General features: G+C 69.9%; 101 protein-coding genes and 2 pseudogenes (1 of these 103 cut by a window edge). 68 read left to right on the top strand and 35 right to left on the bottom strand.

What is annotated here, in order from left to right; translation table 11 throughout:
- Both phnC and phnD read right to left on the bottom strand, forming a co-directional pair.
- A pseudogene (phnC, locus tag ABDW59_RS00515) lies at window positions 1-341 on the bottom strand (phosphonate ABC transporter ATP-binding protein); its annotated part reaches 391 nt to the left of the window's first position; the annotation flags it as partial.
- Complete coding sequence (phnD, locus tag ABDW59_RS00510; RefSeq protein WP_343627342.1) at window positions 338-1,228, bottom strand: phosphonate ABC transporter substrate-binding protein; 891 nt, start codon at window positions 1,226-1,228, stop codon at window positions 338-340. The pseudogene phnC and the gene phnD, both read right to left, overlap by 4 nt.
- 396 nt (window positions 1,229-1,624) lie before the next feature.
- Here phnD and ABDW59_RS00505 point away from each other — a divergent pair, with 396 nt between their 5' ends.
- From ABDW59_RS00505 to ABDW59_RS00485, 5 genes are all read left to right on the top strand, one after another.
- A complete protein-coding gene (locus ABDW59_RS00505; protein WP_343627341.1) occupies window positions 1,625-2,524 on the top strand; it encodes a LysR substrate-binding domain-containing protein in 900 nt (299 codons plus the stop codon).
- A 171-nt stretch (window positions 2,525-2,695) separates the two neighbouring features.
- Window positions 2,696-4,441, top strand: a complete 1,746-nt coding sequence (locus tag ABDW59_RS00500; RefSeq protein ID WP_343627340.1) for an ABC transporter permease subunit — start codon at window positions 2,696-2,698, stop codon at window positions 4,439-4,441.
- Between the two features lie 10 nt (window positions 4,442-4,451).
- Window positions 4,452-5,771, top strand: coding sequence for an ATP-binding cassette domain-containing protein (locus ABDW59_RS00495; RefSeq protein ID WP_343627338.1), 1,320 nt, complete (start codon window positions 4,452-4,454; stop codon window positions 5,769-5,771).
- A gap of 57 nt (window positions 5,772-5,828) precedes the next feature.
- Complete coding sequence (locus ABDW59_RS00490; RefSeq protein ID WP_343627337.1) at window positions 5,829-6,674, top strand: HEAT repeat domain-containing protein; 846 nt, start codon at window positions 5,829-5,831, stop codon at window positions 6,672-6,674.
- Window positions 6,675-6,902: 228 nt separating this feature from the next.
- Entirely contained in the window at window positions 6,903-8,330 is a 1,428-nt protein-coding gene (locus ABDW59_RS00485; protein ID WP_343627336.1) for a Fic family protein, read from the top strand.
- Between the two features lie 18 nt (window positions 8,331-8,348).
- Here the strand turns inward: ABDW59_RS00485 and ABDW59_RS00480 are convergent, their stop codons facing one another.
- On the bottom strand, window positions 8,349-8,738 hold the full coding sequence (locus tag ABDW59_RS00480; protein ID WP_343627335.1) for a DUF3331 domain-containing protein: 390 nt from the start codon (window positions 8,736-8,738) through the stop codon (window positions 8,349-8,351).
- A gap of 89 nt (window positions 8,739-8,827) precedes the next feature.
- On the opposite strand from ABDW59_RS00480, the gene ABDW59_RS00475 reads away from it, so the two are divergent.
- Window positions 8,828-9,481: a helix-turn-helix domain-containing protein gene (locus ABDW59_RS00475; RefSeq protein WP_343627333.1), complete on the top strand. Its 654-nt coding sequence runs from the start codon at window positions 8,828-8,830 to the stop codon at window positions 9,479-9,481.
- A gap of 72 nt (window positions 9,482-9,553) precedes the next feature.
- Here ABDW59_RS00475 and ABDW59_RS00470 read toward each other — a convergent pair whose 3' ends face one another.
- Together ABDW59_RS00470 and ABDW59_RS00465 are read right to left on the bottom strand one after the other, a co-directional pair.
- Window positions 9,554-10,576 (bottom strand): FecR domain-containing protein, encoded by a 1,023-nt coding sequence (locus tag ABDW59_RS00470; protein ID WP_343627332.1) that lies wholly within the window; start codon window positions 10,574-10,576, stop codon window positions 9,554-9,556.
- Window positions 10,573-11,181 carry a sigma-70 family RNA polymerase sigma factor gene (locus tag ABDW59_RS00465; protein WP_343627331.1) on the bottom strand — a complete coding sequence of 203 codons (609 nt, stop codon included), beginning with the start codon at window positions 11,179-11,181 and terminating at the stop codon, window positions 10,573-10,575. The genes ABDW59_RS00470 and ABDW59_RS00465 overlap by 4 nt, the downstream gene beginning before the upstream one ends.
- A 210-nt stretch (window positions 11,182-11,391) precedes the next feature.
- Between ABDW59_RS00465 and ABDW59_RS00460 the strand changes: the two genes are divergently transcribed.
- The 6 genes from ABDW59_RS00460 (at window position 11,392) to dgcA (ending at window position 20,342) form a co-directional block, all read left to right on the top strand.
- Complete coding sequence (locus tag ABDW59_RS00460) at window positions 11,392-13,188, top strand: serine hydrolase domain-containing protein (protein ID WP_343627330.1); 1,797 nt, start codon at window positions 11,392-11,394, stop codon at window positions 13,186-13,188.
- A gap of 33 nt (window positions 13,189-13,221) precedes the next feature.
- Window positions 13,222-13,596 (top strand): STN domain-containing protein, encoded by a 375-nt coding sequence (locus ABDW59_RS00455; protein WP_343627329.1) that lies wholly within the window; start codon window positions 13,222-13,224, stop codon window positions 13,594-13,596.
- The gene (locus ABDW59_RS00450; RefSeq protein ID WP_343627328.1) at window positions 13,593-14,972 is read left to right on the top strand and encodes an MFS transporter; all 1,380 of its coding nucleotides are present in this window, start codon (window positions 13,593-13,595) and stop codon (window positions 14,970-14,972) included. Before ABDW59_RS00455 ends, ABDW59_RS00450 begins: the two co-directional genes overlap by 4 nt.
- Window positions 14,969-17,506 carry a TonB-dependent receptor gene (locus ABDW59_RS00445; RefSeq protein ID WP_343627327.1) on the top strand — a complete coding sequence of 846 codons (2,538 nt, stop codon included), beginning with the start codon at window positions 14,969-14,971 and terminating at the stop codon, window positions 17,504-17,506. The genes ABDW59_RS00450 and ABDW59_RS00445 overlap by 4 nt, the downstream gene beginning before the upstream one ends.
- Window positions 17,507-17,616: 110 nt before the next feature.
- Window positions 17,617-19,338: a serine hydrolase domain-containing protein gene (locus ABDW59_RS00440; RefSeq protein ID WP_343627326.1), complete on the top strand. Its 1,722-nt coding sequence runs from the start codon at window positions 17,617-17,619 to the stop codon at window positions 19,336-19,338.
- Window positions 19,339-19,355: 17 nt separating this feature from the next.
- Window positions 19,356-20,342, top strand: a complete 987-nt coding sequence (dgcA, locus tag ABDW59_RS00435; RefSeq protein WP_343627325.1) for an N-acetyl-D-Glu racemase DgcA — start codon at window positions 19,356-19,358, stop codon at window positions 20,340-20,342.
- 75 nt (window positions 20,343-20,417) lie between these two features.
- Here the strand turns inward: dgcA and ABDW59_RS00430 are convergent, their stop codons facing one another.
- Window positions 20,418-21,245 (bottom strand): MipA/OmpV family protein, encoded by an 828-nt coding sequence (locus tag ABDW59_RS00430; RefSeq protein WP_343627324.1) that lies wholly within the window; start codon window positions 21,243-21,245, stop codon window positions 20,418-20,420.
- Window positions 21,246-21,311: 66 nt separating this feature from the next.
- Window positions 21,312-21,617, bottom strand: coding sequence for a hypothetical protein (locus ABDW59_RS00425; RefSeq protein WP_343627323.1), 306 nt, complete (start codon window positions 21,615-21,617; stop codon window positions 21,312-21,314).
- A gap of 155 nt (window positions 21,618-21,772) precedes the next feature.
- Between ABDW59_RS00425 and ABDW59_RS00420 the strand changes: the two genes are divergently transcribed.
- The 5 genes from ABDW59_RS00420 (at window position 21,773) to ABDW59_RS00400 (ending at window position 25,681) form a co-directional block, all read left to right on the top strand.
- Window positions 21,773-22,441: a response regulator gene (locus ABDW59_RS00420; RefSeq protein WP_343627322.1), complete on the top strand. Its 669-nt coding sequence runs from the start codon at window positions 21,773-21,775 to the stop codon at window positions 22,439-22,441.
- A complete protein-coding gene (locus ABDW59_RS00415; RefSeq protein ID WP_343627321.1) occupies window positions 22,438-23,934 on the top strand; it encodes an ATP-binding protein in 1,497 nt (498 codons plus the stop codon). The genes ABDW59_RS00420 and ABDW59_RS00415 overlap by 4 nt, the downstream gene beginning before the upstream one ends.
- 139 nt (window positions 23,935-24,073) lie before the next feature.
- A complete protein-coding gene (locus ABDW59_RS00410; protein WP_343627320.1) occupies window positions 24,074-24,655 on the top strand; it encodes a thioredoxin family protein in 582 nt (193 codons plus the stop codon).
- A gap of 162 nt (window positions 24,656-24,817) precedes the next feature.
- Window positions 24,818-25,285 carry a Panacea domain-containing protein gene (locus ABDW59_RS00405; RefSeq protein WP_343627319.1) on the top strand — a complete coding sequence of 156 codons (468 nt, stop codon included), beginning with the start codon at window positions 24,818-24,820 and terminating at the stop codon, window positions 25,283-25,285.
- A 3-nt stretch (window positions 25,286-25,288) separates the two neighbouring features.
- Complete coding sequence (locus ABDW59_RS00400; protein WP_343627318.1) at window positions 25,289-25,681, top strand: hypothetical protein; 393 nt, start codon at window positions 25,289-25,291, stop codon at window positions 25,679-25,681.
- Between the two features lie 33 nt (window positions 25,682-25,714).
- Here the strand turns inward: ABDW59_RS00400 and ABDW59_RS00395 are convergent, their stop codons facing one another.
- Window positions 25,715-26,467 (bottom strand): response regulator, encoded by a 753-nt coding sequence (locus ABDW59_RS00395; protein WP_343627316.1) that lies wholly within the window; start codon window positions 26,465-26,467, stop codon window positions 25,715-25,717.
- Window positions 26,468-26,599: 132 nt separating this feature from the next.
- Between ABDW59_RS00395 and ABDW59_RS00390 the strand changes: the two genes are divergently transcribed.
- Window positions 26,600-28,084, top strand: a complete 1,485-nt coding sequence (locus ABDW59_RS00390) for an ATP-binding protein (protein ID WP_343627315.1) — start codon at window positions 26,600-26,602, stop codon at window positions 28,082-28,084.
- 433 nt (window positions 28,085-28,517) lie between these two features.
- Here the strand turns inward: ABDW59_RS00390 and ABDW59_RS00385 are convergent, their stop codons facing one another.
- A complete protein-coding gene (locus ABDW59_RS00385; protein ID WP_343627314.1) occupies window positions 28,518-29,108 on the bottom strand; it encodes a TetR/AcrR family transcriptional regulator in 591 nt (196 codons plus the stop codon).
- A 111-nt stretch (window positions 29,109-29,219) separates the two neighbouring features.
- Between ABDW59_RS00385 and ABDW59_RS00380 the strand changes: the two genes are divergently transcribed.
- Complete coding sequence (locus tag ABDW59_RS00380) at window positions 29,220-29,687, top strand: nuclear transport factor 2 family protein (RefSeq protein ID WP_343627313.1); 468 nt, start codon at window positions 29,220-29,222, stop codon at window positions 29,685-29,687.
- Between the two features lie 60 nt (window positions 29,688-29,747).
- Here the strand turns inward: ABDW59_RS00380 and ABDW59_RS00375 are convergent, their stop codons facing one another.
- Both ABDW59_RS00375 and ABDW59_RS00370 read right to left on the bottom strand, forming a co-directional pair.
- A complete protein-coding gene (locus ABDW59_RS00375; RefSeq protein ID WP_343627312.1) occupies window positions 29,748-30,158 on the bottom strand; it encodes a hypothetical protein in 411 nt (136 codons plus the stop codon).
- Between the two features lie 121 nt (window positions 30,159-30,279).
- Window positions 30,280-31,191 (bottom strand): helix-turn-helix domain-containing protein, encoded by a 912-nt coding sequence (locus tag ABDW59_RS00370; RefSeq protein ID WP_343627311.1) that lies wholly within the window; start codon window positions 31,189-31,191, stop codon window positions 30,280-30,282.
- 127 nt (window positions 31,192-31,318) lie between these two features.
- Here ABDW59_RS00370 and pobA point away from each other — a divergent pair, with 127 nt between their 5' ends.
- Window positions 31,319-32,491 (top strand): 4-hydroxybenzoate 3-monooxygenase, encoded by a 1,173-nt coding sequence (gene pobA / locus ABDW59_RS00365; protein ID WP_343627713.1) that lies wholly within the window; start codon window positions 31,319-31,321, stop codon window positions 32,489-32,491.
- 65 nt (window positions 32,492-32,556) lie between these two features.
- Here the strand turns inward: pobA and ABDW59_RS00360 are convergent, their stop codons facing one another.
- From ABDW59_RS00360 to ABDW59_RS00350, 3 genes are all read right to left on the bottom strand, one after another.
- Window positions 32,557-33,591 carry an NUDIX domain-containing protein gene (locus ABDW59_RS00360; RefSeq protein ID WP_343627310.1) on the bottom strand — a complete coding sequence of 345 codons (1,035 nt, stop codon included), beginning with the start codon at window positions 33,589-33,591 and terminating at the stop codon, window positions 32,557-32,559.
- A 70-nt stretch (window positions 33,592-33,661) separates the two neighbouring features.
- Complete coding sequence (locus ABDW59_RS00355; protein WP_343627309.1) at window positions 33,662-34,501, bottom strand: cysteine hydrolase; 840 nt, start codon at window positions 34,499-34,501, stop codon at window positions 33,662-33,664.
- 112 nt (window positions 34,502-34,613) lie between these two features.
- Window positions 34,614-35,399: an isocitrate lyase/phosphoenolpyruvate mutase family protein gene (locus ABDW59_RS00350; protein ID WP_343627308.1), complete on the bottom strand. Its 786-nt coding sequence runs from the start codon at window positions 35,397-35,399 to the stop codon at window positions 34,614-34,616.
- 408 nt (window positions 35,400-35,807) lie between these two features.
- Between ABDW59_RS00350 and ABDW59_RS00345 the strand changes: the two genes are divergently transcribed.
- A complete protein-coding gene (locus ABDW59_RS00345) occupies window positions 35,808-38,006 on the top strand; it encodes a TonB-dependent receptor (protein ID WP_343627307.1) in 2,199 nt (732 codons plus the stop codon).
- 1 nt (window position 38,007) lies between these two features.
- Complete coding sequence (locus ABDW59_RS00340) at window positions 38,008-39,099, top strand: PepSY-associated TM helix domain-containing protein (RefSeq protein ID WP_343627306.1); 1,092 nt, start codon at window positions 38,008-38,010, stop codon at window positions 39,097-39,099.
- Between the two features lie 116 nt (window positions 39,100-39,215).
- Here the strand turns inward: ABDW59_RS00340 and ABDW59_RS00335 are convergent, their stop codons facing one another.
- Both ABDW59_RS00335 and ABDW59_RS00330 read right to left on the bottom strand, forming a co-directional pair.
- Entirely contained in the window at window positions 39,216-39,896 is a 681-nt protein-coding gene (locus ABDW59_RS00335; RefSeq protein WP_343627305.1) for a hypothetical protein, read from the bottom strand.
- 6 nt (window positions 39,897-39,902) lie between these two features.
- On the bottom strand, window positions 39,903-40,187 hold the full coding sequence (locus ABDW59_RS00330; protein ID WP_343627304.1) for a hypothetical protein: 285 nt from the start codon (window positions 40,185-40,187) through the stop codon (window positions 39,903-39,905).
- A 230-nt stretch (window positions 40,188-40,417) separates the two neighbouring features.
- On the opposite strand from ABDW59_RS00330, the gene ABDW59_RS00325 reads away from it, so the two are divergent.
- The 4 genes from ABDW59_RS00325 to ABDW59_RS00310 all read left to right on the top strand — a co-directional run bounded on the left by ABDW59_RS00325 (window position 40,418) and on the right by ABDW59_RS00310 (window position 45,432).
- Complete coding sequence (locus ABDW59_RS00325; RefSeq protein WP_343627303.1) at window positions 40,418-41,311, top strand: DUF1521 domain-containing protein; 894 nt, start codon at window positions 40,418-40,420, stop codon at window positions 41,309-41,311.
- Between the two features lie 295 nt (window positions 41,312-41,606).
- Entirely contained in the window at window positions 41,607-42,680 is a 1,074-nt protein-coding gene (locus tag ABDW59_RS00320) for a hypothetical protein (protein WP_343627302.1), read from the top strand.
- Window positions 42,681-42,887: 207 nt separating this feature from the next.
- A complete protein-coding gene (locus tag ABDW59_RS00315) occupies window positions 42,888-44,447 on the top strand; it encodes a TIGR02594 family protein (protein ID WP_343627301.1) in 1,560 nt (519 codons plus the stop codon).
- A gap of 163 nt (window positions 44,448-44,610) precedes the next feature.
- The gene (locus tag ABDW59_RS00310; protein WP_343627300.1) at window positions 44,611-45,432 is read left to right on the top strand and encodes a hypothetical protein; all 822 of its coding nucleotides are present in this window, start codon (window positions 44,611-44,613) and stop codon (window positions 45,430-45,432) included.
- Between the two features lie 21 nt (window positions 45,433-45,453).
- On the opposite strand, the gene ABDW59_RS00305 is transcribed toward ABDW59_RS00310, so the two are convergent.
- From ABDW59_RS00305 to sctU, 5 genes are all read right to left on the bottom strand, one after another.
- Window positions 45,454-46,158: a DUF6683 family protein gene (locus tag ABDW59_RS00305; protein ID WP_343627299.1), complete on the bottom strand. Its 705-nt coding sequence runs from the start codon at window positions 46,156-46,158 to the stop codon at window positions 45,454-45,456.
- Window positions 46,159-46,186: 28 nt separating this feature from the next.
- Window positions 46,187-47,275, bottom strand: a complete 1,089-nt coding sequence (locus tag ABDW59_RS00300) for a hypothetical protein (protein ID WP_343627298.1) — start codon at window positions 47,273-47,275, stop codon at window positions 46,187-46,189.
- Window positions 47,276-47,300: 25 nt separating this feature from the next.
- Window positions 47,301-48,362 (bottom strand): hypothetical protein, encoded by a 1,062-nt coding sequence (locus tag ABDW59_RS00295; RefSeq protein WP_343627297.1) that lies wholly within the window; start codon window positions 48,360-48,362, stop codon window positions 47,301-47,303.
- 394 nt (window positions 48,363-48,756) lie between these two features.
- Window positions 48,757-49,500 (bottom strand): hypothetical protein, encoded by a 744-nt coding sequence (locus ABDW59_RS00290; protein WP_343627296.1) that lies wholly within the window; start codon window positions 49,498-49,500, stop codon window positions 48,757-48,759.
- 166 nt (window positions 49,501-49,666) lie between these two features.
- Complete coding sequence (gene sctU, locus ABDW59_RS00285) at window positions 49,667-50,911, bottom strand: type III secretion system export apparatus subunit SctU (RefSeq protein ID WP_343627295.1); 1,245 nt, start codon at window positions 50,909-50,911, stop codon at window positions 49,667-49,669.
- A 266-nt stretch (window positions 50,912-51,177) separates the two neighbouring features.
- On the opposite strand from sctU, the gene ABDW59_RS00280 reads away from it, so the two are divergent.
- The 19 genes from ABDW59_RS00280 (at window position 51,178) to sctT (ending at window position 69,594) form a co-directional block, all read left to right on the top strand.
- Window positions 51,178-52,083 (top strand): lytic transglycosylase domain-containing protein, encoded by a 906-nt coding sequence (locus ABDW59_RS00280; RefSeq protein ID WP_343627294.1) that lies wholly within the window; start codon window positions 51,178-51,180, stop codon window positions 52,081-52,083.
- On the top strand, window positions 52,080-54,119 hold the full coding sequence (locus ABDW59_RS00275) for an FHIPEP family type III secretion protein (protein ID WP_343627293.1): 2,040 nt from the start codon (window positions 52,080-52,082) through the stop codon (window positions 54,117-54,119). The genes ABDW59_RS00280 and ABDW59_RS00275 overlap by 4 nt, the downstream gene beginning before the upstream one ends.
- A gap of 73 nt (window positions 54,120-54,192) precedes the next feature.
- Window positions 54,193-56,199: a type III secretion system outer membrane ring subunit SctC gene (gene sctC, locus ABDW59_RS00270; RefSeq protein WP_343627292.1), complete on the top strand. Its 2,007-nt coding sequence runs from the start codon at window positions 54,193-54,195 to the stop codon at window positions 56,197-56,199.
- Window positions 56,196-57,263, top strand: coding sequence for a hypothetical protein (locus ABDW59_RS00265; RefSeq protein ID WP_343627291.1), 1,068 nt, complete (start codon window positions 56,196-56,198; stop codon window positions 57,261-57,263). Before sctC ends, ABDW59_RS00265 begins: the two co-directional genes overlap by 4 nt.
- Before the next feature lie 102 nt (window positions 57,264-57,365).
- Window positions 57,366-57,656, top strand: a complete 291-nt coding sequence (locus ABDW59_RS00260; RefSeq protein ID WP_343627290.1) for a hypothetical protein — start codon at window positions 57,366-57,368, stop codon at window positions 57,654-57,656.
- Window positions 57,653-58,084: a hypothetical protein gene (locus ABDW59_RS00255; RefSeq protein WP_343627289.1), complete on the top strand. Its 432-nt coding sequence runs from the start codon at window positions 57,653-57,655 to the stop codon at window positions 58,082-58,084. Before ABDW59_RS00260 ends, ABDW59_RS00255 begins: the two co-directional genes overlap by 4 nt.
- A 5-nt stretch (window positions 58,085-58,089) precedes the next feature.
- The gene (sctJ, locus tag ABDW59_RS00250; protein WP_343627288.1) at window positions 58,090-58,902 is read left to right on the top strand and encodes a type III secretion inner membrane ring lipoprotein SctJ; all 813 of its coding nucleotides are present in this window, start codon (window positions 58,090-58,092) and stop codon (window positions 58,900-58,902) included.
- Between the two features lie 115 nt (window positions 58,903-59,017).
- A complete protein-coding gene (locus ABDW59_RS00245) occupies window positions 59,018-59,680 on the top strand; it encodes a hypothetical protein (protein ID WP_343627287.1) in 663 nt (220 codons plus the stop codon).
- The gene (locus ABDW59_RS00240) at window positions 59,677-60,678 is read left to right on the top strand and encodes a FliH/SctL family protein (RefSeq protein ID WP_343627286.1); all 1,002 of its coding nucleotides are present in this window, start codon (window positions 59,677-59,679) and stop codon (window positions 60,676-60,678) included. The genes ABDW59_RS00245 and ABDW59_RS00240 overlap by 4 nt, the downstream gene beginning before the upstream one ends.
- On the top strand, window positions 60,675-61,997 hold the full coding sequence (locus tag ABDW59_RS00235) for a FliI/YscN family ATPase (protein ID WP_343627285.1): 1,323 nt from the start codon (window positions 60,675-60,677) through the stop codon (window positions 61,995-61,997). Before ABDW59_RS00240 ends, ABDW59_RS00235 begins: the two co-directional genes overlap by 4 nt.
- On the top strand, window positions 61,994-62,572 hold the full coding sequence (locus ABDW59_RS00230; RefSeq protein WP_343627284.1) for a hypothetical protein: 579 nt from the start codon (window positions 61,994-61,996) through the stop codon (window positions 62,570-62,572). Before ABDW59_RS00235 ends, ABDW59_RS00230 begins: the two co-directional genes overlap by 4 nt.
- Before the next feature lie 753 nt (window positions 62,573-63,325).
- Window positions 63,326-64,105 (top strand): GNAT family N-acetyltransferase, encoded by a 780-nt coding sequence (locus ABDW59_RS00225; protein WP_343627283.1) that lies wholly within the window; start codon window positions 63,326-63,328, stop codon window positions 64,103-64,105.
- The gene (locus ABDW59_RS00220; protein ID WP_343627282.1) at window positions 64,102-65,016 is read left to right on the top strand and encodes a hypothetical protein; all 915 of its coding nucleotides are present in this window, start codon (window positions 64,102-64,104) and stop codon (window positions 65,014-65,016) included. The genes ABDW59_RS00225 and ABDW59_RS00220 overlap by 4 nt, the downstream gene beginning before the upstream one ends.
- A 25-nt stretch (window positions 65,017-65,041) precedes the next feature.
- Entirely contained in the window at window positions 65,042-66,259 is a 1,218-nt protein-coding gene (locus ABDW59_RS00215) for a HAMP domain-containing sensor histidine kinase (RefSeq protein WP_343627281.1), read from the top strand.
- On the top strand, window positions 66,256-66,948 hold the full coding sequence (locus ABDW59_RS00210; RefSeq protein WP_343627279.1) for a response regulator: 693 nt from the start codon (window positions 66,256-66,258) through the stop codon (window positions 66,946-66,948). Before ABDW59_RS00215 ends, ABDW59_RS00210 begins: the two co-directional genes overlap by 4 nt.
- Entirely contained in the window at window positions 66,945-67,796 is an 852-nt protein-coding gene (locus ABDW59_RS00205) for a hypothetical protein (protein ID WP_343627278.1), read from the top strand. The genes ABDW59_RS00210 and ABDW59_RS00205 overlap by 4 nt, the downstream gene beginning before the upstream one ends.
- Window positions 67,787-68,437, top strand: coding sequence for a type III secretion system export apparatus subunit SctR (sctR, locus tag ABDW59_RS00200; protein ID WP_343627277.1), 651 nt, complete (start codon window positions 67,787-67,789; stop codon window positions 68,435-68,437). The genes ABDW59_RS00205 and sctR overlap by 10 nt, the downstream gene beginning before the upstream one ends.
- A 70-nt stretch (window positions 68,438-68,507) precedes the next feature.
- Window positions 68,508-68,780: a type III secretion system export apparatus subunit SctS gene (sctS, locus tag ABDW59_RS00195; protein WP_343627276.1), complete on the top strand. Its 273-nt coding sequence runs from the start codon at window positions 68,508-68,510 to the stop codon at window positions 68,778-68,780.
- Between the two features lie 4 nt (window positions 68,781-68,784).
- Window positions 68,785-69,594 (top strand): type III secretion system export apparatus subunit SctT, encoded by an 810-nt coding sequence (gene sctT, locus ABDW59_RS00190; RefSeq protein WP_343627275.1) that lies wholly within the window; start codon window positions 68,785-68,787, stop codon window positions 69,592-69,594.
- Here the strand turns inward: sctT and ABDW59_RS00185 are convergent.
- Window positions 69,584-70,552 (bottom strand): LysR substrate-binding domain-containing protein, encoded by a 969-nt coding sequence (locus ABDW59_RS00185; RefSeq protein ID WP_343627274.1) that lies wholly within the window; start codon window positions 70,550-70,552, stop codon window positions 69,584-69,586. The two genes, sctT and ABDW59_RS00185, sit on opposite strands and share 11 nt — an antisense overlap.
- Window positions 70,553-70,772: 220 nt before the next feature.
- On the opposite strand from ABDW59_RS00185, the gene ABDW59_RS00180 reads away from it, so the two are divergent.
- From ABDW59_RS00180 to ABDW59_RS00160, 5 genes are all read left to right on the top strand, one after another.
- Window positions 70,773-71,777: a tripartite tricarboxylate transporter substrate binding protein gene (locus ABDW59_RS00180; protein ID WP_343627273.1), complete on the top strand. Its 1,005-nt coding sequence runs from the start codon at window positions 70,773-70,775 to the stop codon at window positions 71,775-71,777.
- A 67-nt stretch (window positions 71,778-71,844) separates the two neighbouring features.
- Complete coding sequence (locus ABDW59_RS00175) at window positions 71,845-73,458, top strand: altronate dehydratase family protein (RefSeq protein ID WP_343627272.1); 1,614 nt, start codon at window positions 71,845-71,847, stop codon at window positions 73,456-73,458.
- A gap of 70 nt (window positions 73,459-73,528) precedes the next feature.
- A complete protein-coding gene (locus ABDW59_RS00170; protein ID WP_343627271.1) occupies window positions 73,529-74,980 on the top strand; it encodes an NAD-dependent succinate-semialdehyde dehydrogenase in 1,452 nt (483 codons plus the stop codon).
- Window positions 74,980-75,780, top strand: a complete 801-nt coding sequence (gene hpaI, locus ABDW59_RS00165; protein ID WP_343627270.1) for a 4-hydroxy-2-oxoheptanedioate aldolase — start codon at window positions 74,980-74,982, stop codon at window positions 75,778-75,780. Before ABDW59_RS00170 ends, hpaI begins: the two co-directional genes overlap by 1 nt.
- Window positions 75,781-75,801: 21 nt before the next feature.
- Window positions 75,802-76,866, top strand: coding sequence for a tartrate dehydrogenase (locus ABDW59_RS00160; protein WP_343627269.1), 1,065 nt, complete (start codon window positions 75,802-75,804; stop codon window positions 76,864-76,866).
- A gap of 121 nt (window positions 76,867-76,987) precedes the next feature.
- Here ABDW59_RS00160 and corA read toward each other — a convergent pair whose 3' ends face one another.
- The 6 genes from corA to ABDW59_RS00130 form a co-directional block, all read right to left on the bottom strand.
- Window positions 76,988-77,956, bottom strand: a complete 969-nt coding sequence (gene corA, locus ABDW59_RS00155; RefSeq protein WP_343627268.1) for a magnesium/cobalt transporter CorA — start codon at window positions 77,954-77,956, stop codon at window positions 76,988-76,990.
- A gap of 83 nt (window positions 77,957-78,039) precedes the next feature.
- On the bottom strand, window positions 78,040-78,492 hold the full coding sequence (locus ABDW59_RS00150) for a GNAT family N-acetyltransferase (RefSeq protein ID WP_343627267.1): 453 nt from the start codon (window positions 78,490-78,492) through the stop codon (window positions 78,040-78,042).
- A 289-nt stretch (window positions 78,493-78,781) separates the two neighbouring features.
- A complete protein-coding gene (locus tag ABDW59_RS00145) occupies window positions 78,782-79,450 on the bottom strand; it encodes an ABC transporter ATP-binding protein (protein WP_343627266.1) in 669 nt (222 codons plus the stop codon).
- Window positions 79,447-81,222 carry an iron ABC transporter permease gene (locus ABDW59_RS00140; protein ID WP_343627265.1) on the bottom strand — a complete coding sequence of 592 codons (1,776 nt, stop codon included), beginning with the start codon at window positions 81,220-81,222 and terminating at the stop codon, window positions 79,447-79,449. Before ABDW59_RS00140 ends, ABDW59_RS00145 begins: the two co-directional genes overlap by 4 nt.
- Before the next feature lie 34 nt (window positions 81,223-81,256).
- Entirely contained in the window at window positions 81,257-82,249 is a 993-nt protein-coding gene (locus tag ABDW59_RS00135) for an extracellular solute-binding protein (RefSeq protein WP_343627712.1), read from the bottom strand.
- Between the two features lie 242 nt (window positions 82,250-82,491).
- Window positions 82,492-83,490 carry a LysR family transcriptional regulator gene (locus ABDW59_RS00130; RefSeq protein WP_343627264.1) on the bottom strand — a complete coding sequence of 333 codons (999 nt, stop codon included), beginning with the start codon at window positions 83,488-83,490 and terminating at the stop codon, window positions 82,492-82,494.
- A gap of 184 nt (window positions 83,491-83,674) precedes the next feature.
- Between ABDW59_RS00130 and ABDW59_RS00125 the strand changes: the two genes are divergently transcribed.
- The 5 genes from ABDW59_RS00125 (at window position 83,675) to ABDW59_RS00105 (ending at window position 87,995) form a co-directional block, all read left to right on the top strand.
- The gene (locus ABDW59_RS00125) at window positions 83,675-83,932 is read left to right on the top strand and encodes a hypothetical protein (RefSeq protein WP_343627263.1); all 258 of its coding nucleotides are present in this window, start codon (window positions 83,675-83,677) and stop codon (window positions 83,930-83,932) included.
- 342 nt (window positions 83,933-84,274) lie between these two features.
- Window positions 84,275-85,528 carry a Fic family protein gene (locus ABDW59_RS00120; protein WP_343627262.1) on the top strand — a complete coding sequence of 418 codons (1,254 nt, stop codon included), beginning with the start codon at window positions 84,275-84,277 and terminating at the stop codon, window positions 85,526-85,528.
- 26 nt (window positions 85,529-85,554) lie between these two features.
- Window positions 85,555-86,793 (top strand): Fic family protein, encoded by a 1,239-nt coding sequence (locus ABDW59_RS00115; protein ID WP_343627261.1) that lies wholly within the window; start codon window positions 85,555-85,557, stop codon window positions 86,791-86,793.
- Between the two features lie 26 nt (window positions 86,794-86,819).
- Window positions 86,820-87,098 carry a hypothetical protein gene (locus ABDW59_RS00110; protein WP_343627260.1) on the top strand — a complete coding sequence of 93 codons (279 nt, stop codon included), beginning with the start codon at window positions 86,820-86,822 and terminating at the stop codon, window positions 87,096-87,098.
- 60 nt (window positions 87,099-87,158) lie between these two features.
- The gene (locus ABDW59_RS00105; RefSeq protein ID WP_343627259.1) at window positions 87,159-87,995 is read left to right on the top strand and encodes a phosphatase PAP2 family protein; all 837 of its coding nucleotides are present in this window, start codon (window positions 87,159-87,161) and stop codon (window positions 87,993-87,995) included.
- A 28-nt stretch (window positions 87,996-88,023) separates the two neighbouring features.
- On the opposite strand, the gene ABDW59_RS00100 is transcribed toward ABDW59_RS00105, so the two are convergent.
- The 4 genes from ABDW59_RS00100 to ABDW59_RS00085 all read right to left on the bottom strand — a co-directional run bounded on the left by ABDW59_RS00100 (window position 88,024) and on the right by ABDW59_RS00085 (window position 91,324).
- Complete coding sequence (locus ABDW59_RS00100) at window positions 88,024-88,827, bottom strand: metallophosphoesterase family protein (RefSeq protein ID WP_343627258.1); 804 nt, start codon at window positions 88,825-88,827, stop codon at window positions 88,024-88,026.
- A complete protein-coding gene (locus tag ABDW59_RS00095) occupies window positions 88,824-89,819 on the bottom strand; it encodes a diacylglycerol kinase family protein (protein WP_343627257.1) in 996 nt (331 codons plus the stop codon). Before ABDW59_RS00095 ends, ABDW59_RS00100 begins: the two co-directional genes overlap by 4 nt.
- Window positions 89,820-89,911: 92 nt before the next feature.
- On the bottom strand, window positions 89,912-90,361 hold the full coding sequence (locus ABDW59_RS00090) for a type II toxin-antitoxin system HicB family antitoxin (protein WP_343627256.1): 450 nt from the start codon (window positions 90,359-90,361) through the stop codon (window positions 89,912-89,914).
- 354 nt (window positions 90,362-90,715) lie between these two features.
- Window positions 90,716-91,324 carry a short chain dehydrogenase gene (locus ABDW59_RS00085; RefSeq protein ID WP_343627255.1) on the bottom strand — a complete coding sequence of 203 codons (609 nt, stop codon included), beginning with the start codon at window positions 91,322-91,324 and terminating at the stop codon, window positions 90,716-90,718.
- A gap of 143 nt (window positions 91,325-91,467) precedes the next feature.
- On the opposite strand from ABDW59_RS00085, the gene ABDW59_RS00080 reads away from it, so the two are divergent.
- Window positions 91,468-92,496: a LysR substrate-binding domain-containing protein gene (locus ABDW59_RS00080; RefSeq protein ID WP_343627254.1), complete on the top strand. Its 1,029-nt coding sequence runs from the start codon at window positions 91,468-91,470 to the stop codon at window positions 92,494-92,496.
- Here the strand turns inward: ABDW59_RS00080 and ABDW59_RS00075 are convergent.
- Window positions 92,495-93,367, bottom strand: a pseudogene (locus ABDW59_RS00075) (LysR substrate-binding domain-containing protein); the annotation flags it as partial. The gene ABDW59_RS00080 and the pseudogene ABDW59_RS00075 sit on opposite strands and share 2 nt — an antisense overlap.
- Before the next feature lie 93 nt (window positions 93,368-93,460).
- Between ABDW59_RS00075 and ABDW59_RS00070 the strand changes: the two are divergent.
- Both ABDW59_RS00070 and ABDW59_RS00065 read left to right on the top strand, forming a co-directional pair.
- Window positions 93,461-94,219, top strand: coding sequence for a TSUP family transporter (locus ABDW59_RS00070; RefSeq protein ID WP_343627253.1), 759 nt, complete (start codon window positions 93,461-93,463; stop codon window positions 94,217-94,219).
- On the top strand, window positions 94,216-94,512 hold the full coding sequence (locus ABDW59_RS00065; protein ID WP_343627252.1) for a hypothetical protein: 297 nt from the start codon (window positions 94,216-94,218) through the stop codon (window positions 94,510-94,512). The genes ABDW59_RS00070 and ABDW59_RS00065 overlap by 4 nt, the downstream gene beginning before the upstream one ends.
- Here ABDW59_RS00065 and ABDW59_RS00060 read toward each other — a convergent pair.
- Entirely contained in the window at window positions 94,457-96,328 is a 1,872-nt protein-coding gene (locus tag ABDW59_RS00060; RefSeq protein ID WP_343627251.1) for a methyl-accepting chemotaxis protein, read from the bottom strand. The genes ABDW59_RS00065 and ABDW59_RS00060 overlap by 56 nt on opposite strands.
- Window positions 96,329-96,647: 319 nt before the next feature.
- On the opposite strand from ABDW59_RS00060, the gene ABDW59_RS00055 reads away from it, so the two are divergent.
- The 10 genes from ABDW59_RS00055 to ABDW59_RS00010 all read left to right on the top strand — a co-directional run bounded on the left by ABDW59_RS00055 (window position 96,648) and on the right by ABDW59_RS00010 (window position 111,259).
- Window positions 96,648-97,667: a LacI family DNA-binding transcriptional regulator gene (locus tag ABDW59_RS00055; protein ID WP_343627250.1), complete on the top strand. Its 1,020-nt coding sequence runs from the start codon at window positions 96,648-96,650 to the stop codon at window positions 97,665-97,667.
- A gap of 103 nt (window positions 97,668-97,770) precedes the next feature.
- The gene (locus ABDW59_RS00050; RefSeq protein WP_343627249.1) at window positions 97,771-99,036 is read left to right on the top strand and encodes an extracellular solute-binding protein; all 1,266 of its coding nucleotides are present in this window, start codon (window positions 97,771-97,773) and stop codon (window positions 99,034-99,036) included.
- A 15-nt stretch (window positions 99,037-99,051) separates the two neighbouring features.
- On the top strand, window positions 99,052-99,987 hold the full coding sequence (locus ABDW59_RS00045) for a sugar ABC transporter permease (RefSeq protein WP_343627248.1): 936 nt from the start codon (window positions 99,052-99,054) through the stop codon (window positions 99,985-99,987).
- Between the two features lie 19 nt (window positions 99,988-100,006).
- Window positions 100,007-100,879, top strand: a complete 873-nt coding sequence (locus ABDW59_RS00040; RefSeq protein WP_343627247.1) for a carbohydrate ABC transporter permease — start codon at window positions 100,007-100,009, stop codon at window positions 100,877-100,879.
- A gap of 61 nt (window positions 100,880-100,940) precedes the next feature.
- Window positions 100,941-102,317, top strand: coding sequence for a GH1 family beta-glucosidase (locus ABDW59_RS00035; protein WP_343627246.1), 1,377 nt, complete (start codon window positions 100,941-100,943; stop codon window positions 102,315-102,317).
- Window positions 102,318-102,365: 48 nt separating this feature from the next.
- Window positions 102,366-103,445 carry an ABC transporter ATP-binding protein gene (locus ABDW59_RS00030; protein ID WP_343627245.1) on the top strand — a complete coding sequence of 360 codons (1,080 nt, stop codon included), beginning with the start codon at window positions 102,366-102,368 and terminating at the stop codon, window positions 103,443-103,445.
- A 260-nt stretch (window positions 103,446-103,705) separates the two neighbouring features.
- The gene (locus tag ABDW59_RS00025) at window positions 103,706-106,759 is read left to right on the top strand and encodes a TonB-dependent receptor (protein ID WP_343627244.1); all 3,054 of its coding nucleotides are present in this window, start codon (window positions 103,706-103,708) and stop codon (window positions 106,757-106,759) included.
- A gap of 21 nt (window positions 106,760-106,780) precedes the next feature.
- Window positions 106,781-107,782 (top strand): cupin-like domain-containing protein, encoded by a 1,002-nt coding sequence (locus ABDW59_RS00020; protein ID WP_343627243.1) that lies wholly within the window; start codon window positions 106,781-106,783, stop codon window positions 107,780-107,782.
- Between the two features lie 25 nt (window positions 107,783-107,807).
- A complete protein-coding gene (locus ABDW59_RS00015; RefSeq protein WP_343627242.1) occupies window positions 107,808-109,373 on the top strand; it encodes a tryptophan halogenase family protein in 1,566 nt (521 codons plus the stop codon).
- Between the two features lie 212 nt (window positions 109,374-109,585).
- Window positions 109,586-111,259 carry a hypothetical protein gene (locus tag ABDW59_RS00010; RefSeq protein ID WP_343627241.1) on the top strand — a complete coding sequence of 558 codons (1,674 nt, stop codon included), beginning with the start codon at window positions 109,586-109,588 and terminating at the stop codon, window positions 111,257-111,259.
- A gap of 15 nt (window positions 111,260-111,274) precedes the next feature.
- Here the strand turns inward: ABDW59_RS00010 and ABDW59_RS00005 are convergent, their stop codons facing one another.
- Window positions 111,275-112,240, bottom strand: coding sequence for a bifunctional helix-turn-helix transcriptional regulator/GNAT family N-acetyltransferase (locus ABDW59_RS00005; protein WP_343627240.1), 966 nt, complete (start codon window positions 112,238-112,240; stop codon window positions 111,275-111,277).
- Window positions 112,241-112,261: the final 21 nt, after the last annotated feature.

The following is a 112,261-nucleotide window of genomic DNA, read 5'->3' as shown; positions in this document are numbered from 1 at the left end:
ACCGAGCTCCACACCGGCACCGCGCCGAGCCGGCCGGTCAGCACGTTCTTGAGCACGCTCAGCCTCGGCACCACATGGTGGTGCTGGAACACCATGGCCACGCGCCGGCGCAGCTCGCGCAGATCGGCGGAGCCGGCATCGGCGCGGACCTCCTGGCCGGCGACGGTCATCTCGCCGCTGTCGGGCTGCACGAGGCGATTCATGCAGCGCAGCAGCGTGGACTTGCCGGCGCCGGACGGGCCGAGCACGACAAGGAATTCGCCGGGCATGGCGTCCAGATCGACGCCGCGCAGCACGGCGTTGTCGCCGTAGCGCTTGGTCAGGCCGCGCAGCCGGATCACTTCATGCTCCGCAGGTCGAGCTTGAGGACCTTGGCGGTCTCGCGCACCACGTCATAGGCCGCGTCGCTGGTCGGCTGAAAACCGTTGAGCACGCCCTGGTCGCCCCACTTGACGTCCTTCAGGCCGGCGAGCGCCTTGGCCAGCTTCTCCTTGAGCGCCGGATCCAGGTCCTTGCGCCACACCATCGGGGATTCGGGGATGGGCTTGGAAGTCCACAGCACGACGAAGTCGTCCTGCTTGACCTGACCCTTGGCGACCGCAGTGGCGAAGATGCGGTCGGCGACGGCGGCGGCATCGACCTTCTTGTTGGCGACGGCCAGGATGCTGGCGTCGTGCGAGCCGGAGAAGATCACGCGGCCGAAGAGCTGGTCGGGCTCGATGCCTTGCTGCTGCAGGCCCGCCTTGGGGAACAGGTGGCCGGAGGCGGAGCTCGGGTCGACGAAAGCGAAGTTCTTGCCCTTCAGATCGGTGACGGTGCGCAGGCCGCTGTCCTTGCGGGCCAGGATCAGGCTCTTGTAGGAGCTCTGGCCGGTCTTCTTGGTCTCGGCGACGGCGAAGGCCTCGACGTTGGCGACCGAGCTGGCCAGGACGTAGGAGAAGGGACCGAGGTAGGCGACGTCCAGCTTCTTGGAGCGCAGCGCTTCGATGACGCCGTTGTAGTCGGTGGCGACGAAGGGCTTGATGGCGATGCCCAGGCGCTGCTGGAGCGCGTCCAGGACCTGGCGGCTGGACTCGATCATGGCTTGCGAGTCCTCGGCGGGGATCAGGCCGATGGTCAGGGATTGTTGTTGGGCGAAGGCGGAGCTGAGGGCGAAGGCGGTGAGCGCCAATGCGCAGGAGGCGCGCAGCGCGGCGCGGCGCGGGAGGTCGAGCAGGGGGTGGGACATGGCGGCATCCAGGGTGGGGTGGGCGGATGCCGGCACTCTATGAATCGAAGATGACAGGCGATCCATCGATGTCATCGCGATTTGGTGGGCGAGCTATTGATGGGAGCTATGGACGGGAGCGCTGCGGGCTTTGGCCTCTGCGCTTTGGTCTTTGGTCTCTGGTGTGCGGCGGCCCTCACCCCAACCCCTCTCCCACTTCATGGGAGAGGGGCTTCAATGCGCGTCGTCGTATGGAGCCCCTCGCCCGCTTGCGGGAGAGGGGTTGGGGTGAGGGCCGTCGCACACAGCGAGCCCCGCCCCGGCAAACCGCCAACCAACGTCACAGCCCCGTCACCGCGCGCCTCGACCATCGCCTCCATCTGAGTTTCCCCGCCGATCCATCGACGGCGTCTATCCATGTCTGCCGCCAAGCTTCGCGCCTTTCTCGCCGTCGCCCGCCACGGCAGCTTCAGCGCCGCCGCACGGGCCCTCGGCCTGTCGCAGCCGACGCTCACCACCCAAGTCCAGGCCCTGGAGAAGCAACACCAGGTCGAGCTCTTCCACCGCCGCGGCCACCGCATCGAGCTCACCAGCGTCGGCCATCAGCTGCTGCCCATCGCCCGCCAGCTCGCGGCGCTGGAGGTCGAGGCCTACAACCTCCTGCACGACTGCGGCCAGCTCACCCGCGGCCAACTCAAGCTCGGTGCCGTCGGCCCCTTCCACGTGATCGAGATGGTCGACGCCTACCGCCAGCGCTATCCCAAGGTGGACGTGTCCATCCGTCTGGGCAACTCGGCCCAGGTCTTCGGCGACCTGGAGAACTACGTCATCGACGTCGGCGTGCTCGCCCGCTTCCACGACGCGCCCGGCTTCGAGACCCTGCATTACGCGCGCCACGCGATCATCCTGTTCGTCCACGTCGAGCACCCCTTCGCCCGCCGCGGCAGCGTGCCCTTGCACGAGCTCGCCGACCAAGCGCTGCTGCAACGCGAGGACGGCTCCAGCACGCGGCGGGCTCTGGAATCCGCGCTGCGCCAGGCCGGCATCGCTCCCCGCGTCGCGATGGAGATCGGCAGCCGCGAAGCCCTGCGCGAGGCCGCCGCCCGCGGCATCGGCGTGGGCGTGGTCTCCGAGGCGGAGTTCATCCCCGACCCACGCCTGCGCCCCGTGCGCATCGACGGCGACCCCGCCTACACCGAGACCCACCTCTACTGCCTGAAGGAACGACGGGAGAGCCTGCTGCTAAGTTCCTTCTTCGAGGTCGCCCAGAGCCTGCGCCAGACCGACGCGGCCCCCGCGGCGGCCGTCGAGACCTGACCCCGGGCAAGGGGTCGGGACCGGCCCGGGGCGCTCTTGCGCGCCGACAGATTTCGGCCAGACACTGGACAGGTTTCTGAAGGGCGGCAAAGGCATCCTGCGCGCTTTCGTGCGGGGGGCCCCGGGGGCCGTCTGTTCCCTGGAATCCATGCAGAACCAGAAAGACGACTCATGGACCGCCGCCATTACTTTCCGCGCCAGGTCGTCGAGGCCGGCGCCAACCGCTGGGACTGGGCGCTGCTGCCGCTGGTGCTGGGCCTGCTGGTGCTGCTGGCCTACGGCGCCGCGCAGATGGCCCGGCCCTTCGAGCTCGGCGACCCGCTGCCGCTGACGCTGGACCCCTCGCACCTGCCGTACTACCTGCTGCGCACCAACCTGCGCATGCTGGCCGCGATGCTGCTGGCGCTGCTGTTCAGCGCGGTCTTCGCGGTGCTCGCGGCCAAGGTGCGCGCCGCCGAGAAGGTCCTGGTCCCGATGCTGGACATCCTCCAGTCCATCCCCATCCTGGGCTTCCTGTCCATCACGGTCACCGGCTTCATCGCGCTCTTCCCCGGCAACCTGCTGGGCGTCGAATGCGCGGCCATCTTCGCGATCTTCACCTCGCAGGCCTGGAACATGGCCTTCAGCCTGTACCAGTCGCTGCGCACCGTCCCGTCCGAGCTGGACGAGGCCGCGCGCGTCTTCCAGCTTTCCCACTGGCAGCGTTTCTGGCGCCTGGAGCTGCCCTACGCCATGCCCGGCCTGCTGTGGAACATGATGATGTCCATGTCCGGCGGCTGGTTCTTCGTGGTCGCGTCGGAGGCGATCTCGGTCTCCAACCAGAGCATCAAGCTGCCGGGCGTGGGCTCCTACATCGCCCTGGCCATCGAGGCCCGCGACCTCGGCGCCATCGGCTGGGCCATCCTGGGCATGCTGGCGGGCATCCTGCTCTACGACCAGCTGGTGTTCCGGCCGCTGGTGGCCTGGGCGGACAAGTTCCGCTTCGAGGACAGCGGCACCGACACCGCCCCCAACTCCTGGATGCTGAGCTGGCTGCGCCGCACCGCGCTGACGCGCCGCATGGCCGCCTGGATCGTCGACCGGCTGGAGAGCAGCCTGGTCTGGTTCCGCCGCCATCACGACGGCACCTCCATCCGCGCGCGCTCCGGCCATCCCGGGCTGATGGGCGTGCCGGCCGCGACCTGGACGCGCGCCTGGGACGCGGTCGTGGCCGCGGCGGTGATGGTGGCGCTCTACCACCTGGTGCGCTTCGTCCACAGCGAGGTGGGCTGGCACGAGGCCGGCCATGTTTTCCTGCTGGGCTGCCTGACGCTGGTGCGCGTGATGGTGTTGATCGGGCTGGCCGCGCTGGTCTGGGTGCCGGTGGGCATCTGGATCGGGATGAATCCGCGCTGGTCCGGACGGCTGCAGGCCGTGGCGCAGTTCCTGGCGGCCTTCCCGGCCAACCTGCTGTTCCCGGTCGTGGTCGTGCTGATCGTGCGCTGGAAGCTGAACCCGGACATCTGGCTGTCGCCGCTGATGATCTTCGGCACGCAGTGGTATCTGCTGTTCAACGTCATCGCGGGCGCCTCCGGCATCCCGGCGGAGCTGCGTCACGCGGCGCGCAACCTGGGCCTGAGCGGCTGGCTGAAGTGGCGGCGCTATCTGCTGCCGGCGGTATTCCCGAGCTTCGTGACGGGCGCCATCACCGCCAGCGGCGGATCATGGAACGCCAGCATCGTGGCCGAGTACGTGTCCTGGGGCGACACCACGCTGCAGGCGCACGGGCTGGGCAGCTACATCGCGGAGATGACCGCCAAGGGCGACTTCCCGCGCATCGCGCTGGGCATCGGCGTGATGTGCATCTTCGTGATGGGCCTGAATCATTTCGTCTGGCGCCGCCTGTACCGGCTGGCCGAGGACCGCATGCACCTGTGAGGACATCGGCATGAGCACACCCATCATCGAACTCCACGGCGTGGGCAAGAGCTTCCGCTCGGCCGACGGCCATCCGCGTCCGGTGCTCGAGGAGCTGGACTTCACGCTGCGCGAGGGCGAGATCGTCGCGCTGCTGGGCCAGTCGGGCTCGGGCAAGAGCACGCTGCTGCGCATCATGGCGGGCCTGGTGCCGGCCGACCGCGGCCAGGTCCGCTATCGCAACCAGCCGATGTCGGGCCCGGCGCGCGGGATCAGCATGGTGTTCCAGTCCTTCGCGCTGTTCCCGTGGCTGACCGTGCAACAGAACGTCGAGCTGGGCCTGGAGGCGCGCGGCGTCGCCAAGTCGGTGCGGGCGGAGAAGGCCGAGGCGGCGATCGCGATGATCGGCCTGTCGGGCTTCGAGGGCGCGCTGCCGCGCGAGCTCTCTGGCGGCATGCGTCAGCGCGTGGGCATCGCGCGCGCGCTGGTGACCGAGCCGGACGTGCTGCTGATGGACGAGGCGTTCTCCGCGCTGGACGTGCTCACCGGCGAGCGCCTGCGCGAGGACATCCTGGAGCTGTGGGACGGCGGCAGCATGCCGACGCAGGCGATGCTGGTGGTGTCGCACAACATCGAGGAGGCCGTGATGATGGCCGACCGGGTGCTGATCTTCGCGAGCGATCCGGGGCGCATCCGCTGCCAGCTTTCGGTGCAGCTGCCGCGACCGCGCGATCCGGAGAGCGCCGACGTGCGCGCGCTGATCGACGAGGTCTATGCGCTGATGACCGCCGGCCGGCCTGCCCGCGCGGTCGGCGCGACCGGCACCGCCGCGACGCCGGCGCCGCTGGCCGAGCGCCTGCCGGCGGCGGACGTGGCGCGCATGGACGGTCTGCTGGAACTGCTGGCCGAGCCGCCCTTCGACGGCCGAGCCGATCTGCCGCAGCTGTGCGAGGAATCGGGCCTGCCCGATGCCGAGCTGCTGCCGGTGGCGCATGCGCTGTCGCTGCTGGGCCTGGCTCAGCTGGACAGCGGGGACCTGCAGCTCACGCCGCTGGGGCGCCGCTACGTCGAAGGCGCGCACGGACTGCGGCGCGATCTTTTCGGTCAGCAGCTGATGGCGCACGTGCCGCTGATCGCGCACATCCGCCACAGCCTGGAGCAGGAGCCCAACGGCCAGATGCCGGACAAGCCGGTGCTCAAGCTGCTCAGCGAGCACCTGGACGATGCCGAAGCCGACGCGGTGCTGCAGACGGCGGTGACCTGGGCGCGGCATGGCGAGGTGTTCGAGTACGACTACAACACCGGCGCGCTGCGGCTGCCCACGGGTGAGGACGAGCCGGCGGGACGCTGAGGCTTCACCGGCCCGCTAGAGTCGGGACTTCGTTGCCACGACGACGGAGGCTCCCGCATGAAGCGAATCGCCCGGTATCGGCATCGCGCGCGCAGCGACGCGCGTCTGCTCCGACGCGCCACCCGCGATTGGCATGCGCCGCGTGGCTGGCGCGCGATCGAGGAACTTCAGCGGCGCGGCTCGCCGGACATGCTCACGCAGATCGCGGCTTGGGCCCGAAGTTCGAATGCGCGGCGACGCGCGGTGGCGATCTCCGTGGCGGCGCAGCTGATGCGGCGCATCGACGGCGCGTGGACGCCCTTCGCGGAGGACGAGACGCAGCGCCTGCTGCTGCAAGGGCTGTCGGACGCGCATCAGGACGTGGTCCGCGCGGCGGTGGCCGGGCTCGGACACCGGCCGCATGGCGAGAGCGTCGAGGCGCTGCTCAAGCTGGCGAGCCATCCGGACGAGCGCATGCGCTGGCAGGTCGCGGTGGCGCTGGGGTCCTATGAGGAGCCGGAGGCCATCGCCGGATTGATCGCCTTGTCGGCCGACTCGTCGGACGAGGTGCGCGACTGGGCCACCTTCGGACTGGGCACGCTGCGCACCGACGACACGCCCGAGATCCGAGCGGCGCTGCGTCGCAATCTGGAAGATCCCGACGAGGACGTGCGCGGCGAGGCGCTGGTCGGATTGGCGCGCCGCCACGATGACGGGATCGTGGAGCGGGTGATGGCGAGGCTCACGCCGGAGTGCCATCTGTATGAGCTCGACGCGGCCGTCGCGCTGGCGGATCCAAGGCTGCTGGAGCCGCTTCGGAAGCTGGAAGCCCTGGCCCGGGAGCGCGGCGTCAGGGACGGCTACTGGTGGGAGGAGTTGAGGGAGGCGACGGCGGCGAGCGGCGCGACCGGGTGCAATTTCTAGCGTTTTATACGGAGTCGGTCGTTTTTCTAACAAAATAGACGACCTGATAGCGGAATAGACGCGATGGCCGACACACATTTCGGATTTCAGCGATTGGCGGAGATGCATGACATCCAGCTCGTCCAACCGCTGTTCTCACGCAGTCGTCTAGGAACGATGAGGCAGCGGGACCTGGCGAATGGCCGTGAAGTCAGGACCTGGACCGCTCAATATCAGCCGGAAGACTCCTTGGCCGGGCATTTCGAGTTCGGTCTCAAGTACGAGCGAGTCCACCTCGAATTCTTCTCCAGACTCTTCCACAGCATCGATCCGGAATCGCTCGCCACCTGGGTCCGACGCGAGCCGATGGGCGCTTACGCGCGCCGCGCCGCGTTCTTCTATGAATGGCTAACAGGCCGAACTTTGCCGCTGCCCGACACGGCCCACAACGTGGGCTACGTGGATGCGCTTGATCCAGATCTTTACTTGGTCGCCCAAACGCCTGACCGCAATCGACGCTGGCGCGTCAACAACAACCTGCCCGGCACACCGGCCTTCTGCCCGATGGTCTACCTCGGGCCCGCAGATGCGCGCGACTGGCTCTATGAGGTCGGCACTGGTGTTCGTCACCTCGACGACACCTATGGCCCGGACCTGCTGCTGCGCAGCGCCGCCTGGCTGACCTTCAAGGAGTCTCGCGCGAGCTTCGCGATCGAGCGCGAGGCGGACAAGGAGGACCGCGTGAAGCGCTTCGCCGCCGCCATCGAGGAGTTCAGCGGACGCATGCCGGACCCGATGTCGCCAGACAGCCTTCAGACCCTGCAACGCGCCGTGCTGGGCGAGAACGCCTTGCGGGTGGGAATCCGCCGGTCGCCAGTGTTCATCGGCCAGTCCACGTTCCGCGCGCAGATCGTCCACTACATCGCGCCGTCCGAGTCGCTGGTCGACGAGATGCTGGAAGGACTCCGCAGCCTGGAGACCCGAACCCGCGGCGCCAACACGGTGGCCCGCATCGCCGCGGTGTCCTTCGGGTTCGTCTACCTGCATCCGTTGGCCGACGGCAATGGCCGCGTGCATCGATTCCTGGTGAACCATCTGCTGGCGGCGGATCGCGTCGTGCCGACCGGCATCATCGTCCCTGTCTCCGCGACCATCGCCAGCAATGCCCGCGCGCGCGCCGCCTACGACCACGTGTTGGAGGTGATCTCAAAACCGCTCATGAGCCGCTATGCGGATGCCTACCGCTTCGGCCCGTCGCGCACCTGCCCGGATGGTGTCGTCACCGACTTCCAGTTCTCGCAGACCGCCGATGCCCGGCATGCGTGGCGCTATCTGGATCTGTCCGAGCATGCCCGATACATGAGCGAGGTGCTCCGGCAGACCGTCGAGCATGAAATGGCCGAGGAGGCCTTGACGCTGCGTCGTTACGACGAAGCGCGCGATGCGATCAAGGACGTCGTGGAGATGCCGGACGCCGATGCCGACCGCATCGTTCGCTCATTGCGGGAGGGCCACTGGGTGGTGAGCAACAAGCTGCGCAAGGCGCTGCCGGAAATCTTTCAGGAAGGCGGGGCCTTGCACGCACGGCAGGACCGAATCGTCGAGGCGGTCCGGCAAGCCTTCGAGGCCCCCGACGCTGGAAAGGTCGAGGGCGTCGAAGACCGATCGCCCAACTGACGCAAAGACCTCACGCCCTCACGCATCCACATACGCCGCCGCGATCATCACGCCCGCGTTGATCGGCGTGGGCTCGTCGGCGCGCGGGGTGTAGACCATGTCGCCGATCAGGATCTCGGTGCCGCTGAGCACGCACACCCCCGCCCGTTTCGTCGGCGCCATGTCCCAGATCTGATACCCGTAATGGCAGGACCCCGGGTCCGACCACGAGATCGCCGCCGTCCGCGGCGTCGGCCGGTCCAGCACGTGGATGGTCGGCGCCGGTCGCAGCGTCAGGCCCGCGTCGGCCACCGTCATCCGGCCGCCGCGCGTCGATCGCGGCACTTCCGCCACGCCGCCATTCCCCAGCCACGACACCGTCCGCAACCACCCTTCCCGGGTCGGATCACTCGCCAGATCCATGTGCATGCCGCACCGCCTTTCCATGTCCGCCGACAATCCGACGTCATTGCTGAAATAATTCAACGAGTGATGAATATAGCAAAGGCAGCCTGCCGATGACCAACAAGACCCCGAAGGCCAGTGGGACGCCGCGCCGTCGCGGGCGCCCGAGCGCGGACTGTGCGCAAGGCGCGGACAACCTGCTGCGCACCGCCCGCCGGACCTTCGCCCTGCGCGGCTACGAGGCCACCAGCGTGCGCGAGATCGCCCGCCTGGCCGGCGTCGACGCGGCCCTCATCGCGCATCACTTCGGGTCCAAGGAAGCCCTCTGGCTCGCGGTGGTCGATCAGATCGTCGCGCTGACCGACCCGATGCGCGAGATCGCCATCGCGGTGCGCCAGAACCCGGCGCTCGGCCCGCGCCAGCGCGTCGAGCACGCCCTGCTCGACTTCATCGACCGCGTCTTCGAGCATCCCGACATCGGCATCTTCTTCTCCACCGCCGCGACCGAGGAGGGCGAGCGCCTGAACGTGCTGGTCGACAAGCTGGTGCGGCCCTTCCACGACGTCTTCCTGCCGCTGTTCGTCGAGGCCATGGACGCAGGAGAGTTGCGCCGCTGCGACCCCGCCCTGCTGTTCTCGCTGCTCACGCAGGGCATCAGCAAGACGGTCGCCTACAGCCACGTGCTGCGCGCCGTGTCCACGCTGCCGGACGACCCCGCGCGCTTCAAGCGCGAGATCTCGGAAGTGACGTTGCAGCTGCTGGGCTAGCGCGCATTCGGTCCGGGTCAACCGGAGGAGCCGGATGAGCTGGGCAAGCCCGCGCCGCCGCGTCCCGACGCGTCAGCGGCTCGAGACGTGGATCTCGTCGCCCTCGGTCCGCACCTGCAGACCGAAGCCCATCTGCAGCAGGCGCGCGAAGGCCTCGAGGTTGTCGGCGTCGAAGATCCCGCCCACGCCCATCGCCGCCGCCGCTTCGTCGTCGATGATCAGGCGCTTGCTACCGTAGCGGTTGAACTGGGCCGCCGCCTCGGCCAGTGTCGCCTGGTCGAAGACGAGCTTGCCCTGCATCCAGCTCAGGCTGGCGACAACGCGCCGCGTAGGCTGGCGCACGATGAGCAGGCTGTGATCGTCGGCCAGCGCGGTGTCGTCGCGCACCAGCACGGCGGGCTGCAGTCGCGGCGCCTGCACCTGCACCCGCCCCTCCAGCACCGCCACTTTCAGGCGGTCGCCGTCCTTGTAGAGCGAGAACTTGGTGCCTAGCACCGTCACCGTGCGGTCGCCGATGTGCACGACGAAGGGCCGGCGCGCGTCGTGCGCGATGTCGAAGAAGGCCTCGCCCTGGTCCAGCCACACCTCCCGCTTCGCCTCGCCGACCGCCGTGCGCAGCACCGTCGCGGTGTTCAGCGTCAGCCGCGAGCCGTCGGCGAGCTTGACCGCCTCGCGCTCGCCGCGCTCGGTGGCGTGCTGCTCCACGACCGGCGCGCGACCGCCGAACGGCAACACCATCACCAGCGCCAGCGTGGCCGCCAGGCCGCCGGCAAGCGCGCCCATGCGCCAGCCGCTCAGCCACCGGAAGGCCGGCTCTGACGGCCGATCCGGGGCCGCGTCGGCCGTCGCCGGCGTCGGGGCTTCCTGAGGGGGCTGAGGCGGCACCACGGCCGACGGCCGCAGCGCCTGCAGCCGGCCCGCGCGACGCCAGTGGTACCGCAGCGGCAGGAAGGCGACCCGGTGCTGGGTCGATTCGGCCAGCCAGGCGTCCAGCGCCTGTCGGCGCTCCGGCGGCAAGACGCCGTCATGGCGGTCGATCTCCGCGATCCAGGCGGCGGCGAGCTGCTCGATATGTTCCAGATCCGCGCTCTTCACGGCGTGCTCCTCCCCTGTTTCGACGGCGCCTGCGACGCGCCCTTCCCCGGACTCTTCCCCGGGTCCTTCCCGTCGTCCGCGCGGCGCCCCTGCAGGCCGGCCCGGAGCGCCTCGCCCAAGGCCCTCACGCCCTTGGCCACCAGGCGCTCGACCGCCTCCTCCTTGATCCCCAGCCGCTCGGCCACCTCGCGCTGCGGCACGTCCTCGATCTTGCGCAGCGCCACGACCTCGCGGCACAGCGCGGGCAGCAGATCCAGCGCGGCTTGCAACAGCCGCAGCTCGCTGCGCGCCGACAGATGCCGCTCGGGGCTGAGCTCGTCCCGCGACGGCGCCAGCGCGTCCAGGTCGGCGAAGGTCTCGATCGAGACGATGCGGGCGCGCCGCGCCCGGTCCACCAGCAGATGGCGCGCGGTCGACAGCACGAAGGCCTGCGTCGACTCCGGGAGCCCGCGCGCGGCGCTGTCATAGACCCTGGCGTAGACCTCCTGGCGCAGGTCCGGCACCTCGTCCCGATCCCGCCAGTTGCGGCGCAGGTATCCCTCCAGGAGGCCTTCCAAGGGCATCACCTCCCGCTCGAACCAGTCGCTCAGCTCTTCCGCGTCCACCCCGTCTCCTCGTGTGACGTCCGCGCCACTGCATCGACAGCACCGACGGCGCCGCTGATGACCTGGACGAACGACGCGCGCAAATCCTCGCGGCGCGCGAAGAAAAACTTCCCCGGGATTTCGATCCCTGGGACAAACCCCGCCCCGGCGATGGAGACCGCGCGGCGCTTCGTCTAGACGGGCAACAGCCGTCCATCCAGGAATCCCGCCATGAGCAGCCCTCGTTCGACTCCCCTCTCGCGCCCCGCCGACACCGATCCCGCGCTCGTGCCAGCGGCGCCGCCCGTTTCGGACCTTCCTAACCTTCCCGACAGCGCCGCCGTCACCGCCGCGCTGGACGCCATCTTCGCGCCCTTCGACCGCGGCGACGCGCCCGGTCTGGTCGTCGGCGTGGCGATGGACGGACGCACGTTGTACCGCCGCGGCTTCGGCATGGCCAGCTTGGAGCACGGCGTGCGCAACACCCCGCACACCCGCATGCGCATCGGCTCGACCAGCAAGCATTTCACCTGCCTGGCCGCGCTGCTGCTGGCCGAGCGGGGCCTGCTGGACCTGGACGCGCCGGTGCGCGAGCACCTGCCGCAACTCCCGCCCCAGCCGGTCGAGCCCACCCTGCGCCAGCTCATGCAGCACACCAGCGGCTATCGCTGCGTGCTGGACCTCAGCCTGCTCGCGCAAGGCCTGGCGACGCAACCCCGGGGCGAGGAACTGCGGCTGCAGGCGCTGCAGCCCGACATGAACTTCGCGCCCGGCACCAACCTGCTGTACTGCAACAGCGGCTACCACCTGCTCTCGCTGGTGATCGCGAAGGCGGCGGGCCGGCCCTTCGAGCAGGCGATGAAGGGACTCATCTTCGAGCCGCTGGGCCTGTGCGACACGGCGTCCATCCCCAGCGATCTGGACATCGTCCCCGGCCTGGCGACCCTGCATGTACCGCGGCCGGCCGCGCTGGGCGGCGGCTGGCGTCGCGGCCTCTTCCCCAGCGAGGAGGTGCTGGGCGACGGCGCGATGGTCTCGACCATCGACGACCTGCTGCGCTGGCTGCGCCACCTGCGCGGACCCGAGCGCCGCGTGGGCAGCCCCGACAGCTGGGCGCAGCTGCTCACCCGGGCCCGCCTGGCCAACGGCTGCGAGGCCCGCTATGCGCTGGGGCTGCGCCGCCATGCCTATCGCGGCGTGGACGTGATCCACCACACCGGCGGCGTGGTAGGCGGCTGCAGCCAGATGCTCACCGTGCCGGCCTTCGGTCTGGACCTGGCGCTGATGTGCAATGGCGCGCCCGCGCAGCCGCAGATGCTGGGCTACGCGATCGTCGACGCGGTGCTGGGCGACCGGCTCCCCGAGGCCCGCCCCGCCCACGCGCGCACCGAGCGCTATCCCGGTCTGGCCGGCGGCCGCTTCCACTCGCGCGAATCGGGGCACCTGCTGCGCTTCGCCGATCTGGAGGGCATGCTCGGCGTCAGCGTGATGGACGGCCCGCCGCTGCCGCTGATCGACGACGGCGCCCAATTGAGCGTCGGTTTCGAAGGCATGTCCGCGAGTCCGCTGGACCTTCCGCCGCAGGGACTCGCGCCCGATCCCGCGCCCAGCGCGCTGCACATCGTCGAGTGGGGCAACCCCAGCGTCTGCCGCCGATTGCCGGACCCGTCCGACTCGGCCCATGGTGTGAATGTCATCGACGCGACCCATCCGCTGGTCGGCCGCTACCACTCGCCCGCGATGCAGGCCAGCGGTGAGATCGACGTGGTCGACGGCGCGCTGCGCCTGCGGCTGGTCGCCGGCCAAGGCGGCAATACGTTCACGGTCACGCCCTGGGACGACGAGGTCTTCGGCCTGCAGTCGACGGATCCCTACTTCCCCAATCACGCGGCGATGCATGTCGAGTCGCGCGACGGCCGCGGCGTGCGCTCGCTGCTGCTGAACACCGTGCGCTCGCGCCAGATCCGCATGCACCGGGTCGACGCCGATGCCGACACCGATCTCGCCGCCGGCGCGCTCGCCTCCTGACCGGCCACCGGGCCATTTCTTGCAGCAGTTCCCATGACCACACCCCACGTCCCCTCCCGCGCCTTGTCGTCCACCGCCCTGCGCCGGCGCACCTTGGGCCTGTGCGCGCTGCTCGCGCTCGGCGCCCATGCGCGGGTCCGCGCGCAGCCCTCCGGACCGGGGCCGGTCGAGCCCGTCTTCGACATCCCCGCCGGCGACCTGCAACGCGCGCTCGAGGTCTTCGCCCGCCAGGCGCAAGCCCAGCTGCTGTACCGCACCGAGGACCTCAAAGGCACGGTCTGCGCCGGTCTCAAGGGCCGCTTGCGGGTGGACGAGGCGCTGCGCCGGCTGCTCGGCGGTACGCGGTTGCGCTTCCGCCGCGACGTGTCGGGCGCCTTCGTGGTGTTCCCCGAAGGAGCCGGCGCATGAGCGCGACCCTCGCTCTCGCGCCCACCGCACGGCGCGGCCACGGGCTGATGGCCGTCTACGGTCTGCTGGTGCTGATCGTGGCCAGCATCTTCAGCGCGATGGACCGCCAGATCCTGGTCCTGCTCGGCGAGCCCATGCGCGCCAGCCTTGGCCTGTCCGACACGCTGCTGGGCCTGCTGCAGGGCGTGGGCGTCACGCTCTTCGCCGGGCTGGCCGCGGTGCCGCTGGGCTGGCTGGCGGACCGCCACGGCCGTCGGCAGATGCTCGCGATCTGCGTGCTGGTGTGGGCCGCGTCCACCGCCGCCTGCGGCCTGTCGCACAGCTTCACCACCCTGTTCATCTCCGCGGTCGGTCTGGGCATCGGCGAGGCCGGCCTCGCGCCCATCGTCTACGGCCTGATCCCCGAGATCGTGCCGGCGCGCCGCCGCGCGCTGGCCAACGGCGTCTTCGCCCTCGCGGCGATCTTCGGCGCCGGCGTGGGCATCGCGCTCAGCGGCGCGCTGGTGGATCAGCTGGCCACGCTGCGCCCGCAGCTGCCCGTCGTGCTGCAGTCGATGGAATCGTGGCGACTGGCCTTCCTGGCGGTCGCCGCGCCCGGGCCGCTGGTGGCGGCCGCGGTGCTGCTGATGCGCCGGCATCCCGAACGCGCCGACGCGAACGCCGAGTCCCTGCCGCGCGATGACGAGCGCACCGCACTGGCTCCCTTCGCCCGCGCGCACGGTCGCACGATGGCGGGACTGTTCATCGGCTCCGGTCTCACCGGGGTGGGGCTGGCGGCGGCAGGCAACTGGGCGCCCATCGTGGCCACCCGTACCTTCGGCGCGCCGGCGGTCGAGGTCGGCGCCGGCATCGGCGCGGCCTATCTGGCCGGCACCGCCGTCGGCGCGGTGCTGGGCGCGGGCGGCGTGCGTGTCTTCGGTCGACGACTGGGCCTGGCCACGCCGCTGCGCGTGATCGCCGTGGGCTCGCTGATCGCGGCTGCGACCTCGGCGCTGATGCTCTGGGCGCCGGACGCGCGCACGCTGTACTGGCTCTTCGGCGCGCAGGTCGCGGCCTTGATCGCCGGCAGCGTCCTGGCCCCGACCATGCTGCAGGACATGAGCCCCGCGCCGCTGCGCTCTCGCGTGATCGCCATCGGAAGCACCTTCGCCATCGGCATGGGCGCGCTCAGCCCGGTGCTGGTGGGCGCGCTGTCCGACTGGATGCCCGCCGCATCGCGCGGACTGCTGACGGCGATGGCCGGCGTCGGCGCCGTGGCCTTCGTCGCCGGTGCGCTGACCATCCTCGCCAGCGAAAAACACTTCGTTCGCACGGTCCGGATCGTCCATCCGGAGCTCGACAAGAAGGCATCCTTGCCCCCTCGGAGAAAACCATGAACCTTCGGTCCACGTCCGTCTCGCCCTCCCCGTCCCGTCAGTCGCGCCCGCATCGTCTGGCGGCGGCCGCCGCGCTCGCGGCCGCGCTGTGCAGCGCGCAGGCGCAAGCACAGGCCCAGGCGCAAGGCCAGGCGAAAAGCCTGCCGCCTGCAGCGCGCGCGCCGGTCGCCTTCGACATCCCCGCCGGCGACATGAAGATCGCGCTGGACGCCTTCGCCCGTCAGACCGCCACGCAGCTGATCTACCGCACGCAGGACGTGAAGGGCCTCGTCACCCGAGGCCTGCATCGCCAGGCCGTGCCGGTGGAGGCGTTGGCGGCGCTGCTGGAGGGCACGCCGCTGCGGGCGCAACGCGACGTGTCGGGCGCACTGGTGATCTCGGTCGAGGCCGCCCCCGCCCCGGTCGCTCCCCGCGCGGAGGACGAGACCGGCACCCTCAGCACCGTCATCGTCAGCGCGACGCGCCGTCGCGAGCCGGTGCGCGACGTGCCGATGCAGGTCGGCACCGTGGCGACGCAGGGCCTGGAGCGCGGCGGCGCCCGCAACCTGCAGGACTACCTCGCCAACCAGGCCGGCATCGACGCGCAGGGCACGGGCGGACCGGGCGTCAGCAGCATCAGCATGCGCGGCGTGTCCACCGGCATGCAGACCATCGCCACCGTGGGGCTGTACATCGACGACGTGGCCTTCGGCTCCAGCACCGCGGTGGCCAACGGCTCGCAGATGGCGCTGGACATGGGACTGCTGGACCTGCACCACATCGAAGTGCTGCGCGGTCCGCAGGGCACGCTCTACGGCGCCAGCGCCATGGGCGGCCTGCTCAAGTACGTGACCAACGAGCCCGACACCTACGAGTTCTCGGGCAAGGTCGCGGTGGGCCTGTCCGCGACGCGCGGCGGCGGCATCGGCCACACCGAGAGCGTGGTGCTCAACGCGCCGCTCAAGGAGGACGTCGCCGGCCTGCGGCTGTCGGCGTTCCGCCAGCACGACGGCGGCTGGGTCGACACCATCGGCCTGGTCGCGCGCAAGAACACGGACCGGGGCGACACCGGCGGCGCGCGCCTGTCGCTGCTGGTCCAGCCGAGCAACCGGATCAAGTTGCGCCTGACCGGCACGATGCAGAACATCCGCCGCGACGGCGCCAACTTCGTCGACTACAGCGCCGCCACCGGCCGCCCGATCGAGGGCGAGACGCTGCGCCGGCTCTACACGCCCGATCCGTACCACGTGAACATCGCGCTGGTCGCGGCTGACGTCGAGGTCGACCTCGGCTGGGCGCGCCTGAACTCGATCACCTCGCGTCAGCGGGTGCGCAACTCCTCCACCATCGACATGAGCGGCGGCTATGTGCCGATGCTGGCTTCCATCGGCCTGCAGGCCGCGGCGGTGCCGGCGCTGGTCCGCGTCGGTCTGGACAAGACCACGCAGGAGTTCCGGCTGACCTCGCGCGCCGACAAGCAGTTCGAGTGGCTGGCCGGCCTCTACATCAACCACGAGCGCACGACCAACCGGCAGAACGTGGATGCGCTGCTGGACGGTGGCGTCGTCGGCCCCAACCTGCTGACGGCGCAGATCCCGGCCAGCTATCACGAGCTCGCCGGCTACGGGGACGCGACCTGGAAGACGGGCCTGGGGCTGGACCTCACCGCCGGCCTGCGCGTGGCGCGCAACCGTCAGTCCTATCAGCAGAGCGTCGGCGGCCTGCTCACCGGCCCCGCGCAGGTGATTGACGCGCGCTCGGCCGACACCAGCCGCACCTGGCTGCTCACCGCGCGGTACGCGCTCAACGCGGTGAGCTCGCTCTACGCGCGCGGCGCCAGCGGGTACCGCGCCGGCGGCCCGAACGCGGTGCTCAACGATCCGCAGACGGGCCAGCCGCGCGCGCCCACGGCGTTCAAGCCCGATTCCCTGACCAGCCTGGAAGCGGGCTACAAGGCGGACCTGCTCGACAAACGCCTGGGCATCGAGGCCGCGGTCTTCCGGCTCAACTGGCGCGACCTGCAGCAGTATCAGCCGGTCAACGGCCTGACGGTGGTCGTGAACGCGGGCGCGGCCCGCATCAACGGCGCGGAGCTCAACCTCAACTACCGGCCGGACGCGCGATGGACGCTGGGCGCGAACGCCGCGTTCATCGATGCCAAGCTGAGCGAGGACGCGCCGGGCCTGGGCGCCAAGGCCGGCACGCGGCTGCCCAACAGTGCGCGCTTCTCGGCGAGCCTGTCCGCCAGCTACGCCTTCGAGGCGATGGGGCATCCCGCCTACGCGGGCCTGTCGCAACGCTTCGTCGGCGCGCGCAACGCGGGCCTGGAGGGCAGCGCCGCGGTGCCGACCTACTGGATGCCGTCCTACGCGCTCACCGATCTGAACGCGGGCGTGGACCTGGGCCGCGTGCAACTGGCCTTCTACGCGCGCAATCTCTTCGATCGTCGCGCGCAGCTCTCGGCCATCAACCTGCTGCAGGCGATGGGCGGGCCGACCTGGGTCAACGTCGCGCAACCGCGCACCGTCGGGATGACGGCGACCATGCCCTTCTGATCCCTCGCCGCCGCGGTCGGTAGTTACCCGCGAGCGGCGCGGATCCGCCCTTCACGCTCGTCTAGACAGGCACGGGACGCGCGTCGCGTCCCACCCACCTCGAGATCATGATGAGCGACTCCTCCCCCGTTCCTGATTCCACGCCCTCCATCGTCGCAGCGCTCGACGCGCTCTTCGCCTCGATCAATCGCGGCGATGCGCCGGGGCTGGTGGTCGGCGTCGCGCATCGCGGCGAGACGATCTACCGCCGCGGCTTCGGTCTGGCCAGCCTCGAGCACGCCACCGCCAACACGCCGTGGACGCGCATGCGCATCGGCTCGACCAGCAAGCACTTCACCTGCCTGGCCGTGCTGCTGCTCGCGGAGGACGGGCTCGTCGATCCCGACGCGCCGGTGCGCAACTACCTGCCCGAGCTGCCCGCGCGCGCCGTCGAGCCCACCGTGCGACAGCTGATGTCGCACACCAGCGGCCTGCGCTGCCATCTGGACATCGGCTCCCTGGGCAACGGCGAGGCGCTGACGCCCGACGGCGGCGCCTGGGAAACCATGAAGCGCCAGCGTGAGGTCAACTTCGCGCCCGGCGAGAACATGGTCTATTGCAACGGCGGCTATCACCTGATGTCGCTGCTGATCGAGAAGCTCGCCGGTGTGCCCTTCGAGCAGTTCCTGCGCGACCGCATCTTCCAGCCGCTGGGCATGCGGGATACGGACTCAGTCCCGAGCGACCTGCTGATCGTGCCGGGCATCGCGACCATGCACGTGCCGATTCCGCCGTCGCGCGGAGGCGGCTGGCGCCGCGGCATCTTCCCGTCCGAGGAGGTGCGCGGCGAAGGCGCGATGGTCTCGACCATCGACGACATGCTGGGCTGGCTGGCGCATCTGCGCGCGGACGACAAGCGCGTGGGCTCCGCCGAGACCTGGCGCCAGATGCTGGTTCCCGCCGTGCTGAAGAGCGGTCTGGCCAACCCCTACGCGCTGGGGCTGATGGTCCATGACTACCGCGGCCTGCGCGTGGTGCATCACGCCGGCGGCGTGGTCGGCGGCACGTGCCAGATGCTGACGGTGCCGGACCATGCGCTGGACATCATCATGATGGTCAACGGCGCGCCGGCCAATCCGATGGAGCTGGCCAACCGCATCATCGACACCGTGCTGGCCGATCACGTCGGCGAGACACCAGTGAAAGCGAAGCTGCAAGACTTCCTGCCCATGCGAGGCGCGCGCTATGCCGATGCACGCACCGGCCGCGTGATCGAGTTCACCGAGGGCGAGCCCGGCCTGCTGGGCCTGCGCTTTCTGAACGGTCCGCCGGTGGGATTGCGCGTCGAAGGCGAGCGTCTGCGGGCCGGCTTCGAGGACATGGCCATCGGTCCGCTCTCGCTGAACGCTGCGCAGCTCACACGCACCGGCCCCGAGGGCACCGACGCCGCGGCCGCACCGGCCGCGCTGGACCTCGCGGAAGCCGGCGTGGTCGCGCGCTTCGAGCGCCTGCCGGCCGAGCCGCTCCCGGCCGACACCGCGGCGGCGCTGGCGGGCCGCTACTTCTCGCACGACCTTGACGCGCAGGCGGTGGTTCGGCCTCACGTCGACGCCGAGAGCGGAGAGACCACCTGGCGCTTGGAGATCGACGGCCAGTTCGGGCGCGCGCGCCTGGCGCTGACGCCCTGGTCGACCGAACTCTTCGGCTGGCAGGAGGTCGTGGCCCTGCTGTCGCATCCCTCCACCGGCCAGCTGCGCGTGGAGCGCCGCGACGGTCCCGGCAGTCCGGTCGTCGCGCTGCGCATGGACACGCATCGCAGCCGCCACGTGCTCCTTGAACGCCTGCCCGATTGATTCACGCGAGATCCCCCATGCTGCTCAACTGCACCATCACCACCGAGTCCTGGCCCTTGAAGGAGCCCTTCGAGATCTCCCGCGGCACCTTCGTCGCGATCGACGTCATCGTCGTCCACCTGGACGACGGTCAGGGCCATGTCGGCCGCGGCGAGGCCGCCGGCGTGCTCTACGACGACGAGACCCTGGTCTCCATGGCCGCCCAGATCGACGCCGTGCGGCCGTTGCTGGTCGAGGACCTGACCGGCGAGGCGCTGCTGCGCGCGCTGCCCGCGGGGGGCGCGCGCAACGCCCTGGACTGCGCGCTGTGGGACCTGCGCGCCAAGCAGACCGGACGCCGCGCCTGGGCGCTGGCGGGCCGGCTACGGTCGGATCCGGTGGCCTCGGCCTTCACCATCGGACTCGGACGGGAGGAGGACGTGCGGCGCCACATCCGCGCGGCACGCCACCTGCCGCTGCTCAAGCTCAAATGCGACGCAACGCGTCATCTGGACATGGTCCGGATCGCGCGCGAGGAGCACCCCGCCGCCCGGTTGCTGATCGACGCCAACCAGGCCTTCGACCGCGCGCTGCTGGAACGCCTGCTGCCCGAACTGCAGGCGCTGGGCGTCGAGCTGATCGAGCAGCCCGTGCCGCGCGGCACCGACGCGCAGCTGGACGGCCTGCGCTCGCCCATCCCGCTGGCCGCGGACGAGTCCTGCAATGACCGGTCGTCGCTGGCGGCGCTGGTCAATCGCTACCAGTACATCAACATCAAGCTGGACAAGAGCGGCGGCCTGACCGAGGGGCTCGCGCTGGCGCGGGCCGCCAAGGCGCTGGGCTTCGGGCTGATGGTCGGCAACATGGGCGGCACCGCGCTGGCGATGGCGCCGGCCCATCTGATCGCGCAGGACTGCGCCTACGTCGATCTGGACGGCCCGCTGCTGCTGAGCCGCGATCGCGACCCCGCCATGCGCTACGACGGCAACCTGCTGCAGCCGCCGGTCGCGGCGCTGTGGGGATGAGCGAACGCCCGCCGCGGGCCGAAGCCGGCGGCGGGCCGAAGCCGGCGGCGGGCCGCGAGGCGGGGGGGCGCGCGATCAGAACGCGTAGCTGCCGTACACGGCGGCGACCGGCGTGGTCTTGCGACGCACCAGCGGGCTGTTTGCCGCGTCGCCGACCAGGGTCTGCACGCCGACCGCGCCGGTAACGCTCCAGTGGCGCGAGAAGCGATGCTGCCAGTTCAGGCCGGCCTCGATCTCCTTGAAGCCGGCCTTGGGCGTGTAGGCCTTGAAGCTGGTGCGCGCGGCCTGCGCGGCGCTCACGCCGTAGTAGGTCTGCATGTACTTGCGGTCGCCGGCCGTCGCGCCCACCGACACGCCGATGGTGTCGGTCGCGTCGTCCATGAGCTTGGCCTGCGCGCCCAGCCCGTAGGTCGAGCCGTTGTCGCGTTGGGTCAGGGCCTGCTCGGTGCGGATCTGCAGGTCCAGCCAGGGCAGCACGGCATAGCCCACCGACAGATTGCCGGTCACGCCGCCCTTGACCTCGCCCATGCCGCGCAGGAAGTCGCTGCCGGTGCTGAAGCCGTCGCGCTTCTTCTTCTCGTCGTAGCGCGGGCCCCGATAGCCGATGGCCGCGCTGTAGGAGAAGCCGCCCGCCGCGCCGGCGTAGCCCAGGCCGCGCATGGTGCTGGCGAAGAAGCCGCTCGAGTGCTGAAACTCGGCGGCGATCAGCGGCACGGCCTGGCGCTCGTCGGAACCGCTGTAGCGCGAGGTCACGGCGGCGCCGAAGCCCAGGGTGTAGGTCGACTCAGCCGGAGTGCCCGAGCCGGTCGCCGCGGAAGCGGACGTCGACTGGGCCCGCGCGGCGACGGGGATCAGCAGGGCAATGGCGGAGGCGGCCGCGAGGACCTTCATGGCGTTTTTCATCGTGGTGGTGTGGTGAAGGGCCGGGCGTTCCCGGCGATCAATGGATGTGAGGCGCGCTGGCGCCGCTCACTCGTAGCGGCCGCCGCGGCGGCACTCGGCGACCAGGCGCTTGGCTCGCTCGGCGCGGTCGATGACGCGATAGCGGCCGTCGCAGGCCTCGGCGGCGGCGCGGTAGCAGGCCGGCCAGCCCTCGGGGCTGTCGCAGGTCACGACGAAGCCTTCGCGACCGCGGGGCGTCGTGATCGGATCGACGGTGGCGGCGCAGGCGCTCAACACGCTGACGACCAGGCAGATCAGCGGCATGCGCGAGGCGCTCGACGCGATCGGATCCTTGCCGCGTCCTGTCGGACGCGGCGTGAGGGGCTCTCTCAATTCGGTACTCCCTGAACAGAGGTCCGGCAGGACGCCGGACCGCCAGGGCAGTGTCGAAACGCCCCATGAAGTCGACCTGAGCCGCGCATGAAGAAAGCATGAAGCGGCGGACGCCCCCACTGTTTTCCCCTCGCGGGGCTGGTCCAATCGGGCCCATGAAAATACTGCTCATCGAGGACGACCTGGACCTGGGCAACGGCGTGCGCATCGCGCTGGGCGATCAGGGCTTCGACGTCATCTGGACGCGCCACGTCGAGGGCGCGCTGCGTCATCTGGCCGACCAACCCTGCGACCTGGTGCTGCTGGACCTGGGCCTGCCGGACGGCGACGGCCTGCATCTGCTGACGCGTCTGCGCCGCGAGCACGGCACGCTGCCGGTGCTGATCCTGAGCGCGCGCGACGCGCTGCATGACCGGCTGCAGGGACTGGACTCCGGCGCCGACGACTACCTGGTCAAGCCCTTCGAAGTGGCCGAGCTGGTGTCGCGCATCCGCGCGCTGGCGCGCCGCAGCTACGGCTTCGACGGCGAGACGCTGAGCCTGCGCGGCCTGCAGCTGCACGTGCCCACGCGGCGCGTCACGGTGCAGGGCAAGCCGGTCGAGCTGACGGTCAGCGAATACGAGCTGCTGCGCCAGCTGCTCATGCGGATCGACCGCATCGTCACGCGGCGCACGCTGGAGGAGCAGGTGCTGCCCGGCGGGCAGAGCAACGCCAGCAACTCGCTGGATGTGCACATGGCCAACCTGCGGCGCAAGATCGGCGACGGTTACGTGCGCACGGTGCGCGGCGTCGGCTACGTCATCGACCAGCAGGGCGCGGCATGAACGCCGGGAAGGCCGCGCACGGCGCCGGTCCGGAGCAGCCGCGACGCCGCGCGCGCAGGGCCACCTGCGCGGTCTTGGCGGGGCGCCTGAGCGGTTTGCCGCGCGCGTGGCTGCTGGCCGTGATCCGGCCCAGCCTGGTGCGGCGGCTGCTGGTCGCGCAAATGGCGATGCTGTCGCTGATGTGGGTGCTGGGGATCGCCTATCTGCTGAGCCTGGGCGGGCGCTCTTTCATGCTGCTGGAGTCCGACTCGGTCTACCACACGATCAGCGCCATCAGTGACGGCCTGCACGATCGGCCGACCGAGCTCGCCCGGGTCCTCGACACCTTGTATGCCTCGATCTCCGAGGATTACAAGGTCGAGCCCGAGCGTCGCCCTTCTTTCGTCGTCGAGCAACAGGGCCGCATCGTCTACCGTTCGCCGCATGCGCCGGACGTCACGATCCGCACGCCCTATGCCTCGCTGACGCCGATGCATGCGGGGGGAATGCTCTACCGCGCGCGGACGGTCCAAGCCGCCTCCGGCACGCGCACCACGCTGCTCGCGCCGGACGACGGATGGAACGTGTTCCTCACCGTCTACTCCGACGGCTTCTACCTGATGCCGCTGCTGACCAGTCTGCCCTTCCTGATCCTCCCGGCATGGCTGTCGATCCGGCTGGCGATGCGGCCCTGGAACGGCGTCGCGCGAGAGCTCGCCGCCCGCGGCCCGCAGGACCTGGCCCCCTTGTCCTTGAGGCAGGGCCATCGCGAACTGGTCCTGATGGTGGACGCGATCAACGGCTGGATGCGACGCGTGGCCTCGAGCTCCGAGCGCGAGCGCAGCTTCGTCGCCGACGCCGCGCATGAACTGCGCACGCCGCTGGCGGCGATGCTGGTGAACATCGAGGCGCTGCGCGGCCATGCGACCGACGACGCCGGGCGGCAGCTGATGAGCGGCGTGCTGAGCAGCGGCCATCGCGCCACGCGCATGGTCAATCAGCTGCTGTCGCTGATGCGCAGCGAGGCCACCGAGACCGAGACGATCCGGCAGGTCGAGCTGGACCGCCTGCTGCAGGATCGTCTGGCGGTGCTAGGGCCGCTGGCCTCGGCGCGCTCGACCGAGCTGGAGCTGTCCGCGGAGCCCGACGTGCGCGTCGACGCGCCGATTGCGGCGCTGGCCTCGCTGGTCGACAACCTGGTGGAAAACGCGATCAAGTACGGCCCGTCGGGCGGCGTGGTGCGGGTGACCGTCCGTCGCGAGGGAGCGGACGCGGTGCTGGAGGTCGAGGATCAGGGCCCCGGCATCGCGCCGGCGCTGCGCGAGCGGGTCTTCGACCGCTTCTTCCGCGACCCCGCGCAGCAGGAGCCCGGCAGCGGCCTGGGTCTGGCGATCGTGCGCTCGGTGCTGGAGGGCATGGGCGGGCGCATCGTGCTGCTCGATGGCGAACACGGCGGACTGCGGGTCGACGTACGGCTCCCGCTGGCGCTGCGGTGGAAGCGGCGCCCGCGTTGAGGCGGTCGCCGCGCGCATCGGATCGTCTTTCCTTCCCAGGGCGGATACACAGGCATACGCAAGTCGTATCGCGACCGGGGGCCTTTCCGAAGAATGCGGCTCATCGCGGCGCAGGCCGCTTCTGCCGGAAAGGTCTCCCATGTCCACGCCCCCTCGCTCGACACCTCGTCGCACCCTCATTCCGCTCGCGCTGGGCGGGGTGGCCGCCGTCGCGGCCATCATGTTCTCGCTGCCGCCCTCGGCCGAGGCGACCGCGGCTGCCGTGATCGCGGCCAACGGCGCCAAGCCCGCGCCCGAGTTCAAGGGCATCTCCAACTGGTTCAACGCACCGCCGATGACGATGGAGAGCCTGCGCGGCAAGGTCGTGCTGGTCGACTTCTGGACCTTCACCTGCAGCAACTGCCTGAACCAGCTGCCGCACGTGCAGGCGCTGCACGAGAAATACAAGGACCAGGGCCTGGTGGTGATCGGCGTGCACTCGCCCGAGTACGAGGAGGAGCGCTCCACTGCCGGTCTGAAGGACGCGATCGCGCGGCTGGGCATCAAGCATGCGGTCGCGCAGGACAACGACTTCGCCACCTGGCGCGCCTACAACAACCGCTTCTGGCCGGCCGAGTACCTGATCGACAAGCAGGGCCGGGTCGTCTACTCGCACTTCGGCGAAGGCGCCTACGAGCAGACCGAGGCGGCGATCCAGGCGCTGCTCAAGCAGCCGGGTTGAGGCCGGGGGGTACTCCCCCCGTTTTCCTCCTCGATCCCCGCCTGCGGGTGGAATCCGAGGTCGCTTGACGAATGTCAGAGCGGACCCCTGTCATTGGAGAAAGCCGCTTCCTAGACTGCTCCGTCTGGCATGCGCCGTCGCGTGTGCATCGAGGAGTTGTCCATGTACTCGGCTTACGCCATCGCCAACGAATTCATCCGCCGCGCTCAGGCGGGGCGCCTGCCCGGCCTGAACAGCATGAAGCTGCAGAAGCTCATGTACTTCGCACAGGCTTGGCACTTGCAGGAGACGGGGACGCCCTTCTTCGAGGACACATTCACGCGTGGGAAAAACGGGCCGGTTCTGAACTCCATTCACCACCAGGTCAAGTGCTACTGCGAACGCCCGATCACGCAGACGATTCGCATCCTCTCCGGCGGCGATGACCGCGAGGTCTGGCGGGTGCCGGAGGTCCAACGCTATGACGCGACGTCCCTGGCCCTGGTTGATGCGATCTGCGAGCAATTCGGCCACTTGTCGGCACAGGCTCTTTCCGACCTGACACATCGGCCCGGTTCCGCGTGGTCACAAGCTGAGGCCGACGGCAGCCCCATCTCCGAAGCGGCAATCCGCGACGACGTCACGGTGTGAGCCATGAATGAGCCGAAGAAGCAATGGAACGCCGCACAACGCAGACCTACCGAGCTCTCGCGAATGCCGCCGAGTCAAGACGGCTTGGTTGCGGCGGAGACAGACAGCGTCCCCGACGAGATCGCAGCCAACATGCGTGCGAATCGGCAGATGCGCCAGACCTACGCGGGGAAAGCCTATGGGCTCGCCGCCGCCTGCCTGATCGCCTGGATCGCTCTGCTCTGCGCCTACGGCGCCATCAAGGTCTCGCTCGGCGTGGAAACCTGGTCCGACCAAGTCCTCATCGCCATCACCACCGGCGTGACCGTCAGCGTGCTGGCGGCCTTCCTCGGCGTGATTCGCGGGCTGTTCCCCGGCAAGGGCACGGAGGACGACAAGGGCGAAGCGAAGGCATGACGGTCACACGAGCGGCGCGCGACGCTTGCCGGCTCACGCTCCTTCCACGCCCTGCACCGCCATGGACAACACGTAACCTTCGCTGCGCACGGTCTTGATGTACTTGGGCTCGCGCGCGTCGTCGCGCAGACGCTGGCGCAAACGGCTGACGAGCAGATCGATCGAGCGCTCGAAAAGCTCCGTGTCCCGCCCCTGTGTCAAGCTCATCAACTGGTCGCGGCTCAACACCCGTTGCGGATGGTCGAGGAACACGCGCAGCATCCGGTACTCCGCGCCGCTGAGCGGCACCACCGTCCCAAGCGAATCGATCAGGTGCCGCTCGATGGTGTCCAGCACCCACTCCCCGAACGCCAAGCGCGGCGACTCGTCCGTGGACCGCATGTTGGGCGGCAGCATGCGCGCCCGCCGCAGCACCGAGTTGATCCGCGCCAGCAGCTCCCGCGCCGCGAAGGGCTTGGCCAGGTAGTCGTCGGCGCCCATTTCGAGCCCCAGGATCCGGTCCGCCTCGTCCCCGCGGGCCGTCAGCATGATCACCGGCGTCGCCTTGTACTTGCCCGCGCGCAGGTCGCGACACAGCGACAGCCCGTCCTCGCCGGGGAGCATCAGATCCAGGATCACCAGGTCGAAGGGCCCGGCCGTCTCCAGCGCAATGCGCATGTGGCGGCCCGTCGGCACCGCCGTCACCTTCATGCCGTTGCGGGTCAGGTAGGCGGACAGCAGCTCGCGGATCTCGCGATCGTCGTCGACGATCAGGATGTTGTCGGGCGTGGGCGTGGAGGTCTGCATGGCGAAGAACTGTAGCGGTCGCATCATCCCCGCGGAATGCCGCAGGCAAGCTACTGTCTTCGTAGCAGGGGACGTATACACAAGCATACAAAGCGCCCCCCGAAAGACGGTTCCCGGCCTATAAACCCGGCCATGACCGTCGCCTCTCCTCCCGCTCCCGCTCCTGTCCCTCTTCGCAGCCGGGCCCCGCGCGGCTGGCTGCCGCGCACGCTCTTCGCGCGTGTCACGCTGCTGATGGTGCTGGGCATCGCGGTGGCGCAAGCGCTGGCCTTCGTCGCGATCCGGCAGGAACGGATGATGGCGCTGCGCGAGCTCATGATGTCTGGCATCGAGCTCGACATCGCCACCGGCGTCGCCATCCTCGACCGCCTGCCCGCCGCCGAACGCCCCGCCTGGCTGGCCCGGCTGGAGCGCCCCAACTACCGCTTCGCCGTCGGCAGCGAGATCGACGCCGACGCCGGCCCCGTCAGCCCCGACGCCTTCAGCCAGGACTTCACCGACGCGCTGGCCCAGGCGCTGCGCCCCTTCCGCATCGAGCGCCTGGCGCAGCTCGGCGGCGCGCGCTACGAGATGCTGGTGCGCCTGAGCGACGGCACGCCGCTGACGGTGCATGCGCGCCGTGTCGACATGCCGGTGTCGCCCTGGGTGCTGTGGGTGCTGGCGACGCAGCTCGCCGTGCTGGCGCTGTGCGCCTGGCTGGCGGTGCGGCTGGTGACACGGCCGCTGGGCGCGCTCGCGGCCGCGGCCGACGAGCTCGGTCCCGAGATGACGCCGACGCTGCTCGACGAAGCGGGCCCGGCCGAGGTCGCCCAGGCCGCGCGCGCCTTCAACGCGATGCAGACCCGCATCGCCGGCTACACGGCCGAGCGGGTCGAGATCCTGGCCGCGATCTCGCACGACCTGCAGACGCCCATCACCCGGATGCGCCTTCGCGCCGACCTGATGGCCGACGAGGCGCTGCGCGACAAGTTCCGCCAAGACCTGAACGCCATGCATGCGCTGGTGCGCGAGGGCGTCACCTATGCCCGCACCCTGCACGGGACCTCGGAGCCCGCGATCCGGCTGGACGCCGACGCGCTGCTGGCCAGCATCGTCGGCGACTATGAGGACGCGGGCGAGCCGGTGACGCTGGAGGGGCAGCTCGGGGCGCCGGTCGTCGGCCAGCCGCAGGCGCTCAAGCGCATCCTGGTGAATCTGATCGACAACGCCCTGGCCTTCGGTGGACAAGCTGAACTGCGCGTGAGCGCCCCCCTCTGCACTCCCCCGTCGGCGCCCACCGGCCACCCGCAAGACATGACCCCGGCGCCGACGTCGATGTGGCATATCGCCGTGCTGGATCGGGGACCGGGCATCCCGGAGGACCAGCTGCAAGCGGTGTTCAAGCCCTTCCATCGCCTGGAGACCTCGCGCAACCGGGACACCGGTGGCACGGGACTCGGGCTGGCGATCTCGCAGCAGTTGGCCACGGCCATGGGCGGCACGCTGATCCTGAGCAATCGCCCCGATGGCGGCCTGCAAGCGCTGCTGTCGCTGCCGGTGGGACAACTCTCGCGTCTGTCCACGGCTTCTGTGGATAAGTCTGTTGGCTCGGTGGGCAGGGATCGCGCAAGCCCTTGATTTGCCACGAGATTCATTGCACTGCCGCGAAATGAGGCAGTGATGCGAAGGGGCCCTCCCAAGAGGTGTTCACAGGGGGCAAGGACTGTCCCCGGCCTCTGTGGACAAGTCTGTTGGCTGCCTATGCAGCAAGTTCACAACTCCTTGTCGCCAAAAGGAAAAGCTTGCATTGCCTCAGAATGTGGCACTGGGGAGATCAACACGTCGAGCGCGTTCTATTGCTTGACCTGACCCCCATCGGCGTGTTGGCAAGTTCGGGTCCCGGCGAGAGGTTGCTCACAGTGCCCACCGGTTGTGCACCGGGGCGCCGGACTGTCCACGGCGTCTGTGGACAAGTCTGTTGGCTGCCCGGGCAAGGATGTCGCAAGTGCTTGTCAGGGCAGGGAATTGCTTGCGGTGCTGCGAAATGAGGCAGCCCCGCTGAGGGTCGCGCTCAACCCGCCGCCAGCACCGCGTCCACGATCAACTGGAATCCCTTGAGCACCGGCGCCGGATTCGGGGCGAACTGCGCCTGGACGATGGCCCCGTCTACCGCCAGCGCCAGGGCGGCGGCGGTCTTTGCCCGGCGACGCGAGGACGGCAGCAGCGCCGCGATCGCATCGGTCATGTCCTGCTTGTGGCCACGCGTGACCTCGACGACCTCGCTTAAGGCCGGGCCCATCTCGCCCACCCCGTTGAGGAAGGCGCAGCCCCGGAAGCGGCCCAGGGCCGCGCCGTCGAACCACTCCGCCAGCGTCGGGGTCAGGGCTTGCGCGCCCTTGCTCGGGCCGCCGTGACGCGTCAGCGCCTCGGTGAACCAGCTCATCCAGCGCTCGTGACGCAAGGCCAGGTAGGCCACGATCAAGTCGTTCTTGCTCGGGAAGTGCCGATAGAAGGTGACCTTGGTGACGCCGGACTCGGCGATCACGCGATCGACGCCGGTCGCGCGTATTCCCTCGGCATAGAACAGGTCGTGCGCGGTGCGCAGGATGCGATCGCGGGCGGGCAGCTCGCCGATGTCCACGCTGCCGACGGTGTCGTTCATGGGGCCATTGTAGACAGACCTGTCTACCGAGGCCAGAATGCAGTCATGTAGACAGCTCTGTCTACATGACCCGGACTCACGAACCACCGATCGACTTCAAAGGAAACGTCCATGGACACCCGCCCGCCGCTGCCGCCCTTCTCCCGCGAGACCGCCATCCAGAAGATCCGACTGGCGGAGGACGCCTGGAACAGCCGCGATCCCGCGCGCATCGTGCTGGCCTACAGCCCGGACACGCAGTGGCGCAACCGGGCAGAGTTCCCGCGCGGTCGCGATCAGGCGCAAGCGCTGCTGGAGCGCAAGTGGACGCGCGAGCTTGAGTACCGCCTGATCAAGGAGCTGTGGGCTTACGAGGGGCGTCGCATCGCGGTGCGCTTCGTCTACGAATGGCGCGACGACGCGGGCAACTGGTATCGCAGCCACGGCAACGAGAACTGGGAGTTCGACGACAACGGCCTGATGACGCATCGGCACGCGAGCATCAACGATCAGCCGATCAAGGCCGAGGATCGCAAGTTCCATTGGCCGCAGGGACGCCGGCCGGATGACCATCCGGGGCTGAGCGAACTGGGGCTCTGAGGCTCTGAGGCTCAGAGCTCAAGGCTCAGAGCTCAAGGCTCAGGGCTCAGGGCTCAGGGCTCAGGCATCCGGATCCAGCTCGGGCGCCAACGCAGCGCCGAGCACGACTCGCCGCATCGCGCCGCCGAAGCAGGCGACCGCGCCGCAGCCGACCATCACGGCCAGCATCAGCATGAAGTCGAGCTGCGGCGCGGGGCAGGTCTCTGCCAAGCTGGTCCAGGCGAGCCCGCCGCATTGCTGATGCAGCAGCACGACCGCGACCGCCGCCTGGATGACCGCACGCAGCAGCCAGGAGGTCGCGGAGTCGTATTCGCCGCGCTTCCAGAAATGCAGGCTCGCGATACCGACGATCACGCCGCCGACCAGCACGGTGCGCGCCTGTTGACCGTCGCCTATCCATTGCGCGACCGCGAGCAGCAGCCCGAGATTCACCGCGGCGCCCGCGGCGTTGGCCCAAAGTCTTCTTGTCATGCGTCTCCTCCATGAATGCACCAACTCGCCCATGCTCGCCCGCGCATGCCGGACGCGATTCTTCCGCATTCGGCGGATCTGATCTCACCGCCGGGCCGATGCCGTCCTTCGGCTTCGCCGTTCATCGGCCGCTGCTCTGCTCGCGCCATTCGCTCGGCGACTTGCCGGTCTGCCGCGCGAAGAAGCGGGTGAAGTAGGCCGGGTCCGCGAAGCCCAGGCCATCGGCGATCTGCCGCACCATCAGGTGCGTGTAGCCCAGCTCCCGCTTGGCTTCGAGCAGCACGCGCTCATGCAGCACCGCGAGCGCGGAGCAACCCAGATGCCGGCGGCAGAGCCGATTCAGCTGGGCCGGCGTGATGCCCAGCGGCCGTGCGAGCGTCGCTACCGCGGGCTGCTGGCGGAAGTGCCGCTCCACCTGCTCGCGATAGCGCGCCAGATGCTGCATCGCCCGGCCCTCGGCGTGGGCACTCGCCGCACCGCGCCCCAACCGAGCGGCCTGCGTGATCAGCAGCGCCACCGCGTGGTCCAGCGCAGGACCGCGCCAGGCACCGTCGCCGGCGTAGTCCTCCCGCAATCCGTGGGCCACGGCGAAGAGCAGCCGCGTCACTGTCGCGCCTCGATCCAGCGCGACCAGGCGGGCGTCGGCCAGGCTCTCCAGCAGATCGGGCACGTGGTGGAGCAGCTCGCGAAGTCGCGCCTGATCCAAGGTGAGCACCACCCCTTCAGTCTCCGGCGCGAAGCGGAAGCCGTGCACCGCCAGCGCGGGTACCCAGACCAGCGCGGGCGCGCGCAGCACGATCTCGTCCTCGTCCATGCGGGCCGTGACGCGACCGCGCTCGATGAGCAGCAGCTGCACCAGGGCACCGTGTCGATGCGGCTGGATTTCCCAATTGTGCAAGCGGCTGCGGTCGGCGATGGATTCGAGGTGCAGCCCGTCGAGCGCCGACTGCCGGCCTGCTTCGCCGTAGAGCGCATAGACCGGCGGCCGCGCGCTTCCGGCGGCGGGCGTCTTGGCGTGAGTCGTTGCCGGCATGGGTTCCGATTGTGCAAGTCGATGTCGATCGCGTCCATGCGCGATCACCCCACCCCGCCGTAGTCTTCGGCCCATCGGAGACAAGCCGACATCGTCGGCGCACAGGCCCACACCGCCCATGAAGAACTTGCGTACCCAGGTGCTGATCGTCGGTGCCGGCCCCGCCGGGCTGCTGCTCGGCCAACTGCTGCATCGCGCCGGCATCGCCACGCTCATCGTCGAGCGCCAGAGCGGCGATCACGTGCTGTCGCGCATCCGCGCGGGCGTCCTGGAACAGGGAACGGCCGAGCTGATGGACGAGGCCGGCGTCGGCGCCCGCATGCGCGCCGAAGGGCTGGTGCATGACGGCTTCGCGCTGACCGTCGACGGGCAGCGGCATCGCATCGATCTGCAGGCGCTGACCGGTGGGCGCGGCGTCATCGTCTACGGGCAGACCGAGGTGACGCGCGATCTGATGACGGCCCGCGCTGCAGCCGGCGCGCCGACACTCCACGAAGCCGCCGACGTTCGCATCAACGACTTCGACACCGAGCGGCCCCGCGCGTCCTGTGTCGTCGGCGGGGAGACCGTCCACGTCGACGCCGACTTCATCGCCGGCTGCGACGGCTTCCACGGCGTCTGCCGCGCCAGCGTGCCGGCCGACGCCATCCGTCTCTTCGAGAAGGTCTACCCCTTCGGCTGGCTGGGCCTGCTGAGCGACACGCCGCCCGTGTCCGACGAGCTGATCTACGGCCGCCATGAACGCGGCTTCACGCTCTGCAGCATGCGGTCGCCGACCCGCAGCCGCTACTACCTGCAGGTGCCGCTCACCGAGCGCGTCGAGGACTGGAGCGATCGGCGCTTCTGGGAGGAGCTGCGAAGCCGGATCGACCCGCAGGCCGCGGAGCAGCTGATCACCGGGCCGTCCTTGGAGAAGAGCATCGCGCCGCTGCGCAGCTTCGTCGCGGAGCCGATGCGATTCGGACGACTGTTCCTGGCCGGGGACGCGGCGCACATCGTGCCGCCCACCGGGGCGAAGGGCCTCAATCTGGCGGCGTCCGACGTGCGCTACCTGTCGCAGGCGCTCATCGAGCATTACCGCGAGCGCAGCAGCGCCGGCATCGACCACTACTCCGCGCGCTGCCTCGCCCGCGTGTGGAAGGCGGAACGCTTCTCCTGGTGGCTCACCAGTCTGATGCACAACTTCGATGCGGAGCCAGGCTTCCAGGCGCGGCTGCAACAGGCGGAACTCGACTACGTGCTCGGGTCGGAGGCCGCGCGGCGGGTGCTGGCGGAGAACTATGTCGGGTTGCCGTTCTGACATCGGCGGCGACCGAGCCGTCCGCAGCGTGAGAGCGGATCGGTGGAGCGAAGGTTGGGGCGGGATTAGCCTTCGATCAATCCGAGGAAGTGATCGAGGATCACGAAGTGGTCCTCGAAGAGCTGCGACTCCATCGCCGGCAGTTCGTCGCGGTGGAACCAGCGCGCTTCCTTGACGTCGTCGCTGCCCACGACCTCCGGCAGCATGCTCATCTCCGGGAAGCGGAAGTGATGCGCCATCGTGATCAGCCGCCCCCGCGCGCTGCGCAGCGGATCCTCGAAGGTCGCCACCTCGTGCAGCGCCGCGAGGATGGACGCCGGCAGCAAGGGGAACTGCGTCTCTTCGATGAGCTCGCGGATCGCGCAGGCGACCAGCTTTTCGCCGCGCTCCAGGTGGCCGCCCGGCACCGCCCACAGGTCCTCGCCGAACGGGCCCTTGCGACGGACCAGCAGCACATGGTCGCCCGCCGTCACCACCGCATCGCCGGTCATGTAGGCGACGGCGGTGTACTTGCGGCGGTAGGCGGCCACGGCGGCGTGCTCGGCCTGACGACGCAGGTACTCGGGCAGACGACTCCAGGCCTGCAGCCAGGCGCGCACCGGGGCGCTCACATAAGGCGACATCACCGTCAGCGCGGCGTCCGCCTCCTCGGCCTCGAAGAAGACATTGCGCATCGCCGTCGCGTCGACATCGGCCAGCCGCGCCACCAGCTGCTGGCGCCAGCGCGGGAAGCTGTTGAGGTAGTAGCTGGTGTGGTCCTTCTGATGGCCGACCAGCACGAGGTCCGCCTGCTCGCCCGCCAGCGCGCCGACGCCGAAAGCCACGGCCGCGTTCCAGCGCTTGTCGTCGAAGTAATCCCGGACCGGCAGGAAGTGCAGCCGCGCCTGCTGCTCCGGCGTCAGGTTGGCCAGCAGCATCTGCCGGCGCTCCTCATGCAGAAAGGGATTGCGCGGATCGCGTGATCGGAACGACGAGCCCAGCACCACGATCACCTCGTCCGCCAGACCGAAGGCGGCTTGCAAGAGCGCCTCCTGTCCGCGATGCACCAGCTGCCATCGGCCCACCACCACGGCGACGGTCTTGCGGGTCTTGGCGGTCATGCGGAGTCCTTTCGGGCGCGGAGGTGTCAGGGGGTGGGAGGAGGCTTGCGGGCAAGCCGCTCTCCCTGGTTCAGGCCGACAGCAGGCCCAGGACCCGCGCTGTGCTCATGGTCCTGACGCCGAGCGCCCGCGCGCGTTCGACGAAGGCGGTCGCGCCGGACTCGAAACCGCCGACGGGGCTCATCGCGTCCTCGATCAGCACGACGCGCGCCAGGCGTTCGGCGCTCATCTCGGCGAAGAGATCGTCGGCCGTCGCCGCGACGCAGTGGCTGCTGGCCTCGCCGGCGATGAAGGTCAGCCCGGCGAAGTCGACGATGCGCGTCACCAGCGCCTGGTTGGTCTGGGTGCGGGGGTCGCCGGCGACGGGCACCTCGGCGCGCACGGCGCTGTATTGCTCGGTCATCGGGTTCAGGCCCTTGAGGACCTTCTCCACCGGACGCAGCATCGTCGCTTCCCAGCGCGCCAGCGATGCGGCCAGCTCGACATGGATGTTGTGGCCCCAGGTGCCGACCACGCAATGCGTCGGCCAGACCATCAGGATGTACTTCTTGGGGCTGGCTTCCAGCGCGTCCAGGTAGGACAGCACCTGCGGGAGCAACGCCGCGTCGCGCGGCGTGAAGCGGCCGGCGCGCACGTCAGCGGCGGTGATGGGGGTGAAGGGAGGGACCTCGCCGATCGGGCCCTCGGCGGGGCCGGTGCGCCAGAAGGCGGGACGCTCGATCGCGTAGACGGGGTGGGAGTCCAGCGTGACGACGATGTCGGTGAAGGCGGCGCCGGCCTGGTCGAGCAGCTCGGCGAGGCGGCGCAGGTCGGCGTCCGCGCCGGTCACGGGCAAGGCGGCGCCGGGGATGTCGCAGAAGTCGTTCTGCGGGTCGACGATCAAGAGCTGGGCTTGAGGGCGGGGGCTCATCTTCGGACTCCTTCTTTCGGTGCGTGGACGCCAGCATAGCGAGCATCCCCTCCCCCTCCCCCCAGAGCCCGACGAGCATTCGCGCGCGCCGCTCCCCGCGGCCGGCGTCGCCTCAGCCGCGATCGATGTAGCCGAAGGTCCCTTGCGCGAGGATCTCGTCCGCCGCTTGGCGCGCGGCCTTCATCGCGTGCCGGAACAACGAAGTCGCCACGCTGATGCGCCGCACGCCGGCTTCGCCCAGCACCGCGACGCTGTGGCTCTTGCCCGGCACGCCGTTCATGAAGTTCACCGGCTTGCTCACCGAAGCGCACACCCGGCGCACCGCGTCCAGATCCGGCAGCAGCGGCGCGAACAGCACATCCGCGCCCGCGCGCTCATAGGCCTGCAAACGACGGATCGTGTCGTCCAGATCGGGCACGCCTTGGAAGAAGTTTTCGGCCCGCGCGGTCACGGTGAAGCGGAAGGGCAGCTGGCGCGCCGCCTCGACCGCCGCCGCTACGCGCGCGACCGACCGCTCGAAGTCGTAGAGGGCCGGACCGTCCGCCTCGCCGGTCGAGTCCTCGATCGAGCCGCCCACCGCGCCGGCCTCGGCGGCCTGGCGGATGGTCTCGGCGCAGTCCTCGGGACTCGCGCCGAAGCCGTTGCCCAGGTCCGCGCTGATGGGCAAGCCGGTCACACCGACGAGCATGCGGAGGTGGGCCATCTTTTCGTCACGGGTGAGCTGACCGTCGCGCTTGCCGACCACCTCGGCGGCGGCGGCGCTGGAGGTCGCCAGCGCCTGGAAGCCGGCCGCTTCGAGCATGCGCGCCGAGGCCGCGTCCCAGCCGTTGGCGATGACGAAGGGCTGGCCGCGCTCGTGGAGCGCGCGCAGCGCGGCGGCCTTGTCGGTTTGGGTCATCGAAGCAGGGGTCGAAGTGCTCATTGGAGGCCTCGTGCGGAAAGATGAAGGTGACCTGGGCAGGTCACTGGAAGGGGTCGGCGGATCCTAGGCGGACCTCCTGCCCCCGTCTGGCAGGAATCGGACTTCTCCCTCCTTCGGGCTCCCCGCCCCCTCCCCCCGGCAAGCTTCCGGCCCCCGCTACCTCCCAAGGGGTGGCGTGTTCACCACGCTTCCCGGCGATTTCCGTCGGCGCCACCCGAAATCGCGCGCTGACCGCACGAAATTGCCATTTCACTTGTTGCGATCAATTCGCATTTGATAACGTGTCGCGTTTCGCCGATGACGCCGCCTCCCGCTACCCGTCCCGCCCTCCTTGGGCCCCTCGGTGTCCTTCTCCGCTCTTTCCGGTCTCCCGGTCCACCGTTCATGTCGTCCACCGCTTTCCGCGCCGCCGCGCCGCGCCTGACCCTGGTTTCCCTGTCCGTCCTGAGCCTGCTGGCGCCGCTCGCGGCTCGCGCGCAGTCCGCCGAAGCCAAGCCCGCGGCGGGCGCCACCTCCGCCGCCGCTTCGGGCACCGAGGCGCCGCAGAAGAAGCTGCTCGACGAGGTCGTCATCAGCGGCGAGCGCAAGAAGACCTTCGCGCCCGAAACCGTGCGCGTGGGCGCCTTCCGCGACCAGGATCCGCTGGACGTGCCGCTGACCAACGCCGTCATGTCGCGCGAGCTGCTCGACGCGCAGGGCGCGCAAGGGCTGTTCGACGCGCTGAAGAACACCGCCGGCGTGACCCGCTCCCAGGTCAGCGGCTCGACCTACGACAACCTGTCCATCCGCGGCATCGTGGTCGAGAACCGCGGCAACTACCGCCTCAACGGCAGCCTGCCCATCGTCAACCTGATCGACATCCCGCTCGAGAACAAGGAGCAGGTCGAGGTGCTCAAGGGCGCCTCCTCGATGTATTACGGGATGGTGCCGCCCTCGGGCATCGTCAACTTCGTGACCAAGCGTGCCGGTCCCAAGCCGGTGACCTCGCTGACCACGACGATCAATGACCACGGCGGCATCAAGACGCATGTCGACATCGGCCGGCGCTTCGGCACCGACGACAGCATGGGCGTTCGCGTCAACGCCGCGGCCAGCAAGGAGGAGACCGGCATCGACCGCTACAAGGGCGACCGCAACCTGGTGACGCTGGCCTACGACTGGCGCGTGACGCCGACGGCCAACCTGAAGGTCGACCTCGAGCGCTATCGCAAGAACGTCAGCGAGCAGGCCGGCATCCAGCAGCCCGCCGCGGTCAACGGCGTGATCACGCTGCCGCGCGTGCCCGACAACAAGACCAATCTGGCCGGCGACTGGGCCCGCTACGACGCGCATGCGACCAACGCGCTGGTGCGCGGCGACTTCGCGCTCAACGACAACTGGGTGGTGAGCCTGGAGACCGGCCGCGCCAAGACCGATCGCGACCGCAATTTCTCGACCTTCCAGAACTACAACCCCACCACCGGCGCCGGCACGCTGAGCACCTCGGTGCTCAAGGGTCAGGCCTACACCAACACCAACCACCGCGCCGAGGCCATCGGCCGCTTCGACACGCTGGGCCTGTCGCATGAGCTGACCCTGGGCGCCAGCTACAACCGCCGCGAGTCGGCCGGCTGGTTGGGCACGGGCTCGACCGCCAACCCGAATCCGACCGCCCCGCAGAACCTGTACGCGCCGGTCGACATCGCGCCGGTCAATCCCGCGCTGGTGCAGCGCGGCTATCCGTCGGAGATCCGCGACCGCGGCCTGTATATCTTCGACCGCGTCGCCATCGGCGAGCAGTGGCAGTTCCTGGCCGGCCTGCGCAAGACCGACTACCGCAGCCTGGCGACCAACCCCAACGCGCCGGTCACCGTCTACAACGCCGACAAGATCACGCCGAGCTTCTCGGTGATGTGGAAGCCCTTGAAGGACCTGAGCGTCTACGGCTCTCTGCTGCGCGGCCTGGAGGAGACCGGCACCGCGCCGCTGACCGCGTCCAATGCCGGCACGGTGCTGGCGCCGGCCGTGAGCAAGCAGCATGAGCTGGGCATCAAGGCCCGCGTCGGCTCGGTGCTGCTGCAGACGGCGGCCTTCCAGATCGAGCGCGCGCAGACCACCACGGTCAACGGCGTGTTCCAGATCGGCGGCCAGTCGCGCTATCGCGGGCTGGAGTTCTCGGCCAGCGGCGAGATCGGCCGCGACTTCGCCGTGGTGGCTTCAGCCACGCTGCTGGACGCGGAGATCACCCGCGTGGGCACGAGCAATCCGCTGGAGCTGGGCAAGACGCCGGAGAACACGCCCAAGAACACACTGAGCCTGTTCGGCGAGTATCGGCTGCCGATGGTGCCGGGTCTTGCGCTGAACGCGGGCCTCTATCACGTGGGCAAGCGCGCGGTGAACAACGCCAACCAGGGCTGGATTCCCGCGTACGAGACGCTGTCGCTGGGCGCGCGCTACGCCACGACGGTGCTGGGCAAGCCGGTGAGCCTGCAGGCCAATCTGGACAACGCCACCGACAAGAACTACTGGAGCACCGCCGGCAACAGCCTGCTGGGCGTCGGCGCGCCGCGCACGCTGCGCGTGACGGCCAAGGTGGATTTCTGAGATGGGGCTGGGCAAGGCGCGCAAGGTCTGGATCTGGCTGCACCGCTGGGTGGGCCTGACGCTGGGCCTGCTGCTGGCGGCGGCGGCGCTGCTGGGCTCGGTGATGACCGTGCTGCGTCCGCTGGACGAGGCCATGCATCCCGAGCTATTCCGCGCGCGCTCGGCGCAGATGCAGGCGGTCGCGCCCGGGCAACCGCTTCAGATGCTGCGGGAGCAGTTGGGCGCTGAGTTCGGGGCGAAGGCGACGCTGACGATCCGTCCTCCTCGGGAGCCCGGCGAGTCGATGCGCGTGCTGGTGCGCAGTCCCGGGTGGGATGGGACGCTGTATGTCGATCCGACCTCGCTGGTGGAGCTGGGGCGGCGTGGTGAGGCGGAGGGCTTGGCCAACTTCGTCTTCGAGCTGCACAGCGAGCTGCTGCTGGGCGATACGGGCAAGGCGGTGCTCGGGTTCACGGCGCTGGCCTATCTGGCGCTGCTGGTCACCGGACTGGTGCTGTGGTGGCCGACGACGCGGGCGCAGTGGCGTCATGCGTTCAAGCTCAAGCTCGACAAAGGCGCGACGCGCAGCCTCTTTGACCTGCATCGCTTCGGCGGCGCGGTGCTGGGGCTGCTGGTGGCGGTGGGGGTGGCGAGCGGCGCGTGGATGGCGTATCGGCCCATTGGCGGATGGGTCAATGCGCTGGTCGGGGACGCGGCGCCGAAACCGCCGAAGGTCGGAAAGGACCATGGGGAGCGGCTGACGCTGGATGCGATCGTCGCGCAGGCGCGGGCACGTTGGCCGGAAGGGACGGTCGGGTATGTGCAGGTCGGCGTGGCGGATACGAGGCCGGTGAGGATTCGATTCAAGATGCCCGGGGATCCGCATCCGAATGGGCTGTCGTCGATCTGGACGCATCCGGTGGATGGGCGTGTGCTCGGGGAGCAGCGGCTGGAGCAGCTGGACCTGGCCGCAAGGTCGACGGCGTGGATCTATCCGCTGCATGCAGGGGAGCTGTTCGGGACCGCGAATCGGGTCGTCACCGGGGTGGTGGGGATCGTGCTGTTCGGGATGGGGGTGACCGGGACTTGGTTGTGGTGGAGGAGGAGGCGGTAAGCCCTCTTGCTCCCTCTCCCGCTTGCGGGAGAGGGCGGGGGAGAGGGTCTTCTCGACGCTCAACTTGCCGCACCGCTTACCGCAGCAGCTGCCGCAGGCGATGCCAACAGCCTCGCCTACCAACGCCGCGCCGCCAACGCGCTGAGCCCGCTCCCACCCGCACCCGCGAGCGCCCCCAGATAGCGCTGACACACCACATCCGGCGCCTGGCCCTCGGCCCACGCGACCGCCATCAGCCGCAGCCCTTCGCGCGCCTGTCGCGACAGCCCGCCCTCCAGCGGATCGTCCGCCAGCGCCCGTAGCCGCTCGATATAGAGCCGCCGCGCATCGCCATCCGCGTCGACCAGCCGCAGCAAGGCCGCGCCCTCGCGCTGAAAGCGAGCCTCGCCGGACAGATCGCTCTCGCCCGTTTGGCCGATCGACGCGGACTGCCCCGCCCGATCGCGCGCCGCGCACAGGTACTCCAACGGCCCCAGCGAGCGCCACGCCCCGCCCGGTCCCGCGCCCCAGGCGTGCCGACGACCGCTCGGCACCCGGCCCGTTCGCAGCCCCTCCAGCAGGGTCGCCGCGACCACGCCGCAAGCCTGCGCGTCGCCGTGCTCGCCGACATGGGCCAGCAAGGTCAGGAAGTCCGGATAAAGCGCATCGCCCAGCCCGCGGCAGACCTGCTCCAGCAAGGCCAGCCGCTGCCCGCCGTCGCGCAGATCCACGCAGCCGGACAGCAGCGCCCGCGCTGCCCGCGTCCAATCGCGGTGTTGAGCAAGGCCCGCGCCGGCCAGGGGCATGGCGTCGACCATGAACCGTCAGCGGCCCGACGCCTCTTCCGCACCGGACGCCGCGAGCGCCGCCAGCACCCGCTCCGCGTGCGCCAGCACACCGAGGCCACGCGCCTCCGGCTCGACCTCGGCGCGCAGCAAGACGCCTTCGCCGCGGCCGCTCTCGGCCAGGCCAGCCAGGCCGCTCAGCCCCGACGCCCGCCCCGCTCCGCCAACCGCGCCCGAAGGCGAGGCACACGCGCCGCCGATCGCGGCATAGCTCGCGGCCTGGCTGACGGCGCTCGGCAATGAAGGCGGGAACATCGAAGTCATGAGGCGCAAGCCTACCCGCCGCCCTCCCCGCTGGGAATTGCGGGCGTTCCCAATCCCGCGGCGTCGCGGCGCAGGGATGCGGGCGTTCCTAGTCGCGGCGACCCGCAATGCGAACGCCCCCAACTTACGCGGCGCGACGCGGATCGTTTCAATCCAGCCTGCAGTTTTTCCAACGTCGCGGCGCCGTCGCCGCCCTGTGTCCACGAGTCACCTGCAGAGGAGAGAGCGAGATGTTCCCAACCCACTCCGTGTCGGCAAACCTGTCGGCCTCCGTCACCGGCAGCTACGGCGCCGGTGCCGTCAACACCAGCACGGGCGCCGCGGTCGGCAATCCGACCAACGCCCACACCTCGATGCAAGGCGGCAAGGCCGTCTTCGAGAACGACAACTACCGCATCAGCGCGGGCGACAACAACGAAGTCACCATCTTCAACAAGAACACCGGCGAGTCCTACCGCGTCTGGGGCGACCCGCATGTGGACGTCGACGGCAAGCACACCTTCGACTTCTGGGGCACGACCACGTTCAACCTGAACGACGGCACCAAGCTGACTTTCGAGACCGTGCCCGCCGGCAACAACATGACGCTGGCCAGCAAGCTGACCATCACCAACGGTGACTATGGCGCCAAGATCAGCGGCATCGACACCAACACCACCGGCGACCTCAAGGTCGAGGAAGCCAACGGCTGGGGCCGCACGCTGGACCAGTACACCGCCGACGGCAACACGCTGCTGGAGAACGGCGCCGGCAAGGGCTTCCTGGCGGTGGACGGCAGCGGCAAGGTGGTCAACGTCGACCAGACCTACATCAACGCCACCGATCTGCAGAAGGGCGGCGCCGGCAAGGCGCAGCAACAGCAGCAGCAACTGGCGGCGCAGCTCTTCGCGGGCGCTTTCTCGTCGATGAGCGGCCTGCTGAGCATTTCGCTGGCCGGCGCGTTACTGCGCAGCCTGGGCGGCGGCGACGACGGCGGCAGCCGTCCTCAGACCGGCGGTCACTCGCACGGCGGCGGGTCCTGGGGCTCGGTCGGTGGCGGCTTCGGCGGGAACGCCGGCGCGGGCCAGTTCTCGCTGAACCTGCAGCTGAGCTTCAGCCTCACCCTGACCCGCTGGAACGGCTGATCGGTCGATCCCGCATGAGCGTCGCGCCGCACGGCGCGACCGCGCGGCCCGGACACCCACGCGGTGCGTCGGGCCGCGCCGCTTTGGTGCCGTGCGGCAGCGCACGGACGCGGCTGCAGGGCGCGCGAGGGTCGGCATCTTTTTCAAGGCCGCGGCGCCTGGGGCAAGACCCGGCCCCGGTGAGGCGGATCGTCGTCCCCCTCGACGGCGACGGCACGGCAACGCAACGGGAACCTCACGTGCCCTGCCCGGGCATCCCCGCAGCTGACCCCCTTGCGCCGGAGCGCCCGACTCGATGCCGCTGTACCACCTGCCGCCCGCCCCGACTTCCTCCGTTCCGCCTGCCAGCCACGCGCCGCTCAGCGGAGCAACGCCACCCGCCGTCGTCACGCCGCTTCCCGGTGCGCAGGCCGACGACACGACGCCCGCCCCCGTGGGTGCGCTCCCCGGCGGCCGCACCTATGCGGGCCCGGAGCGCCGCTCGGCCAGTCGGACGTCGAGCGCCGACCTGCGCCGCTGGTCGCGCCAGGCGCCGGTGGTGCCGCTGCTGCTGGACTGGCTGCATGAGAGCGACACCGTGATCCGTACGCTGGGGCCGGCGATGTGGCGGCACTTCGCCATGCACGTGATGCAGCACGCCAGCTCGCGGGACTTGCGAGCGATGGGGCTGACGGAATCGCCGTCGGCGCGGGTCTGGACCTCCTGGCCCGCCTGGCGCCGTGCGGGCTTCCGCATCGCCGACACGCCAGGGCGGCTCCACCGGGCGGTGCTCTGGTGGGAGGACGGCGACGACGACAGCGATCCCGACGCAATCTCCGGCGCCGACTTCCGCCCGCCCTACGGCGCGGCGCTGTGGCTGGACGGGCGGCTGCTGCCGTATCCGCAGGAGCTCACCTTCGGCGCGTCGATCGCGGGCTCGGGCGACTGGATCGACGAGCGCTACCTGGTCATCGATGTCGACGGTCCGCCGGAGCATCCGGGCTACATCGAGGAGAAAGCCAACGGCGGCGGCTCGGTGCTCAGCCTGCTGGTCGTCGACGCGCGGCATCGCACCTGCCATCTGCTCAATCCGCGCGCGCATGAGCCCTGGCTGCGGCCGCGGGTGACCGCGCAGCGCGGCCGCTGGCGCATCGATCCGGGATCGGGCGATGCGGGGCCGTTCCGACTGATGACGCCGGCCGAGCTGCCGCCGGCTTCGATTCCATCGGAGATCCCGGACGACGAGGCGGAACCGCGATCGCTGGCACCGGCGTGGCGTCATGTGGTGGATGCGTGGAATGCCGATCACGAGCGGCTGGTGCGATTGCTCGGCGAGTGGAACTACGAGCTCGCGCTGGACAGTTTCAGGGACGCCGCGTTCCGCGGTTGATGGTGGACGCCTCAAAGCCCCTCGCCCGCTTGCGGGAGAGGGGTTGGGGTGAGGGCCGTCGCACACCAGAGCCCAAAGCCCTAGGGCCGCCCCTAACCCCCACAGCCGCCCGGAGCCCCTGATTGCGGACGCTCCCGACTTCCCCCTCCGCGCCTGCCCGCATCCAATGGCCTCCAAGCAAGGACGCCATTCAAGGAGGCCCATTCCATGTCCGCGATCCAGAACTACCGCGTCTCGCGCGGCGACACGCTCACCGACATCGCCGCCGCTCACGGCGTCTCGCCCGAGGCGCTGATGCGCGCCAACGGCATGAACCCCGCGCTGGCCGACGGCCGCGTGAGCCGCAACGCCGCCGACCCCGATCGGCTTCAAGTCGACCAGGTCCTGCGCATTCCCGTCGCCACGCCCGGCCTTGAACGTCAACACCGCGTCGCCCCCGGCGAGTCGCTGCTGGACATCGCCAAGCGCTGGGGCGTGGAGCTGCTGGATCTGCTGCATCTGAACCCGCAGGTCGCCGGCGCCTCACAGCCCGCCACCGCAAGCGCGCCGGCGGCAAGCGACTCCGCCGCGGGCTCCCCGCGCCTCGACCTCAAAGCCTTCACCAACCCCGAGCTCGGCTCCAACGCCCTGGCTGCCATCGTCATCGGCACCGCCGAGGGCACGCGCAAGCCGGACGGCAGCTTCAAGGGCGCCTTCGGCGGTCACGCCGATCCGGGCAACGCGAAGCACAACCTGGGCTCTTTCTCCTACCAGGACGGCGGCGTCACCACCGCGGCGCAGGCGGACCGCAAGCAGCTGCAGGTGCTCGCCAAAGCCGTCCCGGCCTACGAGCGCGCCGCCAAGGCCGCCGGACTCGATCCCGCGAATCCGCGCCTGGCCTCGGCCTATCTGGATCTGTACAACCAGTCCAAGACGGCGGCCGGCCGCTTCCTGGACCGATTGGGCTCGCTGTCCGGCAAGCCGCTGGACGTGGCCACGCTCACGCAAGCCCGCGTCGACAGCTTCATCAACCCCGGCACCGGCGAGCGCTATGCCGGCGCGGCGGGCGGCTTCGTCAACATCGCCCGCAAGCAGGTCGAGCGCGAGCCCACCGCCGCCGAGATCCGCGGCGTCGTGCGCGCCGATCAGCTGCGACGCGAGACGGCGCTGGAGAGCGCGCTGAGCAAGCAGGGCTTGCTGGCGCCGAGCGCTGCGCAGCCGTCGTCGACCAGGGCCGGCACACCCGCAGCGGCGCTGCCGCCGGCATCGGCGCACAACGCGCCTGCGGGGTCGACGACGGCCGGGGGCACGCCCGCCGCGAACACGGCGCCCGCGGGTCAGCCGAAGTGGCTGACGGTCGCGCTGGGTGAGCGCGGGGTGAAGGAGATCAAGGGCGGTGAGGACAATCCGCGCGTGGTCGAGTACCACCAGGCCACCAGCCTGAAGGCCAAGGAGGACGAGACCTCGTGGTGCTCATCCTTCGTCAACTGGACGATGAAGCAGGCGGGCGTGCAGGGCACCAACAGCGCGGCCGCGCGCAGCTGGCTGAACTGGGGCGAGAAGGTGACGCCGGATGCGGCGCACGTGAAGCCGGGGGATGTGATCGTGTTCCCGCGCGGGAGCAATCCGGCGTATGGACATGTGGCCATCGTCAAGGAGGTGCTGGACAACGGGAAGGTGGTCGTCGTCGGCGGCAACCAGAGCACCGGGCCGAAGGGATCGCCGGACGGCGTGACCGAGGCGACGCGGGATCTGTCGTCGGCGGTCGGGGTGCGCCGCGCGCCGTGATCGCGGTTCTAGCCCCTCGCCCATGCTTGGCCCCCGCGCCTATGCAGAGCCCCTCTCCCATGAAGTGGGAGAGGGGTTGGGGTGAGGGCCGGCGCAGACAGCGAGCGCCTGTCTCTACCGATTCCCGCGATACTCGCCGCGTGTCCCACCTTCCCGAGCAACGATGACCGTGCGACATGTCTTCTCCGCGCAGCCGCTTGCCGCGCTCGCCCTTGCTGGACTGCTCCCGCTCGCCCACGCCGCCTCACCCGCCAAGCCCGCCGCAGCCGCCCCGCTCCCCATCCTCCTGCGCTGCGCCCCCGACGACCTGAACGCCGCCTCGGTCAGCCTGGACGCCAGCGGCACGCCGCTGCAAGCCAGCCTCTACCTCGCCTCCGGCACGCACGAATGCGGCCTCGTCACCGACGGGCCCGCCACCGCCCAGCCCGAAGGCGCCTTCCGCTTCGACTGGAACGACCGCGACGCCCACCAGCGCTACCGCCTCACGGTCCGCCGCGCCGGCGACGCCTACACCCTCAGCGTCGATCCGCGCCGCTGCGGCACGCTCGAGCTCCCCGCCACCGTCACCGTCGCGCCCAAGGCCAAAGGCTGCAAGGTCGCCGTTGATCGCGACTTCGCCTTCACCCAGTTCTGGCGCGAGCTCCGTGACGCCGTCAAACGCCGCGACGGCGAGCAGCTTCAGCGCCTGTCCCTGCCGCAACTCCAGTTCGCCGAGGGCTCCGACGTCATGACCGCCCCCGCCGCGATCCTGCGCGGCGGCGCGGGCTGCGTGGACGACGTCGTCGCCGCCACCAGCGGCCGCAAGCTGGGCCAGATGCTCCAGGCGAATGAAACCCCGCGCCTGGACTCGCCCCCCTGGTCGCGCCAAGGCGACGCGCGCGTCAGCGTCGATGACGCGATCACCGTCGCGTGGACCAAGGCCGGCTGGCGGCTCGAGTACTTCAACGCGAGCCGCGACGTCTTCAGCAAGTGCAAGGCGCGCTGATCGCGCCCTTCCCTCGCCGGCTCAACGCCCCAGCCGGATCCCGTCCGGTCCGATCCGCATCGTGTCCGGATCGGCGTTCAGCGCCAGCCGCAGGTTCGCGCGCGCCGTGTCGCGGAGATTGGCCATCGCCTGAGCCGGAATCGGCGTCGTCGCATTCGCCTTCAGCGTGATCGCCATGAAGGCGCCGACCATGGCCTGCTGCTCATACGCGTCGCGCAACTCCCGCGCCGATCGCTGCGACAGCGAGTCCCTCAAGCGCTGACTGCTCCGCAGCTGGCGTGCGACCGCGCTGAACTGCTCGTCGGGCACCTCGGCGCCGGTCATCACCATGTAGTTGCCGACGAGGAAGGCGGCCATCGATCCCGCCATGTCGCCCTCGGGCCACCCGAAGGCCGCTTCGATCTTGCGGTAGACGTCCAGGCTCTTCACCAGCGCGGACGCCATGCCGGCGCGCGACGCGGCGGGAAAGCGCTCGGAGATCTCACGCGCGTTGGCCTCCGCACGCGAGGGCCCGGTCGCCACGGGGCCGGCCGCAGTCACGGTCGCTCCCGTTCCCGCGCCGGTGGCGGGTCCTGCCGCAGGGGCTGGTTGCCCCAACGCCTGATCCAGCGCCGGGAACGGCTGCAGCGCGTGCGCCGCTCCTCCTACGCCCACCGACAGCGCGATCGACACCGCCAGCATCACCGCGCCACGCTGGACGCGCGTCCTCAAGATCCTCGTGTTCATCGATGTTCTCCCTTGACGGCCGCCCGGCTCAGGGCAGCCAGTTGAGCTCATTCGTCGCGCAGCCGACCAGCGGCCGTCCCGGCGAGCGCGGATCGGGCAAGGCGAACTCGCCAGGTCGGCCGTAATCGACGCTCCAGGTCGAGCCATCCACCGGCACGGCCATCACGGGTTGGCACATCGGCATCGCGCTGCCCGCGCCCATCGCCGAGTTCACCCCACGCGTCAGGAACGCCACCCACTTGCCGTCCGGCGACCAGGTCGCCCCGGTCACGCCCAGCGACACGCCCATCCGCACCACCTCCGGCGACGGCCGCGTCAACGGCCTCACCACGCCGTCGTCCAGTCCCACCGTGTAGAGCGAGCGGAAGTTGGCGCGCCCCAGCGGCGTGTTGAGCGTCAGCAGCGCGCGGCGACCGTCGGGGCTGGCGCGCAGCTCCGCGTTGGTCGACGCGATGCCCGCCGGCAGCTGCAAGGGCAGGCGCTGCTGAATGCCGGCGCCGGGCTTGGCCACCACCAGCTGATCGCCGGCCAGGTAGACGTAGCGCCCGTCGGGCAGCCAGTCCGCCGCCGCCGCATACGCGGCGCGGTCGTAGTCCAGCGGCGAGTCGCCATCCACGCCGCGCCCGTTGAGCGTCTTCACGAACAGCCTGGGCTGGCGCGAGTTCTGGCTCGCCCAAAGGTAGCCCAGCACCAGTTGCCCGTCCGGCGACACCCGTACCGACGGCGAGAAGCGCGGCTTGTCGCCGCTGCCCGCGAAAGCGCCCAGGTCCACTTGCCCGATCTGGGCGAAGCGCCGCGACTCAAGGAAGGCGAGACTGCCGTACTGGTCGGTGCGGACGAAGGCCGCGGCAGTCGCGCCGCCGTGCCACGCATCGCGGCCTCGCCGCCGCGACAGCGCGCTGCCCGGCAACGGCGTCAGCGTGCCGCTGCGCAGGTCGAGCTGCGCGTAGGCATCGGCGCCGTTGGTGTCGAGAAAGAGCCGGCCCACGCGCGGCGCGGCGCGCGCGGTCGGCTCCTCGGCCGCGATGACCGATGTCATCGGCATGGTCGCGGCCAGCATCGTCAGCGTCGTCATGAGCGCCATCACCCGATGGCGCGCCCGTCCAGTCGATCTCACGCGTGAATCTCCCTTCACGGCCGGCTCACTGCCAGCTCATCTCGTAAAACGCGCAGTCCTCGACGACCGTCTTCTTGCCCTGCGCATCGATCAGCGTGAGCCTGCGATCGGCGGGATCGTCGGTGCCGTCGACGCTCACCGGCGCGGCCGCGTCGGACGGTATCACCTGCACCGCCTGGCAGCTCTGATAGAAGCCCGGTGTCCCCGGATTCACCCCGCGCGCGGAGAAGGCGATCCACTTCCCGTCCGGCGACCAGGTCGCGTTGCCATGGCCCATGCGGATGCCCGACGCGACCACCCGGTCCGAGGGCTTGGTCAGCTGTTTGAAGCCGGTGCCGTCGATGTTCACCGTGTAGAGCAGCGTGTACATGGTCCCCGACACATTGGTCCCCAGCGCGAGCAGCAACCGCTTGCCGTCGGGGCTGGCGCGCAGCATGCCGCCCTCGGTCGTGATGCTGGCCGGCAGCGGGAAGGCGACGCGGGCCACCATGCCGGCCTTCAGGTCGGCCACGGCGATGAACTCGCCGGCGAGGTAGACGTAGCGGCCGTCGGGCAGCCAGTCGAAGAGGTGGCGATGCCAGTAGCGGTCGTAGGTGTAGGGGGAGCCCGACTGAACGACCTTCCCTTGCAGGTCCAGGACGGTGATGACCGGATTGTCGGATTGGTAGTTGAGCTGCAGATAGCCCAGCAGGAGCTTGCCGTCTGGGGAGAGGCGGACCGCGGACTTGAACTCCGGTTGATTGGCGCCGGCCACGTTGTGCAGGTCGAAGCCGCCGATGGGTTGCAGCGTGGTCGGGTCGAAGAGCGTCAGTACGTCCGTCGTGTCCAGTCGTACCAGGCCGCCGCGCGTGGAGGTCCAGGTGTCACGCTCGTCGTAGTGGACCGCCGCTTGGCTCTCCGGCAGCGCATCGATCTTGGCCGCGGCCAGGGTCACGCGTTGCGCGGGGTGGGCGCTCATGCTCAGCGTGAGCACGCCTTGCGTGGTGGGGGTTGCGCCGGTGGGGTTGGTCGGGTTGGTGGGCGTGGTCGGATTCGTGGGATTCGTCGGCGTGGTCGGGGTCGTCGGGTTGGTCGGATTCGTCGACACCGGCGGCTCGCTCGATCCTCCACCTCCACCGCCACAGGCGACCATCAACGCGGCCGCTACGGCCGTCAGGCCACTGACCGCGCACCGGTAAACCCGGCGCTCAATGCTTGCTCTCATCGTCGGAACTCCTGAGGGGACCTGGACTCGTTGGGAAGAGGAAGAAGGGCTCGCTGCCACTCGTCGGCCCTCACCCCCTGCCCCTCTCCCGCGCAGCGGGAGAGGGGTAAGAACGGCGGCCCGCCAACGGCCAACAGCCATGGCAACGTCGACGGCGGCGGCGGGGGCAGGAGCGGAAACGGCGAAGGCGGAGGGAGCCGGGCTCCCTCCGCCGTCGCGGACCGCGCCACCGGGCGCGGTGTCCTCGTCGCGGGCAATGGCGCTCGCGTCGCGGTACTTACTGCTTGCGGGCCATGGAGCCCAGCGCTTCGCCCAGCGCCTTGATCGCCGTGGTGAAGGTGTTGTTCAGCAGGCTGTACTCCTGGCTGGTGGCCTGGAATTCCGTCATCAGCTTGTTGAACTGCATGGCGTTGTCCTGGTCCTGACGGCTGCTGATCGCGTCGCCGACCGTGGTGGCCTGCTCGCCCTTGCGGCCGCCGTTCTCCGCGGCGTAGCTGGCCGTGTTGGCCGAGCGCTTGTCGCTCAGCGCCGACATCTCGCCGGACAGACGCACCATGTCCTGCGCCTTCTGGCCCAGGGTCTGGCCCATGGCCTTGGCGATGGCCTGCAGCCAGCCGCGACCGCCGCCGCCTTCGGATTCGCTGCCGCGCTGGTTCAGCACGCTGGCGACCCACTCGTCCTTGAAGTCGTTGCGGAACTGCGTCAGCGCGCTGCCGAATTGCTGCTGAGCAGCGCTCTCGACATCGGCCGGAACGGAGTTGTCGCGCAGGCCGGCCAGGGTCTGGGCGGTCGTGCTCTTGATCTGGTCGCCCACGAACTTGGGCATGCCGTGGTTCTGCTGCAGGTCGTTCACGCCCTCGTTGATGGCCTGACCGACTTCCTTCTGCAGCAGGTTGCCGACCGCCTGGCCGATCATGGCGCCGATCGGGCCGCCGAAGGCGCCGCCGACGATGCCGCCGATGGCACCCAGAAGGCCGCCGCCGCCGCTGCCACCCAGAACGCTGTTCAATGCTCCAGACATCGCTTCTCTCCTGAATCAATGCCGCCGACCTGGCGACCGCTTTGTTGACCGTCACCGTGCGCGACCTCGCGCCGGTGAGCCTCTGAGCCCGCACCGTGCTTCACGGCGCCGACGGGTTGAATTTCATGGCTTCCCGCGTTTCGTCGAAAGTCAGGACCGTCGGCAGTCAGGGTCCGTCCCGACTAGGGGCGTCCGCAACGCCGCCCCCGATGACGCCCCCATGGGGACGCCGCGTCAGGTCCTCGCCGGGCGCCGCGGCGCGACGGCGGGCACGCGCTCCGCCGTTACTCGATCGCTTCGGATCCCCGTGTTCATCGGCATTCGCGGCCGCCGCCATCTCCTGCCTCACCTCCGCGGCCCACAGGATGACCTCGGCGATCACGTCGAAGAGATCGGCCGGAATCACCTCGCCGACCTCGGCCCGCGCGAGCAGATCCCGCGCCAGCGGCACGTTGCGGACGATGGGCACGCCGGCGCGCTCCGCGGCGGCGCGCATCGCGGCGGCCACCTCGCCCTCGCCCTTGGCGGCGATGGTCGGCACGGGACAGCGCTCGCGGTCGTAATCGATGGCCACGGCCACGTGCGTCGGATTGACCACCAGCGCCGCCGCCAGGCCCGTGGCTTGCGCGGCGTTCTGCTGCGACCACTCCGCATGCGCCTGGCGCCGGTGCTGCTTGAGCATCGGATCGCCCTCGTTGTCCTTGAACTCCTGCTTGATGTCGCGCAGGCTCATGCGCATCTTCTTGGTGAAAGAGTGGCGCTGCCAGAAGGCGTCCAGCATGGACACCACGATGAAGGCCGCGATCGCCCAGGCGATCAGCCGCCAGCTCGCGTCCCACAGCAGCGCGGCGGTGGTACGCGCGCCGTCGCCGCTCTGTCGCACCAGCGCCATCCAGTCGGGCAAGGCCTGACGCGCGAGCAGCCAGCCCAGGCCCAGCAACAGCGTCGCCTTCAGCACGTTCTTGAGCAGCTCGACCAGGCTGTCCATCGAGAACATCCGCTTGATGCCCTCGGCCGGGTTCAGGTGCGACATCTTGGGCGTGACCTTCTCCATCGCCCACACCGCGCCGACCTGCAGGAAGTCGGTCAGCAGCCCGGTGGCCGCCACCGGGACCATCAGCACCGCGGTGATCCACGCCAGGCACTCGACCGCGGCCGCGCCCAGCGATCGCGCCACCAGCGCGAAGCCGCCCGCGTCCCAGCCGCGATCCAGCGCCTGGAACAGCAAGTCCACCAAGGCCTGCACCCGCTGCGCCGCCGGCACCGCCAGCACGGCGAACAGCAACAGCCAGACCAGCAGCGTCACGGTGGCGCTGAGGTCGCGGCTCTTGGGCACGTCGCCCTTCTTGCGGGCGTCGAGCAGTCGTTTCGGGGTGGGCTTTTCGGTCTTGTCGCCGCTGTCGTCCGCCATCCGGGGGGCTCCTCCACTGCTGGGACGGTCGCATTCGATGCCGAATCCATGCCGCCCGGATGACGCACCCGTTTCAGACGTATCTATGTGTTTCCTAGGGGGGTTCGAGGGAGAAGCCTCGAGATCTCCGCTTGAAGAACCCTAAATGGCAACCGCTGTGCCCACGACAACAAAGTCGACACACACCGTTACAGCCTGCCGAAGGGGCTATTGGTGATTCGGTCCGGCGTCGGAATAGTGCGCGGCGAACAGGGAGAACAAGACCCATGCAGGTGATGCAGTACGCCACGGCGCTCGCGCTGATGGCCGGGATCCTCGCGTCCCCGGCGATCGCGTCGGACGCCCCCTCGGCCATTCGATGCGACGCGCCCCTTTTGCCGGAAGGGTCAGGGCTTGCCCACGACGACGGCAGGGTCGAGCAAGCCCTGACCCCCGGCAAATTCGCTTTGGTCGGCCGGCTCTGCGGCACAACCGTCGCTGCCGCGGCGGCCGAGCGCCATGCCGCACCGCGCGCGGAGCAGCTGTCGCTCTACGCCACGGGCTATCGCGCCGGCAGCCTCGCCGACGACGCAACGCCGCGCGCACCGGCAACGCCCGCCGCGCTGATGGAGCTGCCCATCGCGCCCTACGGCTACATGCCGGGCGCGACAGGAACGGCGGGATCGGCGGCATCGACGGGATCGCCGTCGTCATCGGCCCGTCATGGTGCCGCGTCCACGCGAAGGCAAGCCGGCGCCGCGCGCATCCTCGCACTCGCGCAAACGTTAAACGCGGCCGCCGAGCGCCATGACATCGACCCCTTGCTGCTGCACGCGATCGCGCATGTGGAGTCGCGGCACAACGCGGCCGCGGTCTCGCCGGCCGGCGCCCGCGGCCTGATGCAGGTGATGCCCGCGACGGCCAAGCGTTTTGGCCTGATGGATCCGGCGCGCGAGCTGATGGCCGCGCCGGCCAACGTCGAAGTCAGCGCGGCCTATCTGAAGACCTTGCAGGAGCGCTTCGGCAACAACCTGCCGCTGGTGCTGGCGGCCTACAACGCCGGCGAAGGCGCGGTGGAGCGCCACGGCCGCCGCGTGCCCGACTATCCCGAGACCCGCGACTACGTGGCGCAGGTGCTGCGCGCCTACCGAGCCCTGCGCGAGGCGGTGGCCGCCAACCGGTCCGCGCCATGAGCCTGCACGCCTACCTCCACCGCGGCGAGGCCGGCCGCGAAGGGCTGCTGTCGCGCTACGTCGACCTGGTGCTGGTCGCGGGCGTGATCGCCATCGTCGCGCTGATGGTGCTGCCGCTGCCGCTGTGGCTGATCGATCTGCTGGTCGCGGCCAACATGGCCTCGGGCGTGCTGCTGCTGCTGGTAGCCATCTACATCGCCGGGCCGATCGAGTTCGCGGTCTTCCCCAGCCTGCTGCTGATCACCACGCTGTTCCGGCTGTCGCTGTCCATCGCGACCACGCGCCAGATCCTGCTGCATGCCGACGGCGGCCACATCATCGGCACCTTCGGCCATCTGGTCGCGGGCGGGAATCTGGTGGTGGGACTGGTGGTCTTCCTGATCATCACCGTGGTCCAGTTCATCGTGATCGCCAAGGGCGCGGAGCGCGTGGCCGAGGTCGCCGCCCGCTTCTCGCTGGACGCGATGCCGGGCAAGCAGCTGTCCATCGACTCGGACCTGCGCTCCGGGCTGATCGACAAGGAAGAGGCCAAGCGCAAGCGCCGCCTGCTGGAGATGGAGTCCAAGCTGCACGGCAGCCTGGACGGCGCGATGAAGTTCGTGAAGGGCGACGCCATCGCCGGCATCGTGATCATCGCGATCAACCTGATCGGCGGCTTGGCCGTCGGCGTGCTGCAACAGAAGATGGCGGTGGGCGATGCGCTGCACGCCTACTCCATCCTGTCCATCGGCGAAGGCATGGTCGCGCAGATCCCCGCGCTGCTGGGCGCAATGGCCGCCGGCCTCATCGTGACCCGCACCGCCGACGAGGACGAACGCCACCTCGGCGACGCGATCCGGCGCCAGCTTGCCGCCAAGCCGCGCGTGCTGCTGGTGGGCGCGGCGATCTGCGGGCTGTTCTCGACAGTGCCGGGATTCCCGGCGCCGGTCTTCCTGCTGCTCGGCCTGTTGATGCTGATCAGCGGGCTGGCGCTGCTGCCCGCGTGGCGGCTGCGCGTGGAGCGCTGGCGCGGTCGGGCGATGCCGGCCTCGCAGCTCAAGGCGCCACCGGCCGTGCGCGACGCACCGCCCGCGCAACTGCCCCCCGCGCTGCCCTTGCTGCTGCTGGTGCCGCCCACGGCCTTGCAGGGCGATACGGGCCGTGCGCTGGGGGCGGCGCTCGGCCGCATGGCCTCGGACTTCCAGCTGCACCTGGGCGTCGCGCTGCCGCGCATGGCGCTGCAAGGCTGGTCGCCGGATCGCATGGGCGGGATCGGCGGATCGAGAGGATCGAGCGGATCCGGTGGAACGGGCGGCGACTGGGAGCTGATGGTCTACGAGACCCCCATCGCCAGCGGGGCGATGCCCGCCACATCAGGATCGGGATCGGGGCCCGCCACGATCGCGGTCGAGACGGCGCTCGCCGACGCCTTGCGCCACGTGTTGCGCCGCCACGCACCGCTGTTCGTCGGCATCCAGGAGACCACCGCGATGCTGACGCAGGCCTCGGCGGAGCTGCCCGACGTGGTCAAGGAAGTGCTGCGCGCGCTGCCGATCCAACGCGTGGCCGACGTGCTGCGGCGGCTGGTGGCCGAGGAGGTCTCCATCCGCAACCTGCGCGACGTGCTGGAGTCGCTGGCCGAAGCCGGTCAGCGCGAGAAGGACGTGCAGACGCTGACGGAGCTGGCGCGCATCGCGCTCAAGCGTCAGACCAGCCACCGCATCGCGCCGGACGGCCGGCTGCGCTGCCTGATGCTGGGCGCGGAGCTGGAGGAGACGCTGCGCCAGGGCCTGCGCAGCAACGGCGGCGCGACGCAGCTGGCCATCGATCCCACGCTGGCGCAGCGCATCGGCGCGGCGCTGGTCGAGGCGGCCGCGCGGCACGGCGCGATCGCCATCGTCACCGCGGTCGACGTGCGCTGGCATGTCCGCAAGCTGATCGAGACCGACGCGTTCGACGTGGCGGTGCTGTCCTTCCATGAACTGGTGTCCAGCCTGACGCTGGACGTCGTCGAGCGCGTCGACCTGCCGGCGCTGCCCCTGCTTCAAGCCGCCTGAGGCCCCAGGCATGAACCGCTAGCTGCACCGCTTCCGCCCCGCCAGAGATTCCCAGAAAAAGATTGCGAGAGCCATGACCCCGACGCGTTCCTCCGATGCCGCCGCCGCGCCCGCACCTGCCGGCCTCGGCGCCCGCGACCGCCGCTCGAAACGCCGCGCCCTGGCCCTCGCGGCGATGCTGGCGGCCAGCGCCGGCGCCTCCGCGATGCCCTGGGGCCAGGGCGCGCAGCCGGTGGTGCTCACGGCGCGCGAGCAGCCGCTGAGCGCTTTCTTGGAGGGCGTGTTCTCGCAGGCGGACTCGCCGGTGTCGCTGAGCCCCAACCTCAGCGGTCAGGTCAGCGGGCGATTCCGCATGTCGGCGCAGACACTGGTGCAAGAGATGGCGCGGGCCTACAGCCTGGTGGTCTTTCACGACGGGATGGTCACGCACATCGCCGCCGCGCGTGAGATCCAGACCCGCCACTTCCCGCTCACCGCGCTGGCGACGCAGCGCACGCTGCGCAGCGCCGAGGAACTGCAGCTCACCGACGCCCAGAACACGCTGCGCCGCGGCGCCGACGGCACGCTGGTCGCGCGCGGTCATCCGGCCTTCGTCGAGATGGTCGCGGAGCTGGCCCGCGCCAATGACCCGACGCAGCCCCCGGCGACCGGCGGCGTGGCGGCGGGGCGTGAGGACTACCGCGTCTACTACCTGCGCTACGCCTGGGCGCAGGACGTGAGCATGTCGGTGGGCGGGCGCTCGATCAGCGTGCCGGGCGTGGCGTCCATCCTGAGGACGCTGGTCGGCGTGCCGGGTGGCGCATCGCAAGCCGCCTCGCGCGAGCGGCCCAGCACCGTGCCGGGTCTGCGCGGACAGGGGCTGGCGGCGCAGGCCTATCCGGCCGGCGGCACGCTGGGCTACGGCGGTGGGAACGGCGGAGGGAACGGCGGCGGCGGAGTCTACGGGGAGCCGGCACGCGGCGAGGCCGACCTGGTGCAGGCTGCGATGCAGCAGCCGGCGGCGATGCGCGGCGGTCGCGAGATGGCGCCGCCTCAGCAGCAGCAGCAGCCGGCCATCAGCGGACCTCGCATCGAGGCCGATCCGCGCCTGAACGCGATCATCGTGCGCGACCAGCCCGAGCGGCTGGAGCGCTACGGCGCGCTGATCCAGGCGCTGGACGTGGAGCCGCAATCGCTGGAGATCGAGGCCACCGTCATCGACGTCAACACCGATCGGCTGCGGGAGCTGGGCATCAACTGGCGCTGGTCCAGTCCGGGCGGCAGCGAGTTCCTCTTCGGCAACGGCACGGCGAGCGACCTCAACCTGCGCGGCGGACGCGACGTGACGCCGATCGGCAAAGGTGGCTTCATCTCCGCGGTGCTGGGCAGCCGCAACAACTTCGTGGCGCGCATCAACGCGCTGCAGGACGACGGCGCGGCGCGCGTCGTCTCCAGTCCGCAGGTGCTGACGCTGTCCAACGTCGAGGCCGTCTTCGACAGCAGCTCGACCTTCTACGTGCGCGTCGCGGGGCGGGAGCAGGTGGACCTGTTCAACGTCACGGCGGGCACCTCGCTGCGGGTGATGCCGCATGTGTTCACCGACCGGGACCAGACCCGCATCAAGCTGCTGGTGCAGGTGGAGGACGGCAACATGACCGCGGCGCAGGTCGACGCGATCCCGGTGGTGGAGCGCGCGACCATCCAGACGCAGGCGCTGATCAACGAGGGCGAGAGCCTGCTGATCGGCGGCATGACGCGCGACAGCAGCGGCACGGGCACGAGCAAGGTGCCGGTGCTGGGCGACGTGCCGGTGCTGGGGAACCTCTTCCGCAGCAACCGGCAGACCAACAGCCGCATCGAGCGGATGTTCCTGATCACGCCGCGTCTGGCGCGCGCCGGTCAGCCGGCCGGCGAGAGCGCGCTGCGCGGCGGGGCGCCGCAGCAGGCGCCGCGTGTGCCGGATCCGGCCCCGCGAAATGAACCGGCGACCACGGTCCCCGTTCGACCATCAGGTCCGGCCACGCCGGCGCCGTTGCCGCCGGCGCCCTCCGCGGCCCCGACGGGGTCCGATCCGCGTTCCCAAGGAGGGCCGGCGACATGAACCCCACCGCACAACGACGCCCTCGCACGCTGCGGGGCGAGGTCGACACCGCCAAGGCGGTCGAAGGGTCGTCGGCATCTGCCTGCGCTGTCGATCCGCCGATGCAGGCGAAGCCGTCCATGTCGCCGGAAGCGCTCGAACTCCGCGTCCTCGCCGGCCCGCAGGCCGGCGCGCGCGTGCCGTGGCCGGCGACCGGCGGCGCGCTGGTGCTGCGCGCGGGCGAGGACATCGACGACACCATCCGCGCCGATCTGTTGATCGACAGCGAGCGCCCCGCCCTGCTGCGCCTGCGCGCGCAGCGCGACGGAGAGGCGCGCGTCGAAGTGCTCTCCGGCGCGGTGACGATCGGCGATCACACGCATGCGACGGGCGCGGTCTTCCGCTGGCCCCTGCTGGTGCCGATGCAGATCGGCGACTCGGCGGCGATCGCCGTGGGTGAGGCGCAGGCGGAGATCTGGCCGCTCGCGCCGCTGTACGGCGACTCGAATCGATCGGGCGACGAGACCGATGACGCCGCGGACTCGTCGCGCCGAGCCGATGCCATCGGGAACGGCGCGGACGCGGGCAGCGATGGCGACGCGGACGCCGACGGCAGCAACCCCATGGCCGGGATTCCGCCGCGCGGGCGCGTCGACACGTGGCTGGCGGGCGGGGGCGCGGTGTTGGGCATCGCGGGCCTCGTGTGGTCCTTGCTGATCACGCTGCCCACGGCGCCGCACGCGGCCGTTCCCGTGCTGGTCGCGCAAACGCCGGTGCCGGCGCCCCACGACGAACTCGTCTTCGAGGCGCCGGCCGCGGGTCGCGCCGAGCCCGCGCCCGTGGAACCCAAGCCCGCCGCCGAGCCCGAACCGCCGCGTCCACCGACGCTGCCCTCCGCCGGCAACGAGCCGGGCAAGCGCATCGTCACCCTGGTCAGCCAAGGCCAGCTGCCGCATCTGGTGACCGCCGACGGCACGCGCTACTTCGTCGGCGCGGTGCTGCCCAGCGGACATCGCGTCGCGGCGGTGCTGCCGCAAGCGCTGGTGCTGGAGCGCGACGGTCAGCAGTCTCGCATCGAGTTCTGAGGAGCACGTCAGAACGCCCTGTTCCCTCCCTCGGCCGCCGTCCCGCACCCATCGGGCCGACCGGCCGCCCTTCCCACCACTCCACAACCGAAGGAGCACTTGATGAGCACGATTCAACGCAACCTGCTGGGCAACGGCACCGGTACGGGCGCTGCCGGCGGCACCGGCAGCTGGTTCGAGGCGATGGCCGATGCCTGGGGCAAGGCCCTGGACGCCAAGGCCGACCAGATCACCGACAAGTCCGCGCAGATCGGCAACGCCAGCGCCGACAAGCCGGCCGACATCACCGAGCTGACCGCGATGTCGCTGGAGATGGGCTTCCTGAGCAACTCGTCGCACACGGCGCTGGCGTCCGTGGGATCGGCGCTCGAGACGATGGCGCGCAAGCAATGAGCGCGATCGCGGTCCTGGGTCTGCCGCCGGTCGCGTCGGCCTCGGCCGTCGCGGGCGACGCGGCGGCGGGGTCGGGCGCGCGGGCCGGCTACGGCCTGTCGCTGTCGGACTTCGGCGGCTTCGAGCAGGCGCTGCGGCGCGCCGAGGGCCGGGCCGGCGACGGCCCGGGCGTCGACGCCGCGCGCGTGGCACCGGTCTCGGAGGTCGCGGCGCAGATGCTCAAGCCCTTCGACCACATCAACGCCGAGGCCGAGAGCCTGGGCCGCATGGCCGACGCCGCCCGTCTGGCCGGCGCCGAGATGCGTCCCGGCGACGTGGTGCAGCTGACGCTGCGCTGCCAGGAGTTCATGTTCCATTGCCAGCTCACGTCCAACATCGCCAATCGCGGGTCGGACGGGCTGCAGCAACTCTTCCGCCAACAGGGGTGACGACGATGCGCCGACCGCTCCGCTTCCGTCTTTCTTCTGCCGTGTCGCTGCTCGCGCTGGCCTCGGCGGCCTTGCTGTCCGGGTGCAAGGAGCAGGTCCTCTACGGGGACCTCACCGAGCGCCAGGCCAACGAGGTCGTGGCCGCGCTGCGCGAGTCCGGCATCGAGGCGCAGAAGCTGCACCAGGAGAAGACCTATGCGGTGCAGGTCGGCGCCGACGACTTTCCGGCGGCGGTGCAGCTGATGCGCGCGCAGGGGCTGCCGCGCGAGAGCTATGACTCGCTGGGGCAGGTCTTCAAGCGCGAAGGCTTCGTGTCCACGCCGCTGGAGGAGCGGGCGCGGCTGCTGTATGCGCTGTCGCAGGAGCTGTCCAACACGGTGGCCAGCATCGACGGCGTGGTGGCGGCGCGGGTGCATCTGGTGGTGCCGGAGAAGCATCCGCTGGACGACAAGCCGCAGCCGGCGGCGGCCTCGGTCTTCATCAAGCATCGGCCGGATGTGGACCTGGGCGCGTTGACGCCCAAGATCAAGGCGCTGATCTTGAACAGCGTCGAGGGGCTGCCGGCGGAGAAGGTCACGGTGGCGCTGTTCCCGGCGCTGCCGCCGGCGCCGGCCAGCAGCGCGGCCTTGGCGGCCATGGCGGCGCGGGAGGCCGGGAGCTTCGCAGCCTCGGCGTGGCTGCCGTTCTCGATGGCGGCGGGTGGCGCGGCGCTCGTGGGCGCGGCGTGGCTGGTGCGGTCGCGGCGGTCACGGCCTCGGCTGGTCGCGCGGGAGCCGGCCTTGATCGTCCGCGCGGATCCGCCGGCGGGACGGGGGTGACCGTATGAGTCCAGCACTGGAGCGGGAATCGTTGGGCGAGTCGGTGGCCGGATCAAGCGACGGATCAAGCGACGGATCGAGCAGCGAGTCGAGGAACGGATCGATGGGCGGATCGATGGCTGATTCGAAGTACGAGGGCATCGACCGCCGCGCGCTGCTGCGGGATCGCCGCGAGCATCGCGCCCGCGTGGCGCAGCGGCTGACGCGCGAGGCGCCGGTGGCGGCGGACTGTCTGCCGTGGGCGGCCTTCGATGCGGCGCCGGATTGGCTCGCGTGGCCGGATGACGCGCTGGTGCTGTGGCAACGGCGCGTGGGGGCGGTGTTCTGCGCGCCGGCCTTAAGGCGATGGATAGACACGGCGCGCGTCACCGCACTGAGGTCGGCGCTGGGCGATGGCTTCTATCGCTCGCTGCTCCGGGCGGACGATCCGATGGCGGTCGCGACCTTGCCGGTCGGACTGCCGGATTGGCCGTTGAACGGCGCGCCGTCGGAGATCGCGCCGCTGCTGCGCGGCTGCGGCGCGGCCGTGCTGGTGGCGACCTTGCCGCATGGCGGGCTGAGGCATGCGGTGAGTCAGGCGCTGGCTCCGCTGGCCGAGTTGATGATGCCGGCGGCGCATGCGCAGGCGCTGGTGAAGCGCGCGTCCGGGTTGTGCGCGGGGGCGGCGGTGGCGGCGGTGCAGGCGTGTGCGTCGATGCCGTCGGCGACTGCGGCGGACGCGGCGACAGCGGCGGGGGCGGGCACAGAGGCCGGGACGGTGATCGGAGGCGCGGCATGAGCGGCGCCCCTTACCTGCTCTGGCACGAGGCCGTGCCGGCAATCGCCAGCCCGCGTCGGCTCTTCGCCGCGGCGGAGGTGCCGATGGTCGAGGAGGCGCGCGAGCTGTGCGAACGGCTGGCGGAGCAGCGGGTGGCGTTGGATGCGCGGGCGGAGCAGGTGCTGGCCGGCGCGCGGGATGAAGGCTTCGCGGCGGGTCTCGCGCAAGGGCGCGCGGCGGCGATGGCGGCGGTGGCGGAGGCGGTCGAGGCCATGACGAGCGCGATGGCGATCGCCCGGGATCAGGCGGTGGCGGCGGCGCGCGAGGATGTCGCGCTGCTGGCGCTGCAGGTGGCGCGCAAGCTCATCGGGCAGCTGCCGGAGGCGGAGCAGCTGGCGCGGCTCGCGCAGGAAGCGGCGCGGCAGTCGATGCCGGATGGCGAGGCGCTGCGGCTGCGTGTGCATCCGAGTCATGAGGCGGAGGTGCGGGCATTGCTGGCGGCGACGGTGGGCGCGGCGCACTGGCGCGTGGAAGGGGACGCGGCGCTGCCGGTGACGGCTTGTCGCGTCGGTGGTGCGCGGGGGGATGTGGATGCGGCCATCGACGTTCAGCTCGCGCGTGTGGCGCGGGGGTGGGCGTTGGAGTGGCCGTCGGGGAGGACGCGCGAAGACCCTCTCCCCCGCCCTCTCCCGCAAGCGGGCGAGGGGGTAATACAGCCGACGGCGGGCGAAATCTCATCGCAGGCAGCGAGCGCAATCTCACTCCCTCTCCCGCAAGCGGGCGAGGGGGTAATACAGCCGGCGGCGGGCGAAATCTCATCGCAGGCAGCGAGCGCAATCTCACTCCCTCTCCCGCAAGCGGGCGAGGGGGTAATACAGCCGGCGGCGGGCGGAATCTCATCGCAGGCAGCGAGCGCAATCTCACTCCCTCTCCCGCTTGCGGGAGAGGGCGGGGGAGAGGGTCTTCCGGTTCCCCCGCTCGCGGGAGAGGGTCTCCACTCCGAGGTTCGCACCGCATGAGCACCAACGACACCACCTCCGACCTCCTCCACCGCCTGCAGCACGCACAGCCGCTGGAGGAGCGCGGCCGCGTGGTGCAGGCCGTCGGCACCCTGCTCCGCGCGCGCGGCCTGCGCGCCCGCATCGGCCAGCTCTGCCGCGTCTTCGATCCCGCGATCGAGACCGCCGAGACCGGCCTGCGCGCCGAGGTCGTCGGCTATGCCGACGGCGAGCTGCTGCTCGCGCCCTTCGGCCCGCTGCACGACCTGCCGATCGGTGCCGTCGTGCAAGCCACCGACGCGCGCGCCTCCGTCCCCTGCGGCGATGCGCTGCTCGGCCGCGTCCTGGACGGACTCGGCGAACCCATCGACGGCCGCCCCCTGCCGCCGGTCGACCGCGCACCGCTGCACGGCACCGCACCCCATCCGCTGACCCGCCGCCCGGTCGACCATCCTTTCGAAACCGGCATCCGCGCCATCGACGCGACCCTGACCGTCGGCGAAGGTCAACGCGTCGGCGTGTTCGCAATGGCCGGCGGCGGCAAGTCGACGCTGCTAGGCATGCTCGCCCGCAACGCGCGCGCCGACGTCAATGTGATCGCACTGATCGGCGAACGCGGTCGCGAGGTCCGCGAGTTCATCGACGACGCGCTCGGCCCCGAAGGCTTGGCCCGATCGGTCCTGGTGGTCTCGACCTCTGAACGTCCGGCGCTTGAGCGCGCCCGCGCCGCCATCGTCGCCACTGCAGTCGCGGAGGGCTTCCGCGCGCAGGGCCGGCGGGTGCTGCTGATGATGGACTCGGTCACCCGCCACGCCCGCGCCCTGCGCGAGCTGGGCTTGTCCGCCGGCGAGCCGCCGGTGCGACGCGGCTTCCCGCCGTCGGTCTTCGCGGAGCTGCCGCGGCTGTTCGAGCGCGCCGGCAATGACGCGCAGGGATCGATCACCGCCTTCTACACGGTGCTCGCCGAGGACGAGAGCGGCGAGGACCCGATCGCCGAGGAGGTCCGATCGCTGCTGGACGGCCACGTGCAGCTGTCGCGCAAGCTCGCGCAGGGCAATCACTATCCGGCGATCGACATCCTCGACAGCGCGAGCCGCGTGTTCTCGCGCGTCACAGACACGGCGCATCGCGAGGCCGCCGGGCGGATGCGGGCGCTGCTGGCACGGCATGCGGAAGTGGAGTTCCTGCTGCGCGTCGGCGAGTACCGCGTCGGCAGCGATCCGTTGGCCGACGAGGCGATCGAACGCTTGCCGCAGTTGCAGGCGCTGCTGCGGCAACCCGCCGGCGAGCGTGCTGATTGGACGATGACCAGGCGGATGCTGATGGAGGCTTTGTCGTGAACGCGGTCGCCAACGCGAACTTGGGCAGCGGTGATGGGGGACGCATGGCGGGAGGGGACGACAAGGTCCTAACCCTCCCCGGTCTGAATGCGCTCGCGCGCAGCCTGCCGCCGGATGACGCGAAACAGCTGCTGAGCTTGCGACGGTTGCAGCTGCGGCGCGCAACGGCGGAGGTCGTCGAGGCGCAGTCGCAGGTCGAGCAGGCGATGCGCGCGGTCGAGCATCGACAGGGCCGGGTCGCGCAGGTCCGGCAGTCGCGCTTCGATCTGCTGACCGACATCGGCGGGCGGCTCGCGGCGCGGCTGCCGCGCAACGCGCCTTGGGCGACGGCGCATCGGGATTGGCTGGATGAGCAGTTGGAACGCGAGGAGTACGCCTTGATCGATGAGGAGCGAGTGTTGGAGCAGACGCAGGATCGGCTCGCGGAGCGGCGACGGGAGCAGGCGCGGTGCGAGCACCGGGAAGCGCTGGCGGTGGCGCTGCTGGGCGTGCAGAAGCGGCAGCGGGTGAGCGATGAGGAGCGGCGGCAGGACGCGGCGCGGGAAGACCTCGCGCGGGGGAGTCGGGAATGGTGAGCGGGGTGCGTTCTGGGGTGGGGGTGAGCATCGACGCCGCTGCGTCGCGGAGACGCGGCGACGGGGAGGAGGCGCGGTTTGAGGATCTGCTGGGGCGGGGGTCGAGGGGAGATGGGGACTCGGGTGGGCCGAGGGGCTCGCTGCCACTCACCGGCCCTCACCCCAACCCCTCTCCCGCAAGCGGGCGAGGGGCCAAGTCGGCACCGGCCCCGTTGCCCGATCACACCGCTTCCCCAGAGCCCCTCTCCCGCTTGCGGGAGAGGGGTTGGGGTGAGGGCCGTGCCACACCAGAGCCCCCATCCCCCCCACCCGACCCCACCGCTCCCTCCGAGCCCCTCTCCCGCTTGCGGGAGAGGGGTTGGGGTGAGGGCCGCGGCACACCAGAGCCCAGTTCCCCCGACCTCCCTATCGCGCCTCGCCCCCCGCCGATGTCCGCCCCTCCTTCCCCCGCTGGCGCCGTCCCCCACCCGAGCGCCACCCTCCAAGCTCTGGCCCGCGCCACCGGCCCGCTCCCGCGCCAATGGCAGTTGGAGATCACCACCGGCCACCAAGCCCCCTTGACGCTCCACGCCGAGCGCGCCACGGGCTGGACGCTTGCCGTCCAGCTCCCTGCCGCCCAACCCGTGAGCGCCGCCCAGCTGGACCGCCTCGCGACCCGCCTGACCCGCGGCGGCATCGCGGTGGATTCCCTTCGATCCGACGCCCACGCCAAGACCACGCCCTCACGTTCGCCCCGCCCCGAAAGGACCACCGATGACGCTCACGACGACGACGCCCACGATGACGCCCCTCACCGCCGTGTCCGCCGTTGACGAGACCGCCGCCGTGACTACCATCGCGCCTCCTCGCGCGGTCCTGGTGCGCCCGTCCGCGCCCCCTGCGCCGACCGCCCTTCCCCGCCTGCCCGAGCACCCACCCGCCCCCTGGCTCCTTGGCCCACGCCTGCGCCTGCGCGAGTTCTGCTCCGCCGACTTCCACGACCTCATCCGCATGCACGCCGATCCACGCGTGCGCGCTCACCTGCTCGACGACCATCCGCTCGACAAGACGCTGACCGCCTGGCAGTTCCTGGTCTCGATCAGCCGCGTCTACCGCGCGCATGAGGGACTCGGCATCTGGCACGCCTCCACGGTCGACGCCGACGCCGACGCCGACCGCTTCATCGGGTGGTTCAACCTCATGCCCCTGCCCGCCCGCGGCGCTGACGCCGTGGAGCTCGGCAGCCGCCTGATGCCCGACGCCTGGGGCGGCGCACTCGCGCTGGAGGGCGGCGAGCTGCTGCTTGACCACGCCTTCGACACGCTCACGCGCGATCGCGTCTGGGCCACCTGCGATCCCGCCAATCGCTCAGCCCGCGGCTGCCTGTCGTCGCTCGGCTTCACCGAGGACGGCATCGACGACTACGACGGCCGACCCGCGGTCTACGCCCGCATCGATCGCAGCCGCTGGCTGTCATGGCGAGGCCTGCCACGCCGCGAGCGCCTGCGCATCGCGCGAGCTGAGCGCCTCCAACGCGAGGAGCAGCGCGCATGAGCGGCTCCCCATGGACCGTTCCCGCCGTCGGCGCCGCCGAGGCGGCCGGCGGATCGCTCGCGCTTTGGCGACAAGCGCAGGCGCAGATGGACCAGCTCGCCGCGCCCGCCTCGACGCCAAACGCCTCGTCCTCCGATGCACGCCACGACGACGCCGCGCTTGCGCAAGCCGTTCCGCAGACGCCGAACACCGCTCAAGCCCAGCCCGCGACGCCGCATCGACTGAGCAGTCTTCAACTCGACCCGACGCATCTGGCCCGCTCGCTACGCCCGAACGAGGAGCCGCCTCGTTCCGCCCCTCGCGACTCGGACGACGCCGACGACTCGACCATCGACCGCGACGCTCTGTCTTCATCGACCTCCGCCGCCCTCGATCCTGAGCACTGGCTCCCCGCGCTCGCGCGCCGTTGGTCGCGCAGCGAGTCCGCCGCGGCGCGCCAGGCGCTGCAGCTCGCGCAGGCGCAGTGGTCGCAGGGTCGGCGCGTGCTGCTGGCCTGCAGCGCGACGGGCAGCACCGCGACGACCGGCGCGACCAACGCCAACGAATCCGACGGATGGGCCGCGCTCCTGATGGGCCGAGCGGCCCGCGCCGGGGGCGCGATACGCCTCACGCTCGACGGACCGCGCTGGCCGATCCGTCTGTCGTGGCGCGACGGTCTGCCCGCCGAGCACTGGAGCTCGACCCGTGCCGTGAAGCAGGCCGCCGGCCTGGCATGGCAGATGACGCCGGTGCTCGAAGCCGGCGCCGCGCGCGCCGATGTCGCGCTGCTCATCGGCCCCGCGCTTGAGACCGAGCGCCGCTGGGAGCGCCTGGGGATCCGCCTGCCGCATGGCGCGGGCTTCCGCGCCGCGCTCGGCGCGCAGTGGAGCCTCACGCTCATCGCCACGCGTGGCTGCTGGATGGACCGCTGATCGGGCAGCCACGGAGGACCTCACCATGACCGTCGCCATTCAACCCGTGCCCCTGTCGACGTCGACATTGCCGACATCGACGCCCGCGCCCATGCGCTGCTCCCCGGCCGAGTGGGTCCGCCTCATCGACGAGCCCGCATTGCACCTCGCCGACGCAGAGTCCAGCGGCGACGGCGCCCGCGACGGCGACCACCGCATCGACAGCGCCTGGGCCTCACCCGCCCTGCGCCGCGCGTGCGCCGATCTCGACGAGCACCCGTCCCCCGCCGCCATCGAGCGTGCGCTGCCCGGCCTCATCGAGGCCTTGAGCGCGTCGGGCCTGGCCCCGGCGCCCGGCGGTGCCGGCCCCGTCGACTTGGCGCTCGGCCCAGACTCCGCCTGGGACGCCCGCGCGGTCTCGCTGCCCGACGGCTCCCGGCTCCTCCTGCTGCGCAGCCGCCGCGAGCGCGTGCGCGCCTTGCAGCGTCAGCTCGACGACCGAGAGCAGCTGCTCTTCACCTCCCGCGTGATCTCCGTCGGCGAGATGGCGACCACCCTCGCCCACGAGCTCAACCAGCCCATCGGCTCGGCCAACAACCTGCTGCGCGGCCTGCGCATGCGGCTCTCCCGCCGCAGCGGCCCGGCCGCCCTCAGCGCGCAGGAGTCCGCCGCGCTGGAGCAGTCCATCGAGCAACTCATGTTCGCGTCCCGCGTCATCGCCCGGGTGCGCGAGTTCACCCACTCCCGCCAGCCGCGCCAGCAGCGCATCGATCTGGGCGAGCTCGCGCGCGAGTCCGCCGCGCTGCTCGACTGGGACCTGCAACGAAACGGCGTGCGCCTCTCGCTGGATCTCCCCGACGCGCCGCTGCACGTGCGCGGCGACGCGACCATGCTCCAGCAGGTGCTGGTCAACCTGATGCGCAACGCGCTCGACGCGATGCGGCAATCACCGCCGCCCGATGCGCCTCGACTGGCGCTGATCCTTCGCCCCGCCGACACCGAGCTCGACGCCACGCTCACCGTCCGCGACAACGGCTGCGGCCTGTCGGAGTCGACCGAGAGCCGGCTCTTCGTCCCCTTCAACTCGACCAAGCCCTCCGGGATGGGCGTGGGCCTGGCGATCTGCCGCTCCTTCGTCGAGCTGCACCAGGGCCGGCTCTGGTTCACCCGCAACGAGGACCGCGGCTGCAGCTTCCACGTGGACCTGCCGCTGATCCCGGAGAGCGACACCCCCGCATCCATCCATCAGGGAGAACAACGATGAAAACGCAGCTCCAGAGCGCCGGCGCCGCGCCGACGCCGCACATCTATCTGGTCGACGACAACGACGACTTCCGCGCCTCCGCGATGTTCTGGCTGGACGCCGCCGGCTATGAAGTGCACTCCCACGGCGACGCGCGCGAGGCGCTGGCCGCGATGGCCGCGCACCCCGCCGGGCGCCAAGGCTGCGTGCTGATGGACGTGCGCATGCCCGAGGTTTCCGGGCTGGACCTGCACGACCGCATGACCGAGCGCGGCCTGCGCCTGCCCGTCGTCTACATGAGCGGCCATGCTGACGTGGCGCTCGCGGTGCGCGCGATGCGCAAGGGCGCGGTGAGCTTCCTGGAGAAGCCGCTCGACGAGACCGCGCTGCTGGAGGCGCTGCGGATGGCCTTTGATGCGGCCGCGCGACAGCCCGGCGAGGACGACGTCGCTCCTGGCGCCGAGGCCGCCTCGGCCGACCCGACCACGCAGGCCGCGCGCGACGAGTTCCTGCGCCGCGAGTCCACGCTCGCGCCGCGCGAGCGGGAGGTGCTCGCCTTCGTCATCCAGGGCATCTACAACAAGAACATCGCGGACCGGATGAATCTCTCGGTCAAGACCATCGAGCTCTACCGCGCGCGCGGCATGGGCAAGATGGGCGCGAGGTCCGTGGCCGAGCTGACCCGCATGATGGTCAGCCGTCGCGCATGAGCGCCGCCATCCTTCCGCCCGACGCGACTGCCGCAGCCGGCGCGCCCACGGCGTCCGTCGACGACGGCTACGCGCTGGTCGCGGCGACGCCCGCCGGCCCCGTGCGTCTGAGCTGGGGGCCCGGTGTCGGCAACGCCGCACAGGCGGCCGTCGCGCTGCACGCGCTGGGCGATTGGCTGGAGCAGCTCGAGGACTGGCTCGCGCCGGAGCAAGGCCTCGACTGGTGGCCCATCGACGATGCGGTCCATGCCTTGCGGCAGGTCGGGGTCGACTGGATATCCGCCGCCGTCGACACGGACACGGTAAGCCTGTCGCTGCCTTGGCCGAGCCTGCGCGAGCTGCCCGAGCCTCCCGATGCGTTGCGCTTGCAATGGCCGGCGCTGCCCGCCGAGCTCCTGCTCGCCCGCCAGCCGCTGCCGCCGGAGGCGCCCGACCAGATCGAGCCGGGCGCGGTGCTGCTCCTGGAGCCCAGCTTCGAGCCCGCATGGATCGTGTCGCTTCGTCGCTCGGGCGCCGATGACGACTCGGACCCGGGTCGCCCGCTGGTCTGCGATGGCCGCCTCGCCTGGCCGACCCCCGTGACGCCCCCGCGACGCGAGGCGACCCGCCCGCGCCTGGAAGTCCGCATGCGCTTGCCGACGCTCGTCCCGGTCCCGCTCCTTGCCGGCTGGCATGCGCGCGACACGGCTTTCCCCGCCGACGCGCCCGCCACGCTGCACCTCATCACCGTCGACGGCCACGATGCGCTCATCGCCGAGGGTCAGCTCCTGCCCTGGGGCCGCGGCCACGCCCTTCGAATGACCGACGTGGCGGTCGACGCGCGTTCCGACAAGCTCTCATGGACCTGAACACCTTCTCCCCGTCCTCGGCGCTGCTGACCGTCATCCTGCTGGCGCTGGCGCCCTTCGTCGCGGTGATGGTGACCTCCTTCACCAAGCTGGTCGTCGTCTTCGGTCTGCTGCGCAACGCGCTGGCGCTGCAGCAGACGCCGCCCAACATCGTGCTCAACGGCCTGGCGCTGGTGCTCAGCGTCTACGTGATGTATCCGGTCGGCGTGCAGATGCAGCAGCGGCTGGGCGACTCGCCGGTGGGCAACACCGCCTCGGCCATGCTCTCCGCCGCCGACAAGGCCAAGGAGCCGTTGCGCGAGTTCCTCGTCAAGCACACCCGCCCGCTGGAGCGCGCCTTCTTCCTGAAGACCGCCCGCAAGGCCCTGGACCCCGCGTCGGCCGAGGCGCTCACCGACCGCGATTTCATCGTCGTCGTGCCGGCCTTCACCGTCAGCGAGCTCTCCGTGGCCTTCGAGATCGGCTTCCTGATCTTCCTGCCCTTCCTCGTCATCGACCTGGTCATCGCCAACATCCTGATGGCCATGGGCATGCAGATGCTCTCGCCCACCACCGTGTCCCTGCCCTTCAAGCTGCTGCTGTTCGTGCTGATCGACGGCTGGGTGAAGCTGGTCCACGGCCTGGTGCTGACTTATCACTGAACGGCGCCAAGCGACGCTGAAAACGCGCTGAACGACGCTGAGCGACCCTGAGATCCCCTGAAGGACGCCGATGAACGCCGAGGTCATTCAACTCACGCAGCAGGCCCTGTGGTTCGTGCTGCTGCTGTCCGCGCCGCCCATCGTGCTGGCCGCGATCGTGGGCCTGCTGGTCGCCTTCGTGCAGGCCGCCACGCAGTTGCAGGAGCAGACCCTGCCCTACCTGCTGAAGTTCGTCGTCATCGTGTTGACGCTGTTCATGACCGCCTCGCTGCTGGGCGGCGGGCTGTACCAGTACGCCGACCGCGTCTTCAGCGACTTCGCCAGCCTGGTCACGAAGCGCTGAGACCGTGGCGGACTACTTCGGATCGCTCACGCTGACTCAGGCCCTGCTGCTATGGGGCCTGTGCGCGGCGCGCATCATCGGCGCCTTCCTGCTGATCCCGCTGTTCACGCAGGAGGTCGTGCCGCCGCTGGTCCGCAACGCCGTGTTCATGAGCCTCGCCGCCCTGGCCATGGCGCTGCAAGGCCCCGCGCTGCTGAACGCGCAGATGCCGTGGGGCGATTCGTGGGGGCTGCTGCTGCGCTTCGGTCGCGAGATCTTCCTGGGCGTGGCGCTGGGCTTCTTCTGGGCGGTGATGCTGTGGGCCTTCGAGGCCGCCGGGCAGATCATCGACACCAAGGTCGGCGCGACCCTGGCCCAGATCGTCGATCCGCTGGGCGGCCATCAGACCTCGCTCAGCGGCGCGCTGCTGTCACGCCTGGCGGGCTGGGTCTTCATGAGCGGCGGCGGCTTCATGCTGATGGTCGGCAGCCTGCTCGACAGCTACACGCTGTGGCCGATGAGCACGCGGACGCTCACCCTGCTCCCCAAGAGCCAGCTGCTCTTCGAGACCGCCTTCGGCCAGCTGATGGCGCTCGCGCTGCTGATCGCGGCGCCGGCGCTGCTGCTGTCCTGGGTGATGGACCTGGCGCTCGGTCTGGTCAACCGCTTCGCGCCGCAGCTGAACCTGCAATCGATCGCGAGCTCGCTGAAGATGATCGCGGTGCTGTGGCTGCTGTGGGCGCAGCTGGCCTTCCTCGCCCAGGTGCTGAGCGAGCACCTGATGGCGCAGCCGGGCGAGCTGCGCCTGATGATCCAGCGGCTCTTCAGCCCTTGAGGGGCGGCTTGCGCTTGCGCTTGGTCTTGGCGCTGGCCGCCACCTCGCGGCAGCAGGCCATGAACTGCTCCGTCGCGGGTGTCGCCTTGCGCTGGCGCAGCGTGAGCAGGCCCACCGGCGGAAGTTCGATGGGCACCGTCACCGGCAGCGATTTCGCCAGCCCTTCGGCCTCCAGATAGCGCGCAACGTTCTCCGCCACGAAGGCCGCCGCGCCGCGTTGGCGCAGGAAGGTCAGCGTGACCAGGAAGGACGCGCTTTCGATGATGTCGGTCGGCGGATCCAGCCGCTCCTGATAGAACATCTGATTGAGCTTGATCCGCGACGAGGCCCAGGGCGGCGGCATCACCCAGGGCACCTTGGCCAGCTCCGCCCACCCCGGCTTGCGCATCGCCGCCAACGCGTGATCCGGCCGCACGACGATGCGCATCTGCTCCTCATAGAGCGGCTCCGTCTCCAGATCCGGCGAGGCGTAGCCCGGCTCCAGCCGCGCGACGATCACATCGAGCTCGCCCACGCGCAGCCGCGGCAGCAGACGCGTGAGGTCGCCCTCCTCGACATAGACCGTGGTCAGCGACGAGCGCTGCTTGAGCCGCTCCACCGCCTGCGCCACCAGCCCCGGCGTCGCCACGACCATCGTCCCCACGCTCACCCGGCCCGCCGCGCCGCTGGCCACGGCGGCGATCTCGTCGCGGGTGCGGGCGTAGTCCGACAGCACCGAGCGCGCGAAACGCACCACCGCGTCGCCGAAGGGCGTGGGCTCGGTGCCGCGCGTGGAACGGGTGAAGAGCTCCAGCCCGAACATGCGCTCCACCTCGGCCAAGGACTTGGACACCGCCGGCTGCGTGTGCGACAGGAACTCCGCCGCGCGGCCAAGGTGGCGGAACTGGTCCAGCGCGACCAGCAGCTGCAGATGCCGCAGCTTCAGGTTGGAACGGAGGACGCGATCGATCTGGCTCATGGCGCCGGATCTTAGCCACGCCGCCCCGTCATGGCTTGATTCACTCCATGCCGTTTTCGGCATGAAGGCTGTCCAGTTCTTCAATTGAGTCGAATGAAGCGGATGCCCACAATCCGATCACACGAAATGCCCGTGAACCGTCCCGCCTCAATGGCGATCGGCGTTCCGCGAGGCCCCGAGCCCATGGAGGCCCCAGCACTGAGGGCCAGGAGACATTGAGATGAAGAAGAGCATTCGCATGGACCGCCGCCGGGTCTTGATCGCCGGCGCGGCCGGCCTGGGCGCCAGCGCCTTGTCGCTGCCCCGCCTCGCCCACGCCGCCGCCTATCCGAGCGAGCGCGCCATCACCTTCATCTGCCCCTGGCCCGCCGGCGGCACCGCCGACATCACCATGCGCGCGCTGTGCATGGCCGCCGGCAAGGCGCTGGGCCAGACCATCATCATCGAGAACCGCGCCGGCGCCTCCGGCATGCTGGGCACCAAGACGCTGTCCACCTCCAAGCCCGACGGCTACACCATCGGCCAGATCCCTATCTCCGTTACGCGCTTCGCTCAGCTGCGCACCGTGCAGCTGGACCCGCTCAAGGACCTGACCTACCTGGCCCGCGTCAACGGTCAGACCTTCGGCCTGGCGGTGCGCGCCGACTCGCCCTGGAAGACGCTGGCCGACTTCGTCGCCGCCGCCAAGGCCAAGCCCGGCCTGCTGACCTACGGCAGCGCCGGCATCGGCGGCGCGACGCATGTGGGCATGGAAGAGTTCAACCTGCTGGCCGGCATCCAGCTCAACCACATCCCCTACAAGGGCGGCGCTCCGGCGCTGCAGGACCTGCTGGGCGGACAGGTGGACGCGGTGGCCGATTCCAGCTCCTGGGCGCCGCACGTCAAGTCCGGCAAGCTGCGCCTGCTGGTGACCTGGGGCGAGTCCCGGACCAAGGACTTCCCCAGCGTGCCGACGCTCAAGGAGTCCGGCTACAACCTGGTCGTCGACGCCCCCAACGGCATCGGCGCGCCCAAAGGCATGGACCCGGCCGTCGTCGCCAAGCTGCGCGAGGCCTTCCGCAAGGCCGTCACCGATGCCGACTTCCTGGCCACCTGCGATCGCATCGACACGCCGGTGATGTACCTGGACCAGCCCGATTACGAGAAGTACATCGCGGCCACCTACCGCAAGGACACGCAGCTGATCGAGCGCCTGAAGCTGCGCGAGCTGCTCGCCAAGGGTTGAGGCGATACGCGCTGACGATCAAGTCGCTGCTCACGTCGCCGCCGCCACGTCTCACCAGAGCTCCCCGATGACCGCATCCTCCGAATCCGCCGTGAGCGCCGCAGGTGCCGCCGGTGCCACCACCTCCGGCGCCGTCGCCGCCGCGCAGGCGGCCATCGCCAGCGCCTCGCCGCTGCTGCGCCTGCATCGAGACGACAACGTGCTGATCGCCCGCCAGGTGCTGACGCTGGGTCAGGAGCTGCCGGAGTTCGGACTGCGCCTGAAAGCGCAGGTCCCGGCGGGCCACAAGATCGCCGCGCGCCGCATCGCCCAGGGCGAGCCCATCCGCAAGTACAACGCAGTGATCGGCGTGGCCGCGCGCGACATCGAGCCCGGCGACTACGTGCACGCGCACAACATCGCGCTCGTGGAGTTCGACCGCGATCCGGCCTTCGGCGCCGACGTGAAGCCGGTCGACTATCTGCCCGAGGATCGGCGCGCGACCTTCATGGGCATCGTGCGTGCCGACGGCCGCGTGGCGACTCGCAACTTCATCGGCATCCTGGCCTCGGTGAACTGCTCGTCGACCGCGATCAATCGCATCGCCGAGCACTTCACGCCGGAGCGGCTCAAGGACTATCCGAACGTCGACGGCGTGGTCGCCTTCGCGCAGACCGCCGGCTGCGGCATGTCCTCGCCCAGTCCCCACTTCGACCTGCTGCGCCGCACGATCGCGGGCTATGCCAAGCATCCCAATCTGGGCGGCGCGCTGATCGTCGGCCTGGGCTGCGAGCGCAACCAGGTGGCGGGGCTGGTCGAGTCCCAGCATCTGGTGCCCGGCGAAACGCTGCAGACGCTGGTCATGCAGGACACCGGCGGCACCCGCGCCACCATCGAAGCCGGCATCCGCGCGGTCGAGGCGATGCTGCCGCTGGCCAATCGTGTGGCGCGCCAGCCGGTCAGCGCGGCCCACCTGAAGATCGGCCTGGAGTGCGGTGGATCGGACGGCTTCTCCGGCATCGGCGCGAATCCCGCGCTGGGCGCGGCCATGGACATCCTGGTGCGCCACGGCGGCACCGCGATCCTGTCCGAGACGCCGGAGATCCACGGCGTCGAGTACATGCTCACCCGCCGCGCGGTCAGCCCCGAGGTCGGTCAGAAGCTGCTCGACCGCCTGGCCTGGTGGGAGGACTACACCCGCGGCCACAACGGCCAGTTCAACGGCGTGGTCGGCCCGGGAAACCAGGCCGGCGGTCTGGCCAACATCTTCGAGAAATCGCTGGGCTCCGCGATGAAGGGCGGCACCACGCCGCTGCAGCAGGTCTACGAGTACGCCGAGCCCATCGACCAGGCCGGCTTCGTGTTCATGGACTCGCCGGGCTACGACCCGGTCGCCGTCACCGGTCAGATCGCCAGCGGCGCCAACCTGATCTGCTTCACCACCGGGCGCGGCTCGATGTTCGGCTCCAAGCCGGCGCCGACGATCAAGCTCGCCAGCAACACGCCGATGTTCACGCGCCTTGAGGAGGACATGGACATCAACTGCGGCCAAGTCATCGACGGCACGCTGACCATCGAGGAGATGGGCCAGCAGATCTTCGAGCACATCCTGCGCGCGGCCTCCGGCGAGTCGACCAAGAGCGAGCTGCTCGGCCTGGGTGACCACGAGTTCGTGCCCTGGCATCTGGGCATCGTGAGCTGATCGCGCGACACGCGCCTTCGCCGCCTCGCCTCTCCGCCCCTTCATTTCCTCCCGCTTTCCGCTCCCCCTCATGAAGACGCAGAACCACATCGCCGGTCGCTGGTGCGACGCGGCCGCGGGCGACCGCTTCCCGGTCGTCGATCCGGCTGACGACAGCCGCATCGCCGAGGTCCCCGACAGCCGCGCCGACGACGCCCGCGCCGCGGCGGACGCCGCGCACGCCGCCTTCCCCGGCTGGCGCGCCGTGCCGGCCAAGCAGCGCGCCGCGATGCTCAAGCGCTGGAACGATCTGATCCTGCGCGACCAGGACCGCCTGGGCGCGTTGATCTCGCAAGAGCAAGGCAAACCGCTGGCCGAAGGCCGCGCCGAGGTCGCCTACGCCGCGAGCTATGTCGAGTGGTTCGCCGAGGAAGCGACCCGCATCAACGGCGAGGTCATCCCCGCGCCGGTGCAGGGCCGCCGCATGCTGGCGCTGCGCGAGCCGGTCGGCGTGGTCGCCGCGATCACGCCCTGGAACTTCCCCGCCGCGATGATCGCCCGCAAGATCGCGCCCGCGCTGGCCGCCGGCTGCACCGTGGTCGCCAAGCCGGCCGAGGACACGCCGCTGACCTCGCTGGCGCTGGTCGATCTGGCCGTCGAGGCCGGCCTGCCGGCGGGCGTGCTCAACATCGTCTGCGCCTCGCGCGAGCGCACGCCCGAAGTCGTCGACGTCTGGCTGGCCGACGACCGGGTGCGCAAGATCACCTTCACCGGCTCGACACCGGTGGGCAAGCATCTGGCGCGGGAGTCCGCCTCCACGCTGAAGAAGCTCTCGCTGGAGCTGGGCGGCAACGCGCCCTTCATCGTCTTCGACGACGCCGACGTGGACGCGGCGGTCGAGGGCCTGATGGCGGCCAAGTTCCGCAACGGCGGCCAGACCTGCGTGTGCCCGAATCGCGTCTTCGCGCAGCGCGGCATCCATGACCGCTTCGTCGAGAAGCTGGCGGCGCGCGTGGCGGCGCTCAAGGTCGGCCCGGCCAACCGCGCCGACTCGCAGATCGGTCCGATGATCAACGCCCGCGCGGTCGACAAGATCGAGCGCCATGTGATGGACGCGGTCGAGCGCGGCGCCCTGGTCGCGGCCGGCGGACGCCGCATCCGCGACGACGTCGCCGCCGGCCCCAACTACTTCGCGCCGACCGTGCTGACGAACGCGACGACGTCGATGCTGCTGTGGCAGGAGGAGACCTTCGGGCCGGTAGTGCCGGTCTTCCGCTTCAAGACCGAGGACGAGGTCGTGGCCGCGGCCAACGACACGCCCTTCGGGCTGGCCGCCTACTTCTACACCCGCGACATCGCGCGCGCCTGGCGTGTCGCCGACGCGCTGGAGAGCGGCATCGTCGGTCTGAACGAAGGCGCCATCGCGGCCGAGGCCGCGCCCTTCGGCGGCGTCAAGGAATCGGGCTACGGCCGCGAGGGCTCGACCCACGGCCTGGAGGACTACCTCCACATCAAGTACGTCTGCCAGGGAGGGCTGTCCTGATGAACCTCGCCAACACCTTCAAGCAGGCGATCCAGGCCGGCCGGCCGCAGATCGGCCTGTGGCTGTCCATGGCGCAGGCCTACAGCGCCGAGGTCTGCGCGACCGCCGGCTTCCAGTGGCTGCTGATCGACGGCGAGCATGCCCCCAACGACCTGACCAGCACGCTGCAGCAGCTGCAAGCCGTCGCGCCGTATCCCTCGCACCCGGTGGTGCGCGCGGTCAACGCGGACAAGGACGGCATCAAGAAGCTGCTGGACATCGGCGTGCAGACGCTGCTGATCCCCATGATCGACACCGCCGAGCAGGCCGCCGCCGTGGTCGCGGCCACGCGCTATCCGCCGCTGGGGGTGCGCGGCGTCGGCGCCGCGGTGGCGCGGGCCTCGCGCTGGGGACTGCGCCGCGACTACCTGGACGAGGCCGACGGCGACGCCTGCGTCCTGGTGCAGGCGGAGACCGCGACCGCGCTGAAGAACCTCGAGGCCATCTGCGCGGTCGACGGCGTGGACGGCGTGTTCATCGGCCCGGCCGACCTGGCCGCCTCCATGGGCCATCGCGGCAACCCGGCGCATCCCGAGATTCAAGCCGCCATCGAGGGCGCGATCCGCACCATCGTCGCCAGCGGCAAGGCCGCCGGCACGCTGACCGGCGATGCGACGCTCGCCAGGCGTTACCTGTCGCTGGGCGCGCGCTTCGTCGCGGTGGGCATTGACGTTACGCTGCTGGCGCAGGCCACCCGTCGCCTGGCCACCGATTTCGAGCTCGCCCCGCCGCAACCGGCGCCCACGGGCTCGCCCTACTGAACTGCACGTGAAAGAACGACCATGAGCAAGACCTACAAGATCGCCTGCATCGCCGGCGACGGCATCGGCAAGGAAGTGATGCCCGAGGGCCTGCGCGCGCTGGAAGCCGCGGCCAAGCGTTTCGACATCCAGCTGGAGCTCACCCACATCGAGTGGGCCAGCTGCGACTACTACCAGCAGACCGGCCAGATGATGCCGGACGACTGGAAGGCCCAGCTGCAGCCGATGGACGCGATCTTCTTCGGCGCGGTGGGCTGGCCGGCGACGGTGCCGGACCATGTGTCGCTGTGGGGCTCGCTGCTGAAGTTCCGCCGCGAATTCGACCAGTACATCAACCTGCGTCCGGTGCGACTCTTCGACGGCGTGCCCTGCCCGCTGGCCAACCGCAAGCCCGGCGACATCGACTATCTCGTGGTCCGCGAGAACACCGAGGGCGAGTACACCAACCTGGGCGGCGTGATGTATGCGGGCACCGATCGCGAGATCGTGATCCAGGAATCGGTCTACTCGCGCTTCGGTGCGGACCGCGTGCTGAAGTACGCCTTCGACCTGGCGCAGTCACGGGATCGCAAGCATCTGACGGTGGCGACCAAGAGCAACGGCATCGCGATCTCCATGCCGTGGTGGGACGGTCGCGCGGACGCGGTCGGCCAGGCCTATCCGTCGGTCACGGTGGACAAGCAGCACATCGACATCCTGTCGGCGCGCTTCGTGCTGCAGCCGGGGCGCTTCGACGTGGTGGTGGCCTCCAACCTCTTCGGCGACATCCTGTCCGACCTGGGCCCGGCGACCACCGGCACCATCGGCCTGGCCCCGTCGGCCAACCTGAATCCGGAGCGCAACTTCCCCTCGCTGTTCGAGCCGGTGCACGGCTCCGCGCCCGACATCTATGGCCAGAACATCGCCAACCCGGTCGCCATGATCTGGTCGGGCGCGCTGATGCTGAAGTTCCTGGGCGAGGAAGCCGCGCATGATGCGATCCTCGCGGCCATCGAGAAGACGCTGACCGCCGGACCGCGCACGCGCGACCTGGGCGGCAACGCCGACACGACCGAGATGGGCCAGGCGATCGCCGCGCTGATCTGATGATCGATGTGACGGTCGATCTGACGATCCGATGATTTGGGGTTCGCCGCCGCGATGTCGACTGCCCATTGAGGGGTCGGGCGGTTCCTCGTCCCTTAGCGAGGGGGCCCCGAAGACCCTCTCACAACCACCCCGCCTTCCTGAACCTCCAGAACAGCACTCCGCAAGTCGCGCTGATGACCCCGAGCGCCGCCGGATACCCCCACCGCCACTTCAGCTCCGGCATCACCTCGAAGTTCATCCCCCAGATCCCCGCGAACGCCGTCGCGGCCGCGAAGATCCCTGCCCAAGCCGCCAGCCGCTTGGTCGTTTCCGAATCCTCGATCGCCGCCATCGACAGATGGACCTGGATCGCCGTCGTCGCCGTATCCCGCAGCGAATCCAGCGCCGACTGCATCCGCTCCAGATGGTCGTAGACATCGCGGAAATACTCCCGCGTGTCCTCGCAGATCGGCGGCACCCGCCCCCGCACCAACTTGCCGACGGCATCCAGCAACGGCGACACCGCATGCTTGACCAGCGTCACCCGCTGCTTGAGCTCATACACGCGGCGGATGTTCTCCCGCGTCACGCCCGGCTCGAAGATCTGCGCCTCGATCGCGTCGAGCTCCGCCTCCAGCGCCTCGATCACCGGGAAGTAGCGATCCACGACCGCGTCCATGATCGCGTACATCACGAAGCCCGGACCGCGCTTGAGCATGTGCGGCTCCTTCTCCGCGCGAGCGCGCACGCCGAGCAGGCTCTGCGCCACGCGATTGCGGATGGACAGCACGAAGTTCCGACCCGCGAAGATCGACACCTCGCCGGTGCAGAGCTCGTCGGTCGGGGTGAACTGCACCGTCTGCATCACGGCGAACAGCGTGTCGCCGTACTCCTCCACTTTGGGCCGCTGCTGGCCGTGCAAGGCGTCCTCGACGGCGAGTTCGTGCAGGTCGAACTCCTCTTTCATCGCGAGGACCTCCTCCGGTGCCGCATCGCGCAGCGCGACCCAGACGAAGCAATCGGGCAGCTTGAGGTAATCGCTGATCTCTTCCGGCTTGATGTCGGCCAGCCGGCGGCCGTCGCGATAGGCGACGCAGTTGATGAGCATGACGGGTTTCGATCGTTCTCGTTGCCCGCGAGCGTAGCCCGGGACGGATCAAGACGGCATCAAGAGAAACCGAGGGGCGAGGCTCAGCTAGGCAGCAGCTCCAGCACTTCGTCGCCGAAGCCGTCGCGCTCGCCGGTGGGGCGCCAGCCCAGGCGGCGGTAGAAGCCGTGCGAGCGGTGGGACGGATCGTCCGAGCAGCCGAGGAACAGCCGCTGGTGGCCGAGGCCCCGGAGGTGGTGGACGGTGCGGTTCAGGAGGATGCGGCCGAGGCCTTGGCCTTCGAACTCGGGGAGCAGCGCGAGCACGACGATCTCGCCGCTGGCGGCGTCGCCGAAGCAGTAGCCGGCCATCAGGTCGCCGGACATGGCGATGAAGCCGGGGAGATCGCCATCGCGGACTTGGGCGGACCAGGAGGATTCGGTGATGCCGAGTTCGGCCAGGCGGGAAGCGGAGATGGCGTTCTCGCGCGTGCGGCCGCGGAGGTCGATGCAGGCGGGGATGTCGGAGGGGGCGGCGGGGCGGATGGGAAACGTCATGGGGAGAGCGTAGCCGGAAGACCCTCACCCGCAAGCGGGCGAGGGAGTAAGAAGGCTGGGGCCTGCCAAGACCCCGAAGACCCTCTCCCCTGCCCTCTCCCTCAAGCGGGAGAGGGAGTAACGCAGGCTCGGCCATCAGCCATCAGCCATCAGCCATCAGCCATCAGCCATCAGCCATCAGCCATCAGCCATCAGCCATCAGCTATCGGCCGTTCAACGATGACGCCTGAGCGCTGTCGTCTCCCTCTCCCGCCTGCGGGAGAGGGCGGGGGAGAGGGTCTTCGGGATCTCACGACGCTCGCCATTCAGCCAGCCTCCCCTCCCCCATCACCCCGATCCAATCCGCCATCGCTTCCGCCTCCTCCGGATCGTGCGTCACCATCAATGCCGTCTGACCGGCATCCCGCAGGATCCCCCGGACCTCCCCCACCAACCGCCCTCGCGTCTCCCCATCCAGACTCGAGAACGGCTCATCCAGCAACAGCAGCTTCGGCGACGGCGCGAGCGCCCGCGCCAGCGCGACGCGCTGCTGCTGACCACCAGAAAGCTCATGCGGCATGCGCGCCCCCAGCGCGTCCAGACCCACCAGCGCGAGCAACTCCCGCACGCGCCGATCGCGCGCCTCGCGTTTCCAGCGGCGCAGACCGAAGCCGACGTTCGCCGCCGCATTCAGATGCGGGAACAGCGCGATCTCCTGGAACAGCAATCCGACCTGCCGATCCTCCGGCGCGAGCTGCGTGACGGAATCCGACAAGGTCCGGCCATCCAGCGCGATGCGTCCGGCGGCGAGCGGCTCGAAGCCGGCAATCGCGCGCAGCGCCGTGCTCTTGCCGCAACCCGATGGCCCGAGCAGGCAGGCGATGCCGCCCAGCGGCAGCGACAGCGACAAGCCGCGCAGCACCGGCGTCTGGGCGCCGGGATAGCGGACATGGAGATCCTCAAGGGCAAGCGTCGTCATGTCGCCTCCTTCATGGGAATGAATGGGGCCGACGGCCCATCGCCCGCCCGGGACAACTCGGTATCCGGCGAAGGCGTGGCGCGCCCGTCAGGCGGCTCGGGGACGACGGAGCCAGCAGAGGCGATCGGCTCCCGGCTCAACAGGAGCACCGCCGGCAGGCCCACACCCACGATCAGCAGCGCTGCCAGCGCGCCGTGCTCGTAGCTGCCGCGCGCGGCCTCGGCGTAGAGCAACGTAGGCAGCGTCTCGACATTGGCCGGGCGCAACAGCAGCGAAGCCGGCAACTCCTTCATCACGTCGATGAAAACCAGCAGCGCGCTCGTGGTCAACGCGGGCCGCAGCAGCGGCAGGTGCACGCGGCGCAGTGTGCCCAGCGGCGATTCGCCCAGGCTGCGGGCGACCTGCTCCAGGGGCACGGGGATGCGCGACAGCCCCGCCTCGATGCCGCCTATCGGCAGCGCGATAAAGCGCATCACGCCCGCGGCGACCAGCACCACGCCCAGGCTCATCAGCGGCAGCCCCGGCAGGCCGAGCGCGCCCGCGATCCATCCATCGAGCGCGAGCGCCGGCGGTAGCAGCCCGATGGCCAGCACCGTGCCAGGAATCGCGTAGCCCAACGCGGCCGATCCCAGCCACCAGGCGCGGCCTCCCGATGCACCGGCCGCACCGGTCGAGCGCCCCGCCCACGCCACGACCAGACCGGCGGCGACGGCGATCGCGGTCACGGCCAGCGCGAGCAGCGCCGAGTGCGTCGCTCCTGAAAGCACTTCGGCGGAGAGCCCGTAGCCCTCGACCGCGCGCTTCCACGCGAGCACCGCCAGATGTCCCGCCGGCAGCACGAAGCCGATCAGCACGGGCAAGGCCGCCGCCGTCGTCGCGAGCCAGGCCCGCGCGCCGCGTAGCGTCTGCCGCGGCGCGGGCCGCATCGCGCGCAGATGGCTGGACCGCCGATGACGGCGGCCCTGCCGCTCCAGCGTCACCAGCAAGGCGACGAGCGCCAGCATCGCGCAGGCGATCTGAGCGGCCGCGCCGAAATCCGAGCGCGTCACCCAGGTCGTGTAGATCGTCGTCGTCAGCGTGGTGACGCCCAGGAACTCCGAGGCGCCGACATCGTTCAGCACCTCCAGCAGCACCAGCCCCACGCCGACCGCGAGCGCCGGCCGCGCCATCGGCAAGGCCACGCGGCGGAACGCGCCCCATGGCCCCTCTCCCAGCAGCCGCGCGGCCTCCATGAGCCGCGCCGGCTGGGTCGAGAACATCGCCCGCATGCTGAGGTAGACGTAGGGATAGAGCACCGCCGACAGCACCAGCACCGCGCCCGGCGTGGAGCGCGCATCCGGCAGCCGGAACTGGCGCGGCGAGTCGAAGCCCAGCAGCGTCCGCAGCAGGCTTTGGAAGGGGCCGATCGGATGCAGCAAGTCGACGTAGCTGTAGGCGGCGATGTAGGTCGGCACTGTCAGCGGCAGCAGCAGCGCCCATTGCAGGACGCGACGGCCGGGGAAGTCGGCGCGCGTGACCAGCCAGGCGCAGCCGGTGCCGACGACCGCCGTCAGCAGACCGACGCCGGCCAGCAGCGTCGCCGTGCGCGCGGCGGCGCCGGGCAAGACGTGCGCCATCAGATGCGACCAATGCGCGGTGCCGGCGCCCAGCGCCGTCCAAGCCAAAGCCGCCAGCGGCGTCAGCACCGCCAGCGCGATCGCCGCGGCGGTCGCGGCCCAGAGCGGACCGACCGCGCGCGGCCGGTGCAGGGCCCGGCTGAGGATCGAGCTCACGCCTCCAGGGCTCCTGGGCTCATGAGGCAGGCGCTCACTGGTCGAAGGCGACCTTGTCGATCAGCAGGCTGGCCTGCTTGCGATGACGGGCGATCTCGGTCAGCGCCAGCGAATCGACCTTGACCGGACCGATGGCCGACTGGATCAGCGGATCCAGCGCGACGCCGGCCCGCACCGGGTACTCGTAGTTGATCTGCGCGTAGAGCTGCTGTGCGGGCTCCGACACCAGGAACTCCACCAGCGCCTGCGCCGCGGCCTTGTTGGGCGCGTGCTTGGCGACGGCGGCGCCGCTGATGTTGACGTGCGTACCCGCGCCGCGCGGCGCGAAGGTCGGCTTGAGCACCTGGATGCCGTCGCCCCACTTGCGCGCGTCGCTGCCGGGCTTGGCCGACTTCATCTGGCCCACGTAATAGGAGTTGGCCAGACCCACGTCGCAGACGCCGCCCAGGATGTCGCGCGCCACGTCGCGGTCGCCGCCGGTGGGCTTGCGGCCCAGGTTGGCCTTGAGGCCGCGCAGCCATTGCTCGGTCTTGGCCTCGCCGTCGTGGGCGATCATCGCGGCCACCAGCGCGGTGTTGTACGGGTGCTGGCCCGAGCGCGTGCAGACCTTGCCCTTCCACTTCGGATCGGCCAGATCCTCATAGCGGATCGGTCCCGACTTCAGCCCCTGGTCGGCGTAAAGCACGCGGGCCCGCATCGACAGCGCGGTCCACTGGCCGTCCGTCGCGCGCAGCTTCGCGGGCACGGCGGCGTCGACCTCGGCCGACTTCAAGGGCTGCGTCACGCCGCCCTCGACCAGATCGATCAGGTTGCCCACGTCCACGGTCATCAGCAGGTCGGCCGGCGAGCGCGCCCCCTCGGCCTTGACTCGCTCCAGCAGGCCGTCCTTCACGAACACGGTGTTGACCTTGGTCCCGGTCTTGGCGGTGAAGGCCGACAGCAGCGGTTGCACCAGCGCGACCTCGCGCGTCGTGTAGAGCGTCAGCTCGCCGCCCGCAGGGACACTGGCCCGCGCGGCCAGCGGCATGAGCGTCGCTGTCGCCAGCGCGAGCACGCTGGCGGCGCGAATCGGAGAAAGGGCATGGGAACGGGGATGGCGGCTCATCGTCGGGTCTCCTGCTCGAGCGTCTTGGGGACGCGGGGATGGCAATCGGGTCGATGAGAATCGCTCTCATCTGGGAGCTGCGCAATGTAGGGGGCCGGCGCGACGCGCGGCAAGTCGCCAAAAACTGCGGCGGGCCGCAGGAAGGACCGAGGTCGCGCCGCGCCTCAGCCGAAGCTGGCGGACTGCGGCATCGCCCGCGCCGCGGCGATGACGGCGGAGATCGCGGAGATCTCCCCGCGCAGCCAGCGCTGCGCCGGATCCGGATCCGCGCGCACATGCCAGACCTGGCTGATGTCGATGCCGCGCAGCGCGAAGGGCACCTGGCGGCTGGCCAAGCGGTCGCTCAGGCCGATGGCGGGGACGAAGGTGTCCGGCAGCACGGTCAGCAGGTCGGACTGCTGCACCGCCAGCGCGCCGGTGAAGAAGCTGTTCACCGTCATCGCCACCGTGCGGCGGCGGCCCAGCAAGGCCAGCGCGTCATCGACGAAGCCATGCGGCCGACCCGCGAAGTTGACGCGCAGATGCTGGGCCGCGCAGTAGGCGTCCAGCGTCAGCGCGCCGGGCTCGGCCAGCGGATGGTCCGGCCGCATCACGCAGACGTAGCGGCCCGAGTAAAGCGCCTCGCGGCGCAGCGCGGCGCTGTCGTCCTCGACCAGCAGCTGCTCCGTCAGATCGGGGAAGAAGCCGATCGCCAGGTCCGCCCAGCCCTGCTCCAACAGCTCGCGCGGATCGCGCGTGGTCAGCGGCACCACGCGCAGGCCGACGTGCACGCCCTCCTTCAGGAAGCGCTGTGCCAGACGCGGTACGACCAGGGCTGCCGTGGCGTCGGCCATGGCCAGCGTGAAGCTGACCTCGTTGCCCACGGCGCGCGGATCGAAGGGTTGCGGCTCCAGCGCCTGCTGCAGGCTGGACAGCGCGCGCCGCACCACGGGCCACAGCGCCTGCGCATGCGGGGTGGGCTCGACACCGGTGGAGCTCGGAATGAAGAGCTCCTCATGCGTGGCCTCGCGCAGCCGGCGCAGCGCGTTGCTGACGGCGGGCTGGGTGATGGACAGGCGGTGGGCGGCGCGGGTGACGTGTCGCTCCTCCATGACCACGTCGAAGACGCGCAGCAGGTTGAGGTCCAGCGTGCGGAAGTTGACGGGGCGGGCGGGGCTGCTCATGGGGCCGGATGCTAATTGCGTCACGGGTCATTTCCGTCCGTGATGACCCGATTCGGAGACGCAATTGGCGCGCGCTACGTAAAAACCGCAACATGCAGGCCATGGAAGACGGCGATGCGACCCGCGACGCCGGCTCCTCTCGAAGACCCAGACCGATCCGACTCCTCTACTCGAAGGAAACATCATGACCGCCACGACGCTCAATGCCGCTCCCCAAGTGATGGCCGCCGACTTCGCCCGGGCCGGCAACGCCAGCGTCGCCGGCGAGCGCGTGGTGGGCGTGCTGCTGCGCGCCAGCCGCGGCTTCTTCCGCGCCGTCAACACCGTCGCCGAGCTGCGTCCCCGCGCCATGCTGCTGCAGGCAGCCGAAGAGCAAGGCGCCGAGCGCCCGGATCTGGCCTTCTCGCTGCGCCGCGCCGCGCGCAACGGCTGGATGTACTGATCTCTCTCTCAGGGCGCCGCGAGGCGTCCCGCTCCTGCAGGGAAGGCCGGACCGCGAGGTTCGGCCTTTTCCTTTTGGGATGCGCTTTGGGATGCGCTTTGGGACGCGCTCGGGGGTGCGCTTGCTCGCCCGCGTCATTCACGTTGAAAACGACGCCGCGCCATTCGATCCGGTGACCGCCCTGTTGCGCGCATGACGCACGCGGTCGACGAACTTGCGTCGCGGATCTCGAATAGATCAAACCTCCCTCGCGCCAGAGGCCGTTGGCCCCCTTCCCTCGAAATCGCCGCTCCGCCGAGCTCCCAACATGGATGGCTTCCTGTTGGTGAAGTGAGGTGTGTGATGAACGAGATGAACACGGCGAGCAGTCCGGCCTGCTCGTGCGGCCCCGCCGCGATGTATCCGCCGCCGCCGAGATCGGGCGGGTTGAGCGCCCGCGAGCCCGATGCGACCTATCTGGCGCCCAAGCCCAAGCGGCCGGCGTGGTCCGACGCGTCGGTCGCGCTGTTTGCTGCGCTGGGCCGACCGGCGAAGCTCCGACCCCTAGCGCCCTTTCGCCGCGAGTTCGTCGACCGCTACGTCCCCAACGAAAGCTCGCTGCTGCCCCCGGAGCTCGCCCATCAATTGCATCGGGCGGCCGCCTGGAACGAAACCTTGAAGCGAGGGGCATTCGGGCGCGCCGTGCGCGAGCCCTTCGTCATTGACCTGGCCTGGTCGTCGTCCCTGCTCGAAGGCAACACCTTCACGCGTCAGGACACGGAATCGCTGTTTGGGCTCAGCCCCTTGCTGCTTCAGGGCGGGGGCGCCGCGCACGGCGAAGAGATCCAGATGCTGATCAACCACAAGTCGGCCATCGAGCACCTCTTGAACTGCGCGCCGAACTCGAATCTCTGCATGGAGCTCGTGTTCGCCGTGCATGACCGGCTGATGGACGGCCTGCTGGACGACGTGGCGGATCAAGGCCGCGTCCGCCGGCATGCGATCGAGATCCGAGGATCCGTGTTCGAGCCCGAGCAAGATCCCGCCGCGCTGAACGAGTTGCTGGAGCAGATTCTCGAGAAGGGCGCGGCCGTTCGGAACCCTGTCGAGGCGGCGTTCTTCCTGTGGGTGAGCCTCGCCTACCTGCAAGCCTTCGCGGACGGCAACAAGCGCACCAGCCGCCTGATGGCCAACGTGCCGCTGCTGCTGCACAACTGCGCGCCGATCTCCTTCGAGGGCATCACCGAGCTCGAGTACGGGCTCGCCATGGTCGGCGTCTACGAGCGAAACGACCTCAGCGCCGCGATCGACGTCTTCGCCTTCACCTACCGGCGATCCATGCAGAAGTACGTCGCCATGATGGCCAATCGACCGCTTCCCGACCCACGCGCGATGCGCTACCGCGCGCAACTTCGCCGCGTGATGAAGGCGGTCGTGATCGAGCGCAAGTCCGTGGCCGCGGCCATCGTCCAGGAATGGATGAGCCCAAACGAGGCCGCGGAACTGGCCGAGCTGGTGGCCGAGCGTCTGCCGGCGCTTCAGGCCGACAGCGGTCCCCGCTACGAGCTCGACAGCGCGCGCATCGACGCCTGGATCGCCGCCGGCCGGCCGTATTGAACGCTTGAACGAATCGCGAGGTCCCCATGAACCCGACGACTTACACCGCGCCGCAAGGCGCGGGATCGGCATACCGTTTCATGCCGCTGAACGCGATGCCGCATCAGGCTCGCGAGCCCGATGCGACCTACTTGGCGCCCATTCCCCGACCGCCCAGTTGGTCCGAAGCCTCCCGGTCGCTGCGTCTCGCGCTCTCCGGGAACGCCAATCTGCGCGACCGCGCCGAGTACCAGCGCGCCTTCGTTGACCGCTACATCCCGAACGAGTCCTCGCTCCTTCCGCCCTCGCTCGCCAAGACGCTGTACCGGGCGGCGTTCTGGCAGGAGCCGCTCCCCTACGGCACGGTGGGCGTGCGGATGATGGACGAGTTCCTGCTCGACCTGAGCTGGTCCTCGTCGCGGCTGGAAGGCAACGCCTACAGCCGCGACAGGACGGCGGAGCTGTTCGCGACCCTGGATCAGGGTGGCACGCCCGAGGACGCCAGCATCGATGCGCAGATGCTTCTGAACCACCGCAACGCCATCGATTTCCTTGTGCGACATGCTTCGCTGGAAGGCGTGACTCGGCGCGTGACGCAGGACGTCCATGGTCTGCTGATGGAGGGGCTGCTCGGTGATCCCCGGGATCTCGGACAAGTGCGTCAGCGCATCGTCGCCATCGGCGGCAGCAGCTATCGACCGCCAGCCGTCCCCGCGCTGCTTTCCGAGATGCTCGAGCACATCGTGTCCAAGGCGGCGCGTACAAGGAATCCGGTGGAAGCCGCCTTCTTCCTCTGGGTCAATCTCGCCTACCTGCAGGCCTTCGTCGACGGCAACAAGCGCACCAGCCGCCTGATGTCCAACGTCCCGCTGATGCGGCGCAACTGCGCCCCGTTGTCCTTCATCGACGTCCAGTCGGAGGATTACGGTCTGGCCATGCTGGGCGTCTACGAACGGCTGGATCTGTCCGTCGCTGTCGACCTGTTCGAGTGGGCCTACACGCGCTCCATGCATCGCTACATCGCGATGCTGGATCCGCTTCCGGTCATCGATCCGGTGCGACTGCGGTACCGCGCACAGCTTGGAGACACCATGCGCGCAGTCGTCGTCCAGCGGCAATGCGCCCAAGCGGCCATCGAGAGTCAGGACATTCCGCGTTGCGACCGCAGCCGATTCGAGGCGCTGGTCCACAAGGAGATCGCGGCGCTACACGAGAACCACGGCGCCATCTTCAGGATCCGGCATGAGCAGGTCACCGACTGGATCGCCGCCGGCCGTCCGCATTGACGTCCTGAACGATTTACGAGGTCCCTATGAACCCGACGACTCACACCGCGCCGCAAGGCGCCGTCCCGGCTCACCGTCTCCTCCCGCTGGACACGCTCCCCCTCCAGAAACGCGAACCGGCCGACGCGACCTATCTCGCGTCCAAGCCTCGTCCGCCAATCTGGAGCGAGCAGTCCCGCAAGGTCTGGGACTTCTTCACCCACATCCCGCTCGAATACCGGGACCCGGTCCGCTTTCGGCGCGCGTTCGTCGACGCGCTGTACCGGCGTTCGATGCGCAAGTACCTGGCGATGCTTTCCGCTTGAAACGCAGCGCGACCCTGGATCGCGCAAACACCCCCGCGCCACCCGCCACAATGTCGCCCCATGAGCTTTCCTCTCACGCTCCTCGACGCGGCGACGGCCGCGGGCGCGCACATCCTGTGGGTCTATTTGGTCCTGCTCGCCCTGATCACGGGCACGACCTGGCTCTGCGCCCGCGCGCTGCTGCCCGACCGCGGCGGCCCCGCGTTCCCACCTGATCCGCTCTCCCCGGCCGCGCTGCTGGCGCGCCTGGCCGCGGGCTTCCTGTTCATCGCCGGCGGCGCGATGCTCTTCGCCGAGATCGCCGAGCAGCTCCACACCGCCACGACGCTGGGCCAACTGGACGAGGCCTTCATCGCCGCGTCCATCGACCAAGTCCCCGATGCGATCCTCCAGGGCTTCTTCCTGCTGACCTTCATCGGCAACCGCGACACGCTGATCGCCATCGGCGTGGTGGTCGCCGCCGCGCTGCTGTGGCGCCGGCGCGGCCTGGCGCTGGGCTGGTCGCTGGCGATGCTGGGCAACGCCATGCTCAACCCGACGCTCAAGCACATCTTCGAGCGCGCCCGCCCGCTGCACCCGACGCACTGGCTCACGGAGGACGGCTTCAGCTTCCCGAGCGGCCACAGCTCCGGCTCGGTCGTCACGCTGGGCATGCTGGCCTACGTCGCCGTGCGGGTGCTGCCGCGGCGCTTCCACGTGCCGGCCTGGGTGATTGCCGCCGCGCTGGCCTTCTCGGTCGGCTGCAGCCGCATCTTCCTGCGCGTGCACTTCCCGACCGACGTGCTGGCCGGCTTCACCTCCGGCGCGGCTTGGCTGGCGGTCTCGATCACCAGCATCGAGCTCGCTCGCTGGGGCCACCGCCGCTACACCAGCCGCCGCCCGCGTCAATCGCTCTGAGCGCGCCCGATCACGCCGGCAAGGCCGATCACGCGAGAGGAGTCGTCGCCATGCGCTGGAACAGGCCGGCGGTCTCGTCGACATCCCAACGCTCGACGATGCCGGCATGACCTGACCCCGCGTCGGCGCCCGCGCGAATCACGTTCACCGAGTTGGGAATGCCGCCCCGCACCCGCGTGCTCAGCGCGGTGCCCGCCTGCACCGCCCACATCGGGCGCGGCAGATCGGGCCAGCGCTCGCGCAGCGGCAGCACATAGGGCAGGTGGATGTGGCCGCCGACGACCGCATCCGCGCCCGCCTCGGCCCAGCGGCGCACCGCCCGCTCACGTCCTCGCAACAGGTTGTTGACGTCCGTCGCCGACGGCACCGCCACGGGCTGATGCACCGCGATCAGGCGCAGCTGTCCGGGCCTCGCCGACGCCAGCCGATGCGCGACACGCTCGATCTGCTCGGGCGAGACCTCGCCATGCTTGTGCCGATAGCGCCGCGTCGTATTGAGGCCGATGACCAGCAGATCGTCGGTCTCGAACTCCCCCTCCAGCGTCCGCCCGAAGGCGCGGGCGTAGCGGCCATAGGGATCCAGCATCCGGTTGAAGAGCGCAAACAGCGGGATGTCGTGATTGCCCGGAATGACCAGCCGGGCAGGCGCGCGCAGCTTGTCGAGGAATGCCCGCGCCGCCGTGAACTGCGCCGGACGCGCACGCTGGGTGATGTCGCCGGTGACCAGCACCAGATCCGGCTTGATCTCCACGACGAGGCGCTCCAGCGCGGCCAGCGCCATCGGCCGCTCGGTGCCGAAATGCGGATCGGAGATCTGCAGCACCACGCTCATCGGCTGCTCTCCAGCGGGCCTTCGGCGACTTGCGCCTCACGCCGCTCCTGGGCCAGACCGGGCGGGCGGATCAGCAGCAAGGGATGCGGCGCCACCTCGAAGCGCAGCGGCAGCGGCATCCACAGCACCTCGCCGTCGGTCGCGACCTTGATGCGCCGCGCGCCGAAGGTCCGAGCGCGCACCGTCAGGCGCCGGAAGGAGAAGTTCTCGACCTGGTCGGCCTCGCCCAGCTTGCCGAGCGCGCCGCAGGCCAGCAGCCATATCAGGGTGCCGCGCCCCACCCGCTTGAGCATCACACCGGCGAGCGCGCCGCCGTCGATCGCGCGGGACTCCGGCAGGCCGACCTGTTCCATCTGCAAGGCGTTGTTGCCGACGAACAGCGTCGGCGTGCGGACCTGACGCGGTTGGCCATGGAGCTCGATGCTCAGACGCAGACTGCGATGGCCGCGCAGGAGGGTCGCGATCCCGGCGCCCAGCGCGACCAGCCGGCTGCGGCCGAAGCGCTGCTTCCAGCCCTCGCGGTCCTCCAGCAGCTGCGGATAGAGCCCGAGGCTGGCGTTGACGAGGAAGACGCGGTCATTGAGCAGGCCCACCTGCGCGGGGATGGGTTGCTCATGGAGCAGCACGCGCAGCGCGCCGTCGAGCTCGGACGGAATGCCATGCGTGCGGGCGAAGTAGTTGAAGGTGCCGCGCGGCAGCACGCCGAAGGCGCAGCCGCTGCCCAGCACCGCCTGCGCGACGCAGTTGATGGTGCCGTCGCCGCCGGCCGCGACGACGACGCCGTCCACGGCACGCGCGCGCTTCACGGCTTCCCGCGCCGTCTCGGCGAGCCGGCCGGGCTGCTCCACGGGGAGCAACTCGCAGCGGCGTCCGGCGGCGGCGCAGGCAGCCTCCACGGCGGGGCCGAGTTCGTCGCGGTCACCATGACCGGACGCTCGGTTGAAGACGACAAAGAACGGCGGAAGTGTCGTGACGGCGGCAGGTGCGGACATCGGGGCTCAGGCGCGGCGGCGGGCGGAAAGCGGCAACGATAGCTGGGATGGCAAGTGGCGGACCTGAGCGTTCTACAGACCCGACACCCCAGTCAGCGTCCTCCAGCCAGAGGGAGTTCCTCCAGTCCGATCACCAGCCGACGTCCGAGCAGTTGGACCGCTTCCGCGATGCGCGGGAGCTTGGATGCGTGATGTGGATCGAGCAGGCGCCGTACTTCCTTCTCGTCAACGCCGAGTCGACGTGCCAGCTGGACCTTCGAGACGCTGGCAGAGCGCATCGCCACATGCAACGCCGCCTTGGCAACTGTCTCCGGAGGAGGAGACACCCAATGCTCTCGACGACGAGCCTTCGTCGATGGAGGAAAGGACAGTCCCTCCGACATGTAGAGGGCGAAGACCTCATCCATCGCATCCGCCGCCTCACCGAGGGCATGCTCCAGGTTGTCGCCTTGCGTGATCAGCTCCGGAAGATCCCGACAGGTCACGACAAACCCACCGTCGGCCTCCGGATCAAGATGCACCGCGTACTCGAATCGTTCCATGACCAACTCCTTCAAAGATCAGTGATCCGAAGACCGAGCTGAGCGCACATGGCGTGTAGCGTCCCCGTCCTCAGCTCGTCCTTCGGATTCCGGACTACCGTTCTCGCCGCGCCCATGAACAGCACTTGATGACTGCCCTTGCCTCGCTTCGTATCCAGCAAGACCGTCACACCGCGCTCTCGGCCAAGAGCCCTGATCCGCTTGATGAATTCGTTGCCAGTCATGCAACGAACTGTCGGTCAATTATGTCCGAATCATCAATGACTGAAAACCGTGAATGCAGCCGGTGGCGTCACGACAAGCTGCATCGTCTTCACCGATCCAAGTCGTTGATCGAGGCAATCTCCGCGCGCCTCACTCAACGAAATACGTCCGCCCCGTCTGCCCGCCCTCCACGCTGCGCTGGTAGGCGAGCGCCACCCGGGCCGCGGGAACGCCTTCCATGCCCGGCATGAAGTCGCCGTAGTCCGCGAGCGACTCGGTCAGCACGGTGGGGCTGATGACGTTGATGCGCAGCCCGCGGGGCAGATCGATGGCCGCGCCGCGCGCGAAGCCTTCCAGCGCCGCGTTCACCGCCGAAGCGTTTGCGCCGGCTCGGATGGGCTCGCGCGACAGGATCCCCGCCGTCAGCGTGATGGAGCCGCCGTCCTTCAGCACGTGCTGCCCGTGCAGCGCCAGCCGGACCTGCCCCAACAGCTTGTTCTGCAGACCGATGTCGAACTGCGCCGCCGTCATGTCCGTGATCGGGCCGAAATGCAGATTGCCGACCGTGCTGACGATCGCATCCAACGGGCCGTTCGCCGACGCTTCGGCGAAGAGACGGCGAACGCTCTCGTCATCGGTGATGTCGACGCGGAACTGACCGCTGTTGCGGCCCGCCGTCAGCACCTCGTGGCGCTTGCCGAGATGAGCGTGGACCGCGCTGCCGATGACGCCGCTGGCGCCGACGATGAGGACTTTCATGGGAACTCCTTCAGGGGGATTCAAAGGGAATCAAAGGGATCCAAAGGGATCGATGGGGGATTCAAGGCCCTCATTCTTTCCATCACCATCGATTCGATAAAGTCCACCTTCGTTTCTTCATTCCATAGCGATTGGATCGAATCATGTTCGACAAGCTTCGGAGCATGGAAGTGCTGGTGGCCGTCGCCGACGCGGGTAGCTTCGCGGCGGCCGCGCGGGCGCTGGACCTGACCCCGGCGATGGTGGGCCGCCACGTGCAGGCGCTGGAGCGCCACCTCGGCGGCGTGCTGATCCAGCGCACCACCCGCCAGCACCGCTTCACCGAGATCGGCGAAGCCTTCACCCAGGACTGCCGTCGCGTGCTGGAGCAGGTCCGCTGGGCCGAGACCGCCGTCGAGCGCAACCGCAGCGAGCCGCAAGGCCAACTGCGCATCTCGGTCCCGATCGCGCTGGGGCAATTCGCGATCGCGCCGCTGGTGGCGGACTTCCTCGCCCGGCATCCGCAGGTGAGCGTCGAGCTCCATCTCAGCGACAGCCTCACCGACCTGCTCGGCGAGGGCTTCGACGCGGCGATCCGCGTCGGCAGGCTGCATGCGGACGGGATGGTCGCGCGCCCACTGCGCCCCTACCGCATGGTGGTGGCCGGCGCCCCGTCCTACTTCGAGCGCCATGGCGAACCGCTCACCGTCGCCGATCTCACCCGGCATGAGTGCCTGAGCCATTCCGTCTGGCAGCGCCGCAGCGAATGGGCGTTCGCCGACGGCCGCACGCGGATGCAATGGCCGCAGTCGTCCCGCTTCACCGCGAATCAGGCGGAATGCCTGCGGCGCGCGGCGGTGCAGGGACTGGGATTGGTGATGCAGGCCGAGGTGGTGCTCGCGGAGGACCTCGCCGCCGGGCGGCTGCGCGCGGTGCTCGAGGACTTCGCCCCGCCCGCGCGCGAGGTGCACCTGATCTATCCGCCCGATCGGCAGCGCCTGCCCAAGCTCGGCGCCTTCATCGACGCCGTGCTCGCCGGCTGGGGACCGGAGTCGGAGCCGAAGCCTGTGTCGAAGCCGCGCGCCGCGCCCACCGCCGTTTCGTCGAGACCGCGTGCTCGGAAGGCGACGTCAACGACTCGATCAGAGCCCGCACGCCGGGCAGCGAAGGCGCCTGCGCGGAGTGGCAGATGAGCAGCGTGCGACGCGCCCAAGGTTCATTCAACCGCACAACGCGTAGCGCCGGCGAGGGTCGCCGCTCCGCAGCGCCGCGCGGCATCACGGCCACGCCCGCACCGGACTCGACCAATTGCGCGACCACATCGAAGCCGCTGACCCGCACGCGGTGATGCGGCACCCGGCCGCAGCGGGCGGCCTGCATCGCCAGGAAGCGGCTCAACCCGCTGTCCGCCGCGAGCCCGACGAAGGGCTGCTCCAGCAACTCGACGAAGCGCATCGCCGCGCGCTTGCGGCCCGTCGCCGGCACGAGCGCGACCAACTCGTCCTCCAGCCACGGCCGCGCGTCCAGACCGCTCGTGTCGACATGGTCCGCGACGATCGCCACATCGGCGACGCCGTCGCGCAGGGCCTGAAGCGCGGCGTCGCTGGCCATCTCCTGAAGCTCGACGTCGATGTCGGGATGCTCGGCGAGGAAGCGCCCGATGCGCGGCGGCAGCGCCTCCACGATGGCCGCGGTGTTGCCCAGCAGACGCACCGTCCCGCGTAGCCCGTGCCCGAAGGCCGACATCGCCACATGAAGCGAATCCAGCTCCGCGAGCACGCGATTCGCTTGCCTCGACAGCGCGCGCCCGGCGTCGGTCGCAACGGCGCCTGACTTGGAGCGCTCCAGCAGTCGAACGCCGACGCGGTGCTCCAGTGCCTGGATGCGCGCGCTCGCCGCCGCCAGCGACAGGCTCATCACCTGAGCGCCCGCGGTGATCGAGCCCTGCGCGACCACCGCCTCGAAGAGCTGCAGGTCGAAGGGATCGACGCGGTAGTCGATGGTTCGGGCGATGGGGCGGGCAGTAGAGCGGGCGGTAGCGCGGGCGGTGGTTAGATTCGTCATGATGCGGATCCTCGTCATCCTCTTGCTGCGCCGAAGGATATCCGCCGCACTTCGAGATCGACAGCGCGCGCCCTCCCCCGCAAGATGCCGCCCATGAACACGACCGGATTCGACATGAGCCTGGCGATGCTCGCCCCCTGGATCGCCATCGCGGCGGTCTTCGTGCTGGCGGGCGGCGTCAAGGGCATCACGGGCATGGGCCTGCCCACGGTGGCGATGAGCCTGCTCGGCCTGTGGATGGCGCCGGCCCATGCGGCGACGCTGCTGGTGATGCCCTCGCTGGTGACCAACATCGCGCAGTGCCTGGGACCGGCGTGGCGACGGCTGGTCGCGATGCTCTGGCCGGTGTGGCTGGGCATGGTCGTGACGACCGTGTGCTCGCCGGACCTGAGCGCCCTCGCGCCGATCGATGCGCGACTGGCGCTGGGCGTGATCCTCGTCGTCTACGGCGTGTGGGGCCTGTGGAAGCCGGTCGTGCCGCAGGTCTCGCCAAGCGCCTGGTGGATCGGGCTCGCGGCGGGACTCGCCACCGGCTTCGTCACCGCGTCGACGGCGGTCTTCGTGCTGCCGCTGGTGCCTTATCTTCAAGCGCTGAAGCTGGACAAGGACACGATGATTCAAGCGCTCGGCCTGTCCTTCACCGTCGCGACGCTCGCGCTGGCCGCGCGCCTGCATGCCTTCGAAGGCGGCACGCTGCTCTCGACGCCGTCCTTCGTGGCGCTGGGCGCGGCGGTGGCGGGACTGGCCGTCGGCGCCTTGGTGCGGGCGCGCATCAGCGCCACGACCTTCCAGCGCGCGCTGTTCCTGGTGTTCATCGCGCTCGGCGCGGCCAACCTGTGGCGGGCGCTGTGAGCGATGACAACCCTCGCGTGGCGCGGGGCGGCTCCGACGCGGGCCCCACGCGGGTGCGCGCTGAGCTCGATGAGCGGTCTACGCTGGCCGCGCTGCTGGAGCGCAGCTATCGACTCGCCCTCTGGCTGCGCGACAGCGGAAGGACGGATGCGGACAAGGACACGCCTGCGTCCTTCGCCAGCTTCGTCGCCTCGTCCGAGCTTGTCGAGCTGCTGGACGAGGCGCGCGTGCGCCTGATCACGCCAACCGGAATGCCGACGCCAGCTCGTTCATCCGCTCCGCCTGATCGTTGAGCGAGGCGGCGGAGGCGGCCGCTTCCTCGACGAGCGCGGCGTTCTGCTGCACCGTGCGCTCGATGTCGCCGAAGGTGCCGCGCAGCTGCTGCAGGCTGGTGGCTTCCTCGGCGATCTCATGGGAGATGCGCTCGATCTCGGCGCTGACGGCGGCGATGCCGCGTTCGATGCCGACGATCGCAGCACCGGCCGTCTGCACCTCGTGCTGACCGCGCTCGACACGGCTCACCGAATCGCCGATCAGCACCTTCACTTCACCGGCCGCCGCGGCGCTGCGCTTGGCCAGGTTGCGGACCTCGGAAGCGACGACGGCGAAGCCGCGTCCCTGCTCCCCCGCTCGGGCCGCTTCGACGGCGGCGTTGAGCGCCAGGATGTTGGTCTGGAAGGCGATCGCGTCGATGACGGAGACGATCTCCGACATCCGATGCGAACTCGCGCCGATGGCGCCCATGGTGTCGACGAAGCCCTGCACCAGCTTGCCGCCGTTGACCGCGCTGGCGCTGGCCTGGTCGGCCAGACCGCGCGCGCGGGCCGAGGACTGCGCGGTGCCGTCCAGGGTGTCGGACAGGCGCTGGATGTTGTTGGAGGCTTCCTCGACGCGCGCGGCGGTGGTTTCGCTGCGCACGCTCAGGTCTTGGTTGCCGGACGCGATCTCATCGGCCGCGCCGTGGATCTCGCCGGACGCGACCTGCATCTGCGTCACCAGCGCGCGCAGCCGGTCCCGCATCGAGCGGATCGCGTCAATCATGCGGCCGGCCTCGTCGTTGGATCGCCACGGCGTGTCGGCGGTCAGGTCGCCATGGGCGATGCGGTCGGTGAGCATCTCAGCCTCGCGGATCGGACGCCACACGCCGACCAGCGTGCGCCACAGCAACAGGCCCAGCGCGATCAGACCGCCGATGACGACGACGGCCGTGAGCATCAGACGGCGCTGCGTGCCGACCTCGCGCTCGTCGAGCCGCTGGGCGACGCCGTCCATCACGCGCGTCGAGAGCTGCGACTGCAGGACCGCGCCCTTCTTCAGCGTGGCGACGAGCTGGTCCAGCGGATAGTTCACGTCCCTGGCTGACGCCTCGAGCGCCTCCAGCACGACCTGGCGCTGCTGATCGACGCGCTGCAGGGTCTCGGCGTAATCGGCGGCGCGCTCGGTGTCGACGGCCGCGGCCTGGCGCAGCGCGCCGCTGAGCTGGCGCAGGTCCGCGCGATAGCGGCCTGCGGCGTTGCCGACGGCGGCGACATCGTCGACCGCGGCGGCCGAGGCGATGGCGCCGAGCTCGGCCAGCGTGTCTGTCAGCTGGGGCGCGATCTGCAGACCGGCAACGATGTTCTGGACCATCGCGCCGTCGGTCTGCTGCATCAATCCGCCCTGCGCATTGAGCTGGGCGATGGCGTCGAAGATGCCGTCGACGAGCGCGCGGTACTGCGGCGCCTGGACGTTGAGCATCTGATTGGGGCCCTTGTCGTGCAGCGCCTTGAACTGCGCGCGGAGCTTGTCCGCGCCCTCGATGAGCGAGGCGCTGTCATGAACGGACGCGAGCTCGGCGCCGACGGCGTCGAAGTCTTTCTGGAGCTTGGCGGCGGCGGCGTCGCGGGCGGCGGCTTGCTCGGGATGGGAGCCGGCGGTGGCGGAAGCGATGCGGTGCTCGGCGAGATCGGCGATCACGCGTTGCCAGGCCTGGTTGGCGGGGAGCGCGGCGCGCTCGACGCGCACGGTGTGGAGGGCGGAGATCAGGTTGACGCCGAGCTGCGCGGTGGGCAGCAGACAGACCACGCCGCAAAGAAGCGCGACAAGGGCGAGACGGTGTTTGAGAGACATCGGGCAGAACCTTGGGAGTTCAGGAATGCAGGGGTGTGCAAGGGAGTGCCCGAGGAGTCTTGCAATGCTTCGTTACAGCTTGGGTGATGCCCGGAATCGCCCTGCCTGGGCGACTGGGATTCATCGGGAGTTAATGGGGGGAAGGTAGCTTCGGGGTAGGGCGTGAACAATTCACGCCGTCTTTCGCGCCTCAGGTCGCGAGGGCGTGCGTGCGAGTCTCGGATGGGCTGCAGGGCGGGGGCGGGCGCACCCGCTTGCGGACGGGCCGGGAGCGTCCCTTAAACTCGCGCCCCATCCCACCGCCACGAGCGCGCCACCCATGAAGAGCTCCAAGACTCGCCCCGCCGCCAAGGTCACGCTGGGCATGGTCGCGGAGCACAGCGGCGTCTCGCCCAGCACCGTCTCCCGCATCCTCAACGGCACCGCCGTCGTCAGCCAGGAGAAGAAGGACGCCGTCGACCGCGCCATCGCCGAGCTCGGCTTCGTCCCCAATCCCATCGCGCGAGTGCTCGCCGGTGGACGCTCGCTCAGCGTCGGCGTGGTGACGCAGGCGATCGACAGCCCGTATTACGGGGTCGCGCTACGGGGGATCGAGGAGGTCCTCGACGCGGCCGGGTATGTGCCGCTGTTCGCGAGTGGCCATTGGAATGCGAAGGAAGAGCAGCGCTGCATCGACACGCTGCGAGCGCGGCGTGTGGATGGGTTGATCGTGCTGACCGGGCGGCTGAGCGACGACGCGCTGCGCAAGCTCGGCAAGGAGCTGCCGGTGGTCGTGACCGGGCGGACGTTGAAGGCGGGCGGGTTGTACTCGCTGAACTTCAATGACTTCGAGGGCGCGCGGCTGGCGACGCATCACTTGCTGTCGCAGGGGCATCGCAGGATCGCGTTCATCAGCGGGGATCCGGTGCATCCGGATGCGCAGGAGCGGCTGCGTGGTTATCGCGCGGCGCTGGAGGCGGCGGGTGTCAAGTTCAAGCCGGCGCTGGTGCTGCCGGGGATGTTCCATGAGGAGAGCGGGCTCATGGCGGTGGAGCGGCTGATCGACAGCCGCGAGCCGTTCAGCGCGATCTTCGCGGCGAATGATCAGATGGCGTTCGGCGCGTCGCTGGCGCTTTATCGGCGTGGGCTGAAGGTGCCGGAGGATGTGTCGATCGTGGGATTCGACGATCTGGCAGGGGCGGCGCATTCGATCCCGCCTTTGACGACGATTCATCAGGCAGGGCTGGAACTCGGGCGGTGTGCGGCGCAGGCGCTGCTGGATCTGCTCGCGGATAAAAAGCCGACGGCGCAGTTGCCGGAGCCGCGGCTCATCATTCGGTCGTCGACGCGGGCGGTCTGAGAGGGTCTTCCGCCTCCCTAGCGATAACCCTGGTACGTTTCCCCTCCAGTGATCGATATCATGAAAGCGCTTTCATAACAACATCGACACGGAGACATCCAGCATGCGGCAGTGGGCCCGACGGCTATTGGCGACGGCATTGATCCTGGGCGCGAGCCTCGCGGGGTCAGGCCTTGCCATCGCCGGCACCACGCTCACCGTGGCTGCCTTCCCCGCCGTCGACGAGATCGTCCGGGCCGCGATCCCTGCCTGGAATCGCCTGCACCCCGACGTCGAGATCCGCGTCATCAGCCGCGAGCTCAACGACCACCACACCGCGATGACCACGGCGCTCTCGACCGCCAAGGGCCTGCCGGACGTGATGGCGCTGGAGATCGGCTACCTCGGCCGCTTCGCCCAGGGCTCCGGCCTCGAGGACCTCTCCCAGCCGCCCTACGCGCTGCGCCAGTACCGCGACCACTTCGTCGGCTACGCCTTCGATCAGGCGACCGGCCCGACCGGCGCCGTCGTCGCGGTCCCCACCGACATCGGCCCCGGCACCCTGCTCTACCGCAGCGACCTCCTCGCCCGCGCCGGTTTGCGCGAAGCCGACCTCACCGCCAGCTGGGACGGCTACGTCGCCGCCGGCGTGCGCATCAAGTCCGCCACCGGCGCCTTCCTGCTCGCCCATGCGCGCGACATGAAGGACATCGTCATCCGCACCGGCCTGCAGCCCGGCGAAGGCCTGTACTACGACAAGGACTCGCGCCCTCTCGTGACCACGCCCCGCTTCGTGCGCGCCTTCGAGCTCGCCCGCTCGGTCCGGCGCCAGCAGCTGGACGCCAAGGTCACCGCCTGGTCCTCCGACTGGACCGAGGGATTCCGCCGCGGCGGCATCGCGACGCAGATGGCCGGTGCCTGGCTCGCGGGCCACCTGAACAGCTGGCTCGCGCCCGGCACGCGCGGCAAATGGCGCGCCGCGCAGCTGCCCGAGAACGCCTATGCAGCCTACGGCGGCACCTTCTTCGCCATCGCCCGCCACGGCGACGCCGCCCGCAAGCCCCTGGCCTTCGAGTTCATCCGCTTCATGACGATGAACCGCGATCAGCAACTCGCCGCCTTCAAGGTCCAGGACGCCTTCCCCGCCCTGATCGACGCGCAGACCGATCCCTTCTTCGACCAGCCGCTGCCCTTCCTCGGCGGCCAGAGCGCGCGCCGCGACTGGCGCGACGCCGCCGCCCACATCCGCGCCTTCCCGGTGCACAAGCAGGACGCCTTCGCCCGCGAAGTCATCGACACCGAGCTCGACAAGGTGCTGGACCGCGGCAAGGACATCGCCACCGCGCTCGCCGATGCGAAGCGCCTGCTGCTGCAACGCGCGCGGCGCTGAACGGACGCCACGACGATGAACCTGCGTCTTCCCCCCGCCCTGCGCCTGTCGCCACGCTATGCGCCCTATGCGCTGCTGGCGCCCTTCCTGGTGCTGTTCGTGGTCTTCGGGCTGTTTCCGCTGCTGTTCTCGCTCTATCTGGCCTTCCACAGCTGGGAGCCCACCAGCGGCCTGGGCGCGATGCATTGGGTCGGCCTGGACAACTTCGCCTTCGCGCTCAAGGACGAGTGGTTCTGGAAGTCGCTGCGCAACACGGGCTGGCTCGCGATCGCCTCCGGCGTGCCGCAGCACCTGGTGGCCATCCCGCTCGCGACCTTCCTGCACCTCGCCTTCAAGCGCTGGCGCAATCCGATGGTCGGGGCCTACTTCCTGCCCTACATCACCTCCTCCGTCGCGATCGCGATCCTCTTCAGCTCGCTGTTCTCGACCGACTACGGCCTGATCAACATCGCCCTGGCCACGCTGCGCGAGTTCCCGGTGCTGGGCCATCTGATGCCGCAGTCCGCCATCGACTGGCTCAACGATCCGGACGCGCTCAAACCCGCCATCTCGATGATCGTGTTCTGGCGCTACGTCGGCTTCAACGTGGTGCTCTACCTGGCCGCGCTGCAGACCATCCCGCCCGACCTCTATGAGGCCGCCACCATGGACGGCGCCGGCCGCCTGCAGCAGTTCTTCCACATCACGCTGCCCAGCCTGCGGCCGATGATCTTCTTCGGCGTGACGCTCAGCGTCATCGGCGGGCTGCAGCTCTTCGAGGAGCCCTTCATCCTCACCGGCGGCAAGGGCGGCTCCGACCAGGCCGGCATGAGCGCCGCGGTCTACCTGTACCGCAACGCCTTCGACTTCAACGACTTCGGCGCCGCCAGCGCGATGTCCTGGCTGCTGTTCCTCATCGTGGCCGCGCTCACGTGGCTGACCAACCGCGCCTTCCGCCCCAAGGGCGATTGAGCCTCCAGCGATCCGCCCCATGAGCACCACGATGCCCGCCTCCCTCGACGCCGCCGCGCCGCGCGCCGCGCAGCCGCCGCGCATGACCGCCTGGGCCGCCTACCTGCTGGTGGGCGCCGGCGCGCTGATCATGCTGGCGCCGTTCTATTTCATGTTCGTCTTCGCGACCCACTCGCGCACCGAGATCTTCAGCCTGCCCCCGCCGCTGTGGTTCGGCGATGACTTCCTGCGCAACGTCGAGATCCTCACCCAGCGCCTGCCCTTCTGGCGCAACCTGGGCCTGAGCCTGTACGTCGGCGTCTGCAACACCGGTCTGACGCTGCTGTTCTGCTCGATGGGCGGCTACGCCTTCGCGATGTACGAGTTCCGCTTCAAGAAGGCGCTATTCGGCCTGGTCATGGGCACCATGCTGCTGCCCAGCTTCATGAACATGATCCCCAGCTTCATGATCATGGACCTGCTGGGCTGGATCGATCAGCCGCGCGCGCTCTACATCCCCGGCGCGGCCAGCGCCTTCGGCATCTTCCTGATGCGCCAGTTCATCGGCTCCGCCGTCCCGCGCGAGCTCGTCGAGGCCGCCCGCATGGACGGCTGCGGCGAGCTGGGCATCTACGCCCGCATCGTGCTGCCGCTGCTCAAGCCCGCGCTGGGTACGCTGGGCCTGATCACCTTCATCTCCTCCTGGAACAACTTCATCGGGCCGCTGGTGGTCATGCGCTCGCCCGAGATGTACACGCTGCCGCTGGCGCTGCGCAGCCTGCAAAGCCCGGTGGACACCGAGTGGGGCGCGCTGATGGCCGGCTCCGCCATCGCGACGCTGCCGCTGATCGTGCTCTTCGTCCTGTGCTCGCGGCAGCTCATCTCGGGGCTGACCGTCGGCGCCGTCAAGTGAAGCGCCTGGCCCGCCGCCGCGCGCCTTCGCCCCTTCCAACGAACACCCCTCACGCGACTCGATGACTTCGACTCCTGCCTCCGCCCCCGCCCTGCCGACCGCCTCGGCGATGGACTTCCCCGCCGACTTCGTCTGGGCCGTGGCCACCAGCGCCTTCCAGATCGAAGGCGCCCACGATGCCGATGGCAAGGGGCCGTCCGTCTGGGATCGCTTCTGCCGCCAGCCCGGTGTCATCGCCGACGGCAGCAATGGCGACACCGCCTGCGATCACTACCAGCGCTGGGAGCAGGACCTGGACATGATCCGCGACCTGGGCGTGGACGCCTACCGCTTCTCGGTGTCCTGGCCGCGCGTGCGTCCCTCCGGCGACGGCGACTGGAACGAAGCCGGCCTGGCCTTCTACGACCAGATCGTCGACGGCCTGATCGCGCGCGGCATCAAGCCCTATCTGACGCTGAACCACTGGGACCTGCCGCAGGCGCTGCAGGACATCGGGGGATGGGGCAGCCGCGCCACCGTCGATCGCTTCGTCGAGTACGCGATCGGCATCGCCAAGCGCTACGGGGACCGCGTCGTCTCCATCGCCACGCACAACGAGCCCTGGGTCGTCGCCCAGCTGGGCCATGAGACCGGCATCTTCGCGCCCGGCCTCAAGGACCGCGCGCTCGCGGCGCAGGTCTCGCATCACCTGCTGGTCAGCCACGGGCTCGCGATCAGCGCGATGCGCGCGCTGAAGCTCAAGGCTTCGCTGGGCATCGTGCTCAACCTGGCGCCCATGTACCCCGCCACCGACAGCGAGGCCGATCGCGCCAAGGCCGTCCTCGAAGACGGCAAGCTGCGCCGCTGGTACATGGATCCGCTGTTCAAGGGCTCGTACCCCCAGGACGTGATCGACGATCTGGGCGAGGCCGCGCCGCGCGTCCAGCCCGGCGACATGGACCTGATCCGCGTGCCCATCGACTTCCTGGGCATCAACTACTACTCGCGCGTGATGGTCAGCGCGGACGGCAGCTTCGACGCCAAGAAGAGCGGCCTGGAGCTGACCGACATGGACTGGGAGGTCTACCCCCAGGGCCTGACCGACCTGCTGGTGCGACTGCATCGCGAGTACCCGGTCCCGCGCCTGTACGTCACCGAGAACGGCGGCGCCTTCAAGGATCCCGTCGGCGCCGACGGCCGCGTGCACGACGAGGACCGCACCCGCTATCTGGACACCCACATCGCGGCGGTCGGCGACGCGCTGCGCCAGGGCGTGCCCATGGGCGGCTACATGGTGTGGAGCCTGATGGACAACTTCGAGTGGGCCTCCGGTTACGTGAAGCGCTTCGGCATCGTGCATGTCGACTACGCGACCCAGCGCCGCACGCCCAAGGACAGCGCGCTGGCCTATCGCGACTTCGTGCTGCGGCAGCGCGCGTTGCGCCAGCGCCGCGGCTGAAGCAAGCCGCTTTCGACCCCACGATCAACGCAATCGGAGCCACACCCCATGGGACAAGTGACGCTGCGCGGCATCCGCAAGCGCTACGGTGACAACGAAGTCATTCGCGGCATCGACCTGGACGTGCGCGACGGCGAGTTCATGGTCTTCGTCGGACCCTCGGGCTGCGGCAAGAGCACGACCTTGCGCATGATCGCGGGCCTGGAGGACATCAGCGGCGGCGACCTGCTGATCGACGGCACCCGCGCCAACGACCTGCGACCCGCCGATCGCGGCGCGGCCATGGTGTTCCAGAGCTACGCGCTCTACCCGCACATGACGGTGGCGGAGAACATGGGATTCGCGCTGAAGATGGCCGGCGTGGGCCGCGCCGAGCGCGACGAGCAGGTCCGCCGCACCGCCGAGATCCTGCGCATCACCGACCTGCTGCAGCGCACGCCCAAGCAGCTGTCCGGCGGCCAGCGCCAGCGCGTGGCCATCGGCCGCGCCATCGTGCGCAAGCCCCGGGTCTTCCTCTTCGACGAGCCGCTGTCCAACCTGGACGCCGCGCTGCGGGTGGACATGCGCATCGAGTTGACCCGGCTGCATCAGCAGCTCGGCACGACCATGATCTACGTCACCCACGATCAGGTCGAGGCCATGACCATGGGCGACCGCATCGCCGTGTTCAACCAGGGCCGCATCGAGCAGCTCGGCGCGCCCATGGACCTCTACCAGCGCCCGGACAACGAGTTCGTCGCCGGCTTCCTTGGCGCGCCCAAGATCAACTTCGTCGAGCGCCCCGGCGCCGATGCGCCCGGTCCCTGGCGCCAGCTGTGGGAGCTGCTGGGCGGCCCGGCCCGCCCCGCCGCGCGCCGTCTAGGCCTGAGGCCGGAGCACCTGCGCCTCACCGGCGAAGGTCAGGGCGTGCCGGCCACGGTCGTGCTGGCCGAGCATCTGGGCGACGTGTCCATTCTTCATTTGCGCGTCGACGGCCTTGCGGGGCTGTGGACCGCCAAGCTCCCTGCGGGCGCTTCCATGCTGCGCGACGGCGACGCGGTGCGCCTGGTCGCCGAGGCGTCCGACGCGCTCGGCTTCGACGCCGACGCGCGCGCCCTGCCCGCGCGCGAGGCCGCGATGGCCGCCTGATCGCGCCGTCGGTCGATCGCCCGGCCGCGCGGCCGAGCGATCCCCGTTCCCGAAGTTCAGCAGTACCGCAGTCCCCCGCGCCCGTGTGGCGCCAACCCCCTCGCTAGGGAAAGTCAGTAGAGGACCCGGAGCCGAAGCGGATAAATTCTGAAAGCGCTTTCAAACACATCCGCCGAAGCATCGGATCCAGCTTGCCCTGCCCCATCGGGCCCGCCAAAGACGGGTTCCCCGGCCAAGTCTGAGAGATAAGAAGGAGACAAATGAAGCACGTCCATACCCCCCGGTCGCGCGCCGCTCACGCGCCGCGTCCCCTGCCCGTCGCCGCCGCCTGCGCCGCCGCGATGCTGACCCTGTCCGTCGCCGCCCAGGCGCAGCAGGCGCCTGCCGCGCCCGAGGCCGCAGCCTCCGCCGCGCAGGGCGAGTCCGCGCGCAAGGAACAGGCGCAGCAGATCGACACCGTCGTCGTCACCGGCATCCGCCAGTCGATGTCGACCTCGATGAACCTCAAGCGCCAGCAGCACGGCGTGGTCGACGGCATCGTGGCCGAGGACATCGGCAAGTTCCCCGACACCAACCTGGCCGAGTCGATGCAGCGCATCTCGGGCGTGTCCATCGACCGCTCCATGGGCGAAGGCTCCAAGGTCACCGTGCGCGGCGTCGGGCCCGACTTCAACCTGGTGCTGCTCAACGGCCGCCAGATGCCGGCGTCCACGCTCGCCGACACCGGCCCGTCCAACTCGCGCGCCTTCGACTTCGCCAACCTCGCGTCCGAATCGATCGCCGCGCTGGAGGTCTACAAGACCAGCCGCGCCAGCACGCCCACCGGCGGCATCGGCGCGACCATCAACATCAAGACCGCGCGTCCGCTGGACACCGGCAAGACCATCGCCAGCATCGGCCTGAAGGCGGTGCACGACGGCGGCAACTCGCGCCTGCCGGACAACCTCAAGGGCGACAGCGTCACGCCGGAGCTCTCCGGCATCTACAGCTCCACCTTCGCCGACGGCACCATCGGCCTGGCAGTCTCGGGCAGCTTCCAGAAGCGCGACCTGGGCTACAACAGCGCCGGCGTTCCCAACGGCTGGCTTCCGTTCAAGGGCAGCGAGGTCGCCGGCCCCAACCTGCCGGCGTTGCCGCAGCCGGGTCAGCCCGGCGCGGAGCGCATCACCAACCGGCCCGGTCCCAACGACGTCTACTCGCTGCCGCAGAACGTCAACTACAACATGAACGGCATCAGCCGTGAGCGGACGAACGGCCAGGTGACTTTCCAATGGGCGCCGGTCAAGTCGCTCACCGCGACGGTCGACTACACCCTGTCGCAGAACAAGGTCCACACGCGTCGCAACGACCTGTCGGCCTGGTTCAGCTTCGGCCCCTCGAGCAGCTCCTGGACCGGCGGTCCGGTTTCCGCGCCGCTGAGCTACACCGAGCTGCAGACCGCCGGCAACGCCGACCTGGCCATGGGCGCCGGCGACTTCGCCACCAAGAACGACAACAAGTCGCTGGGCTTCAACCTGGACTGGAAGGCCAGCGACCGCCTGCGCTTCGAGTTCGACGCGCATCGCTCGACGGCCACCTCCGGTGCCGACAGCCCCTGGGGCACCAACAACGTCATCGGCAGCGCCAGCTTCAACCGCGGCGAGACCACGGTCGACTTCAGCAACGAGATGCCGATCTTGATCATGCCGACCACGCAGCGCGACGCGTCCAAGCAGCTGGTCACCGGCTCGTCCTTCCGCAACAGCTACATGAAGGCCGAGGTCGACCAGCAGCAGATCCGCGGCGGCTGGAAGATCGACGACGAATCCAAGCTGGACTTCGGCGTCGGGCTGGCGAAGGTGAAGAATCGCTCGGCCTACTCCAACGTGCAGCTGGACACCTGGGGCGGCGCGACCAAGGCGGCGGACTATCCGGACAACGTCTGGCTGCCGCAGGACTTGCGCAACTTCTTCGGCAAGCTGGGCGGCGTCGGCGATCCGCGGCTGTTCACGCAGTTCTACACCTTCGACTTCGGCACCGTGCGCGACCTGGCCGCCAAGGCCTGGAGCGATCCGTCGATGTACCTGGCCTCGCCCAACTTCAGCACCGACCGCCGCACCACCGAAAAGTCCACCAGCGCCTACGCCGAGTACACCCGCGAATGGGAGCTGGGCGTGCCCATGAGCGCGACGCTGGGCCTGCGCTACGAGAAGACCAAGGTCAACTCCAGCGCGCTGGTGCCGATCGCCACGGGCATCAGCTGGGGCTCCAACAACGAGCTGACCGTGCGCAAGGGCGATCCGGGTTTCACCACGCTGGACGGCAGCTACAAGTACTGGCTGCCCAGCATCGACTGGGACGCGGATCTGACGGACAAGCTCAAGCTGCGCGCCAGCTACGGCACGACCATCGGCCGGCCGGGCTGGGACGCGATCCAGGGCGGCCAGACGCTGAACGACCTGGCGCGCGTCAACGGCGGGACGGGCGCGCAGGGCAACCCGGGCCTGAAGCCGCTGAAATCCAAGAACCTCGATCTGTCGATGGAGTTCTATTACGCCAAGTCCAGCTATCTGTCGGCGGGCCTCTTCTACAAGAAGATCTCCAACTACATCGGCTCGACGATCGAGAACTCGACGCCCTTCAACCTGCATACGCCCATCGGGGGCAAGCTCTACAACGAGGCCTCCAGCACCGGCGCCTGCGCCAACGACCTGACCTGCATCCGCAACTACATCCTGAACAAGTACAACGGGACGAACGGCGTGGTGCGGACCGGCTTCGACGACAACGGCAACGCGGTGGGCACGATCACCGGCCAGCCCGACGATCCGGTGGCCAACTTCCAGATCACCGTGCCGGCCAACACGCAGTCCAACACGCTCAAGGGCTTCGAGCTGAACGTGCAGCACGCCTTCGGCAACTCGGGCTTCGGCGTCGCGGCCAACTACACGAAGGTGAAGTCGGGGCTGAAGTACGACCCGATGAGCTTCGACCAGCAGTACGCGCTGATCGGGCTGAGCGACTCGGCCAATCTGGTGGGCTTCTACGAGGATGCGCGCTTCAGCGTCCGGATCGCCTACAACTGGCGCGACAAGTTCCTGGCCGCGGTCAATGACGGCAACACGCTGGGCCGCTCGGCGCCGGTCTACACGGAGCCCTACTCGCAAGTCGACGTGAGCTTGGGCTACAACGTCAGCGAGCGCCTGAGCGTGCAGGCCGAGATCATCAACCTGGGCGACGCCATCCTGCGTCAGCATGGCCGGACCGAGCAGGAAGTGTTCTCGGTCACGCAGACGGGACGCCGCTATATGCTGGGTCTCCGCTACAAGTTCTGACCTCGCGAGAGGTCCCGCCGCATGAAGCCGATCCGCGAGTGCCACGACCTGGTCCCGGGTCGGCTTCCTCCCGACCTGATCGAGGCCGCGCAGCCGGTGGTGCTGCGCGGCCTCGTGTCGCAGTGGCCGCTGGTACGGGCGGCCTTGCGATCCGACCGCGCGGCGGTCGATTACCTGCACGGCTGCTGGCGCGGCGCGCCGGTGGCGATCATGACCGGCCCGCCGGAGATCGACGGCCGCATCTTCTACAACGACGATTTCACCGGCATGAACTTCGGCCGGGCCGACGCGCCGCTCCCCGCGCTGATGGCCGAGCTGCTGAGGATCGCCGACGACCCGCGACCGCCCTGCTACTACGTCGGCTCGACCACGGTGGAGGACTGCCTGCCGGGCTTGCTCGCGGAGAACGAGCTGGTGGTCGCGCCCGACGCGCTGGCCAGCATCTGGCTGGGCAACCGCAGCCGCATCGCGCCGCATTACGACCTGCCCGACAACATCGCCTGCGTCGCGGCCGGCCATCGCCGCTTCACGCTGTTCCCGCCGGAGCAGCTGCCCAATCTCTACGTCGGTCCCATCGACTTCACGCCGGCCGGGCAGCCGGTCAGCCTGGTGGATCTCAAGCATCCGGATCTGGAGCGTTTCCCCCGCTTCGCGCAGGCGCTGGCGCACGCGCAGGTCGCGGAGCTCGGTCCCGGTGACGCGCTCTACATCCCCAGCATGTGGTGGCATCAGGTGGAAGCGCTGGACGCGTTCAACGTGCTGATCAACTACTGGTGGCGGCAGTCGCCGGCCCACATGGATCCGCCGGTGCTGGCGCTGATGATGGCGCTGCTGTCGATGCGCGAGCTGCCCGAGCCGCAGCGCCAGGCCTGGCGCGGGATCTTCGACCATTACGTGTTCCAGGCCGACGCGACGACGGCGGCCCACATCCCCGAGCGCGCGCGCCATGCGCTGGATCCGTTGAGCGCGGACGGCGCGCGGCATCTGCGCGGTCATCTGATGCAGCGGCTCGCGCAGCGGTGAAGCGTAGGAGCAGGAGACACCCCCGATGAGCACGACGCCCGCCGCCCACGATGCCGGCCCCGACTCCCTCCGCCCGGTGCGGCGCGTCGTCATCGCCGGCGGCGGCACGGCCGGCTGGATGATGGCGGCTTGTCTGTCGCGCCACTTCGGCCGGAAGCTGGACATCCGGCTGATCGAGTCCGACGAGATCGGCACCGTGGGCGTGGGCGAGGCGACGATTCCCACGATGCTCACCTTCCATCAGCTGCTGGGCATCGACGAGCGCGAGTTCATGGCGGCGACTCAGGCCACGATCAAGCTCGGTATCCAGTTCGAAGGTTGGCGGGCGGATGGCCGGTCCTACATGCATGCGTTCGGGACGACGGGCGTCGATCACTGGACCGCCGGCTTCCAGCACTTCTGGCTCAAGGGGCGGGAGCGCGGGATCGCTTCGAATTACGGCGACTACTGCCTGGAATACCGCGCCGCGCGCGAGGGCCGCTTCGCGCATCTGCCGGACGAGGGCCTGAGCTACGCCTTCCATCTGGACGCCACGCTCTACGGCGGCTTCCTTCGCCGCTTCAGCGAGGGCCACGGCGTGCAGCGCATCGAGGGCAAGATCGCCGAGGTGCTGATGCACGAGGGCGCGGACGGCGCGGCGCCGCAGGATCGCGACATCCGCGCGCTGCGGCTGACCGACGGTGCGGCGATCGACGGCGATCTCTTCATCGACTGCACGGGCATGCGATCGCTGCTGCTCGGGCAGGCGCTGGGCGTGGGCTATCAGGACTGGTCGCACTGGCTGCCCTGCGACAGCGCGATCGCGGTACAGACCGCGTCGGTGCGGGACGCCGTGCCCTACACGCGATCGATCGCGCATCCCTGGGGCTGGCAGTGGCAGATCCCGCTGCAGCACCGTGTCGGCAACGGCGTGGTCTTCAGCAGCCGACACGTCGACGACGACAGCGCCTGCGCGGCGCTGCTCGGCAACATCGAGGGCGAGTTGCTGACCGCGCCGCGGACCATCCGCTTCAAGCCCGGTCAGCGGGACGTGGTCTGGAAGCGCAACTGCGTCGGCGTCGGATTGGCGAGCGGCTTCCTGGAGCCGCTGGAGTCGACCAGCATCCACCTCATCCAGCGCAGCGCGATCCGGCTGATGCAGCTCTTCCCCAAGGACGGGATCCGCGCGTCCGAGGTCGCCGAGTTCAACGCGCAGATGGCCGATGAACTCGAGCACATCCGCGATTTCATCGTGCTGCACTACCACGTGACCGATCGCTCGGACGCGCCGATGTGGCGTGAGCTTCGGGAGATGTCCATCCCGCCCACGCTGCGTCATCGCATCGCGTTGTTCCGCGAATCGGGACGGGTCTTCCGGGGGCACAACGAGCTCTTCTCGGAGAACTCGTGGGTGCAGGTGATGCTGGGGCAAGGCCTGACCCCGGAACAGCATCATCCGACCGCTGACCTGATGGGCGACGCCGAGCTGGCGGACTTTCTCGGCGGGATCCGGAACCGCATCGAGCGGACGGTGAAGCAGCTGCCGGCGCATCAGCACTACGTCATGACATATGACACGGCGACGACGGCGCCTCGAGCGGCGGCGGCTTGATCGCGGGAGGCGGGTGGACGTGGAGTGAGCAGACCTCCTCCCCCCTCGTTCCGGGGGGACCCGGTCAGACGTCACGAATGGGCCCGGTATCGCGTGGGATTCGCCCAACGTCGTCACGCGGGCTTGTCCTCATATCGCCCAGAATCCGCAACTTCGGAAATGTGCCGGAAACGTTCCGGACAAAACAACGACGCCGACCACGAGGGACTCCCATGTCATATCGCCCACACGCTTTCCGGGCCAGCGCGCTCGCCTCCGCCATCCTGCTGCCCGCCCTGCTCGCGGCCTGCGGCGGCGGTGACGGCGCCAACAACAACGTCCAGACCGTGCCGGTGATCCCGCCCCCGGTGGCGACCACCTCGCTGGTCGTCAAGGGCACGGCCGCCACCGGCGCCGCCATGGCCGGCGCCTCCGTCAAGGTCAGCTGCGCCAAGGGCGCCAGCGTCACCTCGACCGCCTCGACCGCCGGCGCCTTCAGCGCCACCATCACCGACGGCGCCCTGCCCTGCGTGCTGACCGCCACCAGCGCCGACGGCAAGACCGAGCTCCACTCCATCGCCGCCGGCACCAGCAGCGGCAATGCCAACACCACTGCCAACATCACTCCGCTGTCGGAGCTGCTGATCGCGCACCTGGCCGGCAGGGATCCCAAGGACTTCGTCACCGGCTTCAGCGCCGGCACCGCGATCAACGCGGCCGACGTCATCTCGGCGCAGGCCGCCCTGCTGGCCACGCTGCGCGCCGCCGGCCTGGACACCACCGCCGTGGCCGACATCATTGCCGGCACGCTGACCGCCGGCAGCGGCGCCGGCTACGACGGCGTGCTGGACAAGCTGGGCGCGATGCTCACCGCCGCCAGCGTCTCCCTGCCGGACCTGACCGCGGCCGTTTCCGGCTCCGCCAAGATCGGCATCGACACCAACCGCGCCGCCGTCGGCACGGTGCTGGCCCGCGCGGCCACCGACTGCCCCTCGCTCAAGGCCGGCCCGCTGCGCCTGATCGACCTGACCGGCGGCACCTCGCAGCTCATGACCGTGGACCCGGCCAAGCTGACCGTCTCCAACAGCGCGATCACCTACACCCTGTCCAAGGTCGCCGCCTGCGACTACGCCGTCACCAACCTGAGCAACACCCGCGTGCTGGTGTCCAAGTCCGGCGTGGCCATGTTCGTGCTGGGCACCGGCAAGACCGGCTTCGTCGGCGTCGCCTTCCCGGAGCAGAAGCTGGACGTCGCCGCGCTGGCCGGCACCTACAACACCTTCACCTATTCGAATGTGGCGGCGGGCGGCTTCGGCGACACCGTCTTCGGCGTCGACGGCAAGAACGGCCTGGCCCACAACTGCACGACGATCAGCGATTGCGCGACGGACGCCACGCCCAAGGGGGGCCTGGTGGCCAACACCTCCGGCGGCTTCGACTACGCCAACGATCCGCGCGGCGCGCAGGCCCGCGTCTTCGCCTACCGCAACGCGGCGGGCAAGCCGATGATGGTCGCGCTGAACAGCGACAAGAGCGTCACCATCCTGACCAAGCAGGAAGCGCTGGTGCTGCCCACGCTGAACCGCATCGCCGACTACTGGCAGTTCAACGTCAACTCGCAGGGCGTCTTCGCGATCTCGACGGACAGCAACACGGTGACCAGCGCCGACGCGACGACCAACAAGGTGACCCGCATCTTCGGCTCGGACAACCACATCGACACCATCACCTTCAACTCGCCCTTCGCCGGCATGCGCTACCGCAACGGGGCGGACTGCATCGCCGCGCCGGGCAAGTTCATCAGCTGCAACTCGTCGGTGCAACTGCCCTTCGGCGGACTGCAGCTGTCGATCAGCGCCGAGCCCACCAAGGCGGTCTTCATGACCGTGGTGGTCGAGAAGCCCTGATCGGCGCGGAGGGAGCTAGAGCGCCAGCTCCCAGGTCTCTCCGACCAGATCCACCCGCCCGAAGCCCTGGAAGGGCTCGCTGGCGATGAGCTCATAACCCGCCTTGCGATAGATGTGCTTGGCGGCGTCGAGCTGGCTGTTGGTCCACAGCCGGACGCACCGGTAACCCGCCTCGCGGGCGAAGCGATGGCATTCGGCGACCAGCCGATCGCCCAAGCCCAGCCCGCGCGCCGCGGGATCCACCAGCAGCAGCCGCAGCTGCGCGACGCCGGGGATAGGCGCCTCGTTCTGCTCCTCGCGCGCCTGCACCAGGCAGACGCTGCCGACGTTCACGCCGTCCCGCTCCGCGATCCAGCAGGCTTCGCGGCGTGAATCGAAGCGATCGATGAAGTCCGCGGCGATGCGCGCGACCAGCGCCTCGAAGCGCAGGTCGAAGCCGTACTCCTTCGCATAGAGCGCGCCATGCCGCGCGATCACCCATCCCATGTCGCCCGGACCATGCGGCCGCAGCATCAGCGCGCGCTTCGCCGCTTCGCGATCGGGCGTGGCGTCCAGCAGCTCATGCACCCGCCGCAGCGCCTGCATCAGCTCGCCGCGATGGCCCTCGCTCAAGGGCCCCAGCAACTCGGCGACCTGCTCCTGTGAACGCTTCTCCAACGGCTTGAGGGCCTTGCGCCCCGACGGGCTGAGCGTCAGCAGCGACTGCCGCGCATCGAGCTCGCTGCGCGTCGCCCGCACCAGACCGCGCGACTTCAGATCGCGCAGCAGCCGGCTCAGATAGCCGCCGTCCAGATCGAGCAGCCGGCCCAGCTCGGTCGCGGTGAGGCCTTCGCCCGCCTCCAGGTGCGCCAGCTCCCAGAGGATGCGGCACTCGGTGAGGCTGAACTCGGAATCCAGCAAGCCCTCGTTCAGCACGCCGATGCGGCGCGTGTAAAAGCGATTGAAGCGCCGGACGGCTTCGATGCGGTCGATGTCTTGCATGGCCGGATGCTCGGCCATTTA

This window comes from Roseateles sp., assembly GCF_039595295.1.
In the GTDB taxonomy this organism is placed as follows: Bacteria; Pseudomonadota; Gammaproteobacteria; order Burkholderiales; family Burkholderiaceae_C; genus Roseateles.
The sequence above is the reverse complement of the archived record's forward strand: the minus strand, read 5'-3'. Positions and strand labels throughout refer to the sequence as shown.

Excerpts from the sequence above, each read along its gene's own strand:
- ABDW59_RS00490 (WP_343627337.1), top strand. The coding sequence starts at position 5,829 with ATGAAGCGAATCGCCCGGTATCGGCATCGCGCGCGCAGCGACGCGCGT.
- ABDW59_RS00495 (WP_343627338.1), top strand. The coding sequence starts at position 4,452 with ATGAGCACACCCATCATCGAACTCCACGGCGTGGGCAAGAGCTTCCGC.
- ABDW59_RS00090 (WP_343627256.1), bottom strand. The coding sequence starts at position 90,361 with ATGGAACGATTCGAGTACGCGGTGCATCTTGATCCGGAGGCCGACGGT.
- ABDW59_RS00240 (WP_343627286.1), top strand. The coding sequence starts at position 59,677 with ATGAGCGGCGCCCCTTACCTGCTCTGGCACGAGGCCGTGCCGGCAATC.
- ABDW59_RS00180 (WP_343627273.1), top strand. The coding sequence starts at position 70,773 with ATGAAGAAGAGCATTCGCATGGACCGCCGCCGGGTCTTGATCGCCGGC.
- ABDW59_RS00020 (WP_343627243.1), top strand. The coding sequence starts at position 106,781 with ATGAAGCCGATCCGCGAGTGCCACGACCTGGTCCCGGGTCGGCTTCCT.
- ABDW59_RS00380 (WP_343627313.1), top strand. The coding sequence starts at position 29,220 with ATGGACACCCGCCCGCCGCTGCCGCCCTTCTCCCGCGAGACCGCCATC.
- ABDW59_RS00335 (WP_343627305.1), bottom strand. The coding sequence starts at position 39,896 with ATGGTCGACGCCATGCCCCTGGCCGGCGCGGGCCTTGCTCAACACCGC.
- ABDW59_RS00480 (WP_343627335.1), bottom strand. The coding sequence starts at position 8,738 with ATGCACATGGATCTGGCGAGTGATCCGACCCGGGAAGGGTGGTTGCGG.
- ABDW59_RS00005 (WP_343627240.1), bottom strand. The coding sequence starts at position 112,240 with ATGCAAGACATCGACCGCATCGAAGCCGTCCGGCGCTTCAATCGCTTT.
- ABDW59_RS00245 (WP_343627287.1), top strand. The coding sequence starts at position 59,018 with ATGGCTGATTCGAAGTACGAGGGCATCGACCGCCGCGCGCTGCTGCGG.
- ABDW59_RS00120 (WP_343627262.1), top strand. The coding sequence starts at position 84,275 with ATGAACGAGATGAACACGGCGAGCAGTCCGGCCTGCTCGTGCGGCCCC.
- ABDW59_RS00220 (WP_343627282.1), top strand. The coding sequence starts at position 64,102 with ATGAGCGGCTCCCCATGGACCGTTCCCGCCGTCGGCGCCGCCGAGGCG.
- ABDW59_RS00055 (WP_343627250.1), top strand. The coding sequence starts at position 96,648 with ATGAAGAGCTCCAAGACTCGCCCCGCCGCCAAGGTCACGCTGGGCATG.
- ABDW59_RS00330 (WP_343627304.1), bottom strand. The coding sequence starts at position 40,187 with ATGACTTCGATGTTCCCGCCTTCATTGCCGAGCGCCGTCAGCCAGGCC.
- ABDW59_RS00450 (WP_343627328.1), top strand. The coding sequence starts at position 13,593 with ATGAGCGCGACCCTCGCTCTCGCGCCCACCGCACGGCGCGGCCACGGG.
- ABDW59_RS00010 (WP_343627241.1), top strand. The coding sequence starts at position 109,586 with ATGTCATATCGCCCACACGCTTTCCGGGCCAGCGCGCTCGCCTCCGCC.
- ABDW59_RS00135 (WP_343627712.1), bottom strand. The coding sequence starts at position 82,249 with ATGCCGCTGGCCGCGCGGGCCAGTGTCCCTGCGGGCGGCGAGCTGACG.
- ABDW59_RS00345 (WP_343627307.1), top strand. The coding sequence starts at position 35,808 with ATGTCGTCCACCGCTTTCCGCGCCGCCGCGCCGCGCCTGACCCTGGTT.
- ABDW59_RS00185 (WP_343627274.1), bottom strand. The coding sequence starts at position 70,552 with ATGAGCCAGATCGATCGCGTCCTCCGTTCCAACCTGAAGCTGCGGCAT.
- ABDW59_RS00170 (WP_343627271.1), top strand. The coding sequence starts at position 73,529 with ATGAAGACGCAGAACCACATCGCCGGTCGCTGGTGCGACGCGGCCGCG.
- ABDW59_RS00225 (WP_343627283.1), top strand. The coding sequence starts at position 63,326 with ATGACGCTCACGACGACGACGCCCACGATGACGCCCCTCACCGCCGTG.
- ABDW59_RS00085 (WP_343627255.1), bottom strand. The coding sequence starts at position 91,324 with ATGAAAGTCCTCATCGTCGGCGCCAGCGGCGTCATCGGCAGCGCGGTC.
- ABDW59_RS00215 (WP_343627281.1), top strand. The coding sequence starts at position 65,042 with ATGACCGTCGCCATTCAACCCGTGCCCCTGTCGACGTCGACATTGCCG.
- ABDW59_RS00145 (WP_343627266.1), bottom strand. The coding sequence starts at position 79,450 with ATGACGACGCTTGCCCTTGAGGATCTCCATGTCCGCTATCCCGGCGCC.
- sctC (WP_343627292.1), top strand. The coding sequence starts at position 54,193 with ATGACCCCGACGCGTTCCTCCGATGCCGCCGCCGCGCCCGCACCTGCC.
- ABDW59_RS00115 (WP_343627261.1), top strand. The coding sequence starts at position 85,555 with ATGAACCCGACGACTTACACCGCGCCGCAAGGCGCGGGATCGGCATAC.
- ABDW59_RS00035 (WP_343627246.1), top strand. The coding sequence starts at position 100,941 with ATGACTTCGACTCCTGCCTCCGCCCCCGCCCTGCCGACCGCCTCGGCG.
- ABDW59_RS00355 (WP_343627309.1), bottom strand. The coding sequence starts at position 34,501 with ATGAGCCCCCGCCCTCAAGCCCAGCTCTTGATCGTCGACCCGCAGAAC.
- ABDW59_RS00375 (WP_343627312.1), bottom strand. The coding sequence starts at position 30,158 with ATGACAAGAAGACTTTGGGCCAACGCCGCGGGCGCCGCGGTGAATCTC.
- dgcA (WP_343627325.1), top strand. The coding sequence starts at position 19,356 with ATGCTGCTCAACTGCACCATCACCACCGAGTCCTGGCCCTTGAAGGAG.
- sctJ (WP_343627288.1), top strand. The coding sequence starts at position 58,090 with ATGCGCCGACCGCTCCGCTTCCGTCTTTCTTCTGCCGTGTCGCTGCTC.
- ABDW59_RS00410 (WP_343627320.1), top strand. The coding sequence starts at position 24,074 with ATGTCCACGCCCCCTCGCTCGACACCTCGTCGCACCCTCATTCCGCTC.
- ABDW59_RS00125 (WP_343627263.1), top strand. The coding sequence starts at position 83,675 with ATGACCGCCACGACGCTCAATGCCGCTCCCCAAGTGATGGCCGCCGAC.
- ABDW59_RS00445 (WP_343627327.1), top strand. The coding sequence starts at position 14,969 with ATGAACCTTCGGTCCACGTCCGTCTCGCCCTCCCCGTCCCGTCAGTCG.
- ABDW59_RS00160 (WP_343627269.1), top strand. The coding sequence starts at position 75,802 with ATGAGCAAGACCTACAAGATCGCCTGCATCGCCGGCGACGGCATCGGC.
- ABDW59_RS00475 (WP_343627333.1), top strand. The coding sequence starts at position 8,828 with ATGACCAACAAGACCCCGAAGGCCAGTGGGACGCCGCGCCGTCGCGGG.
- ABDW59_RS00025 (WP_343627244.1), top strand. The coding sequence starts at position 103,706 with ATGAAGCACGTCCATACCCCCCGGTCGCGCGCCGCTCACGCGCCGCGT.
- ABDW59_RS00275 (WP_343627293.1), top strand. The coding sequence starts at position 52,080 with ATGAGCCTGCACGCCTACCTCCACCGCGGCGAGGCCGGCCGCGAAGGG.
- sctU (WP_343627295.1), bottom strand. The coding sequence starts at position 50,911 with ATGGCGGACGACAGCGGCGACAAGACCGAAAAGCCCACCCCGAAACGA.
- ABDW59_RS00070 (WP_343627253.1), top strand. The coding sequence starts at position 93,461 with ATGAACACGACCGGATTCGACATGAGCCTGGCGATGCTCGCCCCCTGG.
- ABDW59_RS00040 (WP_343627247.1), top strand. The coding sequence starts at position 100,007 with ATGAGCACCACGATGCCCGCCTCCCTCGACGCCGCCGCGCCGCGCGCC.
- ABDW59_RS00015 (WP_343627242.1), top strand. The coding sequence starts at position 107,808 with ATGAGCACGACGCCCGCCGCCCACGATGCCGGCCCCGACTCCCTCCGC.
- ABDW59_RS00050 (WP_343627249.1), top strand. The coding sequence starts at position 97,771 with ATGCGGCAGTGGGCCCGACGGCTATTGGCGACGGCATTGATCCTGGGC.
- ABDW59_RS00350 (WP_343627308.1), bottom strand. The coding sequence starts at position 35,399 with ATGACCCAAACCGACAAGGCCGCCGCGCTGCGCGCGCTCCACGAGCGC.
- ABDW59_RS00290 (WP_343627296.1), bottom strand. The coding sequence starts at position 49,500 with ATGTCTGGAGCATTGAACAGCGTTCTGGGTGGCAGCGGCGGCGGCGGC.
- ABDW59_RS00405 (WP_343627319.1), top strand. The coding sequence starts at position 24,818 with ATGTACTCGGCTTACGCCATCGCCAACGAATTCATCCGCCGCGCTCAG.
- ABDW59_RS00265 (WP_343627291.1), top strand. The coding sequence starts at position 56,196 with ATGAACCCCACCGCACAACGACGCCCTCGCACGCTGCGGGGCGAGGTC.
- ABDW59_RS00175 (WP_343627272.1), top strand. The coding sequence starts at position 71,845 with ATGACCGCATCCTCCGAATCCGCCGTGAGCGCCGCAGGTGCCGCCGGT.
- ABDW59_RS00340 (WP_343627306.1), top strand. The coding sequence starts at position 38,008 with ATGGGGCTGGGCAAGGCGCGCAAGGTCTGGATCTGGCTGCACCGCTGG.
- ABDW59_RS00255 (WP_343627289.1), top strand. The coding sequence starts at position 57,653 with ATGAGCGCGATCGCGGTCCTGGGTCTGCCGCCGGTCGCGTCGGCCTCG.
- phnD (WP_343627342.1), bottom strand. The coding sequence starts at position 1,228 with ATGTCCCACCCCCTGCTCGACCTCCCGCGCCGCGCCGCGCTGCGCGCC.
- ABDW59_RS00105 (WP_343627259.1), top strand. The coding sequence starts at position 87,159 with ATGAGCTTTCCTCTCACGCTCCTCGACGCGGCGACGGCCGCGGGCGCG.
- ABDW59_RS00440 (WP_343627326.1), top strand. The coding sequence starts at position 17,617 with ATGAGCGACTCCTCCCCCGTTCCTGATTCCACGCCCTCCATCGTCGCA.
- ABDW59_RS00320 (WP_343627302.1), top strand. The coding sequence starts at position 41,607 with ATGCCGCTGTACCACCTGCCGCCCGCCCCGACTTCCTCCGTTCCGCCT.
- ABDW59_RS00045 (WP_343627248.1), top strand. The coding sequence starts at position 99,052 with ATGAACCTGCGTCTTCCCCCCGCCCTGCGCCTGTCGCCACGCTATGCG.
- ABDW59_RS00500 (WP_343627340.1), top strand. The coding sequence starts at position 2,696 with ATGGACCGCCGCCATTACTTTCCGCGCCAGGTCGTCGAGGCCGGCGCC.
- ABDW59_RS00390 (WP_343627315.1), top strand. The coding sequence starts at position 26,600 with ATGACCGTCGCCTCTCCTCCCGCTCCCGCTCCTGTCCCTCTTCGCAGC.
- ABDW59_RS00235 (WP_343627285.1), top strand. The coding sequence starts at position 60,675 with ATGAGCACCAACGACACCACCTCCGACCTCCTCCACCGCCTGCAGCAC.
- ABDW59_RS00315 (WP_343627301.1), top strand. The coding sequence starts at position 42,888 with ATGTCCGCGATCCAGAACTACCGCGTCTCGCGCGGCGACACGCTCACC.
- ABDW59_RS00100 (WP_343627258.1), bottom strand. The coding sequence starts at position 88,827 with ATGAGCGTGGTGCTGCAGATCTCCGATCCGCATTTCGGCACCGAGCGG.
- ABDW59_RS00310 (WP_343627300.1), top strand. The coding sequence starts at position 44,611 with ATGACCGTGCGACATGTCTTCTCCGCGCAGCCGCTTGCCGCGCTCGCC.
- ABDW59_RS00210 (WP_343627279.1), top strand. The coding sequence starts at position 66,256 with ATGAAAACGCAGCTCCAGAGCGCCGGCGCCGCGCCGACGCCGCACATC.
- ABDW59_RS00360 (WP_343627310.1), bottom strand. The coding sequence starts at position 33,591 with ATGACCGCCAAGACCCGCAAGACCGTCGCCGTGGTGGTGGGCCGATGG.
- ABDW59_RS00415 (WP_343627321.1), top strand. The coding sequence starts at position 22,438 with ATGAACGCCGGGAAGGCCGCGCACGGCGCCGGTCCGGAGCAGCCGCGA.
- corA (WP_343627268.1), bottom strand. The coding sequence starts at position 77,956 with ATGCTCATCAACTGCGTCGCCTATCGCGACGGCCGCCGGCTGGCCGAC.
- ABDW59_RS00130 (WP_343627264.1), bottom strand. The coding sequence starts at position 83,490 with ATGAGCAGCCCCGCCCGCCCCGTCAACTTCCGCACGCTGGACCTCAAC.
- hpaI (WP_343627270.1), top strand. The coding sequence starts at position 74,980 with ATGAACCTCGCCAACACCTTCAAGCAGGCGATCCAGGCCGGCCGGCCG.
- ABDW59_RS00400 (WP_343627318.1), top strand. The coding sequence starts at position 25,289 with ATGAATGAGCCGAAGAAGCAATGGAACGCCGCACAACGCAGACCTACC.
- ABDW59_RS00305 (WP_343627299.1), bottom strand. The coding sequence starts at position 46,158 with ATGAACACGAGGATCTTGAGGACGCGCGTCCAGCGTGGCGCGGTGATG.
- ABDW59_RS00460 (WP_343627330.1), top strand. The coding sequence starts at position 11,392 with ATGAGCAGCCCTCGTTCGACTCCCCTCTCGCGCCCCGCCGACACCGAT.
- ABDW59_RS00395 (WP_343627316.1), bottom strand. The coding sequence starts at position 26,467 with ATGCAGACCTCCACGCCCACGCCCGACAACATCCTGATCGTCGACGAC.
- ABDW59_RS00030 (WP_343627245.1), top strand. The coding sequence starts at position 102,366 with ATGGGACAAGTGACGCTGCGCGGCATCCGCAAGCGCTACGGTGACAAC.
- ABDW59_RS00150 (WP_343627267.1), bottom strand. The coding sequence starts at position 78,492 with ATGACGTTTCCCATCCGCCCCGCCGCCCCCTCCGACATCCCCGCCTGC.
- ABDW59_RS00430 (WP_343627324.1), bottom strand. The coding sequence starts at position 21,245 with ATGAAAAACGCCATGAAGGTCCTCGCGGCCGCCTCCGCCATTGCCCTG.
- ABDW59_RS00080 (WP_343627254.1), top strand. The coding sequence starts at position 91,468 with ATGTTCGACAAGCTTCGGAGCATGGAAGTGCTGGTGGCCGTCGCCGAC.
- ABDW59_RS00325 (WP_343627303.1), top strand. The coding sequence starts at position 40,418 with ATGTTCCCAACCCACTCCGTGTCGGCAAACCTGTCGGCCTCCGTCACC.
- ABDW59_RS00370 (WP_343627311.1), bottom strand. The coding sequence starts at position 31,191 with ATGCCGGCAACGACTCACGCCAAGACGCCCGCCGCCGGAAGCGCGCGG.
- ABDW59_RS00260 (WP_343627290.1), top strand. The coding sequence starts at position 57,366 with ATGAGCACGATTCAACGCAACCTGCTGGGCAACGGCACCGGTACGGGC.
- ABDW59_RS00060 (WP_343627251.1), bottom strand. The coding sequence starts at position 96,328 with ATGTCTCTCAAACACCGTCTCGCCCTTGTCGCGCTTCTTTGCGGCGTG.
- ABDW59_RS00505 (WP_343627341.1), top strand. The coding sequence starts at position 1,625 with ATGTCTGCCGCCAAGCTTCGCGCCTTTCTCGCCGTCGCCCGCCACGGC.
- sctS (WP_343627276.1), top strand. The coding sequence starts at position 68,508 with ATGAACGCCGAGGTCATTCAACTCACGCAGCAGGCCCTGTGGTTCGTG.
- ABDW59_RS00385 (WP_343627314.1), bottom strand. The coding sequence starts at position 29,108 with ATGAACGACACCGTCGGCAGCGTGGACATCGGCGAGCTGCCCGCCCGC.
- ABDW59_RS00095 (WP_343627257.1), bottom strand. The coding sequence starts at position 89,819 with ATGTCCGCACCTGCCGCCGTCACGACACTTCCGCCGTTCTTTGTCGTC.
- ABDW59_RS00455 (WP_343627329.1), top strand. The coding sequence starts at position 13,222 with ATGACCACACCCCACGTCCCCTCCCGCGCCTTGTCGTCCACCGCCCTG.
- ABDW59_RS00280 (WP_343627294.1), top strand. The coding sequence starts at position 51,178 with ATGCAGGTGATGCAGTACGCCACGGCGCTCGCGCTGATGGCCGGGATC.
- ABDW59_RS00420 (WP_343627322.1), top strand. The coding sequence starts at position 21,773 with ATGAAAATACTGCTCATCGAGGACGACCTGGACCTGGGCAACGGCGTG.
- sctR (WP_343627277.1), top strand. The coding sequence starts at position 67,787 with ATGGACCTGAACACCTTCTCCCCGTCCTCGGCGCTGCTGACCGTCATC.
- ABDW59_RS00205 (WP_343627278.1), top strand. The coding sequence starts at position 66,945 with ATGAGCGCCGCCATCCTTCCGCCCGACGCGACTGCCGCAGCCGGCGCG.
- ABDW59_RS00110 (WP_343627260.1), top strand. The coding sequence starts at position 86,820 with ATGAACCCGACGACTCACACCGCGCCGCAAGGCGCCGTCCCGGCTCAC.